This window comes from Arthrobacter sp. D1-29, from assembly GCF_054130585.1.
In genome coordinates, this window is sequence record NZ_CP096383.1 from 282,966 (window position 1) to 396,649 (window position 113,684).

General features: G+C 64.4%; 108 protein-coding genes, 1 tRNA gene and 1 pseudogene (2 of these 110 cut by a window edge). 66 read left to right on the forward strand and 44 right to left on the reverse strand.

The window, feature by feature from the left end:
- From M1E17_RS01355 to M1E17_RS01365, 3 genes are all read left to right on the forward strand, one after another.
- Positions 1-580, forward strand: the 3' portion of a protein-coding gene (locus M1E17_RS01355) for an HAD family hydrolase (RefSeq protein ID WP_457964915.1). The gene continues 281 nt to the left of window position 1, outside the view; the window shows 580 of its 861 coding nt (coding positions 282-861); the start codon falls outside the window, past its left edge; it ends in the stop codon at positions 578-580.
- A 31-nt stretch (positions 581-611) separates the two neighbouring features.
- The gene (locus tag M1E17_RS01360) at positions 612-1,484 is read left to right on the forward strand and encodes a helix-turn-helix domain-containing protein (protein ID WP_457964916.1); all 873 of its coding nucleotides are present in this window, start codon (positions 612-614) and stop codon (positions 1,482-1,484) included.
- A 122-nt stretch (positions 1,485-1,606) separates the two neighbouring features.
- A complete protein-coding gene (locus M1E17_RS01365; RefSeq protein WP_457964918.1) occupies positions 1,607-1,999 on the forward strand; it encodes a DUF1761 domain-containing protein in 393 nt (130 codons plus the stop codon).
- A gap of 18 nt (positions 2,000-2,017) precedes the next feature.
- Here the strand turns inward: M1E17_RS01365 and M1E17_RS01370 are convergent, their stop codons facing one another.
- From M1E17_RS01370 to M1E17_RS01380, 3 genes are read right to left on the reverse strand one after another with little or no spacing between them, the layout of a single operon-like run.
- Positions 2,018-2,617 (reverse strand): hypothetical protein, encoded by a 600-nt coding sequence (locus tag M1E17_RS01370; RefSeq protein ID WP_457964920.1) that lies wholly within the window; start codon positions 2,615-2,617, stop codon positions 2,018-2,020.
- A 48-nt stretch (positions 2,618-2,665) separates the two neighbouring features.
- On the reverse strand, positions 2,666-3,382 hold the full coding sequence (locus tag M1E17_RS01375; RefSeq protein ID WP_457964922.1) for a hypothetical protein: 717 nt from the start codon (positions 3,380-3,382) through the stop codon (positions 2,666-2,668).
- On the reverse strand, positions 3,375-4,046 hold the full coding sequence (locus tag M1E17_RS01380) for a hypothetical protein (protein ID WP_457964923.1): 672 nt from the start codon (positions 4,044-4,046) through the stop codon (positions 3,375-3,377). Before M1E17_RS01380 ends, M1E17_RS01375 begins: the two co-directional genes overlap by 8 nt.
- Before the next feature lie 227 nt (positions 4,047-4,273).
- Between M1E17_RS01380 and M1E17_RS01385 the strand changes: the two genes are divergently transcribed.
- On the forward strand, positions 4,274-6,700 hold the full coding sequence (locus M1E17_RS01385) for a phosphoketolase family protein (RefSeq protein WP_457964925.1): 2,427 nt from the start codon (positions 4,274-4,276) through the stop codon (positions 6,698-6,700).
- Positions 6,701-6,776: 76 nt separating this feature from the next.
- Here M1E17_RS01385 and M1E17_RS01390 read toward each other — a convergent pair whose 3' ends face one another.
- Positions 6,777-7,529, reverse strand: coding sequence for a DUF429 domain-containing protein (locus tag M1E17_RS01390; protein WP_457964927.1), 753 nt, complete (start codon positions 7,527-7,529; stop codon positions 6,777-6,779).
- A gap of 226 nt (positions 7,530-7,755) precedes the next feature.
- On the opposite strand from M1E17_RS01390, the gene M1E17_RS01395 reads away from it, so the two are divergent.
- Positions 7,756-8,586: an alpha/beta fold hydrolase gene (locus tag M1E17_RS01395; protein WP_457964929.1), complete on the forward strand. Its 831-nt coding sequence runs from the start codon at positions 7,756-7,758 to the stop codon at positions 8,584-8,586.
- A gap of 74 nt (positions 8,587-8,660) precedes the next feature.
- Here the strand turns inward: M1E17_RS01395 and M1E17_RS01400 are convergent, their stop codons facing one another.
- Complete coding sequence (locus M1E17_RS01400; protein WP_457964930.1) at positions 8,661-9,986, reverse strand: carboxylesterase family protein; 1,326 nt, start codon at positions 9,984-9,986, stop codon at positions 8,661-8,663.
- Between the two features lie 222 nt (positions 9,987-10,208).
- On the reverse strand, positions 10,209-10,697 hold the full coding sequence (locus tag M1E17_RS01405) for an inorganic diphosphatase (RefSeq protein WP_066287853.1): 489 nt from the start codon (positions 10,695-10,697) through the stop codon (positions 10,209-10,211).
- Positions 10,698-10,986: 289 nt separating this feature from the next.
- Here M1E17_RS01405 and dacB point away from each other — a divergent pair, with 289 nt between their 5' ends.
- From dacB to hpt, 5 genes are all read left to right on the forward strand, one after another.
- Positions 10,987-12,375: a D-alanyl-D-alanine carboxypeptidase/D-alanyl-D-alanine endopeptidase gene (gene dacB, locus M1E17_RS01410; RefSeq protein ID WP_457967931.1), complete on the forward strand. Its 1,389-nt coding sequence runs from the start codon at positions 10,987-10,989 to the stop codon at positions 12,373-12,375.
- Between the two features lie 101 nt (positions 12,376-12,476).
- On the forward strand, positions 12,477-12,863 hold the full coding sequence (locus tag M1E17_RS01415; RefSeq protein ID WP_457964931.1) for a DUF7793 family protein: 387 nt from the start codon (positions 12,477-12,479) through the stop codon (positions 12,861-12,863).
- A gap of 93 nt (positions 12,864-12,956) precedes the next feature.
- The gene (locus tag M1E17_RS01420; RefSeq protein WP_457964933.1) at positions 12,957-14,087 is read left to right on the forward strand and encodes a zinc-dependent metalloprotease; all 1,131 of its coding nucleotides are present in this window, start codon (positions 12,957-12,959) and stop codon (positions 14,085-14,087) included.
- 93 nt (positions 14,088-14,180) lie between these two features.
- On the forward strand, positions 14,181-15,242 hold the full coding sequence (tilS, locus tag M1E17_RS01425; RefSeq protein ID WP_457967933.1) for a tRNA lysidine(34) synthetase TilS: 1,062 nt from the start codon (positions 14,181-14,183) through the stop codon (positions 15,240-15,242).
- 30 nt (positions 15,243-15,272) lie between these two features.
- The gene (gene hpt, locus M1E17_RS01430) at positions 15,273-15,824 is read left to right on the forward strand and encodes a hypoxanthine phosphoribosyltransferase (protein WP_009358389.1); all 552 of its coding nucleotides are present in this window, start codon (positions 15,273-15,275) and stop codon (positions 15,822-15,824) included.
- Between the two features lie 99 nt (positions 15,825-15,923).
- Here the strand turns inward: hpt and M1E17_RS01435 are convergent, their stop codons facing one another.
- Complete coding sequence (locus tag M1E17_RS01435; protein ID WP_457964935.1) at positions 15,924-17,252, reverse strand: NosD domain-containing protein; 1,329 nt, start codon at positions 17,250-17,252, stop codon at positions 15,924-15,926.
- Positions 17,253-17,592: 340 nt separating this feature from the next.
- Between M1E17_RS01435 and M1E17_RS01440 the strand changes: the two genes are divergently transcribed.
- From M1E17_RS01440 to M1E17_RS01515, 16 genes are all read left to right on the forward strand, one after another.
- Positions 17,593-18,870 (forward strand): ABC transporter substrate-binding protein, encoded by a 1,278-nt coding sequence (locus M1E17_RS01440; protein WP_457964937.1) that lies wholly within the window; start codon positions 17,593-17,595, stop codon positions 18,868-18,870.
- An 81-nt stretch (positions 18,871-18,951) separates the two neighbouring features.
- Positions 18,952-19,839, forward strand: a complete 888-nt coding sequence (locus tag M1E17_RS01445) for a carbohydrate ABC transporter permease (protein WP_457964938.1) — start codon at positions 18,952-18,954, stop codon at positions 19,837-19,839.
- Positions 19,839-20,816, forward strand: a complete 978-nt coding sequence (locus M1E17_RS01450) for a carbohydrate ABC transporter permease (protein ID WP_457964939.1) — start codon at positions 19,839-19,841, stop codon at positions 20,814-20,816. The genes M1E17_RS01445 and M1E17_RS01450 overlap by 1 nt, the downstream gene beginning before the upstream one ends.
- A 27-nt stretch (positions 20,817-20,843) precedes the next feature.
- The gene (locus M1E17_RS01455) at positions 20,844-22,244 is read left to right on the forward strand and encodes a NosD domain-containing protein (protein WP_457964941.1); all 1,401 of its coding nucleotides are present in this window, start codon (positions 20,844-20,846) and stop codon (positions 22,242-22,244) included.
- A 50-nt stretch (positions 22,245-22,294) separates the two neighbouring features.
- Positions 22,295-23,344: a LacI family DNA-binding transcriptional regulator gene (locus tag M1E17_RS01460; RefSeq protein ID WP_457964942.1), complete on the forward strand. Its 1,050-nt coding sequence runs from the start codon at positions 22,295-22,297 to the stop codon at positions 23,342-23,344.
- Positions 23,345-23,410: 66 nt separating this feature from the next.
- A complete protein-coding gene (locus M1E17_RS01465; protein WP_457964944.1) occupies positions 23,411-25,048 on the forward strand; it encodes a glycoside hydrolase family 32 protein in 1,638 nt (545 codons plus the stop codon).
- A 185-nt stretch (positions 25,049-25,233) separates the two neighbouring features.
- Positions 25,234-27,300, forward strand: a complete 2,067-nt coding sequence (gene ftsH / locus M1E17_RS01470) for an ATP-dependent zinc metalloprotease FtsH (RefSeq protein WP_457964945.1) — start codon at positions 25,234-25,236, stop codon at positions 27,298-27,300.
- A gap of 10 nt (positions 27,301-27,310) precedes the next feature.
- Positions 27,311-27,955, forward strand: coding sequence for a GTP cyclohydrolase I FolE (folE, locus tag M1E17_RS01475; RefSeq protein WP_457964946.1), 645 nt, complete (start codon positions 27,311-27,313; stop codon positions 27,953-27,955).
- A 10-nt stretch (positions 27,956-27,965) separates the two neighbouring features.
- Positions 27,966-28,886 (forward strand): dihydropteroate synthase, encoded by a 921-nt coding sequence (gene folP / locus M1E17_RS01480; RefSeq protein WP_457964948.1) that lies wholly within the window; start codon positions 27,966-27,968, stop codon positions 28,884-28,886.
- A gap of 13 nt (positions 28,887-28,899) precedes the next feature.
- Positions 28,900-29,274 carry a dihydroneopterin aldolase gene (folB, locus tag M1E17_RS01485; protein ID WP_457964949.1) on the forward strand — a complete coding sequence of 125 codons (375 nt, stop codon included), beginning with the start codon at positions 28,900-28,902 and terminating at the stop codon, positions 29,272-29,274.
- Positions 29,271-29,810, forward strand: coding sequence for a 2-amino-4-hydroxy-6-hydroxymethyldihydropteridine diphosphokinase (gene folK, locus M1E17_RS01490; protein ID WP_457964950.1), 540 nt, complete (start codon positions 29,271-29,273; stop codon positions 29,808-29,810). The genes folB and folK overlap by 4 nt, the downstream gene beginning before the upstream one ends.
- A 3-nt stretch (positions 29,811-29,813) precedes the next feature.
- Entirely contained in the window at positions 29,814-30,359 is a 546-nt protein-coding gene (locus M1E17_RS01495) for a DUF3180 domain-containing protein (protein ID WP_457964952.1), read from the forward strand.
- Complete coding sequence (locus M1E17_RS01500) at positions 30,340-30,852, forward strand: PH domain-containing protein (protein WP_457964953.1); 513 nt, start codon at positions 30,340-30,342, stop codon at positions 30,850-30,852. The genes M1E17_RS01495 and M1E17_RS01500 overlap by 20 nt, the downstream gene beginning before the upstream one ends.
- Complete coding sequence (locus M1E17_RS01505; RefSeq protein WP_457964954.1) at positions 30,849-32,393, forward strand: PH domain-containing protein; 1,545 nt, start codon at positions 30,849-30,851, stop codon at positions 32,391-32,393. Before M1E17_RS01500 ends, M1E17_RS01505 begins: the two co-directional genes overlap by 4 nt.
- The gene (locus tag M1E17_RS01510; RefSeq protein WP_457964956.1) at positions 32,386-33,441 is read left to right on the forward strand and encodes a Rossmann-like and DUF2520 domain-containing protein; all 1,056 of its coding nucleotides are present in this window, start codon (positions 32,386-32,388) and stop codon (positions 33,439-33,441) included. The genes M1E17_RS01505 and M1E17_RS01510 overlap by 8 nt, the downstream gene beginning before the upstream one ends.
- A gap of 1 nt (position 33,442) precedes the next feature.
- Positions 33,443-34,372: a 4-phosphopantoate--beta-alanine ligase gene (locus M1E17_RS01515; RefSeq protein WP_457964958.1), complete on the forward strand. Its 930-nt coding sequence runs from the start codon at positions 33,443-33,445 to the stop codon at positions 34,370-34,372.
- Positions 34,373-34,417: 45 nt separating this feature from the next.
- On the opposite strand, the gene M1E17_RS01520 is transcribed toward M1E17_RS01515, so the two are convergent.
- On the reverse strand, positions 34,418-36,235 hold the full coding sequence (locus M1E17_RS01520) for a glycoside hydrolase family 15 protein (RefSeq protein ID WP_457964959.1): 1,818 nt from the start codon (positions 36,233-36,235) through the stop codon (positions 34,418-34,420).
- Positions 36,236-36,513: 278 nt separating this feature from the next.
- On the opposite strand from M1E17_RS01520, the gene M1E17_RS01525 reads away from it, so the two are divergent.
- Entirely contained in the window at positions 36,514-36,660 is a 147-nt protein-coding gene (locus M1E17_RS01525; protein WP_457964961.1) for a hypothetical protein, read from the forward strand.
- 126 nt (positions 36,661-36,786) lie between these two features.
- Here M1E17_RS01525 and M1E17_RS01530 read toward each other — a convergent pair whose 3' ends face one another.
- A complete protein-coding gene (locus M1E17_RS01530) occupies positions 36,787-37,050 on the reverse strand; it encodes a hypothetical protein (protein ID WP_457964962.1) in 264 nt (87 codons plus the stop codon).
- A gap of 167 nt (positions 37,051-37,217) precedes the next feature.
- Here M1E17_RS01530 and M1E17_RS01535 point away from each other — a divergent pair, with 167 nt between their 5' ends.
- The 3 genes from M1E17_RS01535 to M1E17_RS01545 all read left to right on the forward strand — a co-directional run bounded on the left by M1E17_RS01535 (position 37,218) and on the right by M1E17_RS01545 (position 40,119).
- Positions 37,218-37,796: a TetR/AcrR family transcriptional regulator gene (locus M1E17_RS01535; RefSeq protein ID WP_457967935.1), complete on the forward strand. Its 579-nt coding sequence runs from the start codon at positions 37,218-37,220 to the stop codon at positions 37,794-37,796.
- 161 nt (positions 37,797-37,957) lie between these two features.
- A complete protein-coding gene (locus M1E17_RS01540; RefSeq protein WP_457964964.1) occupies positions 37,958-38,524 on the forward strand; it encodes a type 1 glutamine amidotransferase domain-containing protein in 567 nt (188 codons plus the stop codon).
- 128 nt (positions 38,525-38,652) lie between these two features.
- Positions 38,653-40,119, forward strand: a complete 1,467-nt coding sequence (locus tag M1E17_RS01545) for a DHA2 family efflux MFS transporter permease subunit (RefSeq protein ID WP_457964965.1) — start codon at positions 38,653-38,655, stop codon at positions 40,117-40,119.
- Positions 40,120-40,121: 2 nt separating this feature from the next.
- Here M1E17_RS01545 and M1E17_RS01550 read toward each other — a convergent pair whose 3' ends face one another.
- The 3 genes from M1E17_RS01550 to M1E17_RS01560 form a co-directional block, all read right to left on the reverse strand.
- Positions 40,122-40,955: an alpha/beta fold hydrolase gene (locus M1E17_RS01550; protein WP_457964966.1), complete on the reverse strand. Its 834-nt coding sequence runs from the start codon at positions 40,953-40,955 to the stop codon at positions 40,122-40,124.
- A gap of 78 nt (positions 40,956-41,033) precedes the next feature.
- A complete protein-coding gene (locus tag M1E17_RS01555; RefSeq protein ID WP_457964967.1) occupies positions 41,034-41,888 on the reverse strand; it encodes an alpha/beta fold hydrolase in 855 nt (284 codons plus the stop codon).
- A gap of 190 nt (positions 41,889-42,078) precedes the next feature.
- A complete protein-coding gene (locus M1E17_RS01560; RefSeq protein WP_457964968.1) occupies positions 42,079-42,654 on the reverse strand; it encodes a TetR-like C-terminal domain-containing protein in 576 nt (191 codons plus the stop codon).
- Between the two features lie 81 nt (positions 42,655-42,735).
- Here M1E17_RS01560 and M1E17_RS01565 point away from each other — a divergent pair, with 81 nt between their 5' ends.
- Positions 42,736-43,254, forward strand: a complete 519-nt coding sequence (locus M1E17_RS01565; RefSeq protein WP_457964970.1) for a DUF4188 domain-containing protein — start codon at positions 42,736-42,738, stop codon at positions 43,252-43,254.
- Between the two features lie 87 nt (positions 43,255-43,341).
- Positions 43,342-43,554 (forward strand): annotated as a pseudogene (locus M1E17_RS01570) (IS481 family transposase); the annotation flags it as partial.
- Positions 43,555-43,560: 6 nt separating this feature from the next.
- On the opposite strand, the gene M1E17_RS01575 reads toward M1E17_RS01570, so the two are convergent.
- Positions 43,561-44,544 (reverse strand): alpha/beta fold hydrolase, encoded by a 984-nt coding sequence (locus M1E17_RS01575; RefSeq protein ID WP_457964971.1) that lies wholly within the window; start codon positions 44,542-44,544, stop codon positions 43,561-43,563.
- A 68-nt stretch (positions 44,545-44,612) separates the two neighbouring features.
- Here M1E17_RS01575 and lysS point away from each other — a divergent pair, with 68 nt between their 5' ends.
- The 10 genes from lysS (at position 44,613) to dhaM (ending at position 57,465) form a co-directional block, all read left to right on the forward strand.
- Positions 44,613-46,145, forward strand: coding sequence for a lysine--tRNA ligase (gene lysS, locus M1E17_RS01580; RefSeq protein ID WP_457964973.1), 1,533 nt, complete (start codon positions 44,613-44,615; stop codon positions 46,143-46,145).
- Between the two features lie 3 nt (positions 46,146-46,148).
- Positions 46,149-46,328 carry a hypothetical protein gene (locus tag M1E17_RS01585; protein WP_457964974.1) on the forward strand — a complete coding sequence of 60 codons (180 nt, stop codon included), beginning with the start codon at positions 46,149-46,151 and terminating at the stop codon, positions 46,326-46,328.
- Positions 46,329-46,466: 138 nt separating this feature from the next.
- Positions 46,467-46,796 (forward strand): histone-like nucleoid-structuring protein Lsr2, encoded by a 330-nt coding sequence (locus M1E17_RS01590; RefSeq protein WP_267277337.1) that lies wholly within the window; start codon positions 46,467-46,469, stop codon positions 46,794-46,796.
- 549 nt (positions 46,797-47,345) lie between these two features.
- Complete coding sequence (locus tag M1E17_RS01595) at positions 47,346-49,838, forward strand: ATP-dependent Clp protease ATP-binding subunit (protein WP_457964975.1); 2,493 nt, start codon at positions 47,346-47,348, stop codon at positions 49,836-49,838.
- A 516-nt stretch (positions 49,839-50,354) separates the two neighbouring features.
- Complete coding sequence (locus M1E17_RS01600) at positions 50,355-52,496, forward strand: prolyl oligopeptidase family serine peptidase (RefSeq protein WP_457964977.1); 2,142 nt, start codon at positions 50,355-50,357, stop codon at positions 52,494-52,496.
- 326 nt (positions 52,497-52,822) lie between these two features.
- Positions 52,823-53,332, forward strand: a complete 510-nt coding sequence (locus tag M1E17_RS01605; RefSeq protein WP_457964979.1) for an amino-acid N-acetyltransferase — start codon at positions 52,823-52,825, stop codon at positions 53,330-53,332.
- 166 nt (positions 53,333-53,498) lie between these two features.
- Positions 53,499-54,917, forward strand: coding sequence for an FAD-binding oxidoreductase (locus M1E17_RS01610; protein WP_457964981.1), 1,419 nt, complete (start codon positions 53,499-53,501; stop codon positions 54,915-54,917).
- Positions 54,918-55,127: 210 nt separating this feature from the next.
- Positions 55,128-56,129: a dihydroxyacetone kinase subunit DhaK gene (gene dhaK / locus M1E17_RS01615; RefSeq protein ID WP_457964983.1), complete on the forward strand. Its 1,002-nt coding sequence runs from the start codon at positions 55,128-55,130 to the stop codon at positions 56,127-56,129.
- Positions 56,130-56,131: 2 nt separating this feature from the next.
- Positions 56,132-56,764 (forward strand): dihydroxyacetone kinase subunit DhaL, encoded by a 633-nt coding sequence (dhaL, locus tag M1E17_RS01620; protein ID WP_457964985.1) that lies wholly within the window; start codon positions 56,132-56,134, stop codon positions 56,762-56,764.
- On the forward strand, positions 56,761-57,465 hold the full coding sequence (dhaM, locus tag M1E17_RS01625; protein ID WP_457964987.1) for a dihydroxyacetone kinase phosphoryl donor subunit DhaM: 705 nt from the start codon (positions 56,761-56,763) through the stop codon (positions 57,463-57,465). Before dhaL ends, dhaM begins: the two co-directional genes overlap by 4 nt.
- Before the next feature lie 42 nt (positions 57,466-57,507).
- Here dhaM and M1E17_RS01630 read toward each other — a convergent pair whose 3' ends face one another.
- From M1E17_RS01630 to M1E17_RS01655, 6 genes are all read right to left on the reverse strand, one after another.
- Positions 57,508-58,497: a family 43 glycosylhydrolase gene (locus M1E17_RS01630; protein WP_457964989.1), complete on the reverse strand. Its 990-nt coding sequence runs from the start codon at positions 58,495-58,497 to the stop codon at positions 57,508-57,510.
- A 110-nt stretch (positions 58,498-58,607) separates the two neighbouring features.
- Positions 58,608-58,940: a hypothetical protein gene (locus M1E17_RS01635; protein WP_267277346.1), complete on the reverse strand. Its 333-nt coding sequence runs from the start codon at positions 58,938-58,940 to the stop codon at positions 58,608-58,610.
- 58 nt (positions 58,941-58,998) lie between these two features.
- Complete coding sequence (locus M1E17_RS01640; RefSeq protein ID WP_457964990.1) at positions 58,999-59,484, reverse strand: hypothetical protein; 486 nt, start codon at positions 59,482-59,484, stop codon at positions 58,999-59,001.
- Positions 59,485-59,521: 37 nt separating this feature from the next.
- Positions 59,522-59,953: a DUF3592 domain-containing protein gene (locus tag M1E17_RS01645; RefSeq protein WP_457964991.1), complete on the reverse strand. Its 432-nt coding sequence runs from the start codon at positions 59,951-59,953 to the stop codon at positions 59,522-59,524.
- A 3-nt stretch (positions 59,954-59,956) separates the two neighbouring features.
- The gene (locus M1E17_RS01650) at positions 59,957-60,388 is read right to left on the reverse strand and encodes a DUF3592 domain-containing protein (RefSeq protein WP_457964992.1); all 432 of its coding nucleotides are present in this window, start codon (positions 60,386-60,388) and stop codon (positions 59,957-59,959) included.
- A gap of 56 nt (positions 60,389-60,444) precedes the next feature.
- On the reverse strand, positions 60,445-61,404 hold the full coding sequence (locus M1E17_RS01655) for an A/G-specific adenine glycosylase (protein WP_457964993.1): 960 nt from the start codon (positions 61,402-61,404) through the stop codon (positions 60,445-60,447).
- A 158-nt stretch (positions 61,405-61,562) separates the two neighbouring features.
- On the opposite strand from M1E17_RS01655, the gene M1E17_RS01660 reads away from it, so the two are divergent.
- Positions 61,563-62,261 (forward strand): hypothetical protein, encoded by a 699-nt coding sequence (locus tag M1E17_RS01660; protein ID WP_457964995.1) that lies wholly within the window; start codon positions 61,563-61,565, stop codon positions 62,259-62,261.
- Between the two features lie 28 nt (positions 62,262-62,289).
- Here M1E17_RS01660 and disA read toward each other — a convergent pair whose 3' ends face one another.
- Complete coding sequence (disA, locus tag M1E17_RS01665) at positions 62,290-63,366, reverse strand: DNA integrity scanning diadenylate cyclase DisA (RefSeq protein ID WP_457964996.1); 1,077 nt, start codon at positions 63,364-63,366, stop codon at positions 62,290-62,292.
- Between the two features lie 416 nt (positions 63,367-63,782).
- Between disA and M1E17_RS01670 the strand changes: the two genes are divergently transcribed.
- A complete protein-coding gene (locus M1E17_RS01670; RefSeq protein WP_457964998.1) occupies positions 63,783-65,396 on the forward strand; it encodes a peptide chain release factor 3 in 1,614 nt (537 codons plus the stop codon).
- Positions 65,397-65,402: 6 nt separating this feature from the next.
- Complete coding sequence (locus M1E17_RS01675) at positions 65,403-66,635, forward strand: beta-ketoacyl-[acyl-carrier-protein] synthase family protein (protein WP_457964999.1); 1,233 nt, start codon at positions 65,403-65,405, stop codon at positions 66,633-66,635.
- Between the two features lie 338 nt (positions 66,636-66,973).
- Here the strand turns inward: M1E17_RS01675 and M1E17_RS01680 are convergent, their stop codons facing one another.
- The 14 genes from M1E17_RS01680 to M1E17_RS01745 form a co-directional block, all read right to left on the reverse strand.
- A complete protein-coding gene (locus tag M1E17_RS01680) occupies positions 66,974-67,171 on the reverse strand; it encodes a hypothetical protein (protein WP_457965001.1) in 198 nt (65 codons plus the stop codon).
- A 60-nt stretch (positions 67,172-67,231) separates the two neighbouring features.
- The gene (locus tag M1E17_RS01685; protein WP_457965002.1) at positions 67,232-67,450 is read right to left on the reverse strand and encodes a hypothetical protein; all 219 of its coding nucleotides are present in this window, start codon (positions 67,448-67,450) and stop codon (positions 67,232-67,234) included.
- Positions 67,451-67,669: 219 nt separating this feature from the next.
- Positions 67,670-68,362, reverse strand: a complete 693-nt coding sequence (locus tag M1E17_RS01690) for a GntR family transcriptional regulator (RefSeq protein ID WP_457965003.1) — start codon at positions 68,360-68,362, stop codon at positions 67,670-67,672.
- A 120-nt stretch (positions 68,363-68,482) separates the two neighbouring features.
- On the reverse strand, positions 68,483-69,616 hold the full coding sequence (locus M1E17_RS01695) for an FAD-dependent oxidoreductase (RefSeq protein WP_457965004.1): 1,134 nt from the start codon (positions 69,614-69,616) through the stop codon (positions 68,483-68,485).
- Between the two features lie 2 nt (positions 69,617-69,618).
- A complete protein-coding gene (locus M1E17_RS01700) occupies positions 69,619-70,386 on the reverse strand; it encodes an amino acid ABC transporter ATP-binding protein (RefSeq protein WP_457965006.1) in 768 nt (255 codons plus the stop codon).
- Positions 70,383-71,315 (reverse strand): amino acid ABC transporter permease, encoded by a 933-nt coding sequence (locus M1E17_RS01705; protein WP_457965007.1) that lies wholly within the window; start codon positions 71,313-71,315, stop codon positions 70,383-70,385. Before M1E17_RS01705 ends, M1E17_RS01700 begins: the two co-directional genes overlap by 4 nt.
- A gap of 13 nt (positions 71,316-71,328) precedes the next feature.
- On the reverse strand, positions 71,329-72,249 hold the full coding sequence (locus M1E17_RS01710) for an ABC transporter substrate-binding protein (RefSeq protein ID WP_457965008.1): 921 nt from the start codon (positions 72,247-72,249) through the stop codon (positions 71,329-71,331).
- Between the two features lie 177 nt (positions 72,250-72,426).
- A complete protein-coding gene (locus M1E17_RS01715) occupies positions 72,427-73,119 on the reverse strand; it encodes a GntR family transcriptional regulator (RefSeq protein ID WP_457965009.1) in 693 nt (230 codons plus the stop codon).
- Between the two features lie 41 nt (positions 73,120-73,160).
- Positions 73,161-74,615, reverse strand: coding sequence for an NAD-dependent succinate-semialdehyde dehydrogenase (locus tag M1E17_RS01720; protein WP_457965010.1), 1,455 nt, complete (start codon positions 74,613-74,615; stop codon positions 73,161-73,163).
- Between the two features lie 82 nt (positions 74,616-74,697).
- The gene (locus M1E17_RS01725) at positions 74,698-75,951 is read right to left on the reverse strand and encodes an aspartate aminotransferase family protein (protein WP_457965011.1); all 1,254 of its coding nucleotides are present in this window, start codon (positions 75,949-75,951) and stop codon (positions 74,698-74,700) included.
- Between the two features lie 77 nt (positions 75,952-76,028).
- The gene (locus tag M1E17_RS01730) at positions 76,029-77,162 is read right to left on the reverse strand and encodes an FAD-dependent oxidoreductase (protein WP_457965012.1); all 1,134 of its coding nucleotides are present in this window, start codon (positions 77,160-77,162) and stop codon (positions 76,029-76,031) included.
- Between the two features lie 2 nt (positions 77,163-77,164).
- Positions 77,165-77,932, reverse strand: a complete 768-nt coding sequence (locus M1E17_RS01735; protein WP_457965013.1) for an amino acid ABC transporter ATP-binding protein — start codon at positions 77,930-77,932, stop codon at positions 77,165-77,167.
- On the reverse strand, positions 77,929-78,831 hold the full coding sequence (locus tag M1E17_RS01740; RefSeq protein ID WP_457965014.1) for an amino acid ABC transporter permease: 903 nt from the start codon (positions 78,829-78,831) through the stop codon (positions 77,929-77,931). Before M1E17_RS01740 ends, M1E17_RS01735 begins: the two co-directional genes overlap by 4 nt.
- A gap of 46 nt (positions 78,832-78,877) precedes the next feature.
- Positions 78,878-79,807 (reverse strand): ABC transporter substrate-binding protein, encoded by a 930-nt coding sequence (locus tag M1E17_RS01745; protein ID WP_457965015.1) that lies wholly within the window; start codon positions 79,805-79,807, stop codon positions 78,878-78,880.
- Between the two features lie 368 nt (positions 79,808-80,175).
- Between M1E17_RS01745 and M1E17_RS01750 the strand changes: the two genes are divergently transcribed.
- The 5 genes from M1E17_RS01750 to M1E17_RS01770 are packed head-to-tail and all read left to right on the forward strand — an operon-like array spanning position 80,176 to position 85,817.
- Positions 80,176-80,850, forward strand: a complete 675-nt coding sequence (locus M1E17_RS01750; protein WP_457965016.1) for a haloacid dehalogenase type II — start codon at positions 80,176-80,178, stop codon at positions 80,848-80,850.
- 27 nt (positions 80,851-80,877) lie between these two features.
- On the forward strand, positions 80,878-82,155 hold the full coding sequence (locus M1E17_RS01755; RefSeq protein ID WP_457965018.1) for an NAD(P)/FAD-dependent oxidoreductase: 1,278 nt from the start codon (positions 80,878-80,880) through the stop codon (positions 82,153-82,155).
- 34 nt (positions 82,156-82,189) lie between these two features.
- Complete coding sequence (locus M1E17_RS01760) at positions 82,190-83,737, forward strand: aldehyde dehydrogenase family protein (RefSeq protein ID WP_457965020.1); 1,548 nt, start codon at positions 82,190-82,192, stop codon at positions 83,735-83,737.
- Entirely contained in the window at positions 83,734-84,816 is a 1,083-nt protein-coding gene (locus M1E17_RS01765) for a tartrate dehydrogenase (protein ID WP_457965021.1), read from the forward strand. Before M1E17_RS01760 ends, M1E17_RS01765 begins: the two co-directional genes overlap by 4 nt.
- A gap of 14 nt (positions 84,817-84,830) precedes the next feature.
- A complete protein-coding gene (locus M1E17_RS01770) occupies positions 84,831-85,817 on the forward strand; it encodes a D-2-hydroxyacid dehydrogenase (RefSeq protein WP_457965023.1) in 987 nt (328 codons plus the stop codon).
- Between the two features lie 126 nt (positions 85,818-85,943).
- Here M1E17_RS01770 and M1E17_RS01775 read toward each other — a convergent pair whose 3' ends face one another.
- The gene (locus M1E17_RS01775) at positions 85,944-88,139 is read right to left on the reverse strand and encodes an amylo-alpha-1,6-glucosidase (RefSeq protein WP_457965025.1); all 2,196 of its coding nucleotides are present in this window, start codon (positions 88,137-88,139) and stop codon (positions 85,944-85,946) included.
- Between the two features lie 377 nt (positions 88,140-88,516).
- Between M1E17_RS01775 and M1E17_RS01780 the strand changes: the two genes are divergently transcribed.
- Entirely contained in the window at positions 88,517-88,720 is a 204-nt protein-coding gene (locus tag M1E17_RS01780) for a hypothetical protein (protein ID WP_457965026.1), read from the forward strand.
- A 26-nt stretch (positions 88,721-88,746) separates the two neighbouring features.
- Here the strand turns inward: M1E17_RS01780 and M1E17_RS01785 are convergent, their stop codons facing one another.
- From M1E17_RS01785 to M1E17_RS01800, 4 genes are read right to left on the reverse strand one after another with little or no spacing between them, the layout of a single operon-like run.
- On the reverse strand, positions 88,747-89,316 hold the full coding sequence (locus M1E17_RS01785) for a hypothetical protein (RefSeq protein ID WP_457965028.1): 570 nt from the start codon (positions 89,314-89,316) through the stop codon (positions 88,747-88,749).
- Positions 89,317-89,334: 18 nt separating this feature from the next.
- Positions 89,335-90,483: a zinc-dependent alcohol dehydrogenase gene (locus M1E17_RS01790; protein WP_457965029.1), complete on the reverse strand. Its 1,149-nt coding sequence runs from the start codon at positions 90,481-90,483 to the stop codon at positions 89,335-89,337.
- Entirely contained in the window at positions 90,483-91,688 is a 1,206-nt protein-coding gene (locus M1E17_RS01795) for a carboxylate-amine ligase (protein ID WP_457965030.1), read from the reverse strand. The genes M1E17_RS01790 and M1E17_RS01795 overlap by 1 nt, the downstream gene beginning before the upstream one ends.
- Positions 91,685-91,942 carry a hypothetical protein gene (locus tag M1E17_RS01800; protein ID WP_457965032.1) on the reverse strand — a complete coding sequence of 86 codons (258 nt, stop codon included), beginning with the start codon at positions 91,940-91,942 and terminating at the stop codon, positions 91,685-91,687. The genes M1E17_RS01795 and M1E17_RS01800 overlap by 4 nt, the downstream gene beginning before the upstream one ends.
- Before the next feature lie 218 nt (positions 91,943-92,160).
- Between M1E17_RS01800 and M1E17_RS01805 the strand changes: the two genes are divergently transcribed.
- Complete coding sequence (locus M1E17_RS01805) at positions 92,161-92,955, forward strand: carbon-nitrogen hydrolase family protein (RefSeq protein WP_457965034.1); 795 nt, start codon at positions 92,161-92,163, stop codon at positions 92,953-92,955.
- A gap of 85 nt (positions 92,956-93,040) precedes the next feature.
- On the forward strand, positions 93,041-93,880 hold the full coding sequence (locus M1E17_RS01810; RefSeq protein ID WP_457965035.1) for a gamma-glutamyl-gamma-aminobutyrate hydrolase family protein: 840 nt from the start codon (positions 93,041-93,043) through the stop codon (positions 93,878-93,880).
- Between the two features lie 58 nt (positions 93,881-93,938).
- On the opposite strand, the gene radA is transcribed toward M1E17_RS01810, so the two are convergent.
- Positions 93,939-95,312 (reverse strand): DNA repair protein RadA, encoded by a 1,374-nt coding sequence (gene radA, locus M1E17_RS01815; RefSeq protein ID WP_457965037.1) that lies wholly within the window; start codon positions 95,310-95,312, stop codon positions 93,939-93,941.
- A gap of 186 nt (positions 95,313-95,498) precedes the next feature.
- Between radA and M1E17_RS01820 the strand changes: the two genes are divergently transcribed.
- From M1E17_RS01820 to M1E17_RS01845, 6 genes are all read left to right on the forward strand, one after another.
- Positions 95,499-96,815: an ABC transporter substrate-binding protein gene (locus M1E17_RS01820; RefSeq protein ID WP_457965038.1), complete on the forward strand. Its 1,317-nt coding sequence runs from the start codon at positions 95,499-95,501 to the stop codon at positions 96,813-96,815.
- Between the two features lie 53 nt (positions 96,816-96,868).
- Complete coding sequence (locus M1E17_RS01825; RefSeq protein WP_457965040.1) at positions 96,869-97,891, forward strand: carbohydrate ABC transporter permease; 1,023 nt, start codon at positions 96,869-96,871, stop codon at positions 97,889-97,891.
- Positions 97,888-98,820, forward strand: a complete 933-nt coding sequence (locus tag M1E17_RS01830) for a carbohydrate ABC transporter permease (RefSeq protein WP_457965042.1) — start codon at positions 97,888-97,890, stop codon at positions 98,818-98,820. The genes M1E17_RS01825 and M1E17_RS01830 overlap by 4 nt, the downstream gene beginning before the upstream one ends.
- On the forward strand, positions 98,820-100,262 hold the full coding sequence (locus tag M1E17_RS01835) for a GH1 family beta-glucosidase (protein WP_457965043.1): 1,443 nt from the start codon (positions 98,820-98,822) through the stop codon (positions 100,260-100,262). Before M1E17_RS01830 ends, M1E17_RS01835 begins: the two co-directional genes overlap by 1 nt.
- 93 nt (positions 100,263-100,355) lie before the next feature.
- Positions 100,356-101,375 (forward strand): LacI family DNA-binding transcriptional regulator, encoded by a 1,020-nt coding sequence (locus M1E17_RS01840; RefSeq protein ID WP_457965045.1) that lies wholly within the window; start codon positions 100,356-100,358, stop codon positions 101,373-101,375.
- Positions 101,359-102,363, forward strand: coding sequence for a Gfo/Idh/MocA family protein (locus M1E17_RS01845; RefSeq protein ID WP_457965047.1), 1,005 nt, complete (start codon positions 101,359-101,361; stop codon positions 102,361-102,363). The genes M1E17_RS01840 and M1E17_RS01845 overlap by 17 nt, the downstream gene beginning before the upstream one ends.
- 69 nt (positions 102,364-102,432) lie before the next feature.
- Here M1E17_RS01845 and M1E17_RS01850 read toward each other — a convergent pair whose 3' ends face one another.
- The gene (locus M1E17_RS01850) at positions 102,433-103,560 is read right to left on the reverse strand and encodes an FUSC family protein (protein ID WP_457965048.1); all 1,128 of its coding nucleotides are present in this window, start codon (positions 103,558-103,560) and stop codon (positions 102,433-102,435) included.
- A gap of 233 nt (positions 103,561-103,793) precedes the next feature.
- Between M1E17_RS01850 and pstS the strand changes: the two genes are divergently transcribed.
- The 4 genes from pstS (at position 103,794) to pstB (ending at position 107,900) form a co-directional block, all read left to right on the forward strand.
- The gene (gene pstS, locus M1E17_RS01855) at positions 103,794-104,915 is read left to right on the forward strand and encodes a phosphate ABC transporter substrate-binding protein PstS (protein WP_457965049.1); all 1,122 of its coding nucleotides are present in this window, start codon (positions 103,794-103,796) and stop codon (positions 104,913-104,915) included.
- Positions 104,916-105,026: 111 nt separating this feature from the next.
- Positions 105,027-105,959 (forward strand): phosphate ABC transporter permease subunit PstC, encoded by a 933-nt coding sequence (gene pstC / locus M1E17_RS01860; protein WP_457965051.1) that lies wholly within the window; start codon positions 105,027-105,029, stop codon positions 105,957-105,959.
- Positions 105,960-107,072 carry a phosphate ABC transporter permease PstA gene (gene pstA, locus M1E17_RS01865; RefSeq protein WP_457965053.1) on the forward strand — a complete coding sequence of 371 codons (1,113 nt, stop codon included), beginning with the start codon at positions 105,960-105,962 and terminating at the stop codon, positions 107,070-107,072. It begins immediately after the preceding gene.
- A gap of 48 nt (positions 107,073-107,120) precedes the next feature.
- On the forward strand, positions 107,121-107,900 hold the full coding sequence (gene pstB, locus M1E17_RS01870; protein ID WP_457965055.1) for a phosphate ABC transporter ATP-binding protein PstB: 780 nt from the start codon (positions 107,121-107,123) through the stop codon (positions 107,898-107,900).
- A gap of 123 nt (positions 107,901-108,023) precedes the next feature.
- On the opposite strand, the gene M1E17_RS01875 is transcribed toward pstB, so the two are convergent.
- The 3 genes from M1E17_RS01875 to M1E17_RS01885 all read right to left on the reverse strand — a co-directional run bounded on the left by M1E17_RS01875 (position 108,024) and on the right by M1E17_RS01885 (position 110,648).
- Positions 108,024-109,037 carry an anion permease gene (locus M1E17_RS01875; protein ID WP_457965057.1) on the reverse strand — a complete coding sequence of 338 codons (1,014 nt, stop codon included), beginning with the start codon at positions 109,035-109,037 and terminating at the stop codon, positions 108,024-108,026.
- Between the two features lies 1 nt (position 109,038).
- On the reverse strand, positions 109,039-109,656 hold the full coding sequence (locus M1E17_RS01880; protein ID WP_457965059.1) for a DUF47 domain-containing protein: 618 nt from the start codon (positions 109,654-109,656) through the stop codon (positions 109,039-109,041).
- Positions 109,657-109,988: 332 nt separating this feature from the next.
- A complete protein-coding gene (locus M1E17_RS01885; RefSeq protein ID WP_457965061.1) occupies positions 109,989-110,648 on the reverse strand; it encodes a hypothetical protein in 660 nt (219 codons plus the stop codon).
- 313 nt (positions 110,649-110,961) lie between these two features.
- Between M1E17_RS01885 and M1E17_RS01890 the strand changes: the two genes are divergently transcribed.
- From M1E17_RS01890 to M1E17_RS01900, 3 genes are all read left to right on the forward strand, one after another.
- Positions 110,962-111,034, forward strand: a tRNA-Lys gene (locus M1E17_RS01890).
- 225 nt (positions 111,035-111,259) lie between these two features.
- Complete coding sequence (locus M1E17_RS01895) at positions 111,260-112,918, forward strand: VWA domain-containing protein (protein ID WP_457965063.1); 1,659 nt, start codon at positions 111,260-111,262, stop codon at positions 112,916-112,918.
- A 66-nt stretch (positions 112,919-112,984) separates the two neighbouring features.
- On the forward strand, positions 112,985-113,684 hold the 5' portion of the coding sequence (locus tag M1E17_RS01900; RefSeq protein WP_457965065.1) for a LacI family DNA-binding transcriptional regulator. Its footprint extends 311 nt past the window's final position; only the first 700 of its 1,011 coding nucleotides appear in the window; it begins with the start codon at positions 112,985-112,987; its stop codon lies beyond the right edge, outside the window.

Consider the following 113,684-nt stretch of genomic DNA (forward strand, 5'->3'; position numbering starts at 1 on the left):
GACTCTCCGCCTCGATCCGGCGCTGCCAGATGGCTACAAGGTCATTCACAAGGCAACCTTCGATCCCGCCCCGGCCCTGCGTGCGCTGCGCGAACAGCTGCCATCCGCCAAGTACGCCCTGGAGGACGAGGACGGCAACTTCCTCTCCACCGAGCGGTTCCAGGACCCAAGTTTCGGCGTAGAGGCCGTCGGCGTGGACTTCCACACGATGCTGGAATCCACGGCCGTCCGCGTGGTGGTGTTCAGCACGGAGAACACGCCCGAAGAATTCAACCAGGCCATCAAGCACGTCGGGCTGGCGGGAGTCACCTACTCGGTGGGATGGACCGCCTGGCTTGATATCGCTGCCGCCGGCGTGACAAAAGCCAGCGCCCTGGAGCGACTTCGAAGCCGCCTGAACATTGAATCCCACCGGACCGTAGCCATCGGCGACGGCCGGAACGATATCGAGATGCTTGCCTGGGCCGGCCGAGGCGTGGCCATGGGCCAGGCGCCCGAGGAAGTCATCGCCGCAGCGGACGAAGTCACGCACTCGGTGTTCGACGACGGCGCCGCCCACGTCCTCCGCAGCCTGATCTAGCGCCAAAGACCGGATCCGGACCAGGGAAGCCGTGCTCTACGAGGAGTCCCCGGCGCCGGCCGCGCTTCGGCCCTTCGTCACCGGCTTCTGGCTGATCCGTGCCCGGCCGGTGGCGCGTTACGAGAAAATCCTCCCGGGCCCGTCGGCACACCTGGTCCTGAACCTTTCGGACCCTTACCGGCTGATCGATCCCGACCGGCCGGCAGGCGAGGCAGCCGGAGCCGAAGTCTCCACCGGCTTCTACTCGGGACTGCAGCGCGGATTCCTCATCAGCGAGAATCCACCGCAGCTGTTCAACGTCGGGGCCGTCCTTTCGCCTTTCGGCGTGGCCGCGTTCACGGAGCAGCCACCAGCCACCCTCAACAGCCGGGTGACAGATGCAGACACGATCTTTCCTGGGTTCAGTGCACTGCGCAGCCGGCTCCTCAGCACGGAAGGCCCGACGCCGGACCGCGCCTTCGCGGCGCTCGAATCCTTTCTCACGGCCAGGCTCCGCCCTGGTTACCGGCAGGACCAAAGGTCCGCAGCCGCCGTCGGGCTTCTTGCCGAAGAGGATATTCCGGTGGCGGAACTCTCCAAGCGGCTTGGGATGAGCGACTCCACCCTGGAGCGCATCATCATGCGTGACTGCGGCATCACAGCGAAGGGGTTCTCAGACGTCTGCCGCTTCCACCGCTTTGTCACCGCGGCAGCGGGGTTGCCGCCGGGGGCTGCGGCCGGGAAGGATCTCCTGGCACTCGCCGATTACTACGACCAGCCGCACCTGGTCCGGGCCTTCCGGCGGTTTGCCGGCTTCACGCCGTCGGAATACCTGGCGATTGTCCGGCAGCACGGCGCCGAGTATGCCACCTTCGTGCCGGTGGAGGACGTCCCGGCCGTTCGTTCCGGGACCGTACGCAGCTAAATCTGAACGCCCCCTGGCTGCGCTGCCTGTGATTTGTGGTGCCTGTGATTGCGGGTTTTGTACAAGACCACGGCCGCCGGGGCCGCTAGCCTCAGGGCATCACGTTCTGAAAGGCGGACCCGATGGATCTGGAGATCAACTGGCTGGCGGTGCTGCTCGCTGCTCTGGCCAGTTTTGTGGTGGGCGGGCTGTGGTACTCGCTCTTGTTTGCCAAGCCGTGGCAGCGGGAGGCAGGCGTCACCGATGAGCAGCTAAGGCATGGAACAGCCAGGGTTTTCGCCGGTTCCTTCCTGCTCGCCCTGGTCATGGCCGTTGCGCTCGCAGCGTTCATCGGCAACGGCGGGGCAGGTTTTGGAACCCTGGCGGGACTGGCTGCGGGCGTCGCCTGGGTGGCTGCAGCGCTTGGCGTGAACTACCTGTTCGAGCGGCGCAGCCTTGTCCTCTTTGCGATTAATGCCAGCTACAACGTGGTGGCGTTTACGGCCATGGGAGCCATCATCGGCGCCTTGCAATAGGTATCAATGCAATAGGAGTCAGCGCACCTCGAGGATCAGCGCCAGCAGACGGGCCGCGGCGGGGCGGGCAGCATGTTCCTCGTTCCACTGCGCCCTGGCCACAGCCTTGCTGACAGCCTGGGTGGTGATCCCCAATTCCTGGGCGACAGCCTTCTGCTGGCCCCGGACACCGGGGGTCATGAGGTCCAGGACGCGCCATTCAGCGCCGGACCTGCCGCGGACAATGTGGCCCAATAACCGGAGCACGGATTCAGCCTCGCGGGCCAGATCGGACAGCGGGCCTTCCACAGCCACCGGGATACGGTCCTTGCCGTTTCGGAGGCGGTCCACGGCACGGCGCGCGTAGATCAGGCTGTGCCCCGAGGCGTCCCTGATCAGGTTGGGCAGCGGTTCATTGACAGGCCCTGCACCAATTCCCACGTACCAGGTGCCGCAGCGCAGGGCGATCAGTGCAGCCTCCACCGCCTGGTGCGGGCAGTCCACGATGCCCTGCACCTCGTCCTCCACGGACCGGTCAAAGTCGAGGCGCGCCGGAATGTGCCGCAGTTCCCTGAGTAACTGCGGCACCCGGTCACCATCGCGCCGGCTGTCCGTTTGATTGATGGTCAGCGTGAACATTCTGGGTACACCCTACCCGGTGATTCCCATCACGGAAGTGCCCCGGATTCAGGCCTGGTCAAGCCTGACGGCCGAGTTGATCTGAACCGGCGGCAATGCCTTGGGCACCGCAGACCCGGCCGTTAGCAGGCCTGATTCCGCCATGGCGTGCTGGATCTCCGCAACCAGCCTGTCCGGGATGCGCGACATGCTGAACGTGAAGAATCCCTGCCCAGGTGCCTCGGGGCCAGCCGTCTGGCCGGTACTTCCTGCCGTCCCGATAACCGAGGGTATGCCGCGGAACATCACCGCAAACCGTCCGCTTACCCCCAGCCGAACTTTGCTCTTCTTATCCAGGGTTTTGAGCAGGCCATCCGCCTCCACGCCGGCCGGGGCCTGGACGGTCCGCAGCGATGTTGGGTCGATGTCATGCCAGAAGATGGCGTGGGCAGTCTGCTTCTGGGCGTACCCGTACAAGAGCCCGCGGTCGAACACCAGCACGCGCCGGAAGCTCCAGAACAAGGTCATGGACCACAGGACCAGCCCGGTGAGGACGCTCGAAGTCACAAAAAGCGGGACATCGGAGAAAAGGCCAGGGGCTCGCTGCGATGAGGAGTTGCCGGTGAACTCGGCGATGGTGCCGTAAATGAATCCGACCGCCACAAGGACGGGCAGCCACTTCCAGGCGATATGCCAGGAAAGTTCGCTGTGCCGCAGCCGGCCCAGCCTGTCTCCATAGAGCCGCTCGGCCCGGCGGACCAGCCAGGTTCTCCCTGCGTCAGCCACGCGGGCCTCTTTGTTGGTAGGGGCCAGGCTGGTTGAGGCCTTGTTCGTGAGGGCCGGGTTGGTTGAGCTCGTAAAGGCCCGGAAGCTGGGAGTGCCTGGCCGCAGCTTCCTCGGCTGCGGCCCGGGCCACGTCCGGGCGGATGGGTGGTGGCGGTACGGGAAATCGCCGGTCAATCGTCAGGTGGCGGGCTCTGGGACTGTCCCCGGAGGGGCTCGAGCCTCCGGCGGCTGCAAGGAGTATGAGCAGGATGACAATGGGAAAGAGCACCATCCTGGAAAACATGACCCATCCTGCTCGCCAAAATCCCGGGCGTTCACCGCCGCCCATCCGCACCAGGACCGTAGTTGTAGCCAGCGACCCGAGGGAAAGTCCGCGGGCGCAGCAGAACCCGTACAACCAGGGCGCCGCCATCCAGACAATGATGGCTGCGGCCGCCGTCCGGCCTGCTGTCCCCGTCACGGACGTTGCGGCAGTGGCAGACGCCACCGCCGCCATGATGGCGATGAGGCCAAAGTCCACGGCCCAGGCGCCGAACACCTGCCAACCGGTCGCTTCCACCACCGGACGGCCGTTCCTCAAGTATTTTGTCCGTTTGCATGCACTGTGGATGAGTGCAGGATCTGCGTCGGCTCCCGTTTCTGCCACCCCTTGGGCCTTCATCACGGTGTCCCCCTTCCTGCCCCCGAATCAACCCTAAGAACTTACCCGTTCCCGAACCCTGCCGCGATGGGCAGTCCAGCCCACCGGCGGCAGTCGAGCCACCGGAGCCGGCCGCCCAAAACTGCCAGGGATCAGGCCCGAAGGTTGCCAGTCCGGCCGTCATCTGTTGCGATGGAGGATCGGCTGCCTGGGCTATACACCCAGGGAGCAGGCACGACGTGAGGATAGTTATGGCCAGCAGCACCGGACAGGACGAACTGGAGCACGTAGACCGCTGGTGGCGGGCGGCCAACTACCTTTCGGTGGGCCAGATCTACCTGCGCTCCAACCCCTTGCTGCGGGAACGGCTCACGGCAGAGGACACCAAATCTCGCCTGCTGGGCCACTGGGGCACCACTCCGGGCCTGAACTTCGTGTACGCCCACCTGAACCGGGTCATACGCAGGGATTCCCAGGAGATGCTCTTTGTTGCCGGACCCGGGCATGGCGGGCCAGCTGTGGTCGCAAACGCGTGGCTGGAAGGCACTTATTCAGAGATCTACGGCCACGTGGGCAATGACGAGGCCGGGATGGCTGAACTCTTCCGCCAGTTCTCCTACCCGGGAGGCATCCCCAGCCACGCTGCGCCGGAAAGCCCCGGATCCATCAGCGAAGGCGGCGAGCTGGGTTATGCGCTGGCCCATGCGTACGGCTCGGTGTTCGACAACCCCCAGCTGATCACCGCCGTCGTGATTGGCGACGGCGAGGCCGAAACCGGTCCGCTGGCAGCGAGCTGGCATTCGCACAACTTTTTGGACCCGGCGGCGGATGGTGCCGTACTGCCCATCCTGCATCTGAACGGGTACAAGATCGCCAATCCCACCATCCTCGCCCGGATGCCCGAAGAACAGCTGGAACAGCTGCTGCGGGGCTACGGCCACGAGCCCTACTTCGTCACGGTGGACCACCCGGACGCCACGGAGAAGGCGCACCGGGACTTCGCCGCGGCGCTGGACCAGTGCCTGGCGGACATCCGCGCCGTCCAGGACGTGCACCGGGCGCCGGACAATTTGGACGCAGCCAAGCAGTACGCAGCCAAGCAGTACGCGGCCAACCAGGACCCGGGGGAGGACGGCGCGCCGCGGTGGCCCATGATCGTCCTGCGCTCGCCAAAGGGCTGGACGGGGCCGCGCACCGTGGACGGGGTGCAGGTTGAGGGCACGTGGCGCAGCCACCAGGTCCCGCTGTCCGAAATCCGCACCAATCCGGCCCACCTGGACCAGTTGGGGGAGTGGCTGCAGTCCTACCGTCCGGAAGAACTGTTCGACGGCGACGGCCGGCTCCGGCCCGACATCGCGGAAGGCGCGCCCACCGGAGATTTCCGGATGAGTGCCACGCCGCATGCGAACGGCGGGCTCCTCCGCAGGGCCTTGACGCTCCCGCCCTACCGGGACCACGCCGTCGAGGTTGCCCGGCCGGGGACGGAACGGGTCAGCCCCATGATTACGCTGGGTTCGTGGATGCGTGATGTCATCTCGCTGAATATGGAGAACTTCCGGCTCTTCGGCCCTGACGAGACGGCGTCCAACCGGCTGCAGAACGTCTACGAAGTGACGGACAAGGTGTGGCAGTACCGGATTGACGACGTCGACGAGCACCTTGCACGGTCCGGCCGGGTGATGGAGGTGCTCAGCGAGCACCTGTGCCAGGGGTGGCTGGAGGGCTACCTCCTGACCGGCCGGCACGGAGTCTTCAGCTGCTACGAGGCGTTCATCCACATCGTGGACTCTATGTTCAACCAGCACGCCAAGTGGCTGAAGGTGCACCGCAAACTGCCGTGGCGGCAGCCCGTTGCATCCCTGAACTACCTGCTTTCGTCGCATGTCTGGCAGCAGGACCACAACGGGTTCTCGCACCAGGACCCGGGCTTCATTGACCACGCGGTGAACAAAAAGGCCGAGGTCATCCGGGTGTACCTGCCGCCGGACGTGAACACCCTGCTGTCCGTTATGGAGCACTGCCTGGCTTCAACGGACTACGTGAATATTGTGGTCAGCGGCAAGCAGCCCTCTCCCGCTTGGCTGGGGCCTGCGGACGCTGCCAATCACTGCCGCCGCGGGCTGGGGATCTGGACGTTCGCCGGGTCCGAGATCCCAGGCGAGGAGCCCGACGTCGTCCTTGCCTGCGCGGGGGACGTGCCCACCGTGGAGACCGTGGCCGCTGCGGAGCTTCTCAAGGAAGGTGCGCCGGGGCTGAAAGTCCGGGTAGTCAACGTGGTGGACCTGATGCGGCTGCAGGACTCCAGCGAGCACCCGCATGGCCTCCCGGCACGCGACTTCGACGGAATTTTCACCGCAGACAAACCGATCATCTTCGCCTACCACGGCTACCCTGCGCTGATCCACCGGCTGGCCTACCGCCGCACCAACCAGGACGGCCTGCATGTGCGCGGCTATAAGGAGGAGGGCACCACCACCACGCCGTTTGATATGGCCATGCTGAATGGGATAGACCGGTTCCAGCTGGCCATCGACGCGATCGACCGCGTCCCGGGGTTGGCCGAGAAGCACTCACTGCTGCGGCAGGACCTCCAGGACCGGCGGATGCGGGCCTTTGAACATACAAGGACCCACGGCGAGGACCCTGAGGAGATCCGCAACTGGTCGCTAGGCACCTGACCCCTCCCCTCCGAGTTTTTGTCCATTTGTGGCGACTTCCACCCCTCTCAGCTCGCCGCAACTGGACAAAAATTCGTCAGTCACACAGATCGGCGGGCTGGCCTGACGGCAGATGGATCCAGCCCTCTGTCAGTGCTGCCGCGGCATGGGTTCCTGGCGGCCCGAGGGTCTGCTTCTGGATGACGGCGCGTGCGGTCAAAGAGGCGATCACTGCGTCAAAGAGGTCGTCGGACGCGGCCAGCCGCCCTTCGTGTCCTGCCAGGTCCAGCCAAGGCGCGGCAGCCTGCAGCTGATCCAGGATCACGCCAAGCCGTTCTGCCTCCGGCGCGCCCCGGCCCTTGTAGCCGCGGGCCAAGAGGCCCCAAACCTTCAGGGATGCAGCAGGATAGACCTCCGCCAGGCGGCCGGACCCGTCCCGCGCCTGGGGCCCGTACTCAGCGGCGATCCTCGCCTGGATCACGGCGCACCTCATGGCCGGATGGGCGAGCCGGTCGGCAGAGACGCTGAGCGGAATCAGCCCGGTGTGTCCCGTAACGAAGCGGTCCGTGTCCCGGTAGGCCAGCAGCCGCCGTCCCTCGATGCCATCGTGGTCAAGGACGGGACCGGCGTCGAAATTCAGGTGTCCTGCGAGGAACGGCAGGAAAGCGTCCGGCCAGCCAACCGGGCAGTCGATGCCGGTCATGGAGCTGCTCCCGAAGAGATCCACTATCTCCCGGTCATCCACACCCAGGGCAAGGTGCTCCAGGCGGGCAGAACCGGCGGTCCATACCAGGACCGCCACCCCCGTCTTCCTAGCCGCCGCCGCAAGATCGACGCCCAGTGTCTTCATACCGCCGGCACTCTTCGGTGCAACGGGCCGTTGCATGGGCCACTGCTGCTGGCTTTCAGAGAGGACATGTAGTTGACTTTACGCCCGGCTGATCCGTGCCAGCTTGGGGTACGGGCCTGATTTCGGGGACGGGATGCTGGACGCTCCGTGACACGCGGAAGGAGTTCTGAAACGCTGGTCGGCGGAGGACCGATCGGCGGTCCGACGCCCGGAGGGAACCGTACGCATGCCATGGCTTGATGTGCTCGGCAACGACATCCATTACACCGACGCGAGCCACGGCCAGCCCGTGGTCCTGCTGCATGGCCACGCGTCCGCAGCGGCGTGCTGGGAACCGATCAGTGCGGAACTGGAGCGGGACTTCCGGGTACTGGCCTACGACACCTACGACCACGGCTGGTCCTCGAACTCGCCGCGGCAGGGACCGCTGGTTGACCGGGCGGCTGAGCTTGAGCACTTCATCGGTTCACTCGCCCTGAAGAGCCCGATTATCGTGGGGCAGTCCATGGGTGGCATGACCACCCTGCGCTGGGCGGTCCGCCATCCGGGGGAAGCGGCGGCCCTGGTCATCTGCGGCATGGGCTGGCCGCTGGTGGTGCCGCCGCCCGGGCAACCCGGCCAGGCGGAAAAGTTTGAGGTGTTCAGCTCGCTCGACGCCGACGAGCGGATCTGGCTCGGTGTGGGGAACTCCTTCACGGAGGAGTGGATCGCTGCCAACCCGCTCGACTACGCCCGCTACATCCGGTTCCGGTCCACGGCAGCCGCGATCGAAGCGGCGCGTCATCCGCGCAGCCTGGAGGCAAGCCAGGGAGAGTTCCTCAGCGCCGCTGCCGGGGACGTTGACGCATTCCAGCGCGGACTGGAATCGATCACCAGCCCCCTGCTGGTCATCATTGGCGACGCCGAAAGGCCGCGCATCCGCCGCGGCGCCGAACACGTCGCCGCCACGGTTCCCGGCAGCCGCCTCCTCGTCGTGGAGAACGCTGGCCACAACGCCTACTTCCAGCGGCAGGACCTTCTGGTGGAGGCGATCCGAAACGCGGCCGCCGGCACCTGATATCTGCCTGAGTTTTTGTCCATTTGTGGCGACTTTGAGCGTCTGAAGTCGCCACAAATGGACAAAAATTCCATCTATGCCGACCGGTAGTGGAGTGCGCCGGGGATGCCGCCTGATTCGCCCAGGTCTTCCCCACGGGCAAAAGTGGCCCACAGGCTGCGCAGTTCCCGCCCGACGGCGTCGACCTCCTCCCAGGTGGAGCCGGAAAGCAGGCCGGCAGCTGCCCATGTCCCCTGATTGCCGAACAGCAGCGGCAGGTCAACAGTATGAGCGGCCCGAAAGTAATTCCCCGGAGCGCCCCAGGAGATCACATAGCTGTGGGCCTTGCCGCGGGCGCGCGCGTGACGCCGGGCGAACTTCCGCGCCGCCCGGCCGTACACGGCCTCCGTCACTGCCCAATTGATGGCTACGACGGCGGCCCCGCCGATGCCGGGGACATTGCCGAGCCTGCGCACCACGGGATTGCGGGGAAGGAAAAGCCGCGCTTCGTCCGCCGTATGCCCGATCAGCACCTCGATATGCGGGGCCGTGGCATCCCAGGCTGCCTCAATGTCGGCTTCCGGCGGCAGCGGGGCGTGCCCGTACTGGGTTCCGAACGGCATGGCTGCCATCAGGCCGTACTTCCGTGCCACCTGCGAGACGCGGTCCTCGACAGCCACCACGTCCATAGCGGGCGTCTCCTCCGTAACGGCTTCGGCCGCGATGCCCATCGCATGATTCATCTTTTCGCGCCCACGGGAGATGCCCAGGGGTGCACTCTGGATAATGGCGCGCTGGAAAAGGGAAGGCGCTTCCGGTGATGCCATCAGGTGGGCAATCGCGTCCCCGCCGGCAGACTGACCGAACGCCGTCACCCTTCCCGGGTCACCGCCGAACGCTGCGATATTGCGCTGCACCCAACGGAACGCCTCAAGCTGGTCGAGCAGTCCCAGGTTGGCGGGCCTGCCTGAATGCGTAGCCAGAAAGCCAAACAGCCCCAGCCGGTAGCTCACGGCAACGACAATCACGCGGTTCTCGGCGACCAGCACGGCGGGGTCGAAGATGGCCAGGTCCCCTGATCCGGTGGTGTAGGAACCTCCGTGGATCCAGACCATGACCGGCAGCCGTTCGCCTGCACCAATGTCGGCCGGCATGGTGATGGAGAGGTTCTGGCAGTCTTCGCTGCCCGGGAGTTCGCCGTACCGCGTGCCCAGGATGTCATCGAGGAAAGGCACAGGGCCCTGCGGGCAGGCGGGTGCGGGGGAGGTGGCCGCAAATATCCCGGACCGGTCCGGCACAGGAATCGGGGGCTGGAAGCGGCCCGCCGTGGCGTACGGGATTCCCGTTGCGCGCACAACATCGCCGTCCCGCCAGCCGGTGACCGGACCGCAGGGAGGATCAAAAGAAAGCTCCGAATTCACAGGACAACAATTCCACAAATTCAGGCGGAGTTTTTGTCCAGATGCGGCGACCTCAGACGAGCGAAGTCGCTACAAATGGACAAAAACTCCAAGAGGAGGCGACGACGGCGGGTGCCCGGCTCTCGCGAACCGGGCACCCGCCGTCGGACTGCTCAGCGGTGGTGGGCCCACGCCGTCAGGGTTCCCTGACCGAGCGAAGCGAGGTGAGGGGGACGGTGGGGATTAGTGAGCGGCCGGAACGTAACGCTTGATGGAGGCTTCCAGCTCGGCTTCGGCGGCGGCGCGGTCGCCCCAGCCCTCGGCCTTGACCCACTTGCCCGGCTCCAGGTCCTTGTAACGTGTGAAGAAGTGCTCGATTTCCTTGATCAGGAATTCGCTGACGTCGCTGACTTCCTGGATGTGGTCAAAGCGGGCGTCAACCGGGACGCACAGGACCTTGGCGTCTCCGCCGCCGTCGTCGGTCATGTTGAAGACGCCGATGGGGCGGGATTCAACGATGACGCCCGGGAGCAGATCGAAGTCCTGCAGGAGCACCAGTGCATCCAGCGGGTCGCCGTCTTCGCCCAGGGTGTTCTCAAAGAAACCGTAGTGCGTGGGGTACTGCATGGAGGTGAAGAGGACGCGGTCCAGGCGGACCCGGCCGGTCTCGTGGTCGACTTCGTACTTGACGCGGGATCCCTTGGGGATCTCGATGGTGACGTCGTGCTTCATGGAATGCTCCTCGGCAATTGCAGGGGGTTCGCGGCACAGATGACGAGCAGCCAAAAGGAGTGTCGGTGCCGCCGACTACTATTGAGGATATAGCGAGAGGCCCGGGTTTCAGGAACTGGCGGGGAAATTTCAGGACTTGAGGACCAGCACCAACATGAAGGAAACATTGCGTCCCGCAGGGTTCAGGGCGGCGTTCCAGGGCGGCTTTCAGGCCACACCAAGGCGCATAGCAACGGGTGTGGCCGCCTGTCTCCGCCACACGTGGCCGGTTGGTCTGCTCCTGGCGCTGATGGTGGCGCTGGCCGTGCCCGCTGCCCTGGTGGTTGCCCCCGGCTTTATCGGACCGGAACCCCCCGCGGCGCCCCCGGCTGCTCCCGCCTGGCAGCAGGCTCCTGCAACGCTTTCGGCCCGGCAGGGCCTGTCCCCGCTGAACGAAACCGCGCCGGTGCCAGTGCCGTCGGCCGTCGCCGCGCAGCTGGAGCCACTGTTGAAGGCCGACGGCGGCGGCACCTTTACCGGCCTGGTCCAGGATGCGCTGACCGGCCAGGTCCTTTTCGACCGCGGCGGTTCCGACAACCGGATCCCCGCCTCCAACATGAAGCTGCTCACCGCCGTCGCTGCCCTGCGGGCTATGGGGCCTGAACACCGGTTCAGCACCACCGTCGAGGCAGGTCCTTCGGCAGGCCAGGTGGTGCTCAGGGGCGGCGGCGATGTCCTCCTGGGAGCCGGCCAGTCGGACCCGGACCAGGTGATGGGCCGTGCAGGGCTCGCCTCGCTGGCGGCATCAACAGTGGCTGCGCTTCAGGAGAACGGAACCACGGGGGAGCTGACGGTCCTGGTGGACGATTCCCTCTTCAACGGTCCGGCGCTGAACCCGGCATGGGAAAAGGGTGATGTGGAGGCCGGCGAGCTGGCCCCGCTTTACCCGCTGGCCATGAATTCGGCCCGCTTCAGCGCCGGCGTGACCACAGGTCCGCGCCCCCAGGATTCCGCGCTCACTACGGCTGAGGCGTTCGCCGGGCAGCTTAAAGCGGCAGGTGCCGCTGCGGGGATAACTGTGTTCGACGGCGTCCAACGCGTCACTTCTTCGGCGCCGCCAGGGCAGGCTGAAGTCCTGGCGGAAGAGCAGTCCGCCACAGTAAGCCAGCAGGTGGACCTGATGCTGCAGACCTCGGACAACTACCTCGCGGAAATATTGGGCAGGATGTCCGCCGTGGCAGCCGGGCAGCCAGGCAGTCACGACGCCGCCACTGCTGCGGTCCGCACCCAGCTCGGGGAATTGGGTATCCCCACGGACCCCATGAGGCTGGCCGACGTATGCGGGCTGGCGCTGGGCAACCAGGTCTCCGCCCGCCAGTTCGCCGAGGTGGTGCGGGCCATCACCTCCGGCACGGACACGAGGCTGCGCGCGGCGCTGGCCGGCTTCCCCGTGGCCGGCCTGACAGGAACGCTTGACGCCCGTTACGGAGATGATTCCACTGCGCGCGGAGCCGGGCTGGTGCGGGCCAAAACGGGAACGCTGAACTCGGTGATCGCACTCAGCGGCTACGTAGTGGACGCTGACGGCCGGCTGCTGGTCTTCTCCTTTATTGGCAACGGGCTCACCCCCGGCGCCGCCGGCAATAAGGAAGCGCTGGACCGCGCAGCCACAGCGCTTGCGGCCTGCGGCTGCCGTTAGGACCCGGTTTTCCGCTGCAGCAGCGCCGCGGGGGTGCGGTGCTCCCGGGCGTGAGCGGTGAAGGGATAGGATGTGCACAGCCGAGAGGAAATGGGGGAGCAGTGGAACCGATCGTGGTTGAAGGCGGCAAGGGCACCGTTGCCCTGGGAGCCGATGATGTTATCCACCTTGTCTGGAATCAAAGCACCAAAATCGAAGCTGTGGATGCCCAGGCCGCCATGGCGGCAGTCAATCAGGCCGGTAACGGGTCCGAATATCCCATGCTGGTGGACATGGCCACCACCGAGTCCGTGAGCCGCCAGGCCCGTGGCGTTTTCTCCATCCCGTGTGCGGCCAACCGCATTGCCCTGCTGGGATCAAGCCCTGTTGACCGGGTTCTGGCCAACTTCTTTCTCAGCATGCATGTTCCGCCCTGCCCCACCCGTTTCTTCACGTCCAGGCCCGAAGCCATGGCCTGGCTGCTCGAGGGGTCTCCGTCACGTAGCTGAACTGGGAATGTAAGCCGGGAATCCCGGCTGCCCGCGCTCGCCCGTCAGCGAACTTAAGGCCGATCCGGCCCCGGCTGTGATCTGATGGGAAGTATGGAGTCCACTGCACGTGATTCGTCACCGGCGTCATCCACCCCGGCCCAGGCCCTGATCAACTGGGATCTCGCAGCGTCCACCGCTGCCCGGCTTGCTTCCGCCGGCCCGGTGCTTAACTCGGCGGAAATTGGTGATGCCGTGGACAGCCTCCGGCACCTCGCGGACGCCTCCGTTCCGCACGTACACGAGATCACGGGCCTGGAAGCTGCCCGGGACCTCCGCGATTCATCGGTCCTGGTGGTGGACCGCGCCAACTGGGCCAAAGCCAACACCCAGAGCTTCGCAGTGATGCTCAAACCGGCCATGGAAAAGATGCTGGAAAGCCGCCGCGGCTCCATCAGCCCGGCGGCGGCCAGCGTCAGCGGCGCCATCACCGGCAGCCAACTGGGAGCAGTCCTGGCTTTCCTTTCCAGCAAGGTCCTGGGCCAGTACGATCCCTTCGCGGCGCTGGCTGAGGGGTCCAACGCTCCCGCCGGCGGCCGGCTGCTGCTGGTTGTCCCCAACATCGTCTCCGTGGAGCGCGAGCTCAATGTCACGCCGGAGGATTTCCGGCTCTGGGTCTGCCTCCATGAACAGACTCACCGGGTGCAGTTCGCGGCCGCGCCCTGGCTCCGGCACCACATGCTGCAGGAAATCGACAACCTCAGCGGCCACCTGCTCGGCAACGTGGACTCCCTGATGGAGCGCGCCTCCGCCGCCGCACGCTCACTGAAGGACCGGACGGCTGCCGGCAACGCCCCGGGCCGCGGCGCCATCCTGGACCTGCTGCAGAATCCGGAGGAAAAGGCATCGCTGTCGCACCTGACGGCAGTGATGAGCCTGCTGGAAGGCCACGCCAATGTGGTGATGGATGCAGTTGATGCCAGCATTGTGCCGTCCGTGAAGACCATCCGGCAGCGCTTTAATGACCGTGGCAAGGACCGCGGTGTCATCGAGAAGTTCATCCGTAACCTGCTGGGCCTGGATGCCAAGATGCGTCAATATTCCGACGGCGCCAAGTTTGTCCGCGCGGTGGTGGAAGTTGCAGGGATGGAGGGCTTCAACAGGGTCTGGGAATCCGCTGACCATCTCCCCACCGAGCCCGAAATCCATGACGCCAAGCTGTGGCTTGACCGGATGGGCCTCTAATTGCCCCAGCTTCCTGTTGGCCCACGCAGTGGCCCACCGATCGGACGACGCCGGCCCGGCAGGCTTGCTCCCGTCGTGGGCAAGGCACGCACCATGGTCCGGGACGCCCTGGAGCAGGCCGGCTACCCGCGCCACGTTCTGGTGGCCTGCAGCGGTGGCCCGGATTCCCTGGCGCTGGCGTCGGTGGCTGCCTACTTTGCCCGCCGCGGCCACGTTGACGGGCACCCCCTGACGGTCGGGGCGGTGGTGGTGGACCACCAGCTGCAGCATGGCTCGGCGCAGGTGGCCGCGGAGGCCGCGGACGTTTTGAAGGAGCTGGGCCTGTCCCCGGTGGAAGTCCGGACCGTCAATGTGGCCAGCGCCGGAATGGGGCCGGAGGCGGCCGCCAGGGCTGCCCGCCATGCCGCGTTGGAGGATGCCGCAGCTGAGCAGGGCGCCGCGGCCATCCTGCTCGGGCATACCCTGGATGACCAGGCCGAGCAGGTCCTGCTGGGCCTGGCCCGCGGCTCCGGCACCAGGTCATTGGCGGGTATGAGGCCTGCCCGCGGGATCCTGCTCCGGCCTTTCCTGGGGCTCCGGCGTGCGGATACCCTCCAGATCTGTGAGGTTGAGGAACTGCAGCCCTGGCACGATCCCAGCAATGCGGATCCGGCTTTTGCCCGTTCCCGGACCCGGGTGGAAGTCCTGCCCCTCCTGGAGGAAAAGCTGGGGCCGGGCGTCGCCGAGTCGCTGGCGCGGACAGCCTCCATCCTCCAGTTGGACGCCGATTATCTTGAAGACGTGGCGGAACGCACTTTTTCGGAACTGGTGGTGCGTTCCGGTACGGAACTGAGCCTTCCGGAGGAGGCGCTGGCGGACCTTGCCCCGGCCATCAGGTTCCGGGTTATCGCCAAGGCGGCCGCCGACGTCGGGGGTCAACAACCCAGCTACCAGCGCCTCCTGGCGGCTGAGGGACTCCTCCGCCGGCAGGGCTCCGCGGGTCCGGTGGAGCTCGCCGGCGGGGTGAATGTCTTCCGGCTGTCGCTGGCCGAGTTGGACGCAGCAGGCCGCAGCGCTGAGGCCGGCAGGCAGCCCGACGGCGGTGCTCCCGTTCCCCGCGAAGGGGCCCGCTGTGGGAAGCTAGTATTCCGGCCTCAAAAACCGCCCCAAAAATAGTCGCACCCCGCATCTACACAGGAGCCATTGGTGGATTCAAACGACGTCCAGGCAGACCTCAAGCACGTTCTCTACACCAAGGAACAGATCCAGCAGCGGATCACCGAGCTCGCTGCACAGATTGACAAAGACTACGAGGGCCGCGAAATCCTCATCGTGGGGGTCCTCAAGGGGGCGGTGATGGTCATGGCGGACCTCGCCCGCGCACTCCACAGCCACATCTCCATGGACTGGATGGCTGTTTCCTCCTACGGCTCTGGCACCCAGTCCTCAGGGGTTGTCCGCATCCTCAAGGACCTGGACACCGACCTCATGGGCAAGGACGTCCTGATCGTCGAAGACATCATCGACTCCGGCCTCACGCTGTCCTGGCTGAAGACCAACCTGGAGTCCCGCGGCACCGCGTCGGTGGAAATCTGCACCGCCTTCCGCAAGCCCACCGCCGCCAAGGTGGAGATTGACGTCAAGTACGTTGGCTTCGACATCCCCAACGAATTTGTGGTGGGCTACGGCCTGGACTACGCCGAGAAGTACCGCAACCTGGACTTCGTGGGAACCCTGGCGCCGCACGTTTACGAGTAATCCCGTCTGGCACAGGAGTTCGTTGACCTGACCTCTGGGGGTGCCGGCCCGGCTCCCTCAGAAGAGGGACCGGGCCGGGAGCCAGTGGTCCAGCAAACGTCAGGGAGTCGGGCGTGTCGCAGTATCCGGACTGTACGATGTGATGGTCGATGCAGCTCCGCTGTCCAGCACCTTTGAACGGGTTGTCGATCCGTCAAGAACCACGTGCTGGGACGCCACGTTGCTCACTACATGGTTGGTGGCGATCACGTTGCTGTCTCCTGCTGCGATCAGGATAATCGTCGGCCGGGCACCAACGGGGACCACCTTCTCCGGTGGGACGTCATAGGCAAAAAGGTTGTTCGAAATGAGGTTGTTGTCTCCCACCGTGTGGATGACCCCGTAGAGGTCATCCAGGCCGTTCGAGCGGTTGATGAACGGCGGGAACCCTTCTGTGCCGCGGCGGAAGTGATTTGACGTGATCAGGTTCTCCTTGCAGCCGTTCAGTAGGCGCATGATCCCTGGATAGAAGCCCTGAAACCTGTTCGACGACACAGAGCAGCGGGTGCACCCGGTGAACTCGACGAGGCTCCGGCCCCGGGGAAAGAAGTTATTGCCCGTCACGAGGAGGCCCTCGTGGTTTTCTGCCAGGAGCGTCACTCCGTCCGGGCCCGCGCCCATGAGGTTGTCGCTCACAGTTGTCGCCTGTCCGGCGCCGGTCAGTTCCACACAGTTCCCGCATTCCGCGATCATGTTGTCGTGTACCCGCAGGGCGTCTGCACCCCGCACGATCAGTGCGTGCTCAAGATAGACGAAGCCCATTCCGGTGATGTGGAAGGAATCATTATCGGATGCGACCTCAATGCCCGTCTTGCCGTTGTGGTAGCTGTTCTCGTCCGGAGTGAAGTGGACCCCATCAAGGCAGAAGTCCCGGAAGACGACCCCGGAAAGGCGCGGGCTCCCGGTTCTGCGGACCAAGAAAGCCTGGGGTGCCTCTGGAGACGTGAGGACCCTGATGTGGCTTCCGCCAGGCTGGATGTTGAGCCAGCCCGTGGTGTCGACATTGACATGGATGCTCCGGGAGAAGAACCCATGCCCGAACCCGGCAATGGTCAGGTAGTCCACATCCACGATGACCTGGGTGCGAAGGTCGTAGTCTCCGGGGGGAATGATGATGACAGCGCCGGGCCGGGTGTCAGGTGTGGACTGCCGCCTTTTAACGTCGGTAATGATGTCGTTGATGACGGCACCGATGTCGGACTGTGCCGTAACGTGAGGACTCGCCTTGATCTGCCAGGCGGTCACGTCATACATGTTCGGCGAACTGAAGGCCACCCCCTGCGGACGGTCTGCTGCCTTTGCCGTTTGAGACGTCCCAAGAGTCAGCGCTGCAGCGAGCGTACTCACGGCCCCCGCGCCGACGAGCATGCGGCGGCTCGGACCAGCCATTTCCAGATTCCTGCCAGTGACCACTGATTCTCCTATTGTGTTGGGTTCCGCTGTTCCCGGCTGTTCGCCGAAGATGCTTTCATCGCAGGCACGCTGATGGCAGCGTCATGTTGCCAAAATGTGCCAAATCCGCCAAAATTGCCAAAACGATTTGTCGTCGGCCGAGGCTTACTGTAGGCGCGCCTGCTTCCTGGCGTCAAGAGCGGAAAGTTCATGGGATGTGACGCTTGACACCTCGGCAGAAAAGAGCCTAATCTGTTGCCAAGTCGTTTTGGCAAAACGATTTTTCACCCCACAGACTGTCTCATCATTCCGTTCGAGAGAAAGTGAGTCGACAGCGATGTCCACTCGAAAAACCATCAACAGGTTCGCCACCATCGGCGGCCTCTGCACCGCCGTCGCATTAGCGGCCACCGCCTGCGGCGCCGGGGGCCCGTCGTCGACGGGTAGCGCCGCCAGCACCATCAACGTCCTGGTGGAGGCCGGCGGCCACGCCGAGCTGACTGGCGTTGCCGCACAGTGCAAGAAGGACGCGGGCATAGACGTCAACTTCGTTGAACTGCCCTACGATGGCATGTTCAACAGGCTTTCCAGTGAATTCTCCTCAGGCAACGTCTCCTTCGACGTCGCCGCCCTGGACTCCGTCTGGCTGCCCAGCTTCAAGGACGCCGTCCAGCCCATCGACGAGCTCTTCACCGATGAGGCCAAGAAGGACATCTTCCCGGCCCTGGTCAAGGAAGCAAACGTAGACGGCCACTTCATCGGCATGCCGGCCTGGACCAACGCCGAAATCATCCTTTACCGCAAGGACCTCTTCGAGGACCCGCAGAACAAGTCCGCATTCAAGGCCAAGTACGGCTACGAGCTGGCTGCACCCACTACCTGGGAGCAGTACCAGGAGGTTGCCGAGTTCTTCACCAAGGACGGAATGTACGGCACCGACGTGAAGGGCGGGGTGGAGACCGAATGGCTGGCCCACGTCCTCCAGGCGGGCTCCCCGATGGTCCTTGATGACAAGAACAACGTGGTCATCGACAACGCCGCCCACAAGGAAGCGCTGGACTTCTACACCAGCCTCGCACCGTCCGCCCCGCCAGGGGCTGCACAGGTTGACTGGGCCGCGGCGCAGAACCTGTTCAACCAGGGCAAGACTGCCATGACCCGGTTCTGGGCCCACGCCTACCGCCAGATCCCCAAGGATTCCCCGGTGGCCGGCAAAGTGGGTGCGGCTCCGATGATCGGCGGCAGCGCCGGGGTGGCCGGTGTTCCGGGCCCCTGGTACCTGTCGGTTCCGAAGGCCACGAAGAACACGGACAACGCCAAGAAGTTCATCAAGTGCGCCTACGACCACAACAGCATGGGCATCGAGTCCAGCCTGGGCCTGGCCTCGCGCATCTCCGCCTTCGAGAAGTACCAGGACCAGCCGGGGTATGAAAGCTTCGGCCCGCTGATCGAAACCCTCAACGGGAAGGCCACCGCCACCCGCCCGGCCACCGAAAAGTGGCAGCAGATCGTGGACACCGTCCTGGTGCCGCTCCTGCAGAAGGCTGTGGCCGGCGGGGACTCCGCAACCCTCCTGGCAGACGCCAAGAAGCAGATCCAGGATCTCCTCAAGTAAGTCTCCGTGGCCGGCACGTGACCCTGCGGCACCAGCCAATGTCCGTGCCGGCCGCGGCCCCAACCAACAGAAGAGAAAACCGTGCGCATCTCCGATCGCCGCTTCGCAATGTTCCTGATGGCCCCGGCGGCCTTGTTCCTCGCCATATTCGTGGCCTACCCGCTGTTCCGTCTTGTCACAGACAGCTTCTTCAAGATCTCGCCCATGGCCGGCGGGCCCCGTGATTTCGTGGGCCTGGACAACTACTTCCGGGCCTTCGCCTCTGAAGCCTTTATGGGGGCGGGCTGGCGTACGCTGGCCTACACCCTGGTGGTGGTCACCCTCGAGTTTGCGCTCGGGCTGGGAATGGCCCTGCTGTTTACCATGCTGGGGAAAAATTCCCAGATCTGGCGGACCGTCTTCCTGTATCCGCTGATGATCGCGCCCATCGTGGCCGGCCTGCTGTGGAAGTTCCTGATGATCGACAACTTCGGCCTGATCGGAACACTTCTCCACCAGGCTGGAATCCTGCAGAACCCCAACCAGATCGGCTGGCTGTCCGACCCCAACATCGTCCTGTTCTCGGTGGCGATTCCGGACATCTGGCTCACCACGTCGTTTATGTGCCTGGTGCTGTTCGCCGGCCTGCAGAACATCCCGGGTGACCTCATCGAGGCAGCCAAGCTGGACGGGGCACGCGCCCCCGCACTGCTGTTCCGCATCATCCTTCCCTTGCTCCGGCCCGTTATCGCCGTGGCACTGGTGGTGCGCGGCATCGACGCCGCCCGGGCCTTCGACACCATCCTGATCCAGACCAACGGCGGCCCGCAGTCCGCATCGGAAACCATGAGCCTGCTGATCTACCGCACCATGATCCGCTTCGGCGATCCTGGGCTGGCAAGCGCCATGGGCACCATCTACCTGCTGGCCATGCTCGGCGTCGCCTTCTTTGCGGTCGCCACTATCTGGCGGCCAGGAAAGGACAACTGATGAGCCTCGCAGATCCCCGCCTTAGCGGCACGCCTGCAACGGAAACCACCCCTTCGGATCCGACATCGGCTTCCCGGAAGGGCGCAAGGGCCCAGCCAGACCTCGGAGGAGGCCGGAGGCGCCGTCCCCGCCACCACGCGGAGGGTCTTGAGGCAGGCAAGCGCAACACCAGGACGCTGCTCTGGATCCTCCTCGCGGCGGCCATGATCCTCTACGGCTTCCCGTTCCTCTACCTGCTTTTCACCTCCTTCAAGACGCCGATCGACACCATCGCCGTTCCGCCCAGCATCCTGCCCAGGGAATGGACCCTGGAGAACTACATCAACGCGCTGGGCCGCAACGGGGTCCTGGCTTCCTTCATCAACAGCACCCAGACGGCCATCATCAGCACTGTCCTGTCGCTGGTGCTGGCTGTACCGGCGGCCTACGGCATCACCCGGTACAAGACTCCCAGCGGCCGGGTGTTCATCATGGCGGCACTCGTCACACGGATGGTGCCGCCAGTGGCCATCGGCATCCCGCTTGCTTCCATGATGGCGACGGCGGGACTCGCCGATACCCCCATCGCGCTGTCCATCGCCCACACCACCATCTCGCTGCCCCTGTCCATCTGGCTGATGTCCAGCTTCTTCGAAGCCGTGCCCAAGGACCTGGAGGAAGCAGCCACCGTGGATGGCTGCAGCAGGCTTGGCGCCCTGTGGCGGGTAGTCATTCCGGTAGTCTCCGGCGGCATCGCGGTCACCGCGATCTTCGCCTTTCTGGCCTCCTGGAACGAGTTCCTCTTCGCCCTCCTCATGACGGCAATCCGCTCCCAGACCACCCCCGTGGTCATCGCGAATTTCCAGACCCAGTTCGGCCTCGACTGGGGATCCATGACGGCATTGGCCGCCGTCTACTCGATCCCGGTCATCCTCCTTACGCTTCTCTTGCAGCGCAAGATCGTGGCCGGCATGACGCTGGGTGCCGTCAAGGGCTGAGAAACCACAACACAAAGGGAAGAACCAATGCCAAGCAACAACTCCTACGACGTGACGACGTGGCCCGTCGGCGATCCGTCCGAGGACGTCGGTGAAGTCATCAACAGCATCATCGCCGATATCAAGGAACGGCAGACTGCCACCGATGCGAACAGCGGAGGAAAGCCAGGCGCGGTGATCTACATTCCGCCCGGGGACTATCGCCTTCGTACGCAGGTGGTGATTGACGTCAGCTTCCTTCGAATCGAGGGCTCGGGGCACGGCTTTACGTCCTCGAGCATCCGGTTCAACGTTCCCGAAGACGAATGGCCCGACTTGCACGAGCTGTGGCCCGGAGGGAGCCGCATTCTCGTCGACCTCGCCCTCGATGGAGAAGAAGGCGAAGACGGGCAGGAATCCAAGGGAGCCGCGTTCTACGTTGCGCGAAGCGGGAGCCCGAGGATCAGCTCGGTGGAGTTCTCCAACTTCTGCATCGACGGGTTGCACTTCAGCCCGGATGGCTCAGGGACGCCTCAGGAGAACACCTACGTCAACGGCAAGACAGGCATCTACGTCGCGGACGCCAATGACTCATTCCGCGTGAACGGCATGGGGTTCGTCTACCTTGAGAACGCACTCACCATCTACAAGGCGGATGCTCTTTCCATCCACGACAACTTCATCGCCGAATGCGGAAGCTGCATCGAGCTGCGCGGGTGGGGACAGGCATCAAAGATCACCGACAACCTGGTGGGAGCAGGGCCAAGGGGCCACTCGATCTACGCAGAGAACCATGGCGGGCTCCTGATCACCGCGAACAACGTCTTCCCCCGTGGTGCGAGCAGCGTCCATCTCAAGGGCGTCACGAGGTCAAGCGTCACCAACAACCGTTTGCATGCGTTCTACCCTGGGATGCTGGTTGTCGCGAACAGCTCGGAAATCCTCGTGGCCACCAACCACTTCCTGCGCGACCATGAACCGTGGACGCCCTTCCAGGGAGTGGACAACGGTCTGAACGATCTCTACGGACTGCTGTCGGTCAGCGGCAGCAATAACTCTGTTGTCGCCAACCACTTCTCCCAGATCATCGACTCACAGAGCATTCGTCCGGCAGGTGCTACGCCTGTCATCATCCGGCTGACGGCGGGAGTTGGGAACTTCGTCTCCAACAACCACGTCGTGGCAATGGACGTTCACGCCACCACAAGCGACTCCTGCTTCGAGGCCCAGGTGGACGCCCTGTTGACCACGGCCGCTTCGGACGGCCTCTCCGTTACGGCCGTTATGGTCGATTCCGAATCAACCCGGAACACGATCCTTGATTCCGGAACTGACGCCCAAGTCATCGCAGACAGGGCCGTGAACGCCTTGAGGGCCACACCCACGATCGGTTTCCCAGCATCGAACACGGCAACACCGGCAAGCAGGGAAACGATTACTCGTCTGTAGCCTAAAAAACAGGCGTGACCAGCAATGAACCTAAAGGACGTGGGAGACCGTTGAGCAACAAGAACATTGGCATCAAGGATGTAGCAGTCGCCGCCGGCGTGTCTGTAACCACGGTTTCGCACGTCCTGAACGACGTGTCCTACGCCCGGATCAGTCCGGAAACCCGCAACAAGGTCAGGTCCGCTGCGGAGGAACTTGGATACGGGCCCAACCGCCTGGCCCAGGCCCTGCGCACCCAGCGGACGGGCATGCTGGGGCTGGTGAGCGAGGACATTCACACCACCCCCCACGCGGGCCGGATCATCCTCGGCGCGGACGAGGCTGCCCGCGCCCGCGGCTACAACCTGATGATCATCAACACGTCAGGCTCGGCCAGCGCCGAATCCCGGGAGGCCGACGTCGAGGCTCTCCTGGAGCGCCGTGTGGACGGAATCCTCTACGCCACCATGTACCACCGGAAGGTGCAGGTCCCGGCGAATCTGGGGAACGTGCCCGCCGTCCTGGTGGACGCCGTCAGCACCGGCCGAAGCCTGACCGCCGTGGTTCCGGACGAGGAAGGCGGTGCCCGCGCCGCCGTCGAATATCTCGTGGCGGCGGGCCACACCCGCATCGGCTTCCTTAACAACACCGACGACGTCCCGGCCACCCGGGACCGCCTCCGTGGCTTCCGGGCCACCTTGACGGAGGCCGGGCTCGACGGCGATGCGGCACCTGTTGAATCTGAGCTGTCAGAAGTGCCGGGAGGCTACGAGGCAGCACGCCGGATGCTGGACCAGGCGGACCGGCCCACCGCGCTGTTCTGCTACAACGACCGGATGGCCATGGGCGCGTACCGGGCGGCGGCGGAGCTGGGGCTATCCATCCCCGGCGACCTGTCAGTGGTGGGTTTCGATGACCAGCAGCTCATCGCCGCCAACCTGTACCCGGGCCTCACCACCGTTGCCCTGCCGCACTACGAGATGGGCGCGTGGGCCACGGAAAGCCTGATTGACGCCATTGAAGGCAAAACTGACCTGGCCCTCATGGCCCTGCACCCGACCATCCTGGACTGCCCCCTGGTGGTCCGGGAATCAGTGGCGGCACCCCCGCCGCCGCACTGATTACTGACCACACGCCCACCACCCTGCTCCGGCAGACCCACTCATAGACCAAGGATCCACACCATCATGTCGAGTCGCCTTGATGACGCACGCCCGCAGCCGCCTATGCTGCCGCCTCTGCCGCCGGCACAGCAGCAGCCGGCACCGCTGCTGCCGGTTGCCCGGTCAGAACAGGCGGAGACGCCGCACTACCGCCCCGCAATCCACTACACAGCCCGGGATACCTGGCTCAACGACCCCAACGGCCTGGTCTACTACCGCGGCCTGTACCACCTGTACTACCAGAACAATCCGCACGGAAATGTATGGGGCAATATGTCCTGGGGGCACGCCACCTCCGAGGACCTGGTGCACTGGACCGAGCAGCCCGTCGCCATCACCTGCGACGCCGAAGAGGACGTCTACTCCGGAAGCATTGTGGTGGACCACGCCAACACCTCCGGATTTGGCACGGCCAACAACCCTCCCCTGGTTGCCGTATACACCAGTGCCTATAAGGACGGGACGCCGCACGCCGGCACGCAGGCCCAGTCCCTCGCGTACAGCATTGACGCCGGCATGACGTGGACCAAGTTCAGCGAAAACCCCGTCCTCACGCGCGGTTCGGCCCACTTCCGCGATCCCAAAGTTTTCAGCTATCCCGGCCCGGACGGCCAGGAATGGGTGATGGCCGCCGTCGAGGCGGGGGAACAAAAGGTGGTCTTCTACCGTTCGGCGAACCTGCGGGACTGGGTGTTTGCCAGCGAATTCGGACCCGCCAACGCCCTCGGCGCAGAGTGGGAATGCCCCGATCTCTTTCCGCTGCCAGTAGACGGCGATCCTGCCCGGACCAAGTGGGTACTGGTGGTGAACCTCAACCCCGGCGCGCTAGCGGGCGGGTCAGGCGGCCAGTATTTCGTGGGAGATTTCGACGGCGCCACTTTCACCCCGGATCCTTCCTGCCTGCTGGATGACCCGGTGGATGGTGCGGCTGCCCGCAGGCCGGACGGCAACGCCATGGACAGGGACAGATTGCGCCAATGCAACTGGCTGGACTGGGGCCGCGACTATTACGCCGCTGTTTCCTTCAGCAACGTCCCCGACGGCCGGTGCCTCATGATCGGCTGGATCAACAACTGGGACTACGCCAACTCCCTCCCCACGTCACCTTGGCGGTCCGGCATGTCGTTGGTGCGGGAAGTCGGCCTGGAAACGGTGGACGGCCGGCCGCGGCTGGTCCAGACGCCTGTCCTGCCCGCTGCAGATATCGTCAACCGGCAGGTCATGGAGCCCTGCGGGCTTCCCGCGGAGGTCAGGCTGCCGGAAGCCGTCCCGGGCACGGCGCAGCTCATCGACGCCGAACTCCTGCCCGGAACGGCCCGGCAGTTCGGCTTTCGGCTGTTTCAGGCTGCCGACGGCGGTGCCGCCGCGGTATTGACCTATGACGCAGCCGCCGGGCTGCTGACACTGGACCGCAGCGAAGGCGGGATAACGGGGTTCCATCCGGATTTTCCGTCAGTCGAGTCGGCCCCTGTCGCCCTGGACAGCGGCGTGCTGGCGCTGCGCATTGTCGTCGACCATTGCTCGGTGGAGGTGTTTGCCCAGGGCGGCAGGGTGGTCCTGACGGACCTGGTGTTCCCGGCTCCAGGAAGCATGGGCACATCGGTCTTCGCTGACGGCGGGACGGCCGTTATCCGACGGCTGGAGGTCTCGGCAATCAGCTAGGAGCGGAGCCGGGACCCGGCGGGACTCCTCCTCCCCGCCGCTACGCCCAGAGGGAACTTTTCCGCTACACCGTGCGTGATTTACTCGGATACGGTGTATAGCTAGAAGCTGACGCAGCACCAACACGCGCGCAGACCACTCGCCGTGCAGCACTACCAGGAGGGACGGGGCCAGCCCCCGAACAGATGAAAGCTAAGAGTTTCTTCAAAGGCCCGGGCATCTGGATCGTTGTTGTGATCGGCATGCTCCTTGTGGCTTTTGCAACGCTGGCTCCCGGCGGCGCGGCCAGGATCGACACGGATAAGGGCCTTGAGCTCCTCGCCGACAGCGGCAAGGTGGAGCAGGCAAAAATCTTCGACGGCGAAAACCGCGTGGACCTTACCCTGAAGGACAACCTCCAGGTCAACGGCCAGGACAAGGGCAAGAGCGTCCAGTTCTTCTTCGTGGACGCGCGCGCGGGCGACGTCGTCAGGGCTGTCACCGACGCCCGGCCGGCCAGCGGCTACACGGACCAGCCCATCGAGAGCAACTGGTTCTCCGGACTGCTTTCCCTCCTGATCCCCGTCATTCTGCTGGGTGCACTCTTCTGGTTCCTGATGACCCGGATGCAGGGCGGCGGCTCCAAGATCATGCAGTTCGGCAAGTCCAAGGCCAAGATGGTCAACAAGGACATGCCGCAGGTCACGTTCGTGGACGTTGCCGGTGCGGACGAAGCGGTTGAGGAACTCCAGGAAATCAAGGAGTTCCTGCAGGAGCCGGCCAAGTTCCAGGCAGTGGGCGCCAAGATCCCCAAGGGTGTGCTGCTGTACGGCCCGCCAGGCACCGGCAAGACCCTCCTGGCGCGCGCCGTCGCAGGCGAGGCCGGCGTCCCGTTCTTCTCCATCTCCGGCTCTGACTTCGTGGAAATGTTCGTGGGCGTGGGTGCTTCCCGTGTCCGCGACCTCTTCGAGCAGGCCAAGGCAAACTCTCCCGCCATCATCTTTGTGGACGAGATCGACGCCGTGGGCCGGCACCGCGGCGCAGGCATTGGCGGCGGCAACGACGAACGCGAGCAGACCCTCAACCAGCTCCTGGTGGAAATGGACGGCTTCGACGTCAAGACCAACGTCATCCTGATCGCGGCCACTAACCGTCCCGACGTCCTGGATCCGGCCCTGCTGCGTCCGGGCCGTTTTGACCGCCAGATCTCGGTGGAAGCGCCGGACCTGATCGGCCGCGACCAGATCCTGCAGGTGCACGCCAAGGGCAAGCCGATGGCGCAGGGCGTTGACCTCAAGGCCGTCGCGAAGAAGACCCCGGGTTACACGGGCGCGGACCTCGCCAATGTGCTGAACGAGGCCGCACTCCTGACCGCGCGCTCCAATGCCAACCTCATTGATGACCGCGCCCTGGATGAGGCAATCGACCGCGTCATGGCCGGCCCGCAGAAGCGCAGCCGCGTCATGAAGGAGCACGAGCGCAAGATCACCGCGTACCACGAGGGCGGGCACGCCCTGGTGGCTGCCGCGCTGCGCAACTCGGCGCCGGTCACCAAGATCACCATCCTTCCGCGCGGCCGTGCCCTCGGATACACCATGGTGGTGCCGGACAACGACAAGTACTCGGTCACCCGGAACGAGCTGCTGGACCAGATGGCCTATGCCATGGGCGGCCGCGTCGCCGAGGAGATTGTGTTCCACGATCCCTCCACCGGAGCCTCCAACGACATCGAAAAGGCCACCGCGACGGCCCGCAAGATGGTCACCGAGTACGGCATGAGTGAACGCGTGGGTGCAGTGCGGCTGGGCCAGGGCGGCGGCGAACCGTTCCTGGGCCGTGACGCCGGGCACGAGCGCAACTACTCGGACCAGATCGCCTATGTGGTGGATGAGGAAGTCCGCCGCCTGATCGACCAGGCCCACGACGAGGCCTACGCCATCCTCATCGAGAACCGCGATGTCCTGGATGATCTCGCCCTGGAGCTCCTTGAACGGGAGACCCTGAACCAGGCCGAGATCGCGCAGATCTTCAGCTCCATCCGCAAGCGTGACTTCCGCGAGGTCTGGCTGTCCAAGGAGACCCGCCCGGTGCAGCAGGCAGGTCCCGTGGAGTCCCGCCAGGAGAAGGCCGAACGGGAGGCCCAGGAGGAAGCCAAGCAGGCCCGCCTGGACGAACCGCTGGATTCGCAGCCCCTGCACCCGCAGGGTGTCCCAGAGGACGCTGCATTCCAGGGCGGCGTCCCCGACTCGGGACCTGACGGCGTCCGCGGCTAAGCTTTCTTCTGTGAACTATTTCGACGACGACGACGCTCCCACCTCCGCCGGCCTCCTGGCGGAGGATGGCCACCACCGCAAAAAGCACGAAAAGGTGGACCGGCCCCGGATCGAGGCTGCGGTGCGTGAAATCCTGCTCGCCATTGGCGAAGACCCTGACCGCGGCGGCCTGCAGGACACTCCCAAGCGGGTGGCCAAGGCCTATGCAGAGGTGTTCGCCGGGCTGCACCACGACCCGGCGGAGATCCTTTCCACCACCTTTGACCTGGACCACGAGGAACTGGTCCTGGTCAAGGACATCCCGTTCTATTCCACCTGCGAACACCACCTGGTGCCGTTCCACGGCGTTGCTCACGTGGGCTACATCCCGTCCCACGACGGCAGAGTGACCGGGCTCAGCAAGCTGGCACGCCTCGTGGATATTTACGCGCGGCGTCCCCAGGTGCAGGAACGGCTCACCACGCAGATCGTCGAAGCAATGGTCAGCCACCTCAAACCCCGTGGCGCAATCGTTGTTATCGAATGCGAACACATGTGCATGTCCATGCGCGGTGTCCGCAAGCCCGGAGCGAAGACCGTCACCAGTGCGGTACGCGGGCAGCTTCATGACCCGGCCACCCGCGCCGAAGCCATGAGCCTCATCATCGGAAGGTAATTCTCAGACCATGGACTCATTAGCTGCAGCCCCGGGAACCGGGCCCGCCACCTCCCCGCTTCCCATCCTGCGAAAACCCCGCCCGGCCGCGAAATTTGAAGACCTTCCCACGGACCGCACCCTGGTCATGGGCATCCTGAACGTCACCCCCGACTCCTTTAGCGACGGCGGCAGGCATGAGACGGCGGACAGCGCCATCGCAGCCGGCCTCCGGATGTTCTACGCCGGAGCGGACATCATCGACGTCGGCGGCGAATCAACGCGCCCCGGCGCGGAGGATGTCAGCCCGGAAGAGGAACAGCGCCGGGTGCTGCCCGTGATCCAGGCGCTGGTGAAAGCCGGCGCCCTGGTCAGCATCGACACCACCCACGCGTCCACGGCAACGGCCGCGCTGGATGCAGGCGCCGCCATCATCAATGACATCTCGGGGCTGAGCATTGAACCCGAGATGGCGGAGCTCGTGGCCACGTCGAAGGTGCCGTACATCCTCACGCACCGCCGCGGGGATGCCCGCACCATGAATTCGCTGGCCGAGTACACCGACGTTGCCGCCGAGGTAGTGGCCGAGCTCGCGGGTGTCCGTGACAAGCTCTACGCCGCCGGCGTCAGCCAGGAGCAGATCATCGTGGACCCCGGCCTGGGGTTCGCCAAGAACGATGCCCACAACTGGGAACTCCTGCGGAACCTGGACCGGCTCGAAAGCCTTGGCCATAAGGTCCTGGTGGGTGCTTCCCGCAAACGCTTCCTGGGCTCGCTGCTCACGGAGGCAGGCAAAGCCGCTGTTCCCGAGGAGCGCGACGCCGCCACCGCTGCGATCTCAGCCATCGTCGCCGCCCGCGGCGTCTGGGCCGTCCGCGTGCACAACGTCCGTCCCAGCCTTGATGCCGTCAAGGTCGCCTCGCGCCTGGCTGCTGCCCACACCACTCACTAGGGCCGGGGGACCCATGGACAGGATCACGCTGAGCGGTGTCACCGCCGTCGGCCATCATGGCGTGTTTGAATTTGAGCGCCGCGAGGGCCAGCCTTTTGTTGTGGACGCCGTCCTGCACCTGGACTTCTCCAAGGCAGCCGAATCCGACGACGTACGGGACACCGCCCACTACGGCGAAGTGGCGGAGCGGATCAAGGCCTGGATCACGGGTGAGCCGTTGAACCTGATCGAGGCGCTGGCCGTGCGGATTGCCGATGACCTTCTCAGCGGATTCCGGATCAACGCCGTGGACATCACCGTGCATAAACCGGAGGCGCCCATCGAGGTGCCTTTCGGCGACGTGGCCGTCACTGTCCACCGCGCCCGGAATGACGGGCAGAACCCATGAGTGCTGTCTATTCAAAGGCCGTGCTGGCCCTGGGCAGCAATCTGGGCGAACGGAACGACACCCTTTCCGAGGCCGTGGCGGACCTTGTTGATCCGCCGGAGGTCCGCCTCCTGGACGTTTCGCCGGTGGTGCAAACCAAGGCGGTGGGCGGCCCGGCCGGCCAGCCGGACTTCCTGAACATGGTCATCACCGTGGAAACCTCGCTGTCGCCGCTGCAGCTGCTGGAGCACTGCCAGGCTGTGGAGAACAAGCACCACCGCGTCCGGGAGGTGAGGTGGGGGCCGCGGACGCTCGACGTCGACATTATTGTCTACGGTGACCTCATCAGCGGGGATCCGGTGCTGACCCTCCCGCATCCCAGGGCCGCCACGCGCGCTTTTGTGCTGTACCCCTGGTCCCTGATAGAGCCCGCGGCCACACTGAACGGCGAACGGATCAGCACCCTGGCCGCCCGGGCCGGAGATTTTGACGATCTTGCGCCCTTTGATGGCTTCGGTGATTTTGACGGTGTGCCCCTGGCCGGGACGGCGGAGTAGCCGGTGAAACCGATTAATCCCCTGCGCCTGCTGCTCATCGGCGTCATCCTTGCCGTCGCCGGATGGTCTGCCACGGTCCTCACCAACCGGTACAGCATGGCCACCCCGGTCCTGCCGGTCACGGCTCTCGCCACCATGGGCGTGATCGTGGTTATCACACTGATCCTTGGCATCCGGATCGTGAGGTGGCGCAACAGGAACCGGGACAAAACCAAAAAGAAGATCGCCCTGGATCCGATTCTCGCCGCACGGACCCTGGTGCTGGCGCAGGCCTGCGCCTACGCCGGGACTGTCCTGCTGGGCTGGCATGCAGGGATCTTCCTGGACCAGCTGCGGGTCTGGAGCCTGCGCAGCGATCAAGGCATTACCTGGGTTGCACTGGCCCAGGCCGGCGGAGGCCTGGCCATGATCGTGGTGGGACTGCTGGTGGAACGCTTTTGCAAGATCCCGCCGGAGGACGGCGACACCCCGCCCGGTGAAGGACAACCCGGCCGCGGGGCACGGGGCGAAGCCGCAGGGGAAGGCGAATATGCATACCGAGGCGATTGATCCGCCGGGCATCACGTGGCAGCGGGTGTCGCCCAAATACATCACGGTGCGCCTGGTGCAGTGGGCCGTCGGGAACCTGGTCACCCTGGTGGTGCTCAGCCTGCCCCTGGTCTTGGTCCTCAACAGGTGGTGGGCCTGGCCGCCGCTCTGGCTTGCCGTCACCATGCCCGCCGTGATGCTGGTCCTTGCGGTCTGGCGGCTTGTGCTGATCCCGCGGCAGGTCCGCGCCATCGGCTATGCCGAGCGCGACGACGACCTTTTGATCCGCACTGGCATCTTCTTCCAGCGGACCATGGCTGTCCCCTATGGCCGCATGCAGTACGTGGACATTGGAGTGGGGCCTGTGGAACGCGCGCTAGGCCTGTGCACCCTCAAACTGCACACGGCATCACCTGGCACCAACGCCCAGATCCCCGGCCTGCCCGCCGCCGAGGGGGCGCGCCTGCGTGAGCAGCTCACGGCCCGTGGCGAAGCCAGGCTGGCAGGACTGTGACGGCTGACGGCCCTCCGCAGCCGGCGCAGCCTCCGGTTCAGCAGCCTGCACCGGCCCCCGACGGCGAATGGCTGCGCGTTCATCCGGCGTCGCCTTTTGTGCGCGGCTGGGTGGCCTTGGCCGCCATCGGCTTTTTCTTCGGGCGCGATATCTTCGAACGGATGCTTCAGGGCAGGCCCGTGCTGGAAGACGACTTCGCCGGCCGGGTCCCCTGGCTGCTCGCCGGGGGAGGGGCCGTGCTGCTGATCGCGGTGCTGGGCTTCATCCTCACCTGGTACTTCACCAAGTACCAGGTGTCTGGAGGCTACGTCAGGGTCAATACCGGCTTCCTCTTCCGGCAGCAGCGCCAGGCGCGGCTGGACCGGGTCCAGGCCATCGACATCGTGCAGCCACTGCTGGCCAGGGTCTTTGGCCTTGCCGAACTCAAATTCGAGGTGGCGGACGCCGGCGAGTCAGCGGTCCGGCTGGCCTACCTCCGGATGGACGATGCCCGGCAACTCCGGGCCACCATCCTGGCCCGGGCCGCCGGCGTGGTGCAGGATTCCGGAGGACCGCAGGAGGCCGCGCCCGAGGCGCCGGAGCAGCCTGTGCTGTCAGTGCCGCCGTCGCGCCTTTTCGGTTCGCTGCTGCTCAGTGAGCAGAGCTTCTTCATAGCGCTGGGCGGTGTGGCGTCCGTTGTCCTGTCCGCGGTGACGGACAACCGGGGGTTCTACTTCTACCTGATTCCGGCGGCCCTTGGGCTGGCAGCCACGTACTGGGCATCCTTCAACAAGGGTTACAACTTCACGGCTGCCATCTCACCGGACGGGATCCGCCTCCGCTACGGGCTGCTGGACACCCAGGCGCAGACGCTGCCGCCCGGCCGGATCCAGGCGCTGAAAGTGACGCAGCCTCCGCTGTGGCGGATCTTTGGCTGGTACCGGATCCAGGTGAACGTGGCCGGTTATGGTTTGGTGGGAGGCGACGGCGAGGGCACGTCCCGCACCACGCTCCTGCCGGTAGGAAAGCTGCCTGACGTGATGAGCATGCTTGCCCTGGTGCTGCCGGATCCGGGAACTCATGAGCCGGGCAAGGTTTTCGTCGCCGGCCTGACCGGACTGGATTCCGACGGCGGTTTTGTCACCACCCCGCGACGGGCCCGGCTGCTGGCACCCCTCGGGTGGCGGCGTAACGGTTTCACCGCCACTGACACAGCACTTCTGATCCGTTCAGGCCGCTGGTGGCGGCAGCTGGTGGTGGTCCCGCATCAGCGGACCCAGTCCATGGCCCTGCACCAGGGACCCTTGGCCAGGCGGTTCCGGGTGGCCGATCTGGTGCTCCACACCACTGCCGGGCCCGTGGTGCCCCGCCTGATCCAGGCCGATGTGGACCAGGCCAGGGCCCTGTTTGACGAACAGTCAGCGCGCGCCCGCCTGGCCCGGAAACGGCAAACCAGCGAACAATGGCTGGCCCAGGTTGCCCCTGGCCTGGCGGAACAACCGCAGCAGGGAACCGCCCCCGCCGCCGCCACCTCACTTCAGGAAGGCCAGCAGCATGGCTAAACCCGGACGCCTTGGCGTCGGAATCATCGGTGCCGGCAAGGTGGGCGCAGTCCTCGGTGCGGCATTGCGCTCCGCCGAGCACGCCGTCGTCGGGGTTTCCGCCGTATCCGATGCCAGCCTGGAACGAGCTGAAGCCCTGCTTCCGGGGGTTCCGGTGATGGAGGTCCAGGACATCGTGGAGCGGTCCGAACTGGTGCTCCTGGCGGTCCCGGACGATGCCCTGGCCAGCCTGGTTCAGGGCCTGGCCAAACTTGGTGCCTGGCAGCCAGGCCAGCTGGTGGCCCATACGTCGGGCCGGTTTGGCGTGGGCGTCCTGCACCCGGTGCGGGCGGCAGGATCCATCCCGCTGGCCCTGCACCCAGCCATGACCTTCACAGGTATGAGCCTGGACCTGACCCGGCTCCTTGACTGCACGTTCGGTGTTACCGCTGACGCCGCGATGCTGCCCATAGCGCAGGCGCTGGTGGTGGAGATGGGGGCGGAGCCGGTAGCCATCGCCGAGGGAGACCGCACGCTGTACCACGCGGCCCTGGCCCATGGTTCCAACCACCTGGTTACCCTGGTGGCGCAGGCGTCCCAGCTGCTGCGGGACGTAGGCGTGGACGCACCCGAACGGATGCTGGGGCCCCTCTTGCGTGCCACCCTGGAGAACGCCCTCGCGTCCGGCGAATCGGCCTTAACCGGCCCGGTGGCACGTGGCGACGTCGGAACTGTCGCCGCGCACGCGGAAGCCCTGCGCGAGTACGACGCCGGATCGCAGGCTGATGTGCTTGAGGCGTACCTTGCCATGGCCCGGGCAACCGCCCGCCGTGCCGAAGGAAGGGGGCTGCTAAAGGCGGATCAGCTCAAGGCGATCCGCGAAGCCCTCCTGGAAAATGATGGAGGCGGCGGCCCCAACAACGGCGGCTCCAACAACGGTGGCGCCAACAACGGTGGCCCGGCCAGCGGCGACACCGGCGGTCAAGGCAGCGGTGACCCTTTTGACGAAGAAAACTCCGACGGCGATGACTCCGACGGTGGTTGGCCGCGGTCCGCGGGAGGACGATGACATGACTATCCAGCTGGTGACAACGGTGGCGGACCTGCGCGCGCAGGGCGCGCGGCTGCTGAGGGAAAAGCAAGGTGTGTCCCAGGGCCTGGTGCCCACCATGGGAGCTCTCCATGAGGGACATGCCCGGCTGGCGCGCACCGCCGTCGAACAGAACGATGTGGTGGTGGCGTCCATATTCGTTAACCCCCTGCAGTTCGGCGATGCAGTGGACCTGGACCGCTATCCACGGACCCTGGACGCGGACCTCGCGCTGCTGGAGGAGCAGGGAGTGGACATCGCATTTGCGCCGCCGGTGGAGGAGGTCTATCCCGAAGGGCCGCCGCTGGTGCGGGTCACAGCGGGTCCATTGGGGGAGAAGTGGGAGGGCGCATCCCGGCCGGGCCACTTTGACGGTGCCCTCACCGTGGTGGCCAAACTGCTTCATTACGGCACCCCGGGGACAGGGCTGCCGGCGGCCGGGGCTTTTGTGTCGGGTGATGGCGGGGGGCTTCCTGCCTACCGGGCGTACTTTGGCCAGAAGGACGCGCAGCAGTTGGCCCTGGTGCGGAGGATGGTGGCCGATCTTAACTTCCCGGTGGACATCGTTGCCGTGCCCACCGTCCGTTCGGGCGACGGACTGGCGCTGTCCAGCCGCAACCGCTTCCTGTCCGAGGACCAGCGCGAAGCGGCACTGGTGTTGTCCAGGGCGCTGCGGCTGCTGGAGGAGCGGGCGAACGCCCACGAGCCGCTGGACATCGAGTCGGCCCAGGCCCTGGTGGCGTCCCAGCCGCTGGTTGAGCTCGACTACTTCGACGTGGTGGATCCGCTCACCCTGGAGCCCCTGGCGGAGAATTGCCGGAAGACCCCTTTCCGCGGCGAGGGCCTGGGGATCGTCGCCGCGAGGGTGGGCCCGGTCCGGCTGATCGACAACGTGCCGCTAAGCTCCTGACACTGCCCTGACGCTTTCCCCTGACGCGCCGAATAAGGCGGCAGGTCAGTCCCGCACTGCAAGGCTGAGCAGGTCCACTCCGTGCATCGCGTCGGCGGCCCGGACCAGCGCCAAATGGGAGAACGCCTGCGGGAAGTTGCCTGCCATCCGCTGATCCTCCGGCGCGTATTCTTCGCTCAGCAGGCCCAGCTCATTGGAGAAGCCCACAAGTCTGTCCATCAGTGCCCCGGCTTCGGCCTGGCGGCGCGTGCGTGCGTACTGCTCCACCAGCCAAAAAGAACAGGCAAGGAAGGGATGCTCGCCTGGTTCAAGGCCGTCAACGCCCGTCTCGGTCCGGTAGCGCAGCAGCAGCCCCTGGTCAGTCAGCAGCTCGCGCTCCAGCTGCGCCACGGTACCGAGCATATGCTCGTCGTCGTAAGCCAGAAAGCCAACCTGCGGCAGGGCCAGGAGGGCTGCGTCAGTCTGGGTGCCGCCGTACGTCTGGGTGAAGGACTTCAGCTCGGCGTTGAAACCCCGCTCCATGATTTCCGACCGTAACCGCCGCCGCAGTTCTTCCCAGTGCTCGGCCGGGCCCGGGAGGCCGTGGTCGCGAACGGCGCGGACACCACAATCAAAGGCCGCCCACATCATCACCCTGGAATGTGTGAAGTACTGGGCGGTGCCCCGCATCTCCCACAACCCGAAGTCCTTGTCATCAAAATGCTTCTCGACGAATCCCAGCAGGGCCCGCTGCAGCGCCCAGGAGAAGGTGTCTTCCTTTCCGCCGGCCAGGCGCAGCCGTTCCAGGGCCACCATCACTTCGCCCACCACGTCGGCCTGGTACTGGGCCACCGCGGCGTTGCCAATCCGGACCGGCCGCGCGTCCTGATAGCCGGGCAAGTGGTCCAGCACCCTCTCCGGGAGGTCGCGTTCCCCGGCCACCCCGTACATGATCTGGACATCCTCAGGATCACCGGCAAGCGCGCGCAGCAGCCAGTTGCGCCACTTGAGGGCCTCAGTCTCGTACCCGTGGGTCAGCATGGCCTCAAGCGTCAGGGCGGCGTCGCGGAGCCAGCAAAAGCGGTAGTCCCAGTTGCGTGAACCGCCAAAGTCCTCTGGCAGGGAGGTGGTGGGAGCGGCGACGATTCCTCCCGTTTCGTAGTGGGTCAGCGCCCGCAGGACAAGCAGGGATCTCTTGACGGCCGGCCCGTAGATCCCGTCCTGGCGGCAGTTTCCGCCCCAACGGGTCCAATAGCCGGTTGTCTCCTCGAGCGCTGCGTCAAAATCGAGAGGCGGCGGCACCTCCTTGTAGGAGGGGAACCACGTCAGTTCGAAGTCGGCTGACCCGCCTGCCGGGACCTCAAAATCCCCGAGGCGTACGTGGCCGTGGGCCTCGGGCAAATGAGGCCCCTGCAGGGCCCAGGCATCAGGCCCGGCCATTGCCAGCAACGCGTCCCCGCTCCCGGGCACGGTGTTCTTGCGGATGCGGCTCATCCATGGCACGAGAGCACCGTATTGGGGCCGGATGCTGAGCTCCTGGCGCACTGAAACTGTTCCCTGGACGCATGTGACGCGCCGCAAGAGGGAGGATCTGCCTTGCCCAGGCGGCATTAGGTCTGTAACACGCATCTGCCCGGTGGAGGTCTGCCATGTCGTCTCCAGGACGAAGGTGGACTCCAGGTACTGGCGGCTCACCACCACGGCATCGGGGTCCGCCGGCGCTAGCAGCCACCTGCCGTGATCTTCGTTGCCAAGGAGTGCTGCAAAGACGGACGGTGAGTCAAAACGGGGGAAGCAAAGCCAGTCCACGCTCCCAGACCGGGAGATGAGTGGCCCGGTGGCCAGATCTGACAAAAGCGCGTAATCCTCGATGGGTGCCGCCATGCTTCTACCTAAGCACAACAAGGCAGTTCTGTTGCAGAATCTCCGGCGCGCTGATCGGCCAGGGGTTCAAAATTGTCACGACGGCGAAGAATACGTTTACTGGAGCGCTGACCTGCGATGATGCCCCGGAGCGCCAGAACGGCTCCTAAAAAAGTTAGTGCGGGCCTCTTGACCGCACTTCTGTTAGCGCTCACACTGAGGTTATTCGTTAGCGCTAACAATTTGCACGGGGTGCTTAACCGTTCAAACACACACCTCAATCATGAAAGCCAACCAAGATGACCCGCGAAGAAGCCTACTCCCGCTGCCCGGCGGACTCGTACGTGGAATACTACGGAAGCCAATGGCTGATCGTCCCGTTCGAGCCCGTTGAGCAGCCGCACTTCTTCGATTGCCGTCCCGGATCCCAGCCCGCCTTCGCATAGGTGAAGCAGCCCGCCGTCGCGTAGGTGAGGCGAGGGTGCTGGAGCCGAAAGGCTCCAGCACCCTCGTTATTAACTGCTCCAGTTCCTGGTTCTTGTCCTCCACAGCTGGGTTTCAATGTGGATGTTTCAGTCAGGCAGGTCCCGGTTGAACGTGAGTTGCTGAAGAAGGGCAAGCTCGGGCTTTCCGGGGTTTTGATTTACACAGCGGCGGAGCCGTGCCCGCGCCAGCTCTTCCCGGGGGTCAGATCCGCGCAGTACTTCGTCGATGATCTCCTGCGCCTGCCACCGAAGGGACTCAATCGCGAACTGGCGCACGTCGGCAGGGATGTCTTCATCCAGCCACGGATCGGGACAGTCCCGCATGTCGTGGAACATTCGTTCTGCTGACATGGGGCCTCCTTGCACCAATCGGGCGGGCCACTTTGTCCGTCCGGCGTCGAAGCATTACGCATACGGAAAACCCTACAGTGAGAAAGACCGGTCTGTCTTCCCTCTGAAGGTAAACTGTTCCCACGATGAATTCTGGAGCAGTCCCGGCACCGGCCCCTCGGGAACCCATGAGGGTGGCGGCAATCGGTCCTGCCGATTCCGCAGAGCGGATTCTGGCCGTGGCCTACGAGCTCTTTTCACGGCGCGGTGTCCGGGATGTGGGCGTGAATGAACTCATCTCACGCTCGGGAGTAGCCAAGGCTACTTTCTACCGGCATTTTCCGTCCAAGAATGACCTGGTGCTGGCGTTCCTTGAGCAGCGAGACCAGTTGTGGACGGTCGAGGCGATTGTGGGCCAGGCGAAGCTCCGTGCCGGCTCGCCCGCAGAACAGTTGCTGGCCATCTTTGACGTTTTCTCTGACTGGTTCCTGCGCGAAGACTTCGAGGCCTGCTCGTTCATTAACGTGCTGCTTGAGATGGGCCCGGTGCATCCGCTGGGCCGGGCGAGCATCGACTACCTCGCCAAGATCAGGGGGCATGTGCAGGCGCTGGCGGAGGAGGCCGGGCTGCAGCGCACCGAGGAATTTGCCCGGTCCTGGCACATCCTGATGAAGGGGTCCATCGTGTCAGCCGCAGAAGGTGACACCGCAGCTGCGCATCGCGCCCAGCAGATGGCAGGCTGGCTGATCGAACACCACCGCGGCTAACCTCGCGAATTCCGATTCGGAGCGCCCGCCGCGGTGCGATTAGTCAGCTTGCTTATCACTTTCGGGTTTCCTAGGCTGGATGGTGTCAGGCAAACAACTCTCGAAGCGGGCACCGCCGCGCGCCAAAAGCGTGCCGTCCCCGCCTCATGCGAGGAGGAACAATGTCAGAACACAGCATCGCAGGCAAGAAGGTGGCATTCCTGCTGACCGACGGCGTTGAGCAGGTGGAGCTCACCAGCCCATGGCAGGCCGTGAAGGAAGCAGGCGGCCAGCCCGTCCTGGTGGCACCATCCAGCGGCCGGCTGCAGGGCTACAACGGCACCGATAAGGGCGATACCTTCAATGTGGACCTCACCGTGGCGGAAGCCAATGCCTCCGAATTTGACGCCCTGGTGCTGCCGGGCGGAGTGGTGAACGCCGACCACCTGCGGGTGGACAAGGATGCCCAAAACTTCACCCGGAGCTTCTTTGAACAGCACAAGCCAGTGGCCGCCATCTGCCACGGTCCGTGGTTGCTCATCGAAGCCGGCGTGATTCGGGGCCGCAACGTTACCTCGTATCACACGCTCCAGACTGACCTGAAAAATGCCGGAGCCAACTGGAGTGACGAGGAAGTGGTGGTGGACCAGGGCCTGGTGACCAGCCGGAGCCCAAAGGACCTCCCCGCCTTCAACAGCAAAGTGGTGGAGGAGATCTCGGAAGGCCAGCACGCGGGGCAGACAGCATAGGCCAATTGTTCCCTCAGGATTAAGAAAAAACCGGTGCGGAGGAATTACTCCAACCGGTAGAGTGTTGGAATCTGCAGCGACGAGGCTCGCTGGCACCACCGAATCCAAAACTCCCTGAGGGAACACCCATGTCTACAGAAGTATCTTCGAACGCCGCCGGAGATCCCATGCAGGCTTCCAATGTGAAGCTGTCCGCGCCGGAGAAGATGTCCCGGGAGTCGGTGACCATCATTGCCACCCTGCTGGTGGCAACTTTTGTAGTGATCCTCAACGAGACCATCATGAACGTTGCCCTGCAGCGGCTGATGGTTGACCTGCGGGTTGATGCGCCCACGGTGCAGTGGCTCTCCACCGGCTTTATGCTGACCATGGCCGTGGTCATCCCCACCACCGGATTCATTCTGCAGAGCCTGTCCACGCGGGCCGTTTTTATGCTGGCGATGGGCCTGTTCGCCGGCGGCACGGCCCTGGCCGCGGTGGCGCCGGGCTTTGAGCTGCTGCTCCTGGCCCGCATCATCCAGGCCGGCGGCACGGCCATCATGCTTCCTCTGCTGATGACCACCATCCTTACGCTGGTTCCCGTGGCCAAGCGCGGTGCGGTGATGGGCAACGTGAGCATCGCCATCTCGGTGGCCCCCGCCATGGGCCCCACCGTTTCAGGGCTCATCCTGGAACACTTCACGTGGCGTTTTATGTTTGTGTTTGTCCTTCCGGTCGCGCTCGCAGCGCTGGCCATCGGGGCGAAGTACCTCACCAACGTGGGCGAAAGTGAGAAGACGAAGCTCGACTTCCTCTCCGTGGTCCTGACCATTCCTGCCTTCGGCGGGGTGGTTTACGGCCTCTCCCAGATCGGCGGCGGCCATGGCGGACAGGCCGGCCCCGGCCCGGCGGCCATTGCGGCGCTTGTCATCGGTGCCGCCAGCCTAGCCGTGTTCGTGCTGCGCCAGCTCCGGCTGCAGAAGGCCGACGCTCCGCTGCTGGACCTCCGCGCGTTCAACTTCCGGATGTTCACGGTGTCGGTGCTGCTGATGGTGGTGGCCATGATGGCCCTCTTCGGCGGTGTCATCCTGCTTCCGCTCTACCTGCAGGAGATCCGCGGCCTGGGCTCGCTGGAAACAGGACTCGCGCTGCTGCCCGGCGGCCTGGCCATGGGTCTCCTGGGCCCGGTCATTGGGCGGCTGTTCGATAAGGTGGGCCCGTTGCCGCTGACCGTGACCGGGTCCGTCCTGATGGTGCTGTCCCTGTGGCAGTTCTCCATGCTGGACGCCGGAACGCCCGTCTGGTGGATCGTTACCCTTCACATCGGGCTGAGTTTCGGCTTGGCGCTGCTGTTCACGCCGGCGTTCACCACCGGTCTGAACCCGTTGCCGCCGCACCTTTACTCGCACGGTTCGGCCATCATGAGCACCACGCAGCAGGTAGCCGGGGCCGGCGGAACGGCGCTGCTGGTGTCCATCTTCGCCGTGGTTTCGGCCACCTCGGGCCTCGTCGCAGGGATGAATGCCGCTTTCCTGACGGCCGCGGTGATAGCCGTCGCCGCCGTCGTACTTTCCGCCATGATGCGCAAAACCGAAGGCGCCCCCCACGGTCACTAGCATCAGCTGGCGAAGAAGTCCCGGAGCTCGGTGATCAGCTTGTCCGGTGCCCGGATGACGCCGTCGTGGCCGAAGCCGGGCAGGATGGTGTAGCTGGACCCGGACAGGACATCGTGGATCTGGCCGCAGGCCACGCCGAAGTACGCCGGGCTCTTCTCGCCCACAATAATCAGGGTTTCCAGCGGCAGTGCCAGGAACGGCTCCGCAGGCATGTCGGCCGCGATGATGGCCTTGATTTCACGGACGCCGGTGCGCATCAGCTCGCGCTGCTGCTTTCCCAGGTGTGTGCCTGCCGTGAGCTTGTTCGCGATGGTGAGCATGGACAGCGGCATCCGGGCGAAGGTGCCGCCGGTCTCCAGTCCCTTGCTCAGCACGGCCAGGGCACGGTCGTCGTCGCCGGCTGCGGTGGCCCGCTCGTACTCGGCAGTCCAGTCAGCCTTCACGCTGTGGTTCACGGAAACGGCGGGATCGTAGACGGCCAGCCGCTCCACGGGAAGGGTGCGGGCAGCGTGCAGCGCCACGGCGCCGCCGAAGCTGTGGCCGAATACGTCGGTGCTGGACGTGTGCTTCATGACCACGTCAAGGTCGCGGATATCCACGTCCAGGGTGTAGTCCTCCGGCTGTGGAGAGGAAGAGCCGCGGCCCCGGCGGTTGAAAGTGTGGACCGGCCGGCCCAAAGCGGCGCTGAGTTTTTGCGCAAACTTGGTGTAGTCGGCGGCCGTCACCATGGAGGGCGGAACAACCACCACGCCTGAACCGGCCGAGGCCAGTTCCGAGCCAGTGGAAAATACCTCCAGCGTGCCGCCGTCCGGGGTCCTGATGTTCTCACGCGTCATGTTCCGAGCCTAGCGGAAGGTGCCTGAGTGCTGGCAGCAGTCTGCGCTCTGTGCACGGAAAAGTCGCTGCCGGAAAGGTCACCCCTTGAAGTACTCGGAGATGTCCGTCACGAGTTCCTCCACAGCCGCGGGGATGGAGCCATGGAAACCCTTGGGTGAGAGTTCGTACGTGCTCCCGGGCACGGCAGCATGCAGGCGCTGGGCCGTGACTTTGTAGTAGCCGGGGCTCTTGCCGCCCACCATAAAGTGCGTGTTGGCGGGAAGGACCGCGAAGTCACGCACATGCTCGGCTTCGTCGTAGGCTGCCCGCAGTTCACCCACCCCGCTGGGCATCAGGTCCCGGAAAATCCGGTTGACCTTGGTCCGGGAGACAAGGGCCATCAGCCCCGCCAGGACAGGCTCCGGGATCTTGGAGAGGGCGGAACCCGGCTGCATGCCCTTTTTGAGCCGGGCGAGTGCATGTCCCACGTTGCCGGCGTTGACGGCCTGCTCGAAATCGTCCAGCCACGAGGTGTCCAGGCTGCCATCGATGTTCACGGCGGCGTCGTAGACCGCCAATTTGTCGGGTTCGTAGGCGGTTCCCGAAAACTCCTGCACGGCATTGAGCGCCACCGAGCCGCCCAGGCTGTGGCCCAGGATATTGCGGACCCCGGTTGCGTCCATGACGGTGCGGACGTCGGCGATTTCGGTGGCCATGGAATACCCCGGCGGCTGTTCGCTGGACTTGCCCCGGCCGCGCCGGTCATAGACGTCCACAGCCCAGCCTTCGCCGAGGCCTTTGGCCAGCGCGATCGAGAACGGGCGATAGATGAGGGCGGTGAGGAAAGCTCCGCCGATAACCACCACACGGCGTTCGCCCGGCGCATCCACGTCGCCGTAGCTGTACAAAGCCAACCGGCCGCCGTCGTGGGTGGTAACTGCCTGTTCTTTCACCGTCCCATCCTAGGCGGGCCCATCCTCGGCGGGCCCATCCGGGGCGGGCCCACCCTAGGTAGACAGCCATTGGTGGCGTTCCGCCCGCCCCACCATCCCGCTTATTCAGCAGTCTCCTGCGTCGCGGCAGAATTCGCGCCGCGGGTGGCGCCCCTGAAGGTTTGGGCGGCCGATCGGGAAAGCAATGGCGTCAGGCGGCCCAGCCGCGGGCGACGGCGTCGAGGGCCGCGCCGTATGCGGCAGCCCAGTCTGCGTCCGACGGCCCCACCTGTGCCAGTTCCAGGCTCACCAGCCCATGGACCTGGCCCCAGATGGCGACGGCGACCACCTCCGTGGGTGCCTCCAGCAGGTTGCCGGCGGCCTGGGCAGAAGCGACTGCGTCTAAGAGGGGTTCCATGGCGTCGGCGGCAACCTCCGGGCTTGGCTGGCAATCGACGTAGCCGGCCAGCGCACCACCAAACATGAGCCGGTACAGCGACGTGTGCTGCAGCGCCCAGTCCCGGTAGGCCACGCCGAGGCCCCGGAGTCCGCCCGAGGAAGCGGCCAGCTGTGAGTCGCGGAAGGACCGGAACCCGTCGTCCACAACCGCCGTCAGGAGCTGTGATTTCCCGCCAAAGAGGGAATAGACGGCAGTAGTGGACGTCCGGGCGGCGGCTGCCACATCCCGCAGGGTCACGCGCGCCGGACCGTCCCGATCCACCAAGTCAGCGGTCACGGCCAACAGGTCCTGCCTCAGGGAATCGGTGTGCACTACAGGTCTTGCCATGAGGCCCATTGTTTCATAACCTTGTTTCATAACGTCGTTATAAAACAGGGTTGTAAAACTACGAGCCCAAAGGAGTTTCCCATGACACAGAAGGTATTTCCGGGCCGGTACACCGCTGACCCGCAGCGTGAATCCGTGACAGTCTTCCTAATCGGGATGCGGGCAAACCGCTGGTGGAAGGTCGGGACCGTCGGCAAGGTGGCTGCAGGCATGCCCCGGATGCTCCAGCATCTGGCCGCGGACCCGTCGGCCGGAATGCTTGGATACGAGCAGTGGTTCGGCCGCACCACCATGCTGCTGAGCTACTGGGAGAGCCCGGAGCATCTGCGGAAATTTGCCGCGGACCGGGAATCGCCCCATCTGGCACCCTGGCGCCGGTTCATGAAGGAACTCTCCGGAACCGGCGACGTCGGCGTCTGGCACGAGACGTACCAGGTGCCTGCCGGCGGCATCGAGGTTGTCTACAACGGGATGCCTTTGTTTGGTCTCGCCAAGGCCACGGCACATATCCCTGTTGGCGCCGGGACCAACACCGCAAAGCAGCGGATGGGCCGGACCGCGGGCCACGCCGCCGGAGGGGCTGGCCCGGAAGGGCACTGAGTCCAGAACTGGCTGTGGATCCCGGCAGGTCCGGTTTCGCGAAAGGCGCACCATGCCTCGACGAGGCCCGGGTTCCCGAACGCCTGGCCGGGCGAGATGATCCATGTGGACGTCAAGAAGCTCGGACACATCCCCAACGGCGGTGGACACCGCGTTTACGGCCGCGCACAGGGCGAAGCGAACTCCCGGGCCCGGAACCTCGCCGAGGGCCGGCCCAAGGACCGCGGCCAGGTGCGGGGCTACACCTTCCTGCATCACGCAGTGGATGACCATTCCCGGTTCGTGTACTCCGAGATTCTGAAGCCCCTACCCGCCCGACCGGCCGCCCCTGGGCCGCCGTCGTCCGAGTCGGCGGACTTCGCTGTCACCTCCGTTGATGAAGCGTGCCACGCGCACCGCGAGGCCTTTGCCTGGGCGGATCGGACCCTCGTGGAGCTGGCCGGGTACCACGGCGAACTGGATGGACGGAACCGCCGCGGCGAGCTCCCGGCCCGTCTGCGCGAAGTATGCCGGGCTCCAGCCGCCGCTGAGCATCAGGATGGGGGTGTTGAGCGAGGTGAAGTCCTCCAGTTCGGCGTCGGCGTCAAGCACTGCCCGCATCTCCGCCACGGCGGTGGGCAGCAGTTGCCGCATTTCCGCACCCACATTGGTCCGCGCGGACAGTATGCTCAACATTCGTAAGGCGCCAAGCGGCAGGTAGGAGACCGGACCGGCGGTTGCAAGGCCCTGCACCAGGTGTGCCCAGGCATGGTTGAGCTCGCCTGCAGTAACGGCGTCCTCCAGCTCGGGCCGCCACCGGTGGCTCAGGCTCCCGGACAGGGACACGGCGGCGTCATAGGTCACCAGCCGGCCCATCGGCAGTGTCCGGGCGGCCTGCAGCGCCACAAACCCGCCGTAGCTGTGAGCCACCACGTCCGTCGACCCGGTCTCACGCATCACCGCTGCCAGATCGCTGATCTCGGTCTTCACCGAATAGTCGGCTGGCTGCGGCGCGGAACCGCCCCTGCCGCGCCGGTTATAGCAGTGCACCGGCCTGCCCAGCAGCACGCTGAGCTTCCGGGCGAAAGGCCGGTAGAGGGCATCGGTTACCAGAGTGCCGTGGATGAGTACGACGCCGGGAGCGCCCGCCGTCGTCGGCTCCCCGCCCGTGGGGGTGCTTGCCCCCGGAACCTTCAAGGCAGCGGTGCGGGCCGTGCTGACGGTCCCGGCCCTGAGGCTGCCGGCCGGAGTCAGGAACGTGTGAACGTCCAGGCGGCCGCCGTCTTCCGTTTCAACTGTCCAGGTCTCCACAGCCCGAGTCTAAGCCCCGGCCGCCGGCCGGAAGCCCGGCACCCGAAGTCCCGGTAAACTTGGGGATTGTGACTTCCCAAAACGCCCCCGCCCCCAAGAATGCCCCCGAGCCGCTCGACGCCAGCGAACAGATGCGCATCCGCATGGAAAAGCGCGCCAAGCTGATCGAGCGCGGCACCGAGGCATATCCGGTGGGTGTGGAGCGCACGCATTCCCTCACAGAGATCCGTGAGAAGTACGCGCACCTGCAGGCTGATGAAACCACCGGTGACATCGTGGGGGTAACGGGACGCGTGGTGTTTGTCAGGAACACCGGCAAGCTCTGCTTCGCCACACTGCAGGAAGGCGGCGTGGACGGCAAGGGCACCAGGCTGCAGGCCATGCTGAGCCTGGCCGCCGTGGGTGAAGAAGCGCTCGCGGACTGGAAGGCCCTGGTTGACCTGGGCGACCACGTGTTTATCAAGGGCGAGGTGATTTCCTCCCGCCGTGGCGAACTGTCCGTGATGGCAGAGTCCTGGTCCATGGCTTCCAAGGCGCTCCGCCCGCTGCCCGTCCTGCACGCGGAGCTGAACGAGGAAACCCGCGTCCGCCAGCGCTACGTGGACCTGATGGTGCGCGACGAAGCCCGGGAAATGGTCTACACCCGTGCCGCGATCACCCGTTCCATCCGCGAGAGCCTCCACCGCCACAATTATGTGGAGGTGGAAACCCCCATCCTGAACCTGGTTCATGGTGGAGCCCTGGCCCGCCCGTTCGAGACGCACATGAACGCGTTTGACCAGAAGATGACGCTGCGCATCGCCACCGAGCTTTACCTCAAGCGCGCCGTAGTGGGCGGGATCGACCGCGTCTACGACATGGGCCGGGTTTTCCGCAACGAGGGCGTGGACTCCACCCACAGCCCGGAATTCACCACCCTTGAGTGCTACGAGGCTTGGGCGGACCAGTTCGTCATGGCGGACCGCATCAAGGAAATCATCCTGGATGCGGCAGACGCTGTGGGTGCAGGACGCGCCCTGCAGACAGAGGCCGGGGAGATCAATCTCGACGGCGAATGGGCCTGGCTGTCCGTCTACCCCGGGCTTTCCGACGCCGTTGGCCAGGAAGTTACCCCTGAGACCTCCCTTGAGGTGCTGCGCGAAATCGCCGAAAAGCATGAGGTCAAGGCCGATCCCAAGTGGGACGCTGAAAAGCTGGCGGTTGAACTCTTTGGCGAAATCGTGGAGCCCACGCTGCTGAACCCCACATTCGTGTACGACTACCCGCCGTCCGCCCAACCGCTGGCCCGCCCGCACCGGAAAGACGGCCGCCTGATCGAGGCCTGGGACCTCATCATCGGCGGCATGGAACGCGGCACTGCGTTCTCCGAACTGATCGACCCCGTCATCCAGCGTGAGCGTCTCACCGAGCAGTCCCGTCACGCCGCCGCCGGCGATGACGAGGCCATGCAGTTGGACGAGGACTTCCTTCGGGCCCTCGAATACGGCGCCCCTCCCATGGGCGGCATCGGCCTCGGGATCGACAGGCTGGTCATGCTGTTCACCGGGGCCGGCATCCGGGAGACAATACTCTTCCCGCTCCTCAAGCCCGAGGTGAACTAACCCGTGGAATACGTCGCAGTACTCCTTCCTTCCCTGGTTGTTGGCCTGCTTTTCTGGTTCGCCATGAAATCCATTTTTAATGCCGACAAAGCGGAGCGGCAGGCCGAAGCCCGGGCGCAGGCTGAAGCGGAAGCCCGCAAAACGGACACCCCGAACGGGCCCGAAGCGGATACCAATAAATAAAACGACCGGACTTTCTCGGGAATATCCACAGGAACCACTCGGCGCTTTGACGCGTTGCCATATCGAGGGTCATACTTTTTACAGGAACATCCTGCTTTTGCCGAAAACCCGAACCCTTTCCAAGAGAAAGATAATTTAATGGCACAGAAAGTAAACATCATCCTCGTAGATGATCTGGATGGGGGAACTGCGGACGAGAATGTCCGTTTTGGCCTCGATGGGGTCAGCTACGAAATTGATCTGTCCGCAGCCAACGCCGCCGAGCTTCGTTCGGCACTGGAGCGGTATGTGGCCGCAGCACGCAAGACATCCGCGGGCCGCGCCACCCGAACAAAAGCCGCATCAGGCGGGCGCGCCAATGATTCTGCGCAAATCCGCCAGTGGGCACGCGAAAACGGCTACACGGTTAACAGCCGGGGCCGAATTCAGGCTGAAATCCAGGAAGCCTACCAAAAGGCCAATTCCTAGTATCCGGCACCCTTAGGCCACTTTTAGCCCGGTCTCCGCCCATTGGCGGGGCCGGGTTTTTTGTGCGCTGAATGAGTTATCAACCGTGCTGGCCTGGTGGCATAAAAAGACCATTGCTGCTATAGGGGCGCAAGTGTACGGTGAGAACAATCATCGGCTGATTTCTTCAAAGTCTGCCGGTGGCAGGGTTTGAGCTTCCGGACTGTGACGCCCGCTCGAATCGTCTATTCGAATCGATGCGTGCGGGAGAGTTCAATGCCTGAGAAATTTGCGTCCCGGGTTCACCCCAAGATTTAGCCTGGGCGGGAAGGCGCCCTAAATCTTCCTGGCGGCGGGAGCGCCGTCGTCGTCCGCCGTTGCGTGTTCCGGTGACTCCACCGGGACGCCTCGACGTGCATACAGCTCTCTTTGACTTCCGCAAGTAGCCGCGCCCGGAAGCACTCGCAGGTTATTCCCGATCCGTCACGGTTTCCCCTGTGGCGAACACGCTCCACTTTGCCGTGTCTGCCACGTAGCATCAAAGTACGTCGTAGCTAGGAGTGTGGCGAAATGTTTGAGCGATTTACGGACCGTGCCCGTCGCGTAGTTGTGCTTGCCCAAGAAGAGGCACGCATGCTGAACCACAATTACATTGGTACCGAACACATCCTCTTGGGTCTAATCCATGAGGGTGAGGGCGTTGCCGCCAAAGCTCTTGAGTCCTTGAGCATTTCGCTCGACGGCGTTCGCGAGCAGGTGCAGGAGATCATCGGCCAGGGCCAGCAGGCCCCGTCCGGACACATCCCCTTCACCCCCCGCGCCAAGAAGGTGCTGGAACTCTCGCTGCGCGAGGCCCTGCAGCTTGGCCACAACTACATCGGCACGGAGCACATCCTGCTGGGACTCATCCGTGAGGGTGAGGGCGTTGCCGCCCAGGTGCTGGTGAAGCTCGGCGCTGACCTGAACCGTGTCCGCCAGCAGGTCATCCAGCTCCTCTCCGGCTACCAGGGCAAGGAAACCACCGGCGCAGGCGTCGGTACGGGCCAGCCCGAAGGTACTCCGGCCGGTTCAGTTGTGCTGGACCAGTTCGGACGCAACCTGACCCAGGCTGCGCGCGAGAACAAGCTGGATCCGGTGATCGGGCGCGAGTCGGAAATGGAACGCGTTATGCAAGTCCTTTCCCGCCGCACCAAGAACAACCCGGTCCTGATCGGTGAGCCGGGCGTTGGCAAGACGGCCGTCGTCGAGGGCCTGGCCCAGGCGATTGTCCGCGGCGACGTCCCGGAAACCATCAAGGACAAGCAGCTCTACACCCTGGACCTCGGGTCCCTGGTGGCCGGCTCCCGGTACCGCGGTGACTTCGAAGAGCGCCTGAAGAAGGTCCTCAAGGAAATCCGCACCCGCGGCGACATCATCCTCTTCATTGACGAGATCCACACCCTTGTTGGTGCAGGTGCCGCCGAAGGCGCAATCGACGCCGCGTCCATCCTGAAGCCCATGCTGGCCCGCGGTGAACTGCAGACCATCGGTGCCACCACGCTGGACGAATACCGCAAGCACATCGAAAAGGACGCAGCGCTGGAGCGCCGCTTCCAGCCGATCCAGGTCAAGGAACCCTCCGTTGCGCATGCGATCGAGATCCTTAAGGGCCTGCGGGACCGCTACGAGGCACACCACCGCGTCACCATCACCGACGGCGCCCTCGCCTCGGCGGCCAACCTGTCCGAACGCTACATTTCAGACCGGTTCCTGCCGGACAAGGCGATCGACCTCATCGATGAAGCCGGTGCACGGCTGCGTATCCGCCGCATGACTGCTCCGCCGGAGCTGAAGGCCATGGATGAGCGGATCGCCAAGCTGAAGATGGAGAAGGAATCCGCCATCGACGCGCAGGACTTCGAAGGTGCCGCTTCGCTCCGCGACAAGGAGCAGAAGCTCATCACCGAGCGTTCGGAGAAGGAACGCCACTGGAAGTCCGGCGGCATGGACGATATCTCCGAGGTGGATGAGGATCTCATCGCCGAGGTATTGGCCAACTCCACCGGCATCCCGGTGTTCAAGCTGACGGAGGAAGAGTCCTCGCGCCTGCTGAAGATGGAAGACGAGCTGCACAAGCGTGTGGTGGGCCAGAACGAGGCCATCAAGTCGCTGTCCCAGGCCATCCGCCGTACCCGTGCAGGCCTCAAGGACCCCAAGCGGCCCGGTGGATCGTTCATCTTCGCCGGCCCTACCGGCGTCGGCAAGACCGAGCTGGCAAAGGCCCTGGCTGAGTTCCTGTTTGGTGAAGAGGACGCCCTCATCACCCTGGACATGTCCGAGTACTCCGAGAAGCACACCGTCTCGCGGCTCTTCGGTGCCCCTCCGGGCTACGTCGGCTACGAGGAAGGCGGACAGCTGACCGAAAAGGTACGCCGCCGCCCGTTCTCCGTGGTCCTGTTCGATGAAGTTGAAAAGGCCCACGCGGACCTCTTCAACTCACTGCTCCAGATCCTGGAAGACGGCCGCCTGACCGACTCCCAGGGCCGGGTGGTGGACTTCAAGAACACGGTGATCATCATGACCACCAACCTGGGCACCCGCGACATCTCCAAGAGTGTTGCCACCGGCTTCCAGTCCGGTACGGACACGCAGACCGGCTACAACCGGATGCGCGCCCGTGTGACGGAGGAGCTCAAGCAGCACTTCCGCCCGGAGTTCCTGAACCGTGTGGATGACGTTGTGGTGTTCCCGCAGCTGACCCAGGACGAGATCGTCGAGATCGTGGACATGTTCGTGAGCCGGCTGGAGAAGCGCCTCAAGGACAAGGACATGGGCATCGAGCTCACCACCGCGGCCAAGGTACTGCTGGCAACCCGAGGCTACGATCCAGCCATGGGTGCACGGCCGCTGCGCCGCACCATCCAGCGCGAGATCGAGGACCAGCTCTCCGAGAAGATCCTCTTCGGCGAGATTCACGCCGGGGACATCGTGGTGGTGGATGTGGACGGCGAAGGCGACGACGCCAAGTTCACCTTCGCCGGCAACGCCAAGCCGCGCATCCCCGAGATCGCCCCGAGCGTCTAAGCACCAACCCGAAGGCCCCGCCCGCTCCCGCAACGGAGCAGGCGGGGCCTTTCGCGTTCGCACCGCACCGTCAAACGGTTGGCATCCGCTCCATGGCTGAGGCGCTGCCGTGGTTCTCTCTTGTGCCGGCCATCAGAGATTTCCCGGCGCCTGCTCGTTCCTCGCTTTGACGGCGCCTACATAAATCCCTGATGCCCGGCACCTCGTGCGCGGACTCACCTTGGCTCTATACGCTGAAGCCTGACACGAGCGGCCTTGGCCCGCTTGAGCGGTGTTGCCCAAAGCCGTTCATGCGGGGCAGAACCGCTATTGCGTGGATCCGTAGGCTGGGAAGCGATCCGGCGGCATAAGCGAAGGCGCCGGGGGCATTTGTGTAGCTTGCGTCAGAGCGACGAAGGAGCAGCAAGCGGCAAATGGCGCCGGTGCCGGAGCGAACCCCAGCCAGAGCAACGCACCCAAAGTGCCGTGCGGCGCGGGGCTTTGTGATGCGGGGCACAGTCGGGTTGAATCGGGTACATGGCTAACCTGAACCCGGCGATCCCGGGCGAGCAACCTATGACCCCTTTCCACGACCTGGACCATTACCTGGCTATCCCCCGGGTGAGCGGCCTTGCCCTAAGCCCGGACGGGCGGAGGCTGGTCACCACCGTCTCCACTCTCAATGGCAAAGGCACTGAATTCGCCACAGCACTTTGGGAGCTAGATCCCACGGGCGAGAAGCAGGCCCGGCGGATCACGCGCAGTGCCAAAGGAGAAGCCGGGGCCGTCTTCTCAGCCACCGGCGATGTCTATTTCACCTCGGCCCGGCCGGACCCGGAAAGCCCCGACGGCGATCCCGTCAAGGCCCTGTGGCTGCTCCCGGCTGGCGGCGGGGAGGCCAGGGTAATTCTCTCGAGGCCGGGGGGAGTGGACACGGTCCTGGCTGCCCGGCATGCCGACGCAACGTTCGTTATTGCCGAGATCCTGGCCGGGTCCACGGACGAGGACAATGATGCCGAGCGGCGTAAGGCCCGCAAGGAGAACAAAGTGTCCGCCATCCTGCACAGCGAATACCCGGTGCGCTACTGGGACTCGGACCTGGGCCCCGGCCAGCCGCGTATCTTCGCCGTGGAGGAAGGCCAGGACGAGGAGGCGGGAAAGCCCGCCACGGTGGATGCTGCCGCGCCGCGCGTCCTTCGCAACCTCACTCCCCATGCTGGGCCCCGGCTGCGGGAAGCGGAAACGGTGGCCAGCCCGGACGGCAGGACCATCTACACAAGCTATACGAGGCCATTGGCGAAGGCTGAAAGCCGTTCCGTGCTGGTGGCCGTGGACGTGGCTTCCGGCAGCCAGCAAGTGCTGCTGGACGAGGAAGGCATGAGCTACTTTCCCGGCCCGGTCAGCCCGGACGGCAACACCCTGGTTGTGGTCAGTGAGAGCGATACCACCCCGCACCAGGCGCCGCAGGTCAAGCTGAACCTTCTGGATGTTTCGGGCCGGCCGGATTCACCGGGCCGGACAGCGGGCGGTGCCGCCCGCCTCGCCGCGCTGGTTCACGACTGGGACCGCTGGGCCCGGCCCGCGGCCTGGCTCCCTGACGGTTCAGCGCTGCTGGTCACAGCGGATGACGACGGCGCGTCGCCGGTCTTCCGGATCAGCCTTCCGGCGTCTGCTGCTGAAGTGAGCGTCACGAGGGTGACACAGGATGCCGCGGCGTACACCGACGTCGTGGTGTCACCGGAAGGACGCACCGCGTATGCGCTGCGCAGCTCCTACGCGTTCCCGCCGGAAGCCGTTCGGATCGACCTTGAAACGGGCGAGGCAACGCGCCTGCCGGCGCCGGCCGAACGGCCTGCGGTTCCGGGACGGCTGGAACGGCTGGCGGCGACGGCCGCCGACGGCGCACGGGTTCCTGCATATCTGGCACTGCCCGAGGGAGCATCGGCCGATGCGCCTGCGCCGATGCTGCTGTGGATCCACGGCGGCCCGCTGGGATCCTGGAACGCCTGGACCTGGCGGTGGAACCCCTGGCTGCTGACCGCGAAGGGCTATGCCGTCCTGTTGCCCGACCCCGCGCTGTCCACGGGCTACGGGCAGTCGTACATCCAGCGTGGCTGGGGGGAATGGGGCAAGGCTCCCTTTACCGACCTGATGGCCGCCACAGACGCCGCTGAGAGGCGCCCCGACATCGATCCGACTCGGACCGCGGCTATGGGAGGGTCCTTTGGCGGCTACATGGCCAACTGGGTGGCGGGACATACTGACCGTTTCAGGGCCGTCGTCACCCATGCCAGCCTGTGGGCCCTGGACCAGTTCGGGCCCACCACTGACGATTCGCAGTACTGGTTGAGGGAAATGACCGAGGAAATGGCCATTGAGAACTCGCCGCACCGCCATGTGGAAAAGATCAGCACGCCCATCCTGGTAATCCACGGGGACAAGGACTACCGGGTGCCTATCGGTGAAGGCCTGCGGCTCTGGTACGAACTTTTGTCCAAATCCCAACTGGCCGCGGACCGGGACGGCCAGACCCCGCACCGCTTCCTGTACTACCCCGACGAGAACCACTGGGTCCTGCAGCCTCAGCACGCCAAGGTCTGGTACGGCGTCGTGGAAAGCTTCCTCGCCAAGCACGTGCTGGACGAGGAGCTCCCGATACCTGCCGAGCTGGGTCTCTAAAGCTCCGGCACCTCCGTTAGCTCCGGCTCGGAGGCTGGGACATTTCCCGCGTGCTGCTCGTACCTCGCTTTGACGCACGCTACAGAAATCTCCCAGCCTCCTTCGCCTCGTGCCGGGCGTCACCGCGCGGATGCAGGCATGCAGCACCCAAAGTTGATTCGCCGCCGCTTCTTACGGCCTGCCTTCTGTGAAGCGAGGTGCCGGGGGCATTTGTGTAGCTTGCGTCAGAGCGACGAAGGAGCAGCAAGCGGCAAATGGCGCCGGTACCGGAGCGCCCCAAGCGTCGCAGTCTTCGAGCCGGAGACTGCGGCCATAGGATTGACCCTGTGACTGACTCCTTCCATATCCGTCCTGCCCGCACCAGTGATGTGGCCGCCATCAAGAGACTGGTGGCGCCGCTGGCGGAGCAGCGGATCCTGATGGCCAAGGAGACGGTGGCCTACTACGAAAGCCTGCAGGAGTTCCGGATCGCCGAATCGGACGACGGCGACGTCATCGGCTGCGGCGCTTTGCACGTGATGTGGGAAGACCTGGCAGAGGTGCGCACCCTTGCCGCTTCAGATATGTGGCGGGGCAGGGGCGTTGGCCATGTGCTGGTGGAGAGCCTTCTGGAGGAAGCGCGTCAGCTGGGCGTGGGACGGGTCTTCTGCCTCACGTTTGAGGTGGATTTCTTCAAGCGCCACGGCTTTGAGGTGATGGCTGACCAGACGGCGGTGGACCCTGAGGTGTACTCCGAGTTGCTGCGCTCGCACGATGAAGGCGTGGCCGAGTTCCTTGACCTGGCCCGCGTTAAGCCCAACACCCTTGGCAATACCCGAATGATCAAGTTCCTCTGAGCAGGACCTTTATCGCTCCCTTCTCCGTATAAGGCTCGTCCGCATGAGGGGCCTGATTTGCCGTGGGTGATAATGGATGATTTTTGTAGTCTTTCCATTGGTCGATTCGATGGATAAACTGCTTGGAGCTTGCTGGGGAGCAAACCCCGACTAATGAAAGCACCTCATGCACATCCTCTCCTCCCACACGGAAAAAACCGAGCTTCAGCTTCTGGTCCGCGGGCTCGTCTATGCCCCAGGCGACCCCCACTATGGTGCGGAAGTCGCAGCTTTTAACCTCGCCACCCGCCACACCCCGGACCTGGTTCTGAGCGCCGTCAATGCCGACGACGTGGTGGCCGCGGTCCGGTGGGCAGCCGCTCGCGGTATGTCCATTTCAGTCCAATCCACCGGCCACGGAGCCGCCAACGCCATTACCGATGGCCTGCTTATCAGTACCCGGCTGATGCTGGAACTCTTCATCGATCCTGACGAGCGGACGGCGCGCGTCGGCGCCGGAGTGCGCTGGCGTGACGTCCTCAAGGCTGCTGCGCCCTACGGGCTGATGGGCCTGCACGGCTCCAGTACCGACGTCGGCGTTGTTGGCTACACGCTGGGCGGCGGTTTGCCTCTCCTGGGGCGGAAGTACGGCTTCGCCTCCGACCATGTGCTGGCGTTCGACGTGGTGACGCCGGATGGCGTCCTGCGCCGAGTGGACGCAGCAAGCGACCCGCGGCTGTTTGCCCTGCTCCGCGGCGGCAAGGGGAACTTCGGCATTGTCACGGCCATGGAGTTCTCGCTTTTCCCGGCCGGCGAACTCTTCGCCGGCGGCATCTTTTACGACGGCGGGCACTCCCGGGAGGTGCTGGCAGGGTTCGGTCAGTGGATCCGGCATCTTCCCGCCGAGGCTTCCGCGTCCCTGGCATTCCTGCGCCTGCCGGACATGGAGGAAGTACCGGCGTTCCTCCGCGGCAATTTTGTCATGCACCTCCGGTTCGCCTGGCAGGGCAATGCGGCTGACGGGGCACGTGTATTGGCGCCGATGCGCGAGGTGGCTCCGGTCCTGCTGGACGGGGCAGGGCCGCTGCCGTACTCGCGGGTGGACGAGATCCACGCAGACCCTGAACATCCGGTTCCTGTCCGGGAAGGCGGCATGCTGCTCAAGGATCTGGACGCCGGCCTGGAGGACGCGCTGCTCCGGCTGGCTGGACCGGGCAGCACCGCGCCGCTCCTGTTGACGGAAATCCGGCTGATGGGAGGAGCGCTGGCCAAGCCATTGAAGGCTGTGGTGCCCGACTTCGACTACGTGGGTGGGCGTGATGCCGCGCTGTCCTTCTTTGCAGTGGGCATCATGGCGCCGCAGGTCGCGCACTTGGTTCCGGCAGCCATACAGGAAGCCCGGGAGGTCTTGGAGCCTTTCGGGACGGGCGGTACCGCTGTCAACCTGCATGGGCACCTCACGTCGCCGGAACTGGCCTTCCGCGCCTGGCCGGAAGCTGCCCGGGAGCGGCTCAGCAAGGCCAAAGCTGAGCTGGACCCAAAGAATCTGTTCCGTCATGGCCATGCAATCCAGCCAGCGGCAGGGGAGCTGACCTTCGTCACTTAGAAAGCCAGGCCCTCGGGATTGGCATTAGACCATTTGATGGATAAACTGCCAAGGGTCGCAGTTTCACGGATTCCGCTGAAAGGGACAGTCATGGGGGCTGTCCCTTTCGTCGTCAGCGGCGCGGCGCACGAAACTACCGTCGTCCCGGTGGCGGTAGTAGGGTCAAAGTGACATCCTCCAGGAAGCACCCCACGTCCCAGGAGCTCCGCCGTGAAAAAACTCATCAACGATCCGCGCAGCGTCGTGGACGAATCCGTGGAGGGCTTCGGAGTTGCCCACGCGGACCTGGTAAAAATCAGCGTGGACCCCACTTTCGTTGTCCGCGCAGACGCGCCGGTAGCCGGGAAGGTGGGGCTGCTTTCAGGAGGCGGCAGCGGACACGAACCCCTCCACGCAGGCTTCGTGGGGCGGGGAATGCTCGACGCCGCAGTGCCCGGCGCGGTTTTTACCTCGCCCACCCCTGACCAGATCCTTCCGGCGACACTCGCGGTTAACTACGGCGCCGGCGTCGTCCACATCGTAAAGAACTACACGGGTGACGTCCTCAATTTCGAAACAGCGGCGGAACTGGCAGAGGCTGAAGGAATCCAGGTCCGTGCCGTCCTGGTCAACGATGATGTCGGGGTGGAGGACTCGCTCCATACCGCCGGCCGGCGTGGCGTTGGTGGAACTGTGCTGGTGGAGAAAATAGCCGGCGCGGCTGCCGAACGGGGGGACGGCCTGGACGCCGTTGCCGCGATCGGTGAGCGTGTGAACACCAACGTCCGCAGCATGGGCGTGGCACTGTCAGCCTGCACCGTCCCGCACGCAGGATCACCGAGCTTCGACCTGGAGGACAACGAGATCGAAATCGGCATCGGCATCCACGGCGAACCGGGCCGGCACCGGATCCCGATGGAGGGCGCCGATGGAATCACAGACCGGCTGTTGGAACCGGTGCTGGACGATCTGGGCGTGGGCGCGGGGGACAGGCTGCTGCTGTTCGTCAACGGCATGGGCGGGACACCACTCAGCGAGCTTTACATTGTCTACCGCAGGGCTGCACAGGTGATCGCCGCAAGGGGAGCCGCCGTAGAGCGGAACCTGGTGGGGAACTACATCACCGCGCTGGAAATGCAGGGCTGCTCCATTTCCGTGCTGCGGCTGGACGACGAACTCATCGATCTGTGGGATGCCCCCGTTCACACGGCCGCCTTGCGCTGGGGTGTGTAGCGATGGTGCTTGATGTGAACTGGGCCGTTAAATGGCTGACTCTTTGTGCGCAGGCCATGGCGGCACACCGGCTTGAACTCATCGAGCTGGACCGCGCCATCGGGGACTCGGACCACGGGGAGAACATGGACCGCGGCTTCCAGGCCGTCCTGGAAAAGCTTGCCGAGGCGCCGCCGGAAACCCCCGGAGCGGCATTCAAGCTGACCGCCATGACGCTGATGTCCAAGGTGGGGGGCGCCGCGGGCCCTTTGTACGGGACTGCTTTCCTGCGTGCTGCCACCTTCCTCGGCGACGCCATCGAGGTGGACCCGGCGGCCCTGGCAGGTGCCCTCGCCGCCGCGCGTGACGGCATTGTGGCCAGGGGCAAGGCCGAGACGGGGGACAAAACCATGGTGGATGCATGGACTCCCGCTGTGGAGGCCGCACAGGCGGCAGCCGCCGACGCCGACGGCAATGTCCTGGCCGTGCTGGTCGCTGCGGCCGAGGCGGCCGAGGCAGGTGCAGCGGCGACGGACCCGCTGGTGGCCCGGAAAGGCCGGGCCAGCTACCTGGGCGAACGGAGCGTTGGGCACCGTGACCCCGGCGCCGCCTCCAGCGCGCTGATTTTCCGGGCCGCCGTTGGGGCTGCCGCGTGACGGTCCGCATCGTGGTGGTGTCCCATAGCGAAAAGATTGCCGACGGTGCAGTGGAACTTGCCGCCCAGATGGCGCCCGACGTCGTGATCGTGGCAGCCGGGGGAACCCCGGAGGGACGCATCGGCACCAGCCTTGAGAAGGTTATGTCAGCGCTGGAGCGGGCTTCCGGCGGGGACGGCGTGGTGGTACTGACCGACCTGGGGTCGGCCGTTATGACAGCAGAATCGGCGCTGGAACTTGCGGAGGATCCGGCCGGCGTGCTGCTGGCCGACGCACCGTTGGTGGAAGGACTGGTGGCCGCCGCTGTCGCAGCCCAGGGAGGCGCCGACGCGGCTGCGGTGAAGCGCGCCGCCGAGTCCGCTTACGGTTCGGCTTTGCCGGCAGCCGCCGGGCCGCTCCCCGCGGACAGCGCCGTGTCGCAGGGATCGGTGACGGGTGCCGGCCCGGATTTTACCGGCGACTTTGAGCTCATCAACCAGGCCGGCATGCACGCCAGGCCGGCCGCCAAGATTGCTGGCGGGCTCTCGTCACTGGATGCCGAGGTCAAGGTCAACGGGGTGGATGGAGCGTCCATGACCGGGCTCATGACCCTGGCCGCGGGCCGGGGGTCGGTGCTGCACGTGGAAGCCTGGGGTGCCGACGCAGAGCGGGCCGTGAACTATGTTGGCGGCCTGGTGCAGGCAGGGTTCGGCGAGCCTTAAGGCACCCGGAGTTTTTGTCCAGATGCGGCGGGTTGAAAGGCCTTAAACCCGCCCGATCTGGACAAAAACTCCGGGGGAGGGGGCGCCGATGGCAGGCGCCGGGACCTGGTCCCGATTGCACACCAGGTTTCCGTTCTCGACGGCGAGCCGCGCCACCTGGATCGAGGACCGCCGGCTGCTTTCCGTCGGATGGTCCTGGCCGGTCCGCTCAGGATGGGTGAAGTAGAAGATCCAGGCGTCGTCGCCGTCGACCACCACGTCTGCATGGAGTCCAGGACCCTCATCGTCAGTTCGCGCATGCCGGTCGCCAATTGACCCGCCGAGGATCCTCCCCGCCGGCTCCCAAACGTCCAGGTCATCGGAGCGGAAAGCCAGCTGGCCGCTCCAGCTGTCCACGATCAGCCAGTAAAACCCCTGAAGGGAGAAGACGTTGGGGCCCTCATGGCCGCCGGGCGTGGACAGCACCCGGCCCCGGACCGTCCAGGTGTAGAGGTCCTCGCTGTCTGCCGCCCAGGTCTCGGAACCCTGGTGCTGGTCCTTGTACCACATCCGGAATCCACCCTGCGGGAGCTCGATGATGCAGGCATCAATGACGTTGTTGGAGCTCAGGGTGATGGGGCCATGGTGCTGCCAGGAGATGAGGTCTTCGCTGGTGTAGTGGTGAATCAGCGTCTCATCGATGGCGCAGCCCAGCGGAATGCCCTGGATGTAGCTGACGTACATGTGGAAGATTCCGTTGTGCTCGAAGACTTCGGGAGCCCAAAAGGTGTTGTGGCCCCATTCAAAGTCGAGACCCTTGAGGGTTCCGCGGTACCGCCAGGTGGCGCACCCATCCGTTGACGACGCCACCCCCAGCTGTGAACCGAACAGCCAGCTGATCCCCTGGGCATGCCGGACGGTAGTGGGCCTGTTGGTGTAGATCATCCACCACGATTGCTCATGCCGATTGTAGATCAGGACAGGGTCCGCTGCCCCGTCTTCCAACGGGTCACGGTACAGCGGGGCAGGCGCGGGGGCAGGGCTGGGGTGCACGGGAATCTCCGAAACGCTGGATGTTGTTCCGGTTAATATACATCGTTGTAGATCCTGCGTACACGCCAACAATCCCCGGGACTTCCGTCCCGGGAACGAAGGCTAAAGCCTTAGCTGCAGAATTTGCTGAACGTGCCGCCGGCAGCTTCGTAGTCCGCCTGCAGGCCCGAAAGCTTTTCCTCGTCCGGGGTCTCTTTCGCGGACTCGTCCGTGTACTCGATGATCGACTGCAGCGCGGACTTCAGGTCATCAGAGGCCACTACCTCGATGGGCCGGAACTGGTTGGCCATCCGGGTCATCCCGCTCTTGCCAACTGGTGGGTTCGCCACAACTGACTTGATCCGGTCGCAGGTTTCAGGGGTGCTCAACTGGGTCGATGCGGTGCAGGCCGAAGCCGAGAGAACAAGCCCGGTGGCGAGCAGGGCTGTGGTGAGTTTCTTCATGCTTCCCACACTAGTTGATTGGCGGATTCATCCCGCCTCCGCTGTCGAAGCCTTTGGCTTACAACCTCGCCCGGAGCCCATCTTCGTTCAGCTCAACCGAGGCGGAGACAAACCTTCCACAGTGCTCGCCGTAGGGATAATCGCCCCGGGGCCGGAAGTCGAGCGTACGTACGGGCAGCGCTGATCCGTCTGCTGCTGTTCCGCTGGCCGTCAGCGCCATGGGGGACTCTGTCAGGGAATCCAGCATCAGATTCCCCATCAGGGTCCCGTCAGGCGACGCCGTGGCGGAGCAGACGCCGTCAGGGGTACAGCCCTGGTCAACGGACACTGTCCCGGGGTAGAGCTCAAGGTCCGCTTCCTTGCAGGCACCGTCCTGGCACGCCTTCAGGTGAAGGGTTTTCACCTGGGCGGCATACTCGCGGGCCACCGTCACGGAGACCACCGACGCCTGGGCGATCATGGGGCACGGCACGTCGTAGGGATAGCAGGCGGAGGTGAGAACCGTCGTCGTGATCAGTGTCAGCAGTACTCCGGACTTGCCCATACTTCAGGGTAAAGCCGGCGCGCTTCCGGCCTCCCGGCTACCAGAGAACTGACGCAAACATCGTTATGGCACCCGCGCCGAAAATGACCATAATGAGACCGAATGAGAACCTGCCCTTTGACACCAGGAAGACCGGGCGCGTGGATTCGGCGGGGTTGGCAGGGTTGTAAAGCACCGCTATGGGACTGCCGATGATTTCCTGGTCCAGGCCATAGATGTCCGACTGGCCCAGCCAGCGCCGGCCCCCGGCGTCGTTGAACTCATAGGAGGGGGCGAACCGGTGGCCGCCGTTGCTGCCCGGGCCGTCTTTGCCGCGAAGGTTCCCTGTGACGGTGGCGTAGGTGGCCACCCAGCCGCGGACGATGCTGCGCCGGCGGAACGATGCAGCCAGTGACAGTCCCACCAGCACCAGTCCCGCGGCGGCAAAAAGGCCCGGAAGGACTACAAACACGGCCTTGATGGAGTCCATCGCCTAGTCCACCGGAAAGATGCTGATGAAGTTGAACAGCAGGATGGAAAACACCACCAGGAACGGGATGAGGCAGCCAACAATCTTTTTTGAATCGGAGGCAACCTGGAATGACTGGTTGGGGTTGAGCGGGTTGTAGGTCACCTGCACGAGCGACCCCGGCTGTGGCCGGTTCACCAGCGAAACCTCTGATTCCCCCGCAAACAATGTGCCGTGGGGATCTGTGAACTGATAAGTGGGGAAGTAGCGCCTGCTGCTGGGAGAGCTGCCTGCACTCCTGCTCCAGCCGGCCACACTCCCTGTTACGGTGGCCTGCACCCGGGGCCAGCCTTCGGCCTGCTTCTCGCGGCGTTTGGCTTTTCGCAGCAGATGGAGCGTGGCCAGGCCCGCGCCAACAACCCACAGCGCCCCAATGATGTACAGCACGATCTTCATGTTTTCCCCCGGTTCAGGTCACCAAGAAGTATGCCATCCTCCGCGGGACCTGAAGCTCAGGCGGGTAGCCGGTATCCGCCCTGGTGCAGCTCGGCCAGGCCGTCGGTGAGCAGTCCGGCCAGCGCGCGGTCCAGCTGCTCCGGGCCGCAGTTCAACCGGTGGAGGGCAGAGAGCGGCACTGCAACGCCTTCCGGCGCAAAGCCCAGGTCCGCGGGCTCCTGGTGGAACATCTCGGGTGGTACGGGATTCTCCGCGGTCCGCAGGACCGCCATCACGGCGCCGCGGACCTGGCGGTCAGTGCCGTGCCACGCCTGTCCTTTGGGAATGTACGACGGCGGCGGCTCGCCGGCCGCGAGCCAGGCGCATGAGTTCCGGACCGGGCAGGCTGAGCACTTGGGCACGCGGGCCGTGCAGACCAGCGCCCCCAGTTCCATGACCGCAGCGTTCCAATGGACGGAGGCGCCGTCGTCGTCCGGCAGGAGTTCTGCCGCCAAGCGCATTTCCGAGGCGGTCAGCGACGGCGACGGAAGCGCGACGCCGGAAATGAGGCGTGCATGGACGCGGCGGATGTTGGTGTCCACCACCGTTTCCCGACGTCCAAAGGCAAACGCGGCCACCGCGGCAGCCGTGTAGCTGCCCACTCCGGGCAGGGCCAACAGCTCCGCGTAGCTTCCAGGGACTGTGCCGCCGTGGTCACGGACGATCGCTGCGGCCGCTGCGTGCAGCCGGAGCGCACGGCGCGGGTAGCCCAGCCTGCCCCATAAACGGACGGCTTCCCCCGCAGGTTCTCCCGCCAACGCAGCGGGGTTGGGCCAGCGGCTGAGCCATTCCTGCCAGACGGGCAGCACACGCACCACAGGGGTCTGCTGGAGCATGATTTCACTGACCAGGACGCCCCATGGTGAGCAGCCCGCATCCCGCCAGGGCAGGTCCCGGGCGGTCTCCGCGAACCAGTCCGTAATTCTGGCATGCAGGGAGGCCAGCGCGTCCCCGTTCAGGGAAGGACCAACGGGCACAGCTGGGGGAGAGGTTTTAGTATCGATCCCAACACTGTAGTTGAAGCCTTGCGGTGGACGGGATCTGAGGGCAACGCAAACAAACCGTAACCTTAGCGTTGGCTGGGTTCCCGGCGTGGTGGGAATGCAGAGTGCACCCGGTTCTCTAGCCTAGAAGGATGGGCAGGCAAGGCAATTCATCAACACGCGGGACGGCGTCATCCGGTTCCCGGAACGGTTCAGGGGCACCACGGACGTTGAGTGACGCGGTGGTGTACCGCCGCCGGCGCTTGTTCGTCGGTGCTGTAGTGCTGATGGTCATTGCCATGGTCCTTGGCGGCTTCGCGGCAGGCGGGGCCTTCAGCGGTAACTCCGAGCAGGTTTCAAGCACCGACAATGGAACCGACGCCGGTGCCTCGCCGGCAGCCTCCACCACAGAGTCGCCGTCGGAAGCGCCCAGCAGTACCCCTGCTCCCACGGCAAGCCCCACCTGCGACCAGAACCTGGTGACTGTTTCTGCTGCAACGGACAAACCTGCCTACGGGCCGGACGAGAACCCTTTGCTCACCCTGAAGGTGACCAACGGCGGGAAAATGCCGTGCGAGGTGAACATCGGTACGTCCCAGATGGAGTTCCTGGTGACCAGCGGCGCAGACCGGATTTTCTCCTCAAGGGACTGCCAGGCGGCGAGTGAGGATCTGGTGAAGACCATTGCCCCCGGCGCCAGCGAAACAGCCAACTTCCCGTGGCCGCGCAACCGCAGCGTGGAAGGCTGCGAGCCCATTGATGCCAAACCGGGAGGCGGCGGGGCGTACTACATCTTTACGGCCAAGCTGGGCTCGAAGGCCAGTCCCAAGGCAGTGTTCCAGCTGGGCTGAGCCGGAAACCCCCGGCAGGGGAAGCGGGTCAGAGGAACCTGTCCAGCAGGCTGGCCTCGGCCATCCGGCTCAGGCCTTCACGCACGGTACGGGCACGCTGGTCACCGATGCCGTCCACCGTCATCAGGTCATCGATGGTGGCTGCCATCAGGAACTGAAGGCCGCCGAAGTGGTCCACCAGCCGGTCGGCGACAGCCTTGGGGACTGCCTTAAGCCCGGAGAGCAGCCGGTACCCGCGGGGCTGCACCACGGCGTCGAGGGTGTCCACCCCGCCGGCGAAGCCGATGATGCCGGAAATCTTGCCCAGGTCTATCAGCTCGGTGGGACCCAGGTTTACGAGGGCGCTCACGGCTTTCTCAATGTCGTCCGGGGAGGCGTGCGGGCCCGCGTAGTCACGGATGATGATGTCGCTGCCGGGGCCCCGGCCCACGGTGAGCTCGTCCAGCTGGAGGGACAGCAGCCGGCCGTCCTCGCCCAGTTCCAGCACATACTGGGAAATTTCCTCCGAGATCCGGCGGACCATTTCCTGGCGCTGCAAGGTGACGGCCACGTCCCGGACAGTGACCATGGCCTCGATCTCAAGGGCTGACAGTGAACTGGTCACCTGGTCAAGCCGCGACCGGTACCTCTCCAGGGTGGCCAGGGCCTGGTTGGCGCGCGCAAGGACCTTCTCGGAGCCCTCAAGCACGTGGCGCAGGCCGTTGACATACAGTGCGATGATCTGCATGGACTGGCTGACGGAGATGACGGGCACGCCGGTTTGGATGGCCACGCGCTCGGCGGTCCGGTGCCGGGTGCCCGATTCCTGGGTTTCGATGCTCGAGTCCGGCACCAGCTGGACGGCGGCGCGGAGGATGTTCCCGGCGTCCCTGTCGCAAATGATGGCGCCGTCCATCTTGGCCAGTTCACGGAGCCTCGTGGGGGAGAAGTCGATGCCGATGTCAAAGCCGCCGGAGCAGATGGAATCGATGGTCCGGTCCGAGCCAAGAACAATCAGTGCGCCAGTGCGTCCCCGGAGGATGCGTTCCAGTCCATCGCGGAGGGGCGTTCCTGGAGCTACTCTGCCCAGAGTCGCCTTGAGCGATTCTTCGGGGCTCCGGGGCATAGGGTGTTCCCTTCAAAGGTGCTGGCTGCCGCCCGCAATTATGCCGGTTTCCCACTGTCTGCCGGCAGGATCAAAAGTACTCAGTTTCCCGCAAGACCAATGATAGAGGTAAAGAGGGGCAACAACCGCACGGGCAAGCCCTAAAGTGGCCCGTACGGGGGTTCCGGGAAAGGGTTCCGAAAGCCACCCGTGGGCCGCTGGCACTGACGCATTTTTGGGCCTTTTGCCGCCGCAGGATAAGGGATCTGCGCCGCAGCATGAAGGAGCCGCCTTCGGTGCCGGGCCGGCGCTGGGATAAACTTGGACCTTGGCGCTCAGCCAGTCCCCAGCCAGCCTTACAACGTCCCGTCAAGCGCCATCCCGACAAGCGCCGTCCCGTCAAGCGCCAGGACCCCCACCGTAGCGAAAGTAGCACCGTGTCCCAAGATGTCCTCAGCCCCGCCCGGATCCACGAGATTCACAAACAGGCGGCCCGGCGTCGGACGTTTGCCGTTATTTCGCATCCTGACGCCGGCAAGTCCACGCTGACCGAAGCACTGGCGTTGCATGCGAAGGTGATCGGCATTGCCGGTGCTTCCAGCGGCAAGGCAAACCGCAAGGAAACGGTCTCGGACTGGATGCAGATGGAAAAGGACCGTGGCATCTCCATCAGCTCCGCAGCGCTCCAGTTCTCCTACCGTGACACCGTCATCAACCTGCTGGATACTCCCGGCCACGCCGACTTCTCGGAAGACACGTACCGTGTCCTCGCCGCCGTCGACTGCGCGGTGATGCTGGTGGATGCCGCCAAGGGCCTGGAAACCCAGACCATGAAGCTCTTTGAGGTCTGCAAGCAGCGCAACCTGCCCATCATCACCGTGATCAACAAGTGGGACCGCCCCGGCCTGGATGCCCTGGCCCTGATGGACGAAATCACCGAGCGCACAGGCCTGCAGCCCATGCCGCTGACCTGGGCCGTTGGCATCTCCGGCGACTTCCGCGGGGTCTGGGATCTCCGCAACGACCGGTTCGCCCAGTTCAAGCGGAACAACTCGGGCGCCAACATTGCGCTGACCGAGTACTTCACCCCGGATGAAGCGGCGGAGAGCCAGGGCAGCAACTGGTCTGACGCCGTGGACGAAGCCGGCCTGGTGATCGAATCCAACCTCGAGTTCGATGTTGAGAGCTTCCATGCCGGCAAGGCCACGCCCATACTCTTCAGCTCAGCCGCCCTGAACTTCGGCGTCAAGGAACTGCTGGACGCCCTGGTGGACTTCGCCCCGCCGGCAGCTCCCAGGCCGGACGTCGAGGGCAGCCCGCGCGCCGTGGCTGCCCCGTTCTCCGGGTTCGTCTTCAAAGTCCAGGCCGGCATGAACAAGGCGCACCGCGACCACGTGGCGTTCATCCGTGTGTGTTCCGGCGTCTTTGAGCGCGGCATGGTGGTCACGCAGACGCGCACGGGCAAGTCCTTCGCCACGAAGTACGCGCAGCAGGTCTTTGGCCGCGAACGTGAGGTCATCGATGAGGCCTATCCCGGCGACGTGGTGGGCCTGGTGAACGCCTCCTCCCTGCGCGTGGGGGACAGCCTCTTCCTCGAGGACCCGGTGGAATTCCCGGCCATCCCGCTGTTCGCGCCGGAACACTTCCAGGTGGCACGCTCCAAGGATCCCAGCCGCTTCAAGCAGTTCCGCCGCGGCATCGAGCAGCTCGAACACGAGGGCGTCATCCAGGTGCTCCGCTCCGACGTCCGCGGTGACCAGGCGCCGGTGCTCGCCGCCGTCGGCCCCATGCAGTTCGAAGTGGTGGAGGACCGGATGGCCCATGACTTCAGCGCCCCCATGCGGCTGGAACGCCTCCCCTATTCCATCGCCAGGATTTCGACGGCGGATGCCATGCCTGCGCTGGCCAACGTGCCTGGCGCCGAGGTGCTGCTGCGGTCCGACGGCGAATTCCTCGCCCTGTTCAACGACGTCTGGGCCCTGCGCCGGATAGAGAAGAACCACCCGGACCTGACGCTGGTCCCGATCGGCACGCACAATCCGGCGAAGTAGGCCGCAATGACGACTGTTCAACCACGGGCTGTGGTCACGGGAACGGGCACGCTCAATCCCCTCGGATCCAACGTTGCAGAAACGTGGTCTGCCCTGCTTGCCGGCCGGTCAGGCATTGCCGGCATAGCTGAGGACTGGGCTGCGCCTTTGCCCGTCCGGATCGCAGGCCGGGTCAACACCGACCTGACAACACTGCTGACGACGCGGGAACTGAAGCGCATGGACCGGTGCGGGCAGCTTGCTGTCGCCGCGGCGAGGGATGCCTGGGCGCAGGCGGGCGCCCCCGAAGTGGATCCTGACCGGTTTGCCGTGGTCATCGGATCGGGCTATGGCGGCCTGGACACTACCCTGGCCCAGACCCGCGCGCTGGACAGCGGCGGTCCACGCCGCGTCTCGCCGCATACCCTGACCCGCCTGATGGTGAACGGGCCATCCGCGTGGGTATCCATCGACCTCGGTGCCCGGGCTGGAGCGCGGACCCCGGTGAGCGCCTGTGCGTCCGGGGCAGAAGCAATAGCCCAGGGCGTGGAAATGATCAAGGCCGGAGCGGCCGACGTCGTGGTTGCCGGTGGTGTTGATGCCTGCATCAACGACCTCGTCCTGAGTGGTTTTTCGCAGATCCGGGCACTGTCTACCCGCAATGACGATCCGCAGGGCGCGTCCAGGCCATTCGACCGTGACCGGGATGGCTTTGTCCTGGCGGAGGGCGCGGGGATCCTGGTCTTGGAAAGCGAGGAGCATGCGCGGGCACGTGGTGCACATGTCCTGGGGGTGGTGGCCGGGGCTGCCGTAACGTCCGATGCGGGCGACATCGTGGCTGCGGACCCTGCCATGCAGCAGCGCGTGATGGAGAAGGCCCTGGCTGTGGCCGGGCTCAGCGGTGCCGATATCAGCTTTGTGCACGCCCACGCCACGTCAACGCCGGTGGGGGACCGCCTGGAGGCCCAGGCGATTGGCGCCGTGCTCGATTCCGCCGTTCCCGTTACGTCAACAAAGTCCCTGACCGGCCACCTCCTCGGCGGTGCCGGGGCGCTGGGTGCCATCGTTGTCCTCGAAGCGCTGCGGAGTGGAGACCTTCCCGGCACGTACAACGTGGGCACCCTGGACCCGGACGTCAACCTCAATGTCATCACCGGGACGGCACGCTGGAGCGGTGGGTCCGAAAGTGGAGGGGCGGGAATGGTCAACGCCTTCGGCTTCGGCGGTCACAGCGCCTCGTTGGTGATCACACGCGGGTAGCCCCGCCGTCGGAGGCGCTGTTTTCTTTCATACCCCGCTGGAACTGGAGCGTGAACTTCCTCGGGTTCGGGCGAGGCGTGCAATTTCCCGTGAAACGGCTTCAAGCCTGTCGGCCCGGGTAGCGGGTTCTGTCCTCTGGCGTGTCGGTTTCGTGCTGGTAGAACCATGCAAGGACAGTGACCGGTGTGGGCGGACCGGCTGGTTCCCAAGGTCAAGGTCTGGAGCAGAGAGCGGATCGTGGAAGACCAACTCCGGTCCTTTCGGCTGGAGGGCAGCGGTTGGCAACCTTCCTGGGCTGTTCCGAAGCGGTTCCCGGTAACTGCTGGAGGATGCCTCTGTCACCGGAATACGCCCCATTGGATATGAACGGCAAGAAGGACTGAACCAAGCGCAACGATTCCGGCGCAGGTCTGCACCACGGAGCGATCTTTGAATCTCCAGCGGCGCTTTGCACCTGCGGCGGGCTGCGGAATGTATATGACGGCGCTGAGGCTGGTCAGGAGCGCTGCTGCGATAAGCACGGTCAGGATGACCATGATGCTCCCCTAGTGAGAGATCCGGGTAGGCGCCTGCAGCCAGTTACTCGACGGGAATTCCTAGCAGGCATGGCTGCTGTCAGAAAGCTGCAGGTCGCAGTCGTCCTCAATATGGAACAGCCGGCGATCACCGATTTTGTCCGTCACCCAAATGGTTCGGCCATCGTCGGTCCGATCATCTATCAACCCTCTGTAGCACTCCACGCCACGCTGGCTAAGGGTGACGGCGTCGCCGCGCTGGAGGCCCGCCCACAGAGATTTACCATGGCTTTGCATCATTGCTTTCGCCCTTCCGGTCCGCCACCGGGACGTCAGTGGCCCGGACACAATGCAAGATTTCTGCTCCTAAGGATATCGTCAATTGTTGACAATTGCTAGGGTATGGCAAATGCCCGCTACTGTTTCCGCCGAGCCAAACCTGAAGGAGCCCCCGTTCGCAGCTGAACTGGGGCTCCTTCCGGCGGTAGCCTGCCGCGGATAAGCCGCCGGCGAAGGTGCCTAGGCGTTATCCGCCTTCCCGTTCTGTGGGGAGGTGAGATCGTTTACGGCCGTTTGCATGTGCTGCCTGATGGCTTTGTGGAGTCCTTCCCTGTCTCCGGCCTCGAGGAGATCCAGCAGGTTCTGATGTTCCTGGACGAGGACATCAATCCGCGGGTAGGAGACAGCCAGGTTCAGGATGCACATCCTGGATTCGGCTGCGAGGGTTTCGTAGATCCGGATCAGGCGTGTGTTGCCGGCCCCGCCCACGAAGGTGGTGTGGAATTGCATATCGAGCCGTGCAATTGCCTGCCAGTCCGACACGGCGACCTGCTTCGCCATGTCACTGATGACCGCCTTCAAAGCCTGGCAGGTGTCTTTGGTCTGCTCCTGGCCGGCATCCAGTAGCGCGTCTGCGGCTGTTGATTCCATGGCCTGGCGGACTGCATAGATCTCCCTCACGTCATCGTCTGAAAGCTCCAGGACGAACACTCCGCGGTTGCGGTGGCTGACCAGGATTCCCTCCTGGGACAGCCGCTGCAACGCCTCACGGACCGGGCCCCTGGATGTGCGCAGCTGACCTGCCAGAACAGATTCATTGATCTGCTCTCCCGGACGGAAAATCCCCTGGACGATTTGTTCCCGCAGCTGATCGGCAATCAGCTGCGCCGTGGGTCTTCCCTCCAGCGTAAATAGTCCTTCCGGTGCCGCCATTGCTGTTCCCTCACTTCACTCTTGGGTTTGTTGCGCTTCTTAGAGATTATTGGACTCTGAACCCTGGGACGACATTGGGCACGAGGTCCTTGCCGAACTCCCCTTTCTTTGATTGACGCATCAGTTGCCTTTAAAGCGTTGGGGGCGCGTGAAATCGAGGCCGTCGAAGGTGCGTTTGCCGAGGGCTTCGTATGCGGCGATTTGGCCGTAGCCGGTGGCATTTTTGAAGCCGCCGCCGGAGAAGCCGGTGGCGCAGTAGATCCTCCTGCCATCGCTGAACCGGCCAAGCAGGGGGTTGCCGTCTCTGGTGTAGAGGTCGGGGTAAGCGTCCGAGCGGACGATGTTGGGGAACAACCCTGGGAAGAACTCAGTGACAGTCTCGGTCGTTTCCGCCATTTCTTCTGCCGTAAGTTCCCGGGGTACTGAATCCGCCTGCGGTGTTGGTGCTCCCCGGCCGTCCAGGGTTGCCTTCACGGTGGCGCCGTCGACGGCGGGTGCGCCGTACATGGACCGGTCCCCGGAGATTCGGATGAAGATGGGGAACTCCTCCGGCGAAAACTGTGCCGGATCACGCGCCACAAACCACGTGAGATAGATCCGATAGGGCTTCGTGGCACTCTTCAGGTAGTCGGGCATGAGGAGTTGGGACCAGCCGCCGGAGGAGATGATGACGTTTTCGAAGGTCCAGGATTTCTCGCCGGAGGTGATGAGGACGCCGTGGGTGGTTTCGGTGATGCTGTCGATGGGGGTGTTGGTGTGGATGGTTGCGCCGTTGGTTTGGGCTGCGGTGATGGCGGCTGTGACGGCGCGGTCGGTGCGGAGGGCGCCGGCGTGGGGGTCGTAGACGGCGGTGTCGTCGGGGCGGAGGTTGTGCTGGGGGTAGCGTTGGGCCATCTGTTCGCGGTTGAGGATTTCGTGGTCTGCGCCGGTGGCTTTGGTGGTTTCGAGGAGGGCTGTGAGGTAGGGGCCGTTTTTGGTTCCGATGGACAGTCCGCCGGTGCGGGTGAGGATGTTCTGGCCGGTTTCGGCTTCGAGTTCGGCCCAGAGGTCCCGTGAGCGTTCCAGAATGGGGTAGAGGTGGGGGTTGCCGCGGTAGATCATGCGGAAGAGCCGGGTGTCCCCGCCTACGGCGCTGCGGCCGTGGGCGGGGGTGTGGGCTTCGAAACCCGTGACTGAGTCGGTGAGTTGGCTGGCTTGCCAGAGGGCCATGGAGCCGATGCTGCCCAGGCCGATGACGGCGAGTTTTGCGTCCATGGTTAGAGGACCTGTTCCAGGAAGGCCTGGGTGCGGGCTTCCTTGGGGTTGGTGAGGACTTCGCGGGCGTCGCCGCGTTCGATGACGTAGCCGTCGTCCATGAAGATCAGGGAGTCGGCGACTTCGCGGGCGAAGCCCATTTCGTGGGTGACGACGACCATGGTCATGCCCTTCTTGGCGAGTTGTTTCATCACGGTGAGGACTTCGCCGACCTTTTCCGGGTCCAGGGCTGAGGTGGGTTCGTCGAAGAGCATGATCTCCGGGTCCATGGCCAGGGACCGGGCGATCGCGACGCGCTGCTGCTGGCCGCCGGAGAGCTGGGCGGGGTAGTAGTCCCCGAACCCGGCCAGGCCGACGCTGGCGAGGAGTTCGTGGGCGCGTTTGGCGGCTTGTTTTTTGTCCTGGCCTTTGACCAGGACGGGGCCGGACATGATGTTTTCCTGGGCGGTCATGTTGGGGAACAGGTTGAAGGACTGGAAGACCATGCCCACCCTGGTGCGCTGTTCGGCGAGTTTTTTGGGTGGCAGGGCGTGGTAGGCGTTGTCGGTTTCGTAGTAACCGAAGTCTTCGCCGTTGACTTTCAGGACGCCGGAGTCCACTGTTTCCAGGCCGTTGATGCAGCGCAGGATGGTGGATTTGCCGGAGCCGCTGGGTCCGATGATGCAGCAGATCTCACCGCTGGCGATGTCCAGGTCGATGTCTTTGAGGACTGTTTTGGGTCCGAAGGACTTGCGGATTTTCTGGGCAAGGATGGTGCCATCGTTGCTCATCGGGCCGCGCCTTCCGGGGCAGTCAGCAGAACGGGTTTGGCTTTTCGGGGAAGCCTGGAGGTTGAGCGGGAGTATTTCTGTTCGAGCTTGGACTGTGGGTAGCTCAGCAGCAGGGTCATGATCAGGTACCAGAGGCTGGCGACGAGCAGCAGCGGGATGGTTTCGTAGGTCCGGGCGTAGATCAGCTGCGCGCTTTGGAGGAGTTCGGCGACACCGAGGACGCTGACCAGGGAGGTTCCCTTGAACATGCCGATGACCTGGTTGCCGGTGGCCGGGATGATTGAGGGCATTGCCTGGGGGATGATGACTTTGCGCATTTTCATCGACCCGCTCATGCCCAGGGAGTCTGCGGCTTCGATCTGGCCCTTGCCGACGGAGGAGAACCCGCCGCGGATGATCTCGGCCATGTACGCTGCCTCGTTCAGCGTCAGGCCGACCAAGGCTGCGGTGATGGGGGCCATCAGCGCGTTCATGTCGATCGCGGTGCTGATGTCGGTGAACGGGATCCCGATGGACAGGTTCGGGTACAGCGCTGCGACATTGAACCAGAAGATCAGCTGCACCAGCACAGGGGTGCCGCGGAAAAGGGTGATGTAGACGCCTGCGGTGGCCGCGATCGGCTTGATTTTTGAGGCCCTCATGATCGCCAGGAACAGCCCGAGGATCGTTCCCAGGGCCATGCTGGCCACCGTGAGGAAGAGCGTGAGCATCAAACCACGCAGGATCGTTTCATGCGTGAAGTACCTCGCCACTACGCCCCACTTGAAGTTGGGGTTGGTGGAAACCGAGATGAGAATGCCCAGAGCCAAAAGGCTGCATAGGATCCAGGCAACATACTCGAAGGTGCTGCGCCGCCGAAGCCTTGGCTTGAGCGCTGGGTCTATCCCACTCATGGAGGGTTCACTTCTTTCGATATTAGTTTGCTGCATGGAACGCCGCCTCTTACTTGAGGTTGGCCGTGGTGATGGCTGCGCCGCTCATGCCCCAGGTGTCGAGCGACTTCTTGTATTCCCGGCTGTCAAGGACCGACTGCGTGGCTGCCTGGAGTGCCGGCGTCAGCGGGGAGCCCTTCTTCAGGCCGATGGCGTTGATGTGGTCGGTGCGGGTGTCCACCTGGGGAGTCAGGACCGTGAACGTGTTCGGCTGCTGCTCGTTGGCCCAGACAAGTGCTGGAGTGTCGTAGAAGACGCCGTCAACCCGCTTGGACGCCAGCTGCGTCAGGGCCTCCTGGACGTTGGGCAGCGTCACGCCGTTGATGGCCGGCTGGCCTTTTTCCTCACAGGTCCACTTCGAAACGTTCGGCAGGTGCTTCAGTTGGGCGTTCGAGCCTTTCGTGACAGCAATGTTCCTGCCGCACATGTCATCGTTGCTGATGTTCAGCGGGTTGCCATGGGAGACCGCCACGGATACCCCGCTGTTGAGGTAGGTCACCATGTCCAGCACTTTCAACCGCTCTTCGGTGGGCGACATGGTGGTCACGGTGAAGTCGTAGCGTCCGCCGTCGATCCCGGGAATGATCGTGTCGAACGCCGTGTTCTCGAACTTCAGCTTCAGGCCAAGCTTTTTGGCAATGAGCCGTGCCATATCGGGATTAAGGCCAATCGGGGTGGTGTTGTCATCGGCCAGGAATGTCGTCGGCGGGTAATGCAGATCCATGGCCACCGTGATTTCGCCCTTGTCCTTGTAGGACTGCGGCAGCAACTTCACCGCAGCTTCATCGGGCTGGACGCCCTCCGAGATGTCAGTGGTGTTCGATGTCTTGGATCCGTTATTACCTGAATCTTCACCGGGACTGGTCCCGCAGGCGGTTAAGGCCAGTAAAACCGCTAACCCTGCAGCGGCAGCCTGAACCCTGGTCCTCATTTTCGTCGCTGTCTCCTTCCAAACCTTCCGGCCGGATGCCTTCACCTACAATGCAACCACCCTTGCCGCAGATCGTCGACAATTCACAGCGAAAACTTTGAGGGGATGGCGCAAAAGGAAAGGCCAGATCCAATGGATCTGGCCTTTCCTTTTGAAAGTGTTGCATGAGGAGGCACTTCAGGCGCCGACGTCGCTCCCTTTACTTGATGCTGTGAGATCGTCCACGGCCGTTTCCAGGTGGCGTTTGATGGCTTTGTGGAGTGCTTCCTTGTCTCCGGCCTCGAGCAGATCCAGCAGGATCTGGTGTTCCTGCACCAGGACGTCTATCCGTGGGTAGGCGACGGCCAGGTTGAGGATGCACATCCTGGATTCGGCTGCGAGGGTTTCGTAGATCCGGATCAGGCGTGTGTTGCCTGCCCCGGCCACGAAGGAGGTGTGGAATTCCATATCGAGCCGGGCAAGCGCCTGCCAGTCCGACGCGGCGACCTGCTTGGCCATCTCACTGATGATGGCTTTCAAGGCCTGGCAGGTGTCCTTGACCTGGTCCTGGCCGGCATCGAGCAGCGCGTCAGCGGCAGTTGATTCCACCGCCTGGCGGACTGCATAGATCTCAATAATGTCATCGGTAGCGAGCTCAAGGACGAAGACGCCCCTGTTGCGGCGGCTGACCAGGATTCCCTCCTGGCACAGCCGCTGCAACGCCTCACGGACCGGGCCTCTGGATGTGTGTAGCTGGCTTGCCAGGACAGATTCGTTGATCTGGTCTCCCGGACGGAACGTACCCTGAACAATTTGTTCACGCAGCTGATCAGCGATCAACTGCGCCGTAGGCCTTCCCTCCAGTGCAAAGAGCCCTTCCGGTGCCGCCATGGATGTCCCCCTCATTTCCTTCATTGCTTACTGCATACTTCTTAGATTGCTATTGCGGTGTATTTGTATTCGAGGAATTCTTCGATGCCGATTTTGCCGCCTTCGCGGCCCAGGCCGGACTGTTTGATGCCGCCGAAGGGTGCTATCGGGTTGGAGACGAGGCCGGTGTTGATGCCCACCATGCCTACTTCGAGTTCCTGGGAGAACCGCAGGGCTTTGGTCATGTTTTCGGTGAAGACGTAGCCCACCAGGCCCCATTCGGTGTCGTTGGCTGCGTGCAGGACGTCATCTTCGCTGTCGAAGGGGGTGATGGCTGCGACCGGTCCGAAGATTTCGGTGTTCATCAGGTCCGCGTCCAGGGTCACGTCGGTCAGGACGGTGGGGGTGTAGAAGTAGCCGGGGCCTTCCGGGCGGCTTCCGCCGGTCAGGACGCGTGCGCCCTTGGCGACGGCGTCGGCGACGAGGCTTTGGACCTTGTCCAGGCCCTTTTGCTCGATCAGGGGGCCGACGTCGGTTCCGTCGAGGGCGCCGTTGCCGACCTGGAGTTCTGACATTTTCTTGGCGAACTTTTCGGAGAATTCGGCCAGGACTGAGCGGTGGACGAAGAAGCGGTTGGCGGCGGTGCAGGCTTCGCCCATGTTGCGCATTTTGGCTTTCATGGCCCCGTCGACGGCTTTTTCGATGTCGGCGTCGGCGAGGACGATGAAGGGGGCGTTGCCGCCCAGTTCCATGGAGGAGCGCATGACGTTCTCGGATGCCTGGCGCAGCAGGATTTTGCCGACGCCGGTGGAGCCGGTGAAGCTGATCTTGCGGGCGATGCCGCTGCCGGTCCAGTTCTCCACCACGGGGGCGGCGCTGGCGGTGGTGACGACGTTCAGGACCCCGTCCGGCAGGCCGGCCTGTTGGAAGATGTCCACCAGGGCCAGGGAGGTCAGCGGGGTCAGTTCTGCGGGTTTGAAGACCATGGTGCAGCCGGCGGCGACGGCGGGGGCGATCTTGCGGGCGCCCATGGCCAGCGGGAAGTTCCACGGGGTGACCAGCACGGAGGGGCCAACGGGTTCCTTGGTGACCAGGATCCGGGTGTTGCCGTCCACCGAGGTGGTGCTGTCCCCGCCGATGCGGACGGCTTCTTCGGAGAACCAGCGGAGCATCTCGGCGCCGTAGGCCATCTCGCCCTTGGCTTCGGGGAGGGGTTTGCCCATCTCCGCTGTCATGATCGCGGCGAGCCGGTCGGTGTTGGCGATGACCAGTTCGAAGGCCCGGCGCAGGATGTCTGCCCGTTCCCGGGGAGTGGACTTGCCCCAGGCTGCCTGGGCCCGGCCGGCGGCCTGAATGGCCAGGGCTGCATCCTCGGGTCCGCCGTCGGCGACGTGGGCGATGATTTCATTGGTTGCAGGGTTTTCGACGGCGAACGTGGCGCCGTTGGAGGCCTTCCGCCAGGCACCGTCGATGAACAAGTCAGTATGAAGAGTGGTGGGATCAAAGGAAAGACTCATGTCACGCTTTCAGTGTCGTGGGGAAGGGGTTCGCCGGGGCGGTGGGGTTCCGCCCCGGCGAAGTCCATTGCCTGGGGCTGTGTTAGGAGGTGGCCGTCTTCAGCGCCTGGGTGAACCTGACCAAGCCGGCCTGGATCTCGTCGCTGGTGACGTTGAGCGCCGGGATGATGCGTACGACGTTGCCGTGCGGGCCGCAGGTGAGGAGAAGGAGTTCTTCCTTGATGGCTGCCTGCTGGACAGCCGCGGCGGTAGTGGCATCAGGGGTGCTGTCCGGGGAAGTGAATTCGACGCCCTGCATCAGGCCGCGGCCGCGGACGTTTCCGATGCCCGTGAATTCTGTCTTGAGCCTGTCAAGCCCTGCCCGCAGCTCATCGCCCCGAAGCAGGGCATTCTCGACCAGGTTCTCGCGCTCAATAACACCCAGGGTTGCGACGCCGGCCGCGGCCGCTACGGCGTTTCCGCCGTAAGTGCCGCCCTGCGAACCCGCCCAGGCCTTGCCCATCAGCTCTGCTGATGCCGCAATTGCCGAGATGGGGAAGCCGCTGGCGAGCCCCTTGGCGGTGATTACGACGTCGGGGGCGATTCCCGCCCAGTCGTGTCCCCAGAACTTGCCCGTGCGTCCGACGCCGGCCTGGACCTCGTCGAGGATGAGCACAATGCCGTGCCGGTCTGCGCGCTCACGCAGCCCCTGAAGGAAAGCGGGCGGTGTGGGGATGTAACCGCCGTCGCCCAGTACAGGTTCAATGATGAAGCCGGCTGTGTCTGCGGGGCTGCTGATGCTCAGGAGGAGGTGGTCCAGCTCCTTCAGGGCGAAGTTGACTGCGGTTTCCTCATCCCAGCCGTAGCGGTAGGCGTGGGGGAAGGGGGCGATGTGCACGCCGCCCATGAGTGGGGAGAAGCCTGAACGGAACTTGGTGCCTGCGGTGGTGAGTGAGGCCGCGCCCACGGTCCGGCCGTGGAAGCCGCCGTGGAAGGAGATGATGTTGGGGCGCCCTGTGGCCATGCGGGCCAAGCGTACGGAAGCCTCCACTGCCTCGGAGCCGGAGGTAGCGTAGAAAACGCTGTCCAGCCCCGAGGGCAGGAATTCTCCCAGTTTTTCCGTCAGCGCAAGCAACGGCTTGTGCATCACGGTGGTGTACTGGGCATGGACAATCTTGCCCACCTGCTCGCGGGCAGCCGCTACGACGTCGGGGTGGCAGTGACCCGTGCTGGTAACACCGATTCCAGTGGTGAAATCGAGGTACTTTTTGCCGTCGGTCGCGTGGATCCAGCTGCCGAGGGCATGGTCGACGACGACCGGAGTGGCCTGCTTGAGGAGGGGACTAAGAGTTGCCATGGCTTCATACTTTCTTAGGGACTGTAGATTGTCAACAATAGGCGATGCTGAGCGAATCGGAAAGAGGGCGTTTCTTTTTATTTTGTTTTGAAGCGTTGGGGGCGTGCGAAATCGAGGCCGTCGAAGGTGCGCTTTCCCAAGGCTTCGTGTGCTGCGATTTCGCCGTAGCCGGTGGCCATTTTGAAGCCGCCGCCGGAGAAGCCGGTGGCGCAGTAGATCCTGCTGCCTTCGCTGAACCGTCCAAGGAGGGGGTTGCCGTCTCTGGTGTAGAGATCAGGGAAGGCGTCAGAGCGGACTATGTTGGGGAAGAGTCCGGGGAAGAACTCTGTTACCGTCTCCATGGTTTCCGAGATTTCCGCGGCTGTTAGTTCCCGGACGACGGAATCCGGTCCGGAGGCCCGTTCCGACCTGCCATCCAGGGTTGCTTTCACGGTGACGCCGTCAACAGCCGGAGCCCCGTACATGGACCGGTCCCCGGAAATCCGGATGAAGATGGGGAACTTTTCCGGTGAAAAGTCTGCTGCGTCCCGGGCGACGAACCAGGAAAGATAGTTCCGGCGTGTTTCGGTTGCTGCCGTGAGGTAGTCGGGCATCAGCCGTTGGGACCAGCCGCCGGAGGAGACGATGACGTTCTCGAAGGTCCAGGTTTTGTCGCCGGAGGTGATGAGGACGCCGTCGGCGGTTTCGGTGATGCTGTCGATCGGGGTGTTGCTGTGGACTGTCGCGCCGTTGGCTTGGGCGGCCGCCACCGCCGCCGTGACCGCCCGGTCGGTGCGGAGGGCGCCGGCGTGGGGGTCGTAGACGGCGATGTCGTCGGGGCGGAGGTTGTGCTGGGGGTAGCGTTGGGCCATCTCTTCCCGGCTGAGGATTTCGTGGTCCGCGCTGTTGATCCTGGTGGTTTCCAGGAGCGTGGGGATGTACGGCCCATCTTTGGTTCCGATGGACAGTCCGCCGCAGCGGGTGAGGATGTTCTGCCCGGTTTCGGCTTCGAGCTCGGCCCAGAGATCCCGTGAGCGTTCCAGGATGGGGTAGAAGTCAGGCACTCCACGGTAGAGCATGCGGAACAGGCGGGTGTCCCCGCCCACGGCGCTGCGGCCGTGGGCGGGAGTGTGGGCTTCGAAGCCGGTGACTGAATCGGACAGGCGGGAGGCCTGCCAGAGGGCCATGGAGCCGATGCTGCCCAGGCCGATGACGGCGAGCTTTCCGTCCATGGTTAGAGCACCTGTTCCAGGAAGGCCTGGGTGCGGGCTTCCTTCGGGTTCGTGAGGACCTCCCGGGCGTCGCCGCGTTCAACGACGTAGCCGTCGTCCATGAAGATCAGCGAGTCGGCCACTTCGCGGGCGAAGCCCATTTCGTGCGTGACCACCACCATGGTCATGCCCTTTTTGGCGAGCTGTTTCATGACGGCCAGGACTTCGCCGACCTTTTCCGGGTCCAGCGCCGAGGTGGGCTCGTCGAAGAGCATGATCTCCGGGTCCATGGCCAGGGACCGGGCGATCGCGACGCGCTGCTGCTGGCCGCCGGAGAGCTGGGCCGGGTAGTAGTCCCCGAACCCGGCCAGGCCGACACTGGCCAGAAGCTCCTGCGCCCGCTTGGCCGACTGCTTCTTGTCCTGGCCTTTGACCAGGACGGGCCCGGACATGATGTTCTCCAGGGCGGTCATGTTCGGGAACAGGTTGAAAGACTGGAAGACCATGCCCACCCTGGTGCGCTGTTCGGCCAGTTTCTTGGGCGGCAGGGCGTGGTAGGCGTTGTCGGTTTCGTAGTAACCGAAGTCTTCGCCATTGACTTTCAGCACGCCGGAGTCCACTGTTTCCAGGCCGTTGATGCAGCGCAGGATGGTGGATTTGCCGGAGCCGCTGGGGCCGATGATGCAGCAGATTTCTCCGCTGGCGATGTCCAGGTTGATGTCTTTGAGGACTGTTTTGGGTCCGAAGGACTTGCGAATCTTCTGGGCAAGAATGGTGCCGTCGTTGCTCATCGGAGGTTACCTTCTTCCGGTTCGGTCAGGACAACCGCTTTCTTGGCCTTCCGGGGAAGCCTGGAGGCTGTGCGGGAGTATTTCTGCTCGAGCTTGGACTGTGGGTAGCTCAGCAGCAGGGTCATCACGAGGTACCAGAGGCTGGCAACCAACAGCAGCGGGATGGTCTCGTAGGTGCGGGCGTAGATCAGCTGCGCGCTTTGGAGCAGTTCGGCGACGCCGAGGACGCTGACCAGGGATGTTCCTTTGAACATGCCGATGACCTGATTACCGGTCGCGGGGATGATCGAGGGCATCGCCTGCGGAATGATGACCTTGCGCATCCTGGTGCCGGAGCTCATGCCCAGGGAGTCTGCGGCTTCGATCTGGCCCTTGCCGACTGAGGAGAACCCGCCGCGGATGATCTCGGCCATGTAGGCGGCCTCGTTCAGCGTCAGGCCCACCAGGGCCGCGGTGATGGGTGCCATCAGGACGTTCATGTCGATTGCGGTGCCGATGTCCGTGAACGGGATCCCGATGGACAGATCCGGGTACAACGCGGAGATGTTGAACCAGAAGATCAGCTGCACCAGCACCGGGGTGCCACGGAAAATGGTGATGTAGATATTTGCGGCGATGGCGATCGGCTTCACGTGGGAAGAGCGCATGATCGCCAGGCCCAGCCCCAGGAGCGTTCCCAAGGTCATGCTCGCAACGGTGAGGAAGATCGTGAGCATCAGCCCGCGGAGGATGGATTCATGCGTGAAGTACTGGGCAACCACGCCCCACTTGAAGTTGGGGTTGGTCAGGACGGAGGTGAGGACCCCGATTCCGAGGAGGATGCTGAGGATCCATCCGGCGTACTCAGAGCGGGTCCGAAGCCGAAGCCGTGGCTTCAGGGCTGCATCGATGCTGCTCATCGTTGCTTTGCTTCCTTTTGTAGCTGTGACCATGGTGGCCCTCCCGCTAGTTCAGCTTGGCGTCGGTGATGGCCCCGGAGTCCAGACCCCAGGTCTCCAGTGACTCCTTGTACTCGGGGGTCTCCAGGACGGACTGGAGCGCTGTCTGCAAGGCCGGTGTCAGCGGTGAGTCCTTCTTCAGGCCAACGGCGGTCACGTCGCTGTTGCCAACGTTTACGCGGCCGATGATGGTGAAGGAGCCCGGCTGCTGCTTCTCGGCCCAGCCGAGGGAGGTGGTGTCGTAGAGTACGCCGTCAATCCGCTTGGAGTGCAGCTGGGTCAGGGCTTCCTGGACGTTGGGCAGCGTTACGGCGTTGATCTCCGGCTGTCCCTTCGAGGTGCAGGTCTGCTCGCTCAGGGCCGGAAGGCGCTTGAGCTGGCCGGTGGAGCCCTGGGTGACGGCGATGTTCTTTCCGCAGAGGGTCTCGACGGTGAGGTTCAGCGGGTTTCCGGCGGCTGCGGCCACAGAGGTGCCGGCCTTGAAGTAGTCGATCATGTCCAGGACCTTGAGCCGCTCTTCGGTCTTGGACATGGTGGTGGCCGTGAAGTCGAAGCGGCCGCCGTCAAGGCCGGGGACGATGGTGTCGAACTTCGTGTCCACGAACTTCAGCTTCAGGTCAAGCTTTTTGGCAATGAGCCGTGCCACATCCGGGTTCAGGCCGATCGGGGTGGTGTTGTCTTCAGCCAGGAATGTCGTCGGCGGGTAGTGCAGGTCCATCGCGACCGTCAGTTCGCCCTTGTCCTTGATGGACTGCGGCAACAGGGCTACGGCAGCCGGATCAGCCTGGACGCCTTCTGAGATGTCGGCGGTGTGGTTGGTCTTTGACTTGTCTTCCGCGGAGGCAGAAGTGCCTGTGGCAGCGCCGCCACAGGCACTCAGTGCCAATACGAGGGCCAGCCCTGTGGCTGCGGTCTGAACTTTGTTGATGGTCTTCATGGTGCTTCCCTTCGAAGGTTTCAGCTGTTGTTGATTTGCTGAGATGGGGGCAGTCTTTAGGTGTTGCTTCCATGCGGTTGTGATCAGGATCTCGTTCCGCATCTGGAACAATGCAACAGCCAAGATCGCTGATTGTCAACAATTGACGATAAATAAATCGAGTATTTTCCAGGTTGGCTCATTCAGGGAGAATCCCAGATTCCAACTGTTGACAATCTACAATCAGGGGATCTAGAGTCGAGAAGAGCCGGCAAAGAAGCCCTGATGAACCCCAGGAACCCGCTGGCGCACACCTTGTAGACCTAGTGAGAAGGCGGCAGGCCAAATATCTGGGCCTCCCGTTCAAGACCGAATGAAACGGACGAATCATGGCAGATACGAACCTCCGGCCGAAGTACATCTCTTTTGATATCTACGGCACCCTCATCAACTTCGACATTGATCCCACCACGCGTCGCCTGCTCGATGGCCGCATCTCAGAAGAGCAGTGGCCTGCCTTCAAGAAGCAGTTCCGCGGGTACCGCTTCGACGAGGTCTGCGGCGACTACAAGGACTACGAAGCGATCCTTCAGGATTCCTTTGACCGCGTGTGCAAGCGCTGGGGCATTGGGCCCACCGAAGGTGCCGGCGCAGCGTTCGCTGAGGCTGTGCGCGGCTGGTTTGCCCACGAGGACGTGCCGGCACCGCTGAAGCTCATGGGCGACAACTACAAGCTGGTGGCTCTGTCCAACGCCGACGACAGCTTCTTGGACATCAGCATTCCCAAGCTCGGGGCCGACTTCCACGCGGTGTTCACCGCTGAGCAGGCTCAGGCCTACAAGCCGCGTTACCAGGCCTTCGAGTACATGCTCGACACCCTGAACGCTTCGCCGGAGGACTTCCTGCACATCTCCTCGCACACCCGCTACGACATGCACCCGATGCACGACATGGGCTTCCGGAACCTCTGGATGCTGGACCGTGGCTATGACCCCATTGGCCCGGGCTACGACCTCAACACTGCTAAGTCCTTGGACGAGATCAACAAGCACCTCGGTCTCTAAACCGACTACGAGGCGAAAGGTCAAACCGTGAAACTCATTCCTTACTGGCTGGACACAGCCGAAGCATCCGGGGACTACCGGCAGACGCCGGTACCGGAAAATGTCGATGTGGCAATCATCGGCGCCGGATTTACCGGGCTGTCCGCGGCCCTGGAATTCGCCAAGCAGGGCGCCAGCGTTGCCGTTTTTGAACGCCACACCGTGGGCTGGGGCGCATCGGGCCGCAACGGGGGAATGGCGACGACCGGTTTGGCCATCAGCTTCAGCACCGCGGTCAAGCGGTATGGGGAAACCCGCGCGGTGGAGATGTTCCAGGAATACAACGATGCCATCGAGACCATCGAGAAGCTGGTCCATGACAACGGCATCGACTGCGACTACAAGCGCTTCGGGAAGCTCTCGCTGGCGTTCCACAAGTCCCATTACGAGGGCTTCCTGAGGTCGCAGGAGAAGCTGGCCAAGCTGGCCAACCACCATGTCACCGTTATCCCCAAGTCCGAGATCCACAGTGAAATCGGCACGGACTTCTACCAGGGCGCGATGGTTGACCCGCTTGGGGCCGGCCTGCACGTTGGCAAGTTTGTCCACGGCCTGGCCGGAGTGGCTGTTGCCGCCGGAGCGGATATCTGTGAAAACGCTGCGGTGACCGAACTGAAGAAGGTTTCCGGCACTGTGCACGACGTGCACACCACCAGGGGCATCACCAGGGCCAAGCAGGTCCTGGTGGCCACCAGCGGTTACACCGGCAATGTCACGCCGTGGCTGCAGCGCCGGGTGATTCCGGTGGGCAGCTTCATCATTGTCACTGACCCGCTGCCCGAAGACGTGGTCAACCGGATCCTGCCCAACCGCCGCCAGGCCTCGGACAGCAAGATGCTGACCTACTACTTCCGCATCACCCCGGACAACAGGCTGCTGTTCGGCGGCCGGGCCCGTTTCGCGCTGTCCAGCCCGGATTCGGACGTCAAGAGCGCCGAGATCCTCCGGAAGGCAATGCTCGAGCTCTTCCCGTACCTCTCCAACGCCAAGGTGGACTACATCTGGGGCGGCCTGGTGGACCTCTCCATGGACCAGATGGTACATGCGGGGCAGCACGACGGCCTCTTCTACTCCCTCTGCTACAGCGGACACGGAGTGCAGATGGCTGCGCACATGGGCAAGCGGATGGCTCACTACATGGCCGGCGACAAGACCGCCAACGTGTGGGAAGACCTGAAGAACCCGCCCGTGCCAGGCCACTTCGGCCCACCGTGGTTCCTGCCCTTCATCGGCGCGGCGGCAAAAATCATCGACCGAGTCAAGTAGACGTTTCCCACCTCCAGGCAAGATAAGGGTCCCCATGTCATCACCAACTGTCGCTGAAGCGCGCCCAAAAACTACAGAGGAATCTGCGTACAGGCGTGCACGATTTGCCAACCTTCCCGGGGGAGCTTTTTTCGAGGGGCAGTGGCAGACCGCCGATCTGACCCTGGAGGTGCGGGATCCTGAGGACGGTGTCCTGCTCGGCCGGGTGTGCACTTCCACTCCAGAGGATGTGGAGCGTGCCATCGCCCACATCCGCCGCCATCTTGAGGCGGGTGAGTGGCCGTTGCGTGCCCGCCGGCAGGCGCTGGAAAAGGCTGTGCTGCTTTTGGGCGAGCAGGCTGAGCGGTTCGCGAACATCATCGCGTCCGAGAGCAGCAAGACCATCACCGAGGCCGAGCGCGAGGTGCGCCGCTGCGCCGAGACGCTGCGGCTGTCCGCGGCGGCTGCCGGGGAGCTGGCAGGGGAGACCCTGGGTTTTGAGGACAGCATGGCAGGTGCCGGCAAGATTGGCTGGTACAGCCGGAAGCCGGTGGGGATCGTCGCGGCGATCACCCCGTTCAATGATCCGCTGAACCTGGTGGCGCACAAGCTGGGCCCGGCCCTGATCGGCGGCAACGGCGTCCTGCTCAAGCCCTCCACGCGCACACCCCTGGTGGGGCTGGCCTTTGTCCAGCTGCTGCTGGAAGCCGGTGTCCCGGCGGGCCGGATCGCGGCGATCGTGACCGGGCCCGGCGTGTCCGAGGCTGTTGTCACGGACCCGGGCGTTGACCTGATTTCCTTCACCGGCGGCCCCGCCACGGCAGAACGGATCGCCGCGGCGGCCGGTGCGAAGAAGATCCTCTCCGAACTCGGCGGGAACAACGCCACGATCATCTGCGCCGACGCCAACGCGCAGGCCGCGGCGAAGGCCGTCGTGGCCGGCGCGTTCGGGGTCGCGGGGCAGAACTGCCTGTCGGTCCAGCGGGTCTACGTCCACACCTCACTGTTTGAGGAAGTCCTGGAACTCGTCACCACGGGCACGAGGGCGCTGCGGACCGGGCCGAAGCTTGACCGGGGAACCGACGTGGGCCCGCTGATCTCCGAGGCCGAGGCCCGCCGGGTGGAGGAATGGGTGGAAGAAGCCACAGCGGCCGGCGCCACCATCCACGCCGGCGGGACCCGCCGGGGCGCCTACTATGAACCCACGGTCCTGACCGACGTGCCCTCGCAGGCCCGGGTGATCCGGGACGAGGTGTTCGGCCCGGTGGTCAGCATCCTGCCGTTCATCGAGGTCCGCGACGCCGTGTTCGCGGCCAACAACACCGAGTTCGGCCTCCAGGCCGGGGTCTTCACCCAGTCCATCGACCTGGCCCTGGCGATAGCGGAGAAACTGCACGTGGGCGCCGTGGTGATCAACGAGACCAGCGACGTCCGGATCGACTCGATGCCCTTTGGCGGGTTCAAGAAATCCGGCGTAGGCCGCGAAGGCGTCAGCCACGCGGTCCGCGAAATGACAGAACCCAAAAACACCATCATCAACCTCGGCGAATCACAGGCCCGCTGGCAGGTCCTGGGCGGCCTAACGGAACGGACCACACCATGAACGCCAACACAAGCACGCACAATATCGCGGTGATCGCCGGGGACGGCATCGGCCAGGAAGTCGTCCCGGCGGCCATCGAGTGCCTCGAGCGGATCGCCTCGATGCATGGGCTGGACCTGAACTTCACGTTCTTTGAGTGGGGCTCTGACTACTACCTGCGGCATGGCCGGATGATGCCGAAGGACGGCATCGACCAGCTCGCAAAGCATGACGCGGTGTTCCTGGGCGCGGTGGGCTCACCGGAGGTCCCGGACACCGAATCACTGTGGGGGCTGCTGATCCCGATCCGGCGCGAATTCCAGCAGTACATCAACCTCCGCCCGGTCAAAACGCTCGACGGCGTGGCCTCACCGCTCGCCTCGGACAAACCGATCGATATCCTGATCGTCCGGGAAAACAACGAGGGTGAATACTCGGAGGTGGGCGGGCGGATGTACCGTGGCCTGCCGCACGAGAGCGCCGTGCAGGAAACCATCTTCACCCGCCTGGGCATCTCCCGCGCCGCCCGCTACGCCGCTTCCCTGGCCTCGTCCCGCACGGGCAGGCTGACGTCCGCAACCAAGAGCAACGGCATCGTGCACACCATGCCGTTCTGGGACGAAGTCGTCGAAGAAACCGTCAGCAATTACCCGGGCGTGACTGTGACCCACGAACTCGTGGACGCCCTGGCCGCGCACCTGGTCCTGAAGCCCTGGACCCTGGACGTCATCGTCGCCTCCAACCTCTTCGGAGACATCCTCTCGGACCTGGGCAGCTCCGTAACAGGGTCCATCGGGCTGGCCCCCAGCGCGAACCTGAACCCGGAAGGCCACTTCCCGTCCCTGTTCGAACCGGTCCACGGCTCCGCCCCTGACATCGCCGGGAAGAACCTGGCAAACCCGGTAGGGCAGATCTGGTCCGGTGCGATGATGCTGGAGCACCTCGGCCACCCCGAAGCCGCCGCGCACCTGCAGGCCGCGTTCGAATCAGCCCTGCGCGACGGTCACGGCACCCGCGACATCGGCGGAACCTCGTCCACGACCGAATTCACGGCCGCCGTCCTGACCGCCATCAACGCCCTCTCCCCGGTCACAGTATGAGCCCCGGTTACAGCATGAGGACCGGAGCCCCAGTGCCCAAGCGTCCCGTCGTCGCCGCCCTCTACCGCGAAGCACTCCCGCCCCGCCTGGCGGAAGTCGAGGAACTCGCAGAGGTCCGGCTGACCAAGGCAGACGGCCTCGCGGATGCGCTGGACGGCGCCGACGTGCTCTACCAGTGGCACTCCTTCTCGCCGGCACTGCGTGAGAACTGGGGCGCCGCCTCCACCCTGCAATGGATCCACGTCACCGCAGCAGGTGTCAGCCAGCTCCTGTTCGATGAACTGGTCCGCAGCAACGTGACCTACACCAACTCCCGCGGCGTGCTCAGCACGGCCATCGCCGAGTTCGCGCTGGGCTTCGTCCTGGATATGGCCAAAGACTCCCAGGGCTCCTACCGGTTGCAGCAGGAACAGCGCTGGCAGCACCGGACTACCCGCAAAATCCAGGGCCAAACCGCCCTCGTGGTCGGCACCGGGTCGATCGGCCGGGAAATAGCCAGGCTCTTCCGCGCCGTGGGCATGGAGGTGGACGGCGCCGGAAGGACAGCCCGGCCAGGAGACACCCACTTTGACCGGATCCACTCCTCCCAGAACCTCGCCGCGGTGGTTCACGGCTATGACTACCTGATCCTGGCAGCCCCGCTGACCGCCGACACCAAAAACCTGGTCGGCGCTGGCGTCCTCAATGCCATGAAACCCTCGGCCCGGCTCATTAACGTCGGCCGCGGGGAACTGGTTGATACCGAAGCACTGATCCACGCGCTCACCACAGGCTCCATCGCCGGCGCAGCCCTGGATGTTGTCCACCCGGAACCACTCCCGGCCGGACACGCCCTCTGGGACATGGAAAACGTCATCATCACCCCACACATGTGCGGCGACACCGAGAACTACCTCGATGACCTCGGCAAGCTCTTCGTAGACAACCTCAAACGCTACTGCAGCGGCGAACCACTGGAAAACATCGTGGACAAAGAACTCGGATTCGTCCCCGCCGGCTAGGCCCCACTTCGGGTGCACCACACCCAACAGCTGCCTAAAGAAAGGCAAAGCGATGTTAGATGACGTTGCTGATCAGCAGATGTCCGGCGGCTCGGAACCCGATGACCTGTGCGATGAATACTGCCACTACTGCTTAGGGCCGGAAACAGACTGATCCTGAAGGCCGGACTTTTGGCGCCGGCCGGCTTCCTCCACGAGCTCTGTCAGCCATGGCCGGTGTCCGTGGTGGAACTCCATCCCTTCGGGCAGCCCCTGGACGGTGGGAACTGAATTGGCAATATCGATGGTGATCCGGCCACCGGCCATGGGGGCATTGCTGATATGCAGGTTGCCGTAGGACTCGGGGAGAACGGGGTCCATCCACATGCCGCCACGGGAAACATGGGCGTCATACCGCATCAGACTCGTCACCAGCAGGATTGGCGTCGTTGCCGCCCAGGCCTGTGGGGAGCAGGCCGTCGGATAGGGCACAGGCTCGGCGAACTGGTCCCGGCTGAAGCCGCAAAACAGCTCCGGCAGCCGGCCGCCGGAATACTCCGCAGCCTCCAGCAACGCCGTCGAAATCCTTTGCGCCTCGGCCACAAATCCATAGCGTACGAGCCCGGCGTGGATAACCGCGTTGTCGTGCGGCCACACTGAGCCATTGTGATAACTCGCGGGGTTGTAGGCACCCATGTCGCTTGCCAGGGTACGTATGCCCCAGCCGCTGAACATCTCCGGGGACATCAGGCGCTCCACCACCTGCGGCGCCTTGTCCTCGTCCACCAGGCCCGTCCAGAGGCAGTGGCCCATGTTCGATGCGCAGGCATCGACAGGACGCTTGTCCCCGTCCAGGGCGATGGCGTAGTAGCCGCGGTCAGGAAGCCAGAACTGCTCGTTGAACTGTTCCTTGAGCTGCTTCGCGCGGTCCCGCAGTTCCTCCGCCAAGGCAATGTCACCGGTATCGTAGGCAAGCCACGAGCGGGACATATACGCGTCGTAGACGTACGCCTGAACCTCGCAGAGGGCGATCGGACCCTCAGCCATGCGGCCGTCGGCGAAGTTGATGCCGTCCCAGGAGTCCTTCCAGCCCTGGTTGATCAGCCCTTGGGGGTTGAGCCGTTCATATTCGACAAAACCGTCCCCGTCCTTGTCCCCGTACTTGCGGATCCATTCCAATGCCCGGTCGGCATGGGGGAGCAGGGCCGCAATGGTGTCCTTGGCGAATCCCCACCGGCTGACCGAGCCAAGAACCACCACAAACAGCGGAGTAGCGTCCACGCTTCCGTAGTAGACGGACTTTCCGCCCAAGGAAAGGCCGCTGGAGACGTCCAGCCTGACCTCGTGCAGGATCTTGCCCGGCTCCTCCTCGCTCATCGGGTCCACCACCCTGCCTTGCCGGTCCGCCAGCGTCTGCAACGTGCCCAGGGCAAGGGAGGGGTCCACCGGCATCGCCATTTCCGAAGCCCACAGGGAGTCCCGGCCGAACAATGTCATGAACCACGGCGCACCGGCGGCCACAACCACCCGTTCCGGATGGTTCGGGTCCTCGATGCGCAGGGCGCCCAGGTCGTCGTAGCTGCGCCGCAACGTCCGTTCGAGGGCATGGTTTTCCAGCCGCAGCACTGGAATCTTGGCCACCCACTCGCGTCGGCGCAGGTCCCGGGGGGACAATCCATCCGCTTCGGTATGGATGAACGACGGCGGCGGAGGACTGGCGGCGTCGTTGCTGGGAACCACTGTCAGGACAGTGCTCCACTGGCCATGCGGGGCGACGGACACCCGGTACGTCAGGGCCTCAGGGGTCACCTCTGCCCCGGGTGCCTGGACCAGGATGCCTTTCTGGATGTCCTGCCAGGTGGACCGGATGGCCAAGGTGTCGCCGTCCACGTGCCGGGTTTCTTCCCACCGCCGCTGGACCCGGGCTTCCTTCACCTCAAAAAGGTCCGCGAAATCCGCTCCGACCGTCAGCGAAATCAGGCATTCCGCAGGGACGGGCGAATAGTTGCGGACGGTCACCTGTTCCTGGATGCCCGCGCCAACTTCCCGCAGCCGCTCCACAATCAGGGGGCTGTCGGCGTATCCATCGGCCCGCGGAACGCGCCCGGCCAGCAGGGCCCTGTAGGGTTCCTTCGTCTCCGCCGCCAACGGCTCAAGCGCCATGCCGTTTACGGTTAAGCACCAGCCGGACAGGATGCGGGTGTCAAGGTAAAAGACTCCATGGGGAAACTCAGCATGGATGTCCCCGTTCTGCAGCGAGATGCAGAAGGACGATCCCTCCACCAAGGTGACCGTCCCGGCCCCAATGGGGCCCGCCGCAGTATCAGCATTCCATCCAGCCATTTGGGGCTCCTTCAAGAAGACTGACGCCAGTGTCCCTTTGCCCTGTTGGCGGGGCTGCTGCCGTCACCGCATCTTCACTTGACGCTACGCCCGCTGGCCCCAGGGCGCCAGACCCATCCAGCTAGGCGCCATCGCCTGACTAAATCCAAAAAACACCTGCACCTGGGAAAAGTTTTTCACGATTGCTCTATTGTTGATTGTTGACACTTGGTAGGATGATGGTATCGCGATCCCCTCGCCCCTCCACATAAATGAGGTAAAACCGCTATGCAAGCTAAATCCTTCGTTCCCGTATCCGGGGGCCATATCAGGCGCAAAGCCGCCATCCGCTACATCCTGGACGCTGCCCCGCAGCGCGGCCTTACCTGGAGTACACGGTGACTGCGATGCTCAGCTCAGGAGACCGGGTTGTCTTTGAAACCGACCGATTCGGGGGAGCTGGCATTGTTGACGATGTCATGCCTGACGGGTCAGTTGTCTGGGTGTGGACCGACGACGGCATGGGGCGCAGGATGATCTGCACCAAAGACGGCGCCTCCATAGCCCGCGAAGACGGAGAGAGCTGGCAGTCAGCGCGCTAGGCTCCACTCCGCTGGGTTCCGCTCCGCTAGGGTCCGCTCCGCCTGGCGGCCAGGGCCCGCACGGCGGCAATGCCCGCGGCAGCCACTCCCAGCCACGGGCCGGCAACGATAATAGGGTCCAGCCACTGGTGTTTAACGTCCGGGCGCTTACCGTCGAACCGTGACCGGAAACCGTGGCGTGCCCTTTCGCTCAGAACACCTGTTTCCGTCACGGGGTTGTCCGGGCGCAGTGTCCCGAATGACCGCAGATGGCTGCCCCAGGCGTCCACCCTGTCCGCGGCGACCAGAATCAGCCAGTGCGCCGCGCGTCCCTCGCTGAACCGGTACGCGTATTTTCGGATGGCCCCTGAAACACCTTTCGGGGGAGCGGACGTCCCAAAAACCGGAGTCAGGAACTGGTGTTCCACAGACCGCTCCCGGTGCCACTCCTCCGGCTGGCGTTCGGGAAACTCCCAGTGGGCTCCCGTTTGCAGGTCCGTGCGTTCCCGGGGCACTGCCGGCCTGTCGGCGGGGTCCAGATCAGCTCCCCAGCCGGGAATTCGGGACTCCAGTTCCTCCCGGGAGAACCTCTGCGGCCTTCTTGCTGTGTACGGCATGGCACTTGTTCCTGTTCTTCAGCTGGCCGTGGGCAGGATCAGCGGTTTGATGCAGTTATCGAGCTTTGCCGAGAAGATGTGGTATCCCTCCGCTATGTCCTCAAGCGGTATGCGGTGGGTGACGATGTCACTGGGCTTGAGGTAGCCGTTGCGGATGTGGTCGAAAAGCCGCGGCCATTGGCGCTTCACCGGGCACTGGTTCATCCGCAGTGTCAGCCCCTTGTTGACTGCATCACCGAACTTCACGGCGCTGAACACCGGGCCATAGGCGCCGATAACTGCTACTGTGCCGCCCTTGCGGACCGAGTCAATAGCCCAGTTCAGTGCCACCGGGGATCCGCCCTGCAGCTTCAGTTTTGTTCCTGTGACGTGTTGCAGGAAATTGCCGTCAGCCTCGGCGCCCACCGCGTCGATGGCCACGTCTGCACCAAAATAGTCCGTGATCTTCTTCAGGTGCACAACAATGTCCTGGTAGTCGGCATAGTTGTACGTCTCGGCGTGTGCAAAGGTGCGCGCTTTCTCCAGCCGGTACTCAAGGTGGTCGATGACGATGACCCGGCCTGCCCCCATCAGCCAGGAAGATTTGGCAGCAAAAAGGCCAACCGGGCCGGCACCGAAAACAACCACGGTGTCACCTTCGGCGATGTCCCCGAGTTGCGCCCCGAAGTAGCCGGTGGCCAGGGCGTCGGTGAGGAGGACTGCGTCTTCCTCATCCATCCAGTCGGGGATCGGTGCAGGCCCCACGTCGGCAAAAGGGACCCGAACGAATTCGGACTGCCCGCCGTCGTAACCGCCGCAGGTATGCGAATAGCCGTAGATCCCGCCGATGGCGGTGGCATTGGGATTGACATTGTGGCAGTTCGAATACAAGCCACGGGAGCAGAAATAGCACGAGCCGCAATAGACATTGAACGGCACCATGACCCGGTCTCCGGGTTTGACGTTCTCAACGGATGGCCCCACCTCGTGAACGACGCCCACGAACTCGTGTCCAAAGGTGGTGCCCACGCGGGTGTCCGGAATCATGCCGTGATACAGATGCAGGTCCGAACCACAGATCGCGGCGAGCGAGACCCGCACGATCGCGTCGTTGGGATGCTCAATCCTGGGGATTTCCTTTTCTTCCACCCGGACCTTATATGGGCCGCGGTACACCATTGCGCGCATTAGGTCCCCTCACGATTCAGTCCGACGGGATAGCGCCGCTCCGCGGGCGAAGGGCGCAGGGTTGGGGTGTTCATGGCATCCAGAACGACGTTGCGCAAATTTCCGGTGCGGCTGAAAACCGCCATTTGCCGTTCCGCCCCGTTGCCTTCGGCGAGGATCCTGGCAACCGTGTCGGTGACGAACGTGAGGTCACCGGCGTCGGACAGGGCGTCCCTCGTATGGGAAAGCAAAGCTTCCACGCACTCCCGGGCAGGACTCGGGCGATTGTGGACGGGATGGATCAGGTCCCCGCTGAGTCCAAAACGGCTGGCGCGCCACGACGCGAGCCGGAGCATCTCGGCCGGAACCGGGGGCAGCGGCACCCCCTTTGACCAGTCCCTTGCCGCCGTCTCCACCAGGGCGCGGGTAATCGCGGCCAGGGCGACGGCGTGGTCAGGCTCTGTGCAGACGTCCGGCACGCGTACCTCCACAGTCGGATAGCTTGCTGACAGGCGTGCGTCGAAGTAGATCATGGCGCCATCCAGCAGGACATCGCAGGAGAGCAGCATCTGAACGAGTTCTTCGTAGGCTGAGGCCGAACCAAAAACTTCGGTAGGTCCTGCGGTTGGCCAGCGCCGCCAGACCTGGTAGCGGAAGCTGGCGTAACCGGTGTCCTGCCCCTGCCAGAAGGGAGAATTGGCAGAAAGCGCGATCAGGACAGGAAGCCACGTCCTGATCCGGTCAAGTGCGGCTACCCCTTCCTCAGGCGAGGCCACCGAAACGTGAACATGGAAGCCGCACATCAACTGTTCCCGAAGGATCAGCCCAAAGCGCTCTTCCATAGCCCGGTACCTGGGCTGGCTTGCCCGGTGCGGGAGTACACGAAGGGGTGACGTACCGAGGGGGACGATCCTTGCGCCAACCCTGGACGCCTGGCGGTCAGCCTCTTCCCGTCCTGCCCGGAGGGCAGCAGCCAGCTGCTCCAGATCCTCGAACGGCGCGGACACTGCCTCCAGCTGCTCGCGTTGAACCTCGCCGGTCAGGCTGTTATGCAGAGGCCGTGCTTTGGCGCCTCCCGTACCTGGGCGTTTCCCGGCGCGGGCCGCTGCGTCCGCGCCGGATTTGTCCACTATCGATTCAGCTACGGGGGCATGGCTTCCTGTCCGGGCGTCAACGAGCAGGAACTCTTCCTCCACCCCGAAGCTTCGCAGGCCGCCCAAGGTCATGCCATCGCTGGGTAACTCGCCAAGATGTAGTCTGCCGCCGCCGGGCCCGTCATGCGCAGCCGGGTGTCGTGCAGGTCAATGCCGGCGCGCCGCATGGCTGCCCGGAAGACACTGTCTTCCTTCGGTACCAGGCCCTTGAGAAAACACCAGCTTGTGTATAGGCCGTAGAGGGTGTCCGCTCCAAGGGACAGATCTGTGCCGGGGTCGGTAACTGTCGCTTCAATGAGGAATTGGTCAAAGTGAGAGGTGGCCACGATAGGCTCTTTCCGCTCTGTGCTCTGGTCCGCCATGTGGCTACAGCGGCGTCACAACGGCCTTGCACCGGGCCGGAGAGGGGCCTGCCTGTGAATACGTTGTGGCCCTTCTCTGAATGTACGCACCGCCTGTCTGGTTGTCTAGGTTCAGGACTGTTCCACGTCCCTCGCCTGTGGGAGCCTTGAGGCAAAGAAACAGCCGTTCTACGGGGAATCAGATGCGGGTTGCTGCTGGGCAGTTCAGTGCGGGGACAGATATATCCCTGAACCTGTCGGCGATCTCCGTGCTGATCGGGAAAGCAGCGGATGTGTCGGCGGAGTTGCTTGTCCTCCCTGAGTCCAGCATGTATGCCAGCCCTGAACCACCCCCTGACGCCGCCGTCCTTGCACAGAATCTTGATGGCCCCTTTATCCGGGACATCGCGGTGCTGGCGAGGGAAGCAGGTCTTGGTGTGGTGGTGGGGATGATGGAGTCCCGACAGGACGGAGCGCCGCCATACAACACCCTTGTGGCGCTTGATGTCCGCGGCGGAATCAGCGCCTTGTATCGCAAAATCCATCTCTACGATGCATTCGGTTACAGCGAAAGCGCCTGGACCAGCGCCGGTCCAATTGCGGAGCCCCAAGTTCTGGATATCGGCGGTTTCCGGGCCGGAATGCTCACCTGCTATGACCTCCGATTTCCTGAAAGCGCACGATTCCTTGTTGACGCGGGTGCGAATGTCCTCCTTTTGCCCGCGATGTGGATAGCGGGCCCCGGCAAGGAGGACCACTGGAACACTTTGGTGCGTGCCCGCGCCATCGAGAACACGAGCTACGTCGTGGCGGCGAACCAGTGCGGCCCGCTGGCCACGGGATATTCAATGATCGTGGATCCGTTTGGAGTGGTGATGGCCAATGCTGGCGAAGGGGCGGGGCTGGTGTTTGCCGACCTGGACCTCACGCGGCTTGCCGACGTACGCCTGCGGATCCCCTCCTTGGGAAACCGGCGGTTTAAAGTCCTGCCCGGCTGAACAACGGATACAAACAAGTGACGAAGGCGAAACACGCCGTACACAAAACCTCCTTAGGCTTCAATGAGACGTCGAAGGAGATCTCATGAACCACACCGAAGGTGCCGCGCGGCCGCTGATCGGGCTGACCACTTACCTTGAGGCGGCCGGCACGGACGGCTGTGGCAGGGTGGAAGCGGCGTTTCTGCCGCAAAAGTACATGGAACCGATCATCGCCGCCGGCGGTGTGCCGCTGCTCCTTCCCCCTCAGCCGGTGACGGCTCCTGCCGTGGAACGCCTGATCAGCACGGTCGACGGGCTGCTCATCCCCGGCGGCTGGGACGTGGACCCCTCGCTTTATGGCCAGGAACGCCACGCTGAAACAGACCAGCCCCGCACCGGCCGCGACGCCTGGGAACAGGCCCTCATCCTGGAAGCCATCCGTCAGGACGTGCCGCTGTTTGGCATATGCCGGGGTGAGCAGTTGCTGAACGTCACACTGGGAGGCACGCTGCACCAGCACCTGCCGGATGTGATCGGGAGCGCCCACTACCAAGCGGGCGGACACCGTTTCCACACCATCCCTGTGGAGATTAGGCCTGGTTCCACGCTGGGCGGACTTTTGGGCCCGGCGGCAGACGACGTCCCGGTATCCCACCACCAGGCTGTCGATAAGTTGGGGCGTGGCCTCATGGCAACAGCCTGGAGCCCCGAGCAGGTAGTTGAAGCGATCGAACACCCGGGACTCACATTCTGCGTTGGCGTCCAGTGGCACCCCGAGCAGATAGCTGGTGAAGAGGTTCTGTTCCAAGCCTTTGTTGATGCTGCGGCCGGAAAGATGCTTTCCAGGCTCCTGCCGGCGCTGGACCTGGCCGGGCCTCAGATCCCGACGCCGGGCCCTCAACTTTCCGGCGTCGGGCACCTCAGCGCTTCAAAGGCCAGCTAACCCCTGTCCAGCTAGCCCGGCATAGAGCGGCACTAGCAGATGGGAAGGCCGCGCCCACCTATCCGATCAGCAGGCTCAGGGCCTCCGTCAGGTGCTCCACTTCCCGGACGGAGAAGCCAGCCGGGATGGGGCCCGGGCCGTTGTGGCTTGCCGGTACGACGGCGTGCGTGAACCCCAGCCGGTGGGCTTCCTGGATGCGCTGATTGATCCCCGGCACCGGGCGGACTTCACCGGCCAGCCCCACCTCACCGAAGGCGATCAGGCGGATGGGCAGCGGCTTCCGCGCCTTTGCCGAGGCCACAGCCAGGGCCACCGCAAGGTCCGTGGCGGGCTCACTGAGCTTCACGCCTCCCACTGTGGCCACATAGGAATCATCCTTGTGCAGCAGGCATCCCGCGCGCTGCTGCAGCACCGCCAGCAGCATGGAAACCCTGGAACTGTCCAGCCCGCTGGTGGCCCGCCGCGGCTGGGAGTTCGGGCTTTCGGCCAGCAGGGACTGCACTTCCGCCAGCAGCGGACGGCGGCCTTCCATGGTCACAGTAATACACGTGCCGGACACCGGTTCCTTGATGCGGCTGACAAAAAGCCCGCTGGGATCGGCAAGGCCCACGATGCCGTCCTCGTTCAGGTCAAAGCAGCCGACGTCATCCGTAGGCCCGTAGCGGTTCTTCACCGCACGCAGGAGCCGGAGCCGGGAGTGCCGCTCGCCTTCGAACTGGCACACGACGTCCACGAGGTGCTCCAGAAGGCGGGGCCCGGCGATGGATCCGTCCTTGGTCACGTGGCCCACCAGCAGGGTGGTCATGTTTCGCCTTTTGGCCGCGGCGATGATTGAGGCGGCGACTTCGCGGACCTGGGATACACCGCCGGCGCTGCCGTCCACGTCAGCGCTGCTGAGGGTCTGGACCGAGTCCACAATGAGCAGCCGTGGCTCGATCTTCTCGACCTGGCCCAGCGCTTGGCCAAGATCTGTCTCCGCGGACAGGTACAGAGACTCGGCGACGGCGTCGATCCGTTCCGCGCGCAGCTTCACCTGAGCTGCTGACTCCTCACCGGTGACATACAGAACGTCCTGGGCGGTGCGGGCAAACTTTGCCGCAACGTCCAGCAGCAAGGTGGATTTCCCCACGCCAGGCTCGCCGGCCAGCAGGATGACGGCGCCCGGTACCAGTCCGCCGCCCAGCACCCGGTCCAGCTCATCAACGCCCGTGGGCAGGAATGCCGCGGTGGTGGCGTCCACCTCCGCGATCCGGCGGGCCGGCTCAAGAACAGTGGCTGCCGCGGTGGTCCGGGCCACCGCGGCACCGGTTTCCTCCACGGTGCCCCAGGCCTGGCATTCCCCGCAGCGGCCCACCCACTTGACGGTGGTCCAGCCACATTCGGCGCACTTGTAGGCGGGCGCCTTGGAGGCCCGGGAGGTCTTTGTTGCCATGGGTTCCACCCTAACGGCGGGGGCGGACATTGCTCCGCAGCCGCACCATGGGTGCACCCCGCAAAGCGTGGATGAGCCCTTTGAGAGAGCGCTCTCTTGACAGTGATCCGCGCCACGTTTACAGTTAGGGGACTTCGAAGAGAGCGCTCTCTCAACCTTAGCCATTTCCCCCACAAAGGAGTGATCGTGAAATTTTCACGACGAAATACCGCCGCCGCGCTAGCGGGAGCAGCAGCATTGGCCCTTCTCGCCACCGGCTGCGCAGGCAGTTCGGACCAGCCGGCCGGTGCGGGCAACCCCGTTGAACTGACGGTCACTACGTTCGGCACGTTTGGTTACGAGGGCCTCTATGCCGAGTACGAGCAGGCAAACCCCGGGGTAACGATCAAGGCCACCAACATTGACCGGGGATCAAACGCCCGCACGGACGCTTTCACCAAGTTGGCTGCCGGCTCAGGGCTCACCGATGTGGTGGCCATCGAGGAAGGCTGGCTGGGTTCAATCATGGAAGTCTCGGACCAGTTCGTGGACCTCAAGGAACACGGCGCCGCTGACATCCAGGCCAACTGGGTGGATTGGAAGTTCAAGCAGGGCACCGACCCCGCCGGCCGCGTCATCGGCTACGGGACCGACATCGGGCCGCAGGGGCTTTGCTACAACGGCAAGCTGTTCGAAGCGGCAGGCCTCCCCAGCGACCGTGAATCCGTTGCCAAGCTCTTCGGTGGGCAGGACGCCACTTGGGAGAAGTACTTCGAACTCGGCAAGCAGTACAAGGCAGCCACCGGAAAGGCCTGGTATGACCAGTCCGGCTTCGTCTGGAACTCCATGGTGAACCAGATGGAGGAGGGGTACTACACCAAGGACGGGGAGCTCAACGTCGACGGCAACAAGGAAATGAAGGGCAAGTTCGAGATGCTGGCGGCCGGAACGGCTGCGGGCCTGTCCGCCAACCAGACCCAGTGGGACTGGGGCAATGGCAAGGCGTTTGTGGACGGCTCCTTCGCCACCTTCGTCTGCCCCGGCTGGATGCTGGGCACCATCAAGGGACAGCTGGAATCTGCAGGCGGCGGCGCCGGCAGCGGCTGGGACTTCGCCGATGTCTTCCCCGGCGGGGCGTCGAACTGGGGCGGTGCCTTCCTCTCCGTTCCCAAGACGTCCGAGCACCCGGCAGAGGCCGCGAAACTTGCCGCCTGGCTTACGGCCCCCGAACAGCAGGTCAAGCAGTCTGCTGCCGCCAATAATTTCCCCAGCACGCTCAAGGCCCAGGAAAAGCTGGTCCAGGATGCCACGCCCAACGTCCTCTTCAACAACGCACCCACCGGCGCGATCCTGGCCAACCGCGCCAAGGGCGTGGTCGCGCAGTTCAAGGGACCGGACGATTCCGTCATCCAGGAGAACGTGTTCGGCCCGGCGCTGAAGAGCCTCGACGCCGGAACCGCCGACGCCGGCAAGGCCTGGTCCGAAGCCCTGCGCCTCCTCAACGACCTGGTCGTCAACAACTAGACCCGCTGTGGGGCCTCCCGCCCGGGAGGCCCCCTGATGGAGTGCGAGAGCCCATGACAACCACGCTGAACCGGTCCGCCACGCCTGGGGCCGCCAAACCCAAACCGACGTTCAAACAACGCCTGAGCATTTTCGACGTCAAAGCATCGCCCTACTTTTACGTCGCTCCCTTCTTCATCCTGTTTGCCCTCGTGGGCCTCTTCCCGCTGGTCTACACATTTTTCGTGAGCCTCTTTGACTGGCACCTGCTCAAAGGGCAGGGGCAGTTTGTGGGCCTGGAGAACTTCGCCGAGATCCTGCAGGACCGCTTCTTTTGGAATTCGATCTTCAACACCGTGAGCATTTTCATCCTCTCCGCCGTTCCGCAACTGGCACTGGCGCTGTTCCTGGCAGCAGTTTTGGACCAGAACCTTCGGGCCAAGACGTTCTGGCGCATGAGCATCCTGCTGCCGTACATCGTGACGCCGGTGGCGGTGGCCATGATCTTCACCAACATGTTCGGCGAGCAGTACGGCCTGATAAATAACATCCTCGGGAACTTCGGCCTGGACCCCGTCATGTGGAAGAACGAGACGTTTCCGAGCCACGTCGCCATCGCTACCATGGTCAACTGGCGCTGGACCGGCTACAACGCCCTGATCCTGCTGGCCGCAATGCAGGCCGTTCCGCGGGACCTGTATGAATCGGCAGCCCTTGACGGTGCCGGAGCAGTCCGGCGGTTCTTCAGCATCACACTGCCCAGCATCCGGCCCACCATGGTCTTTGTGGTCATCACAGCCACCATCGGTGGACTCCAGGTCTTCACGGAGCCCAGGCTTTTTGACCCCGCCACGGCCGGCGGATCGCAGCGCCAGTTCCAGACCACCGTGCTGTACCTCTGGGAGATGGCCTTCCAGCGCCAGAACTTCGGCAAGGCATCAACCATCGCCTGGCTGCTCTTCCTGATCATCGTGCTGTTCGGCTTTATCAACTACCTGATCTCCCGCCGGATCGCCACAGCTGATGCAGGCAGGCCCTCCCGCGCTGCCCGCAGGACAATCGCTGCCCGGAAACGTGCTGAGAGGACCAACAGATGAGCATCATCGACCGCGCCAAACCTGAATCTGCCGGGCGGTCAACCGGCAAAACCCCTGCGGCGGAAGCAGTCCCGGCGAAACCTGCCATCTTCCGAAAGCGGTTCTTCGGGACCGGCGAGCGCCCCGGGTTCCTCAGCTACGGACTTCTTCTGGCGTTCCTGCTTTCGTCCGCCTACCCCCTGTGGTGGTCTGTTGTGATCGGAAGCAGGTCCAACGAAGCACTGGGTGAAACGTGGCCGCCGCTGCTGCCCGGCGGGAACTTCTGGAAAAACGTGGGCGAAGTTTTTGACACCGTTCCGTTCTGGCTTGCCCTGGGAAACAGCGTCCTGATCTCGGGAATCATCACTGTCTCGGTAGTGGGATTCTCCACCCTCGCCGGCTACGCCTTCGCCAAGCTGAGGTTCCGCGGCCGGAACGGTCTCATGCTGATGGTTGTTGCCACCATGGCCATCCCCACCCAGCTGGGCATTATCCCGCTCTTTATGGTGATGCGGACGCTCGGCTGGACCGGCGAGATCGGCGCCGTTGTGGTGCCCAGCCTGGTAACGGCTTTTGGAGTGTTCTTCATGCGGCAATACCTGATGGACGTTATTCCGGACGAGCTCATCGAATCGGCCCGCGTGGACGGCGCCAACATGATCTCCACGTTCTGGCACGTGGCCATCCCTGCCGCCCGCCCGGCCATGGCCATCCTGGGCCTGTTCACTTTCATGACGGCGTGGACGGACTTCCTGTGGCCTCTGCTGGTGCTCGACGCCGGCAACCCCACACTGCAGACGGCGCTCAGCCAGTTGCAGTCGGCCCGTTACGTGGACTACTCGGTGGTCCTGGCAGGCGCGGTGCTGGCCACCCTGCCGCTGCTGGTGCTGTTTGTGCTGGCAGGGAAACAACTCATTTCAGGAATCATGCAAGGAGCAGTGAAGGGCTAATGCCACATTCGACGTACTCACGGCAGTGGCCGGAGGGTTTCATTTGGGGATCGGCGACGGCGGCAGCCCAGATTGAGGGGGCCGGCCATGAGGGCGGGAAGGAGGATTCCGTGTGGGACCAGTTCGCCCGGATCCCCGGCGCGGTGGCCAAGGGGGACAACCTGGAACAGGCCGTGGACCATTACCACCGGATGCCTGAAGACGTCCGGCTGATGAAGGAACTGGGGCTGGATTCCTACCGGTTCTCCACCAGCTGGGCCCGGGTGCGCCCGGGGGACAGGGGCACCAATCCGGAGGGCCTGGACTTCTACTCACGCCTGGTGGATGAACTGCTGGAGGCGGGAATCCTGCCGTGGTTGACGCTTTACCACTGGGACCTGCCCCAGGCACTGGAGGACAAGGGTGGCTGGGCGAACAGGGACACGGCCTACCGGTTCGTCGACTACGCAAACGATGTCTACACCGCCCTCGGGGACCGGGTGCAGCACTGGACCACCTTTAACGAACCATTCTGCTCTTCACTGCTGGGCTACGGTTCCGGTGTCCACGCCCCCGGCCGGCAGGAACCAACAGCAGCCGTCGCGGCCGTGCACCACCAGCACCTGGCCCACGGCCTGGCCGTCAACGCACTGCGGGACCGCGGAGCCCAGAACCTGGGAATCACGCTTAACCTCAGCAACTCCATTCCACGGGACCCGCAGGACCCTATCGACCTGGACGCGGCCCGGCGCTTTGATTCCCTGCAGAACCGGATCTTCCTCGATCCCATCCTGCGCGGAAGCTACCCGGAGGACACCCTGCGCGACCTCGCAGCGTTTGGCCTGCCGGAACTCATCCTCCCCGGTGACCTGGAGACCATCAGTGCGCCGCTGGAGTTCCTGGGCGTCAACCACTACCACGACGATCTCATCAGCGGGCATGCCGACGATGCCGGAAGCGACGGGCACTCGGGCGGCGCCGAACGGGTTGCGGCCTCACCGTGGATCGGATCCGAGGACATCGCCTTTCCGAGCCGGGGGCTGCCGCGGACTGCCATGAACTGGGAAGTGAACCCTGACGGATTGCGGAAACTGCTGGTCCGCCTCGGCGATGAATATCCGTCGCTGCCGCCGTTGTACATCACCGAGAACGGTGCGGCTTATGAGGACAGTGTCGGCCCGGACGGCGCCGTGCACGACGCCGATCGCACCGGCTTCATCCTGGACCACATCGCTGCTGTCGGTGAAGCGATCGATCAGGGCGCCGACGTCCGGGGCTACTTCGTCTGGTCGCTGCTGGATAACTTTGAATGGTCCTGGGGATACGGGAAGCGCTTTGGGATTATCCGCGTGGACTACGGCTCGTTCGAGCGCACCATCAAGGACAGCGGCCACGCCTTTGCCCGGCTGATTGCCGTCACAAAGCGGGACGCGTCCCGGCTGCCTGCCACACTGCCTGCCTAAACTGGAATGCTGGGCTAAAAGCCCGTTCAACCCCAGCCCCTTCAACCCCAGCCGTTCAACCCCAGCCCCTTCAACCTCACGGAGCGAAGAAGAGTGAAGCAAGATCAGAGCGGAAGCCGGCCGGCGCCAACCCTTGAAATGGTGGCGGCGCTGGCCGGCGTGTCACGGGCTACTGTCTCGCGCGTGGTGAACGACGTGCCCAGCGTGGACGAGGACATCGCCGCAAAGGTACGCCAGGCCATCCTCGCCGTGAACTACACCCCCAACCGGGCCGCCCGGTCCCTTGCCAGCCGGAAGCCCAACTCGATCAGCCTGATTGTGCCGGAGTCCACGTCCAAGGTCTTTGCCGACCCGTTCTTCGCCTCAGTGGTCCAAGGCGTGGCCCTCCATCTCGCGGATACCGACTACACCCTCAACATGGTCATCGCGTCCGAGGCCAAACCGGAAAAAACCAGGGCGTTCCTGCTCGGCGGCAACGTGGCCGGCGCACTGGTGGTGTCCCACCATGCCGGGGACCGTTCCTGGGCCCACGTCAGCGACTACATCCCGATGGTTTTCGCTGGCAGGCCCCTGGCCGAGGGCGGAAGCTACTACGTGGACGTTAACAACGAAGCCGCCGCCGAAGGAGCAACCCGGCTGCTGATCGAGGGCGGCCGCACGCACATCGCCACCATCGCCGGACCCCAGGACATGCCGCCCGGCGTCGACCGGGTCACCGGCTGGCGGAAGGCCCTCGAAGTCTCCGGGCTGGACGATTCCCTGGTGGAGTATGGCGACTTCACCCTTTCCTCCGGCGCCAAGGCAATGCGGCGGCTCCTTGAGCGTGGCAAACCCATCGACGGGCTCTTCGTGGCCAACGACCAGATGGCTGCCGGGGCCTACACCGTCCTCCAGGAACGCGGGATCAGGATTCCAGACGACGTGGCGGTAGTGGGATTCGATGACGATTCCTTTGCCACTTCCGTGAATCCGCAGCTGACCACCGTGCATCATCCCATCATTGAGATGGGCAAGAAGATGGCTGAGATCCTGGTGGATCTGATCGAGGGCAAGCCCACGGACCGGGTCACCCAGATCCCCACATCGCTGGTGATCCGTGATTCCGCCTCTTAACTGGGGTGTGGTGGCCACCGGCCGGATTGCCCACCGGGCCACCCGCGATCTCGCCCGGCTGGAAAATGCGGTTCTGCATGCGGTCAGTTCACGCAGCCAGGCCGCCGCGAAGGAGTTCGCCGGACAATACGGCTTCGCAGCCAGCTACTACGACCGGCGGGCCACCACGGGCTACCAGCAGCTCTTTGACGATCCTGTGGTTGACGTGGTCTATGTCGCCACCCCGCATGCGCAGCACTTCGAGGTTGCAAAGGCGGCCCTGGAAGCGGGCAAGCACGTCCTCTGCGAAAAGCCGCTCACGGTCAACGCCAGGGAAACGATAGAGCTTGTGTCACTGGCCGGGGAGCGGAAGCTGTTCCTGATGGAGGCGGTGTGGACCCGGTTCCTGCCCGCGACGCTGCGGGCCCTGGAGCTGGTCCGGGGCGGCCATTTCGGCACCATCCGGTGGGTGCAGGCCGATCTCGGCTTTGCCGCACCCTACGACCCCAGCCACCGGCTCTTTGATCCGGCGGCAGGGGGCGGCGCCCTCCTGGACCTGACCGTCTATCCGCTGACCTGGGCCATCAGCGTACTGGGTTTTCCAGCCACTGTCGCCGCCTCGGGCCAGCTCAACAGCGACCGGATAGACGTCCAGAACACCGTGACCCTGGGGTACGCGGACGGCGCCTCGGCCCAGTTGGTTTCCTCCCTGCAATCTGAGAGCCCAGGCACCGTTACCATCAGCGGCACGAAGGGCTGGCCGCGGACCGGCTGGCCCCTCTACCGCCCGCGCAGGCTGGAATACCAGGGCACTGACGGCATAGTGCGGGTGGAGGAGTTCCCGGAAGAGACCGAAGGCTTCATCCATGAATTGAGGGAAGCAGCACGGTGCATCAGGGCAGGGCTGCTGGAGAGTCCCCTGCTGCCGTGGGAAGAAAGCCTGCGGATCATGCAGATCCTTGACGGCGTCCGGGACCAGCTGGGCGTCCACTACAAGAACGACCGCTAATTTTCCTGCGGCCCGGGCTTAACAACCCGCTGGGCTTTACAACCGGCCCGGCTTAGCAACTGCAGTGAACTAGAGCGCGGGCAGGATGTCCCGGGCCTCGCGCGAATCCATCCCCGTGGCCTCGAGCAGGTCCACCATCAGCGGCCTGAAAAGCATGACCACTGTCTCGCCTTCCAGCCGCTGCACCTCCAACAGCTTCGGGTGCAGCCGCAGTGCGATTTCGCTCAGGTCCTGCCGGGCCGCGCGCAGATGGGCGCGCCGGACGCCGTCGTGCGTTTCTGCCAGCCCAAGTGAGAGCTCGTCGATCGCGGCAGCGGTGTCCTGCAGGACCTCGGAGAGGTTCTCCGTGGCTTCATCCGACAGGGCGGCATGGTTGATCGCGCTGGTGAGCCGGCGCGCAAAAACCCGGCTGTTCCGCAGCGCCAGGTCGATGAAATCCAGCGACTGCTCCAGCCGGTCCAGCTCGTCCCGGTGCCGGCGGTAGGCCGGAGCCAGGGTGGCCACCTCGCCGGAGGCGCGCAGCGACTGGCGCATGCCGTCCACCAGCGGCTGGCAGTTCCGGCCCCGGATCAGCGCATGCCACGCCTGGGTGGAATCGCTGTTGCCCAGTGCGGTGGCACATTCGCGCAGCACCTCGGCGAGTTCGTGCAGCAGCTTCTGGACGTCCTTGCGTGGTTCACGCCGGGGGTCCTTCGGGATGAGGATGGTCACCAACAGGGCGCAAAGCCCACCCACCACGGCATCCAGGCTGCGGGTGAAGGGCCCGCCGGGGGGCGCCGGCAGCAGCACCACCAGCAGTGACTGGAGCCCCAGTTGCGTGGTGAAGATGGTGCCGCTGTCCAAGAAACGGGCCAGCAGGATGGAGACCATCAGGACGACGGCGGCCACCCAGATTCCATCACCCAGCCAGTGCAGCAGCAGGTCGCCCACCGCAATGCCGATAGTGCAGCCCAGGCCCACCTCAACCACCCGGCGCAGCCTCGGCTCCCGGGAGAAACCCAACGCAATCAGCGACGACGTGGCCGCGAAAAGCGGGCCGGTGTGCCCCAGCACGTACTCGGCGAAGGCATAGGCCCCCACCGCGCAAACGGTCATCTGGATGGCGGGGAGCAAGGAGTTCCGGCTCCGGATCAGCCCGGTGCGGACGCGGCCACGCAGGAAACGCCTGCCTGTTGAGATTCCTGCTGAAATGGCCATGCGTTCCAGTCTATTCACCGGCATTGCACTACGGCCGGAGATGTGATGAGCGCAATGGTGACGCTGCACATGTAAGCCAATATGCCGCCGTCGTTAATTTCCCGTTCACTTTGGTCAGCCCATCCCGTTACCTGCGGCCCATAACTTCATAGAAGGTACACACCGTACGCATCGCGCTGCAGGGCGTCTCCGGCCCTCCCGCGCCTGTTTAACCCTGGAAGGGGTACATCTAAGTGAAGGCTCTCCGCTTCGGCCGCCACGCGGCCATCGCTGTTATCGCGGCAGGCGCACTCGCGCTCTCCGCCTGCGGTTCAGACAACGTCACGGGCGCGGCCCCCGCAGGCACCCAGACTTCGGCAGGACCCAAGGTCACCGGCACACTGACCGGCATCGGCTCCTCCGCGCAGGGCGCGGCCATGGATGCCTGGAAGACCAACTTCGCCTCCGCCAACCAGGGCGCAACCGTGCAGTACTCCCCGGATGGTTCCGGCGCAGGCCGCAAGGCACTCCTGGACGGTTCAGCACAGTTCGGTGGGTCCGACGCCTACCTCAAGGACGAAGAATACGCAGCTTCACAGACCGTCTGCGGCCCTGACGGTGCCCTGAGCATCCCGGTCTACATTTCCCCGATCGCCGTTGCGTTCAACCTCCCGGGCCTGACCGAGCTGAAGCTTGACGCCCCCACCGTGGCGAAGATCTTCCGCGGCGAAATTGCCACCTGGAATGACCCGGCCATCACCGCCTTGAACCCGGGCGTCACCCTTCCGGACACCAAGGTCACACCGGTGAACCGCTCTGACGACTCCGGAACCACCACCAACTTCACCGACTACCTGGCAGCAGCGGCTCCCGAGGTCTGGACTGACAAGTCCTCAGGCATCTGGCCGGCAAACCTGCAGGGCGAAAACGCCAAGGGCACCTCCGGCGTGGTCAAGACCGTCACGGACACTCCCGGCGCCGTCACCTACGCCGACGACTCCGCAGTCAGCGGCAAGCTCGGTGTAGCCCAGATCAAGGTGGGCGAGAGCTTCACCAAGATCTCTGCAGAAGCTGCAGCCAAGGCTGTTGACGCCGGCAAGCCCGTTGAAGGCCGCAGCGCCAACGACCTGTCCATCAAGCTGGACCGCAAGACCAGCATTGAGGGCGCCTACCCGATCGTCCTGGTTTCCTTCCACATCGTCTGCTCCACGTATGACAAGCAGGAGACCGTTGACCTGGTGAAGGCCTTTGAGAACTATGTAGTTTCTGAGGACGGCCAGAAGGCAGCCGCTGACTCCGCGAAGTCCGCACCGCTCTCCGCCGAACTGGCAGAGAAGGCCAAGAAGGCCATTGAAACCATCAAGGTCAAGTCCTAGCACCTGTACCTACGCCCGGTTCCCTGCCCTGCCGCAAGGCGGGGCGGGGAACTTGGCTTTGTCAGCAGTAACCGCCAGTTTTCAGCACCACCACAACCGAAGGGTCGCCGAATGACCGCCACCTCCCTGAGAGCTTCCCAGGGCGCAGGCCGCGCCGGGGACAAGATCTTTTCCGGAGCAACCCTGGCAGCAGGGTGCCTGATTCTTGCCGTCCTATTCGGCGTTGCCCTGTTCCTGGTGATCCAGGCCATCCCGGCCCTGACCGCTCCCGCCGAGGAGATCCAAGGCGGTGCAGGCTTCTTTTCCTACATCTGGCCGATCGTCATCGGGACGCTCATCGCCGCGGTCATCGCACTGGTCATCGCCACGCCCGTGGCCATCGGCGTGGCGCTGTTCATCTCGCACTTCGCCCCACGGAAACTGGCCGCCGGGCTGGGTTACGTCATTGACCTGCTGGCTGCCATTCCCTCGGTGGTTTACGGTGCCTGGGGCGCCGCATTCCTAGCCAAGGAGATCTCCCCGGCCTACAACTGGCTGGCCGCGAACATGGGCTGGCTGCCCATTTTCCAGGGTCCCGCGTCAGCCACGGGCAAGACCATCCTCACGGCAGGCATTGTCCTGTCCGTGATGGTCCTGCCCATCATCACGTCCCTGAGCCGGGAAATCTTCCTCCAGACCCCCAAGCTCCATGAGGAGGCAGCCCTCGCCCTGGGTGCCACGCGCTGGGAAATGATCAAAATGTCGGTCCTGCCGTTTGCCCGCCCCGGCATCATCAGTGCTGTCATGCTGGGACTCGGCCGCGCACTCGGTGAAACCATGGCCGTCGCCCTGGTGCTTTCCTCCGGCGCCCTCACCGCCAGCCTGATCCAGTCCGGAAACCAGACCATCGCCGCCGAAATCGCCCTGAACTTCCCGGAAGCCAGCGGCCTCAAGGTCAGCACCCTCATCGCCGCCGGCCTGGTCCTGTTTGTGATCACCCTCGCCGTCAACATGATTGCCCGCTGGATCATCACGCGGCACAAAGAATTCTCGGGAGCCAACTAAATGACCTCCACCCTTACTCCCGTCCGCAGCAAACGTTCCGCCCTGACCAAGGGCCAGCTGCCGAAGTACGCGCCGTACGTGGTGCTCGCGATTGCCCTGATCGCCGGAGCCGCCATCCTCGCCCTGATCGGCTTCAACGCGTTCGGCTGGGGCATCGTCTCCGCCATCCTGTTCGCCGCAGGCCTGGTGGGCTGGAGCGCGGTGGTGGAAGGCTCGCGCAAGGCCAAGGACAAGCTGGCCACCTGCCTGGTCATGGGCTCGTTCCTGATCGCGCTGCTCCCGCTCATCTCCGTGATCTGGACAGTGCTGGTCAACGGCGTCCCCGGCCTAATCACACCGGGCTTCCTCACCACCTCCATGAACGGCGTCACCGGGGTCTATGACAACAAGGCGGTGGAAGAGGGAACCCCCGTACTCGGCGGCATCTACCACGCGCTTTTGGGCACGCTGCAGATCACCTTCCTGGCCACGCTGATCTCCGTCCCGGTGGGCCTCCTGACCGCCATTTACCTGGTGGAGTACGGCCACGACGGCCGCCTGGCGCGTGCCATTACATTCTTTGTGGACGTGATGACGGGCATCCCGTCCATCGTTGCCGGCCTCTTCGCCGCAGCCTTCTTCTTCGCCGTCATGGGGCCAGGCACCAAAACAGGCGCCGTTGCCGCCGTCGCGCTTTCGGTCCTGATGATTCCGGTAGTGGTCCGCTCAAGCGAGGAAATGCTGAAGATTGTGCCCAACGAGCTGCGTGAAGCGGCGTACGCCCTGGGCGTACGGAAATGGCGCACCATCCTGAAGGTTGTCATCCCGACGGCGATCTCCGGAATCGCTTCCGGCGTCACCCTGGCGATCGCCCGCGTGATCGGGGAGACGGCGCCCATCCTTGTCACCGCCGGATTCGCCACGAGCATCAACAGCAACGTCTTTGGCGGCTGGATGGCATCGCTGCCCACGTTCATCTACACCCAGATCCTGAACCCCACCTCCCCTGCGAACCCGGACCCGTCGTCGCAGCGGGCGTGGGGCGCGGCCCTGGTGCTGATCATCCTGGTGATGGTCCTGAACCTTGGATCCCGGCTGATCGCCAGGGTTTTCGCCCCGAAATCCGGCCGATAGCAATCCGGTCAATACACTTAATCCGTACCCAGCAAGTGAAGGAACACCATGTCTAAGCGTATCGACGTCAAGGACCTGAATGTCTACTACGGCGATTTCCTGGCCGTGGAAGACGTCACCATCAACATCGAGGCCAAATCCGTGACGGCCTTCATCGGTCCTTCCGGCTGCGGAAAGTCCACGTTCCTCCGCACCTTGAACCGCATGCACGAGGTGCTGCCCGGTGCCCGGGTGGAAGGCGAAGTCCTCCTGGACGGCGACAACCTGTACGGCCCGGGCGTTGATCCGGTGACCGTGCGCTCGCAGATCGGCATGGTGTTCCAGCGGCCCAACCCGTTCCCCACCATGTCCATCCGGGACAACGTGCTGGCCGGTGTGAAGCTGAACAACCAGAAGATCTCCAAGGGCGAGGCCGACATCCTGGTGGAGCGGTCGCTGCAGGGCGCCAACCTGTGGAACGAGGTCAAGGACAGGCTGGAAAAGCCGGGCTCAGGCCTTTCCGGCGGGCAGCAGCAGCGCCTCTGCATCGCCCGGGCCATCGCCGTGGAGCCGCAGGTCATCCTGATGGATGAGCCGTGTTCCGCGCTGGACCCCATCTCCACCCTGGCCATCGAGGACCTCATCAACGAGCTCAAGGACCAGTACACGGTGGTGATCGTGACCCACAACATGCAGCAGGCCGCGCGCGTCTCGGACAAGACCGCCTTCTTCAACATTGCGGGGACCGGCAAGCCGGGCAGGCTGATCGAATTCGGCAACACGCACACCATCTTCAGCAACCCCACCGTGAAAGCCACCGAGGACTACGTCTCCGGCCGCTTCGGCTAATCCCCACCGCCGCCCAGGCTCTCACGGCCTTCGCTAAAAGCGGCCCCGGCCCGCTTGAACGGTGCTGCCCAGCACCGCTCGAGCGGGCCGGGGCCGCTTTTGCGTTGCCCTGTCCGGCCGCGCTTAGCCAGCCAGCGGGGACAGAGCCAGCGCCAGCACAAAAGCTCCGGCCGCGGTCGCCGCAGGAGTCAGGATCCACAGCCCCACGATCCGGATGACCAGCTTCCGGTTGGTCACAGAGAAGTGCTGGTTTTCGCCGGCACCCAGGACCGCCGAGGTCACCGTGTGCGTTGTGGACACTGGCCAGTGCAGGCCGATGGCCCCCACAAACAGCATCACGGCGCTGAAGATCTGGGCCACGGAGCCGCGGAGAGGGTCAATCCTGGTGATTTTGTAACCGATGGTGTGCGAGATCCGCCAGCCGCCAAACAGCGTTCCTGCCGTGATCATCACGGCGGAGAGCAGGGCCACCCACGCAGGGATGGTGCCGCCGTCGGAATAGCCTGCCGCGAGCAGGGCAAGCAGCAGCACCGCGCTGACCCGCTGGCCGTCCTGCAGCCCGTGCCCGAACGCCACCGCGCCTGCGGCGATGGACTGGCTGCGCCGGAAGCGCTGGTTGATGACGTTGGGCTGGGCATAACGGGCGGCCCAGGTCACCGGGAAAACCAGCAGGAACGCGCCGCTGTAGGCCACCAGGGGGGAGAGCAGCAGCGGCAGGACCACCTGGAGGAGCAATGACTCGTCCACGCCGCCCACGCCTGTCCCGCCTACCGCCACGCTGGCCAGCCCGGCGCCGGCAAGCCCGCCCACGAGCGCGTGGGTGGATGATGCCGGAATGCCGCGCCACCACAGCAGGACGCCCCAGGCGAAGGCGCTCGCGAGGCCTGCAACCAGTATGCTGAGGCCGTTCGTCCCGGCAGGCAGGCTGATCCAATGCTGGCTGACCGCCACTGCCAGACTGGCGCTGAGCAGGGCCCCCAGGAAGTTGAAAAAGGCCGCCAGGAGCACCGCCACACTGGGCGTCAGTGCCCGCGTGCGAACCGCCACGGCCACCGAGGTGGAAACGTCCCTGAACCCATTAAGGAAGGCAAACGCGGCAGTCAGCAGGACCACCGCGCCGAAGATTACCGCAGACACGTCAGGATTCCTTGACGATGATGCTGCCCACCTGGGTGGCGATTCGGCGCATGTCCTTGGTGACTTCCACCAGCTGATTGGCGATATCCCGGTTGCGGGCATATGGCGCCCATTTCATGTCGCCGATCATGTCAGCGACCCAGACGCGGTGGGTCCGCTCGGCGCGCTTGGCAAGCCGGAGGATTTCGATCCAGTAGTCCTCGAGGTCGTCAAGGTTGTTCAGCCGGCGCATGGCGTCCACGGTGAGTTCCGCCTGGCGGCTGATGATCTCCAGCTGGTCAGCGGCCCGCTTGGGCAGCCGTTCCAGCCTGTACAGGGCCACCAGTTCCGCGGCGGCGTCCAGCTTCTCCATGGCCTCGTTGAGGTAGCGGGACAGCGCGTACATGTCCTCGCGGGGCAGCGGGTTCACAAAGCTGGTGCGCATGTGGGTGAGCAGTGCGAAGTGCAGTTCCGCGGACTTGGCCTCGTGGTTGTGCATGTCTTCCACCAGCTTGCCGTGCTCATCGGCGGGAACGCCCAGGATCTCGGCCAGGGTGGCGCTGGCCAGCACTATCTGGTGCGCCATCTGCGAAAGGAGGTTCAGCCCGGCGGGCTCCTGGGGGAAAAGGCGCAGCTTCACGTGGGGTACCGGTCTCCGGAGGATGTACTGGGCGGGGAGCCGCCGGCCTGTGACTTGACGCCGGCCCGCAGCTGACCCTAACTCTACCGGTGCCAGCCGTTCCGGCCGGAATTGGACACCGCCGGAATTAGACGGTGGGTGCCGCGAGTACAACAGGGATAAGCGGGCATAAAAATGGTGCCGAACCGGATACGCCTCTCGGCGGTAGGCCGCTCTAGGCGGCTAATTGTTGAAGCCCGGGGGTTTCGCGGCTCGACACCAGTTTCAGTGTTCTACGTTGGCTGGCCCAAGTCAACATTGACAGATCGGACGCCCATGGGGTTGAGCGCAGGTCAGTCCAGCTCTCCCAGGCGCCAGGCGTTGGCAGCATGCTCAAGGTCTTCTGCCGTTTTCACCAGCTGATGGGAGTTGCGCGTCAGCTTGCTCGCATGGGCCTCGTTTGCGTGCTCGGCCCCGTCAGCGATGGTCGCCTGGCCAAGTGCCACTACGCGGCAGAAAGCTGCGGAGCGTTCCAGCGCGACGTCGAACTCGCCGTCGAACGCTCCGGACAGGATGGCGTCTGCCATGGCAGTCATCTCCTCGGCTCCCGGCGGCTCTGCGGCGCCCGCCACCACATTGGAGACCTGGGCCGTGTCCTTGCCTGCGCGGAAGTACACCGAAATCCGCTCCGGATCCTGCACGGTGGCGGCCCGCAGTGCATACAGCCGCCACAGGGCACCGGGGAGGGAGCGCGCCGGGCTTTCGGCCCACAGCTCCGCGATGGCCTCCAGGCCCTGCTCGTCGGCAAGCCTGACCAGCCGTTCAGTGACGACGGGGTCGTCACTGTCACGGCCATGGCGGACCAGCGCCTGGGCTGCGAGGTGGGCGGCCTCGGAGACGCGGGCGGGATCGGCGCCGCCCGCGAACGGTTCAAAATCAATGGGGGCGAAGGGCTTGGGCTTGTGGTGCCTGTTGGCTCCGCCGTAGTGGCTGGGTCCTGCTTGCTCGCTCATGGCACCCACGCTACTCCTGTGCTGCGGCGGAAATCGAGCGTCTGGCCGCACCTGAGCTTCAGGGGTTCCCGGGGTTCCAAGGGCGCCGTCGAATGCTCTGCCGGAAAGCGGTGCCAGAGAGCGGTGCCAGTGGACGGTGAGGGGACGCTGCCGGGGAGGGCGCCAGTGAGCGGTGCGATGTGCGCGGCCCGTAATCCCCGGGAGGAAAGTACGACGCCGATGCGCGGCGCCGTGCAGAGCGGCCCCGCGTGTGGGGTACAGTATTTAACGTCCAGAAATGGACTGGGCTGATGGCTGTTATGGGCATCGGCTGGGGCCTTTAGCTCAGTTGGTAGAGCATCGGACTTTTAATCCGTGGGTCGTGGGTTCGAGCCCCACAGGGCCCACTCTTTTAGCGAAGAGTGGAAAACCCCGGCTTCCTGTCACCAGGAGGCCGGGGTTTTTTGTGTCCTGCCAAATGTGCCGCCGAATGTGATCGCTCACACGCTTTACGTATACTGATCTGGTTCCGCGGCCTTCCGGCCTCCCTGGTTGTCGGGAGGTCATGGGGAAAGTGCTGGCCGGCTCCTTTTCCGGCGCGCCGGAGTACCCAGCAGATAGGTGCCACGTTCATGTCAGCTCGCCGAGCCGCCCCCCGCGCCCGTCACAGCGCATCGACCAGCCGGTCCCGCTTTCCCTGGGCCCGGATTGCCATAGTTTTGGGGACGCTCGTGGCCCTTGCAGTCGCGGGTGGGGCCGTGGTGTGGATTATGGGAATGCGCACACCGGCAGAGGCCTCCCAGTGCACCGATCCAATTGACGTCAGTGTGGGAGCGGACGCTGCCATGACGCCGGTGCTGGAACAGGCGTCCTCCCGGATTCCGCCGGAGGCGTGCGTAAACTTCACCTTCGCAACTTTGAGCCAGGCGGAATTGGCGGCCAAGGTATCAGCAGGCAAGGATGCACCGGATGTGTGGGTCGCGGATTCTGCGGTCCGGGTCCAAAGAGTGGTCACCACAACCCCGCCTGAGGTCATCGTGCCGTCGTTGGCGTCGACGCCCGGAGTCATCGTCGGACGCACCGGGGAAGTCCCGGCTTTTGCGACGTGGCTCAGTGCCCTGCAGGCTCCCGGAGTACGCTTCGGCGATCCGTTGGTCACCGGGAGCGGCGAAGTTGCGTTGCTGGGAGCGGTCTCGGAAGTCCAAGCAGGCCTGACAGACGCCAAAGCGCTCCAGGCTGCCACCGCGCAACTGGCCCAAAAGGAAAGCCAGCGGGCGGGGGAGAAGCTCTCGGACGTGCAGCAGCTCGAGTCTGTGGCCTCAGCCGGCGGATTCGTCATCGTCACGGAGGAGGCCTGGCTGAAGTTTTCCAAGACCACGTCAGGGGCCCTCCTGGCGGCTTCGGTCCCGGCAAGCGGTGCTGTATCACTGAACTACCCCCTGGTCAGTACTGCCGGAAGCGGGGCCCGGGGCCAGGCCGTGGCGGCCGCGGCGCGGGCCCTTGCTGAGCAGGTCGCCACAGACGAAGGCAGGATGAACCTTGCCGGCCAGGGGCTGCGCCCCGCGGACAGCAGCAACCTCCTGGACCAGAAGGGTGCCGGTCCCGTCGTAGCGCTCGCCCCGGCCTCCGCTCAGGCAGTCAGCCAGGCCCTCAGCGCCTGGTCTGTGCAGGCCATTCCCTTCCGGTCCCTGGTAGTGATGGATGTGTCAGGCTCCATGGAATTTCCGGCCGGCAACCAGACGCGGATGGAGTTGACGCAGCAGGCAGCCACCACCGGCAGCAAACTTTTTCCCAACACTGCGGCCCTGGGATTGTGGGCCTTCTCAATCGGCCTTGGCGGCGGCAGCCAGGACTACCTGGAGCTTGAGCCAATACGGAAGATGGACCAGGTGGTGGACGGGGTGACACAACGTGATCGCCTCGTGGCGGGGATTGCCGGCCTGTCCGAACGCACCGGCGGAGCAACGGGCCTTTATGACTCCACCCTCGCAGCTTTCAGGACAGTGCAGGCCTCCTACGACTCCCGTGCCATCAACAGCGTCATCCTGTTCACCGACGGCGCCAACGAGGACCCCGAGTCCCTCGCCCTGGAGCAGTTGCTGGAGACCCTGCAGCGGGAAAGGGATCCGGCCAAACCGGTAGTGATTGTCACTATTGGCATCACCGAAGACGCGGACGCTGAAACACTGACGAAAATTTCCGCGGCCACCGGGGGCACAAGTTATGTTGCCCGCGCACCCCAGGACATCCCCAGTGTGTTTGCGGACGCACTGCTGGCTCGCGGGAAATAGACACGGCGTAAGGGCCGGGGGGCCATAGGATATGGATCAGTACCCTCCCAGTGGAAAGGCCTCTTTGTGGCGAACATCAACGGCCGCCGGCTACCGCGCCTCAATGACGTAGCCGCGCTGGCCGGTGTGTCGCACCAGACCGTCTCCCGGGTTGTTAATAACCATCCCAACGTCAGCAAGGCAACGCGGGAGCGGGTGGAGGCGGCCATCTCCGAGCTGGGATACCGGCGCAACACCGCTGCCCGCAGCCTGGTCACCCGGCGGTCCCAAACCATTGGCGTGCTGGGCAGCGAGCTGTCCCAGTACGGCCCGGCCAACACCATCCTGGGGGTGGAGCAGGCTGCGCGGGACGCCGGTTACTTCGTCAGCATTGCAGCGCTCAAGACCGTCAACCGGGACACCATTTCCGATGCCCTCCGCCACTTCCAGGACCAGTCCGTGGATGGAGTGGTGGTGGTGGTTCCGCACTCTGAGACGCTCAGCGCCCTGGACGAGATGGCGCTGGATGTGCCGGTTGTGACGGTGGGCTCCCTGGGTAACGACAAAATCAGCGGCGCCATGGTGGACCAGATGCGCGGTGCCGAACTTGCCGTCAGGCACCTCATCGAACAGGGCCACCGGAGGATCGGCCACATCTCCGGGCCGCTTGACTGGATCGACGGCGCGGCCCGGGCAGAAGGCTGGAGCCAGACCCTCCGCGCCGCCGGGCTGGAGGATGATCTCCTGGCCCACGGCGACTGGAGCGCAGGCAGTGGCTACGCAATCG

What these genes read in the sequence shown, in the direction of transcription:
- M1E17_RS01685 (WP_457965002.1), bottom strand. Translation starts at nt 67,450, where the DNA reads ATGATGCAAAGCCATGGTAAATCTCTGTGGGCGGGCCTCCAGCGCGGC.
- M1E17_RS01750 (WP_457965016.1), top strand. Translation starts at nt 80,176, where the DNA reads ATGGCAGATACGAACCTCCGGCCGAAGTACATCTCTTTTGATATCTAC.
- M1E17_RS01775 (WP_457965025.1), bottom strand. Translation starts at nt 88,139, where the DNA reads ATGGCTGGATGGAATGCTGATACTGCGGCGGGCCCCATTGGGGCCGGG.
- M1E17_RS01745 (WP_457965015.1), bottom strand. Translation starts at nt 79,807, where the DNA reads ATGAAGACCATCAACAAAGTTCAGACCGCAGCCACAGGGCTGGCCCTC.
- M1E17_RS01650 (WP_457964992.1), bottom strand. Translation starts at nt 60,388, where the DNA reads ATGAAGATCGTGCTGTACATCATTGGGGCGCTGTGGGTTGTTGGCGCG.
- M1E17_RS01610 (WP_457964981.1), top strand. Translation starts at nt 53,499, where the DNA reads ATGCACATCCTCTCCTCCCACACGGAAAAAACCGAGCTTCAGCTTCTG.
- M1E17_RS01370 (WP_457964920.1), bottom strand. Translation starts at nt 2,617, where the DNA reads ATGTTCACGCTGACCATCAATCAAACGGACAGCCGGCGCGATGGTGAC.
- M1E17_RS01500 (WP_457964953.1), top strand. Translation starts at nt 30,340, where the DNA reads ATGCATACCGAGGCGATTGATCCGCCGGGCATCACGTGGCAGCGGGTG.
- M1E17_RS01740 (WP_457965014.1), bottom strand. Translation starts at nt 78,831, where the DNA reads ATGAGCAGCATCGATGCAGCCCTGAAGCCACGGCTTCGGCTTCGGACC.
- M1E17_RS01700 (WP_457965006.1), bottom strand. Translation starts at nt 70,386, where the DNA reads ATGAGCAACGATGGCACCATCCTTGCCCAGAAAATCCGCAAGTCCTTC.
- M1E17_RS01540 (WP_457964964.1), top strand. Translation starts at nt 37,958, where the DNA reads ATGTCAGAACACAGCATCGCAGGCAAGAAGGTGGCATTCCTGCTGACC.
- M1E17_RS01835 (WP_457965043.1), top strand. Translation starts at nt 98,820, where the DNA reads ATGCCACATTCGACGTACTCACGGCAGTGGCCGGAGGGTTTCATTTGG.
- pstA (WP_457965053.1), top strand. Translation starts at nt 105,960, where the DNA reads ATGACCTCCACCCTTACTCCCGTCCGCAGCAAACGTTCCGCCCTGACC.
- M1E17_RS01385 (WP_457964925.1), top strand. Translation starts at nt 4,274, where the DNA reads ATGGCCAGCAGCACCGGACAGGACGAACTGGAGCACGTAGACCGCTGG.
- M1E17_RS01405 (WP_066287853.1), bottom strand. Translation starts at nt 10,697, where the DNA reads ATGAAGCACGACGTCACCATCGAGATCCCCAAGGGATCCCGCGTCAAG.
- M1E17_RS01850 (WP_457965048.1), bottom strand. Translation starts at nt 103,560, where the DNA reads ATGGCCATTTCAGCAGGAATCTCAACAGGCAGGCGTTTCCTGCGTGGC.
- M1E17_RS01895 (WP_457965063.1), top strand. Translation starts at nt 111,260, where the DNA reads ATGTCAGCTCGCCGAGCCGCCCCCCGCGCCCGTCACAGCGCATCGACC.
- dacB (WP_457967931.1), top strand. Translation starts at nt 10,987, where the DNA reads ATGGTGGCGCTGGCCGTGCCCGCTGCCCTGGTGGTTGCCCCCGGCTTT.
- tilS (WP_457967933.1), top strand. Translation starts at nt 14,181, where the DNA reads ATGGTCCGGGACGCCCTGGAGCAGGCCGGCTACCCGCGCCACGTTCTG.
- M1E17_RS01710 (WP_457965008.1), bottom strand. Translation starts at nt 72,249, where the DNA reads ATGAGGACCAGGGTTCAGGCTGCCGCTGCAGGGTTAGCGGTTTTACTG.
- M1E17_RS01770 (WP_457965023.1), top strand. Translation starts at nt 84,831, where the DNA reads ATGAGGACCGGAGCCCCAGTGCCCAAGCGTCCCGTCGTCGCCGCCCTC.
- M1E17_RS01420 (WP_457964933.1), top strand. Translation starts at nt 12,957, where the DNA reads ATGGAGTCCACTGCACGTGATTCGTCACCGGCGTCATCCACCCCGGCC.
- M1E17_RS01790 (WP_457965029.1), bottom strand. Translation starts at nt 90,483, where the DNA reads ATGCGCGCAATGGTGTACCGCGGCCCATATAAGGTCCGGGTGGAAGAA.
- M1E17_RS01550 (WP_457964966.1), bottom strand. Translation starts at nt 40,955, where the DNA reads ATGACGCGTGAGAACATCAGGACCCCGGACGGCGGCACGCTGGAGGTA.
- folP (WP_457964948.1), top strand. Translation starts at nt 27,966, where the DNA reads ATGGACTCATTAGCTGCAGCCCCGGGAACCGGGCCCGCCACCTCCCCG.
- M1E17_RS01595 (WP_457964975.1), top strand. Translation starts at nt 47,346, where the DNA reads ATGTTTGAGCGATTTACGGACCGTGCCCGTCGCGTAGTTGTGCTTGCC.
- radA (WP_457965037.1), bottom strand. Translation starts at nt 95,312, where the DNA reads ATGGCAACAAAGACCTCCCGGGCCTCCAAGGCGCCCGCCTACAAGTGC.
- M1E17_RS01785 (WP_457965028.1), bottom strand. Translation starts at nt 89,316, where the DNA reads ATGCCGTACACAGCAAGAAGGCCGCAGAGGTTCTCCCGGGAGGAACTG.
- M1E17_RS01715 (WP_457965009.1), bottom strand. Translation starts at nt 73,119, where the DNA reads ATGGCGGCACCGGAAGGGCTCTTTGCACTGGAGGGAAGGCCTACGGCG.
- pstB (WP_457965055.1), top strand. Translation starts at nt 107,121, where the DNA reads ATGTCTAAGCGTATCGACGTCAAGGACCTGAATGTCTACTACGGCGAT.
- M1E17_RS01565 (WP_457964970.1), top strand. Translation starts at nt 42,736, where the DNA reads ATGACACAGAAGGTATTTCCGGGCCGGTACACCGCTGACCCGCAGCGT.
- M1E17_RS01735 (WP_457965013.1), bottom strand. Translation starts at nt 77,932, where the DNA reads ATGAGCAACGACGGCACCATTCTTGCCCAGAAGATTCGCAAGTCCTTC.
- M1E17_RS01525 (WP_457964961.1), top strand. Translation starts at nt 36,514, where the DNA reads ATGACCCGCGAAGAAGCCTACTCCCGCTGCCCGGCGGACTCGTACGTG.
- M1E17_RS01645 (WP_457964991.1), bottom strand. Translation starts at nt 59,953, where the DNA reads ATGGACTCCATCAAGGCCGTGTTTGTAGTCCTTCCGGGCCTTTTTGCC.
- M1E17_RS01765 (WP_457965021.1), top strand. Translation starts at nt 83,734, where the DNA reads ATGAACGCCAACACAAGCACGCACAATATCGCGGTGATCGCCGGGGAC.
- M1E17_RS01455 (WP_457964941.1), top strand. Translation starts at nt 20,844, where the DNA reads ATGCCAAGCAACAACTCCTACGACGTGACGACGTGGCCCGTCGGCGAT.
- M1E17_RS01440 (WP_457964937.1), top strand. Translation starts at nt 17,593, where the DNA reads ATGTCCACTCGAAAAACCATCAACAGGTTCGCCACCATCGGCGGCCTC.
- M1E17_RS01465 (WP_457964944.1), top strand. Translation starts at nt 23,411, where the DNA reads ATGTCGAGTCGCCTTGATGACGCACGCCCGCAGCCGCCTATGCTGCCG.
- M1E17_RS01695 (WP_457965004.1), bottom strand. Translation starts at nt 69,616, where the DNA reads ATGGACGCAAAACTCGCCGTCATCGGCCTGGGCAGCATCGGCTCCATG.
- M1E17_RS01640 (WP_457964990.1), bottom strand. Translation starts at nt 59,484, where the DNA reads ATGGGCAAGTCCGGAGTACTGCTGACACTGATCACGACGACGGTTCTC.
- M1E17_RS01805 (WP_457965034.1), top strand. Translation starts at nt 92,161, where the DNA reads ATGCGGGTTGCTGCTGGGCAGTTCAGTGCGGGGACAGATATATCCCTG.
- M1E17_RS01730 (WP_457965012.1), bottom strand. Translation starts at nt 77,162, where the DNA reads ATGGACGGAAAGCTCGCCGTCATCGGCCTGGGCAGCATCGGCTCCATG.
- disA (WP_457964996.1), bottom strand. Translation starts at nt 63,366, where the DNA reads ATGCCCCGGAGCCCCGAAGAATCGCTCAAGGCGACTCTGGGCAGAGTA.
- M1E17_RS01720 (WP_457965010.1), bottom strand. Translation starts at nt 74,615, where the DNA reads ATGAGTCTTTCCTTTGATCCCACCACTCTTCATACTGACTTGTTCATC.
- M1E17_RS01810 (WP_457965035.1), top strand. Translation starts at nt 93,041, where the DNA reads ATGAACCACACCGAAGGTGCCGCGCGGCCGCTGATCGGGCTGACCACT.
- M1E17_RS01660 (WP_457964995.1), top strand. Translation starts at nt 61,563, where the DNA reads ATGGGCAGGCAAGGCAATTCATCAACACGCGGGACGGCGTCATCCGGT.
- M1E17_RS01515 (WP_457964958.1), top strand. Translation starts at nt 33,443, where the DNA reads ATGACTATCCAGCTGGTGACAACGGTGGCGGACCTGCGCGCGCAGGGC.
- dhaL (WP_457964985.1), top strand. Translation starts at nt 56,132, where the DNA reads ATGGTGCTTGATGTGAACTGGGCCGTTAAATGGCTGACTCTTTGTGCG.
- M1E17_RS01760 (WP_457965020.1), top strand. Translation starts at nt 82,190, where the DNA reads ATGTCATCACCAACTGTCGCTGAAGCGCGCCCAAAAACTACAGAGGAA.
- M1E17_RS01365 (WP_457964918.1), top strand. Translation starts at nt 1,607, where the DNA reads ATGGATCTGGAGATCAACTGGCTGGCGGTGCTGCTCGCTGCTCTGGCC.
- M1E17_RS01725 (WP_457965011.1), bottom strand. Translation starts at nt 75,951, where the DNA reads ATGGCAACTCTTAGTCCCCTCCTCAAGCAGGCCACTCCGGTCGTCGTC.
- M1E17_RS01590 (WP_267277337.1), top strand. Translation starts at nt 46,467, where the DNA reads ATGGCACAGAAAGTAAACATCATCCTCGTAGATGATCTGGATGGGGGA.
- M1E17_RS01530 (WP_457964962.1), bottom strand. Translation starts at nt 37,050, where the DNA reads ATGTCAGCAGAACGAATGTTCCACGACATGCGGGACTGTCCCGATCCG.
- M1E17_RS01560 (WP_457964968.1), bottom strand. Translation starts at nt 42,654, where the DNA reads ATGGCAAGACCTGTAGTGCACACCGATTCCCTGAGGCAGGACCTGTTG.
- M1E17_RS01600 (WP_457964977.1), top strand. Translation starts at nt 50,355, where the DNA reads ATGGCTAACCTGAACCCGGCGATCCCGGGCGAGCAACCTATGACCCCT.
- M1E17_RS01535 (WP_457967935.1), top strand. Translation starts at nt 37,218, where the DNA reads ATGAGGGTGGCGGCAATCGGTCCTGCCGATTCCGCAGAGCGGATTCTG.
- M1E17_RS01680 (WP_457965001.1), bottom strand. Translation starts at nt 67,171, where the DNA reads ATGGTCATCCTGACCGTGCTTATCGCAGCAGCGCTCCTGACCAGCCTC.
- M1E17_RS01795 (WP_457965030.1), bottom strand. Translation starts at nt 91,688, where the DNA reads ATGACCTTGGGCGGCCTGCGAAGCTTCGGGGTGGAGGAAGAGTTCCTG.
- M1E17_RS01545 (WP_457964965.1), top strand. Translation starts at nt 38,653, where the DNA reads ATGTCTACAGAAGTATCTTCGAACGCCGCCGGAGATCCCATGCAGGCT.
- M1E17_RS01395 (WP_457964929.1), top strand. Translation starts at nt 7,756, where the DNA reads ATGCCATGGCTTGATGTGCTCGGCAACGACATCCATTACACCGACGCG.
- M1E17_RS01885 (WP_457965061.1), bottom strand. Translation starts at nt 110,648, where the DNA reads ATGAGCGAGCAAGCAGGACCCAGCCACTACGGCGGAGCCAACAGGCAC.
- pstC (WP_457965051.1), top strand. Translation starts at nt 105,027, where the DNA reads ATGACCGCCACCTCCCTGAGAGCTTCCCAGGGCGCAGGCCGCGCCGGG.
- M1E17_RS01705 (WP_457965007.1), bottom strand. Translation starts at nt 71,315, where the DNA reads ATGCAGCAAACTAATATCGAAAGAAGTGAACCCTCCATGAGTGGGATA.
- M1E17_RS01450 (WP_457964939.1), top strand. Translation starts at nt 19,839, where the DNA reads ATGAGCCTCGCAGATCCCCGCCTTAGCGGCACGCCTGCAACGGAAACC.
- M1E17_RS01520 (WP_457964959.1), bottom strand. Translation starts at nt 36,235, where the DNA reads ATGGCGGCACCCATCGAGGATTACGCGCTTTTGTCAGATCTGGCCACC.
- folB (WP_457964949.1), top strand. Translation starts at nt 28,900, where the DNA reads ATGGACAGGATCACGCTGAGCGGTGTCACCGCCGTCGGCCATCATGGC.
- M1E17_RS01435 (WP_457964935.1), bottom strand. Translation starts at nt 17,252, where the DNA reads ATGGCTGGTCCGAGCCGCCGCATGCTCGTCGGCGCGGGGGCCGTGAGT.
- M1E17_RS01390 (WP_457964927.1), bottom strand. Translation starts at nt 7,529, where the DNA reads ATGAAGACACTGGGCGTCGATCTTGCGGCGGCGGCTAGGAAGACGGGG.
- ftsH (WP_457964945.1), top strand. Translation starts at nt 25,234, where the DNA reads ATGAAAGCTAAGAGTTTCTTCAAAGGCCCGGGCATCTGGATCGTTGTT.
- M1E17_RS01635 (WP_267277346.1), bottom strand. Translation starts at nt 58,940, where the DNA reads ATGAAGAAACTCACCACAGCCCTGCTCGCCACCGGGCTTGTTCTCTCG.
- folK (WP_457964950.1), top strand. Translation starts at nt 29,271, where the DNA reads ATGAGTGCTGTCTATTCAAAGGCCGTGCTGGCCCTGGGCAGCAATCTG.
- M1E17_RS01675 (WP_457964999.1), top strand. Translation starts at nt 65,403, where the DNA reads ATGACGACTGTTCAACCACGGGCTGTGGTCACGGGAACGGGCACGCTC.
- M1E17_RS01690 (WP_457965003.1), bottom strand. Translation starts at nt 68,362, where the DNA reads ATGGCGGCACCGGAAGGACTATTTACGCTGGAGGGAAGACCCACGGCG.
- M1E17_RS01830 (WP_457965042.1), top strand. Translation starts at nt 97,888, where the DNA reads ATGAGCATCATCGACCGCGCCAAACCTGAATCTGCCGGGCGGTCAACC.
- M1E17_RS01510 (WP_457964956.1), top strand. Translation starts at nt 32,386, where the DNA reads ATGGCTAAACCCGGACGCCTTGGCGTCGGAATCATCGGTGCCGGCAAG.
- M1E17_RS01825 (WP_457965040.1), top strand. Translation starts at nt 96,869, where the DNA reads ATGACAACCACGCTGAACCGGTCCGCCACGCCTGGGGCCGCCAAACCC.